Origin of the sequence: Zeimonas sediminis (assembly GCF_023721795.1) — a bacterium.
Classification (GTDB): Bacteria; Pseudomonadota; Gammaproteobacteria; order Burkholderiales; family Burkholderiaceae_E; genus Zeimonas; species Zeimonas sediminis.
Genome location: NZ_JAMQYE010000001.1, coordinates 278,578 through 391,788 on the forward strand (window position 1 = coordinate 278,578; position 113,211 = coordinate 391,788).

Annotated in this window: 98 protein-coding genes and 3 tRNA genes (2 of these 101 cut by a window edge); 60 read left to right on the top strand and 41 right to left on the bottom strand. The window is 70.9% G+C overall.

The features are described from left to right. Positions 1-199, bottom strand: the 5' end (the start) of a protein-coding gene (gene ompR / locus M6I34_RS01300) for an osmolarity response regulator transcription factor OmpR (protein ID WP_272483915.1). Its footprint begins 530 nt before the window's first position; 199 of the gene's 729 nt are visible here — the first part of the coding sequence; it begins with the start codon at positions 197-199; its stop codon lies beyond the left edge, outside the window. 125 nt (positions 200-324) lie between these two features. Between ompR and M6I34_RS01305 the strand changes: the two genes are divergently transcribed. The 4 genes from M6I34_RS01305 to M6I34_RS01320 all read left to right on the top strand — a co-directional run bounded on the left by M6I34_RS01305 (position 325) and on the right by M6I34_RS01320 (position 2,980). Next, the gene (locus M6I34_RS01305; RefSeq protein WP_272483916.1) at positions 325-690 is read left to right on the top strand and encodes a hypothetical protein; all 366 of its coding nucleotides are present in this window, start codon (positions 325-327) and stop codon (positions 688-690) included. A 36-nt stretch (positions 691-726) separates the two neighbouring features. Further along, positions 727-1,581, top strand: coding sequence for a tRNA (adenosine(37)-N6)-threonylcarbamoyltransferase complex dimerization subunit type 1 TsaB (tsaB, locus tag M6I34_RS01310; protein ID WP_272483917.1), 855 nt, complete (start codon positions 727-729; stop codon positions 1,579-1,581). A gap of 146 nt (positions 1,582-1,727) precedes the next feature. Further along, a complete protein-coding gene (gene rimI, locus M6I34_RS01315; protein ID WP_272483918.1) occupies positions 1,728-2,183 on the top strand; it encodes a ribosomal protein S18-alanine N-acetyltransferase in 456 nt (151 codons plus the stop codon). A gap of 227 nt (positions 2,184-2,410) precedes the next feature. Further along, positions 2,411-2,980 (top strand): uracil-DNA glycosylase, encoded by a 570-nt coding sequence (locus M6I34_RS01320; protein ID WP_272483919.1) that lies wholly within the window; start codon positions 2,411-2,413, stop codon positions 2,978-2,980. Here the strand turns inward: M6I34_RS01320 and lplT are convergent. Then, complete coding sequence (lplT, locus tag M6I34_RS01325) at positions 2,958-4,220, bottom strand: lysophospholipid transporter LplT (protein WP_272483920.1); 1,263 nt, start codon at positions 4,218-4,220, stop codon at positions 2,958-2,960. The genes M6I34_RS01320 and lplT overlap by 23 nt on opposite strands. Positions 4,221-4,306: 86 nt before the next feature. Between lplT and alr the strand changes: the two genes are divergently transcribed. Next, a complete protein-coding gene (alr, locus tag M6I34_RS01330; protein ID WP_272483921.1) occupies positions 4,307-5,389 on the top strand; it encodes an alanine racemase in 1,083 nt (360 codons plus the stop codon). 3 nt (positions 5,390-5,392) lie between these two features. Continuing rightward, complete coding sequence (radA, locus tag M6I34_RS01335; protein WP_272483922.1) at positions 5,393-6,754, top strand: DNA repair protein RadA; 1,362 nt, start codon at positions 5,393-5,395, stop codon at positions 6,752-6,754. Positions 6,755-6,775: 21 nt separating this feature from the next. Here the strand turns inward: radA and M6I34_RS01340 are convergent, their stop codons facing one another. The 4 genes from M6I34_RS01340 to hpnC form a co-directional block, all read right to left on the bottom strand. After that, the gene (locus M6I34_RS01340) at positions 6,776-7,732 is read right to left on the bottom strand and encodes a patatin-like phospholipase family protein (RefSeq protein WP_272483923.1); all 957 of its coding nucleotides are present in this window, start codon (positions 7,730-7,732) and stop codon (positions 6,776-6,778) included. Further along, entirely contained in the window at positions 7,729-9,072 is a 1,344-nt protein-coding gene (gene hpnE, locus M6I34_RS01345) for a hydroxysqualene dehydroxylase HpnE (protein WP_272483924.1), read from the bottom strand. The genes M6I34_RS01340 and hpnE overlap by 4 nt, the downstream gene beginning before the upstream one ends. A 101-nt stretch (positions 9,073-9,173) precedes the next feature. Continuing rightward, entirely contained in the window at positions 9,174-10,022 is an 849-nt protein-coding gene (hpnD, locus tag M6I34_RS01350; RefSeq protein WP_272483925.1) for a presqualene diphosphate synthase HpnD, read from the bottom strand. Next, entirely contained in the window at positions 10,019-10,873 is an 855-nt protein-coding gene (hpnC, locus tag M6I34_RS01355) for a squalene synthase HpnC (RefSeq protein WP_272483926.1), read from the bottom strand. Before hpnC ends, hpnD begins: the two co-directional genes overlap by 4 nt. A 294-nt stretch (positions 10,874-11,167) precedes the next feature. Between hpnC and M6I34_RS01360 the strand changes: the two genes are divergently transcribed. From M6I34_RS01360 to M6I34_RS01410, 11 genes are all read left to right on the top strand, one after another. After that, the gene (locus M6I34_RS01360) at positions 11,168-12,157 is read left to right on the top strand and encodes an efflux RND transporter periplasmic adaptor subunit (RefSeq protein WP_272483927.1); all 990 of its coding nucleotides are present in this window, start codon (positions 11,168-11,170) and stop codon (positions 12,155-12,157) included. Beyond that, positions 12,154-15,231, top strand: a complete 3,078-nt coding sequence (locus M6I34_RS01365) for an efflux RND transporter permease subunit (protein ID WP_272483928.1) — start codon at positions 12,154-12,156, stop codon at positions 15,229-15,231. The genes M6I34_RS01360 and M6I34_RS01365 overlap by 4 nt, the downstream gene beginning before the upstream one ends. A gap of 581 nt (positions 15,232-15,812) precedes the next feature. Then, positions 15,813-15,897: transfer RNA gene (locus M6I34_RS01370), tRNA-Leu, on the top strand. A 57-nt stretch (positions 15,898-15,954) separates the two neighbouring features. Then, complete coding sequence (tig, locus tag M6I34_RS01375; protein WP_272483929.1) at positions 15,955-17,262, top strand: trigger factor; 1,308 nt, start codon at positions 15,955-15,957, stop codon at positions 17,260-17,262. Between the two features lie 68 nt (positions 17,263-17,330). Next, complete coding sequence (clpP, locus tag M6I34_RS01380; RefSeq protein ID WP_272483930.1) at positions 17,331-17,993, top strand: ATP-dependent Clp endopeptidase proteolytic subunit ClpP; 663 nt, start codon at positions 17,331-17,333, stop codon at positions 17,991-17,993. Positions 17,994-18,013: 20 nt separating this feature from the next. Then, positions 18,014-19,279 carry an ATP-dependent Clp protease ATP-binding subunit ClpX gene (clpX, locus tag M6I34_RS01385; RefSeq protein ID WP_272483931.1) on the top strand — a complete coding sequence of 422 codons (1,266 nt, stop codon included), beginning with the start codon at positions 18,014-18,016 and terminating at the stop codon, positions 19,277-19,279. A 272-nt stretch (positions 19,280-19,551) separates the two neighbouring features. Further along, a complete protein-coding gene (lon, locus tag M6I34_RS01390; RefSeq protein WP_272483932.1) occupies positions 19,552-21,972 on the top strand; it encodes an endopeptidase La in 2,421 nt (806 codons plus the stop codon). A 197-nt stretch (positions 21,973-22,169) separates the two neighbouring features. Then, complete coding sequence (locus M6I34_RS01395) at positions 22,170-22,442, top strand: HU family DNA-binding protein (protein WP_272483933.1); 273 nt, start codon at positions 22,170-22,172, stop codon at positions 22,440-22,442. A 96-nt stretch (positions 22,443-22,538) separates the two neighbouring features. Beyond that, positions 22,539-22,614 (top strand) — tRNA-Val (locus M6I34_RS01400). 21 nt (positions 22,615-22,635) lie between these two features. Further along, positions 22,636-22,712, top strand: a tRNA-Asp gene (locus M6I34_RS01405). A 95-nt stretch (positions 22,713-22,807) separates the two neighbouring features. Further along, positions 22,808-24,733 (top strand): SurA N-terminal domain-containing protein, encoded by a 1,926-nt coding sequence (locus M6I34_RS01410; protein WP_272483934.1) that lies wholly within the window; start codon positions 22,808-22,810, stop codon positions 24,731-24,733. Between the two features lie 66 nt (positions 24,734-24,799). On the opposite strand, the gene mnmH is transcribed toward M6I34_RS01410, so the two are convergent. Next, positions 24,800-25,876, bottom strand: coding sequence for a tRNA 2-selenouridine(34) synthase MnmH (mnmH, locus tag M6I34_RS01415; protein ID WP_272483935.1), 1,077 nt, complete (start codon positions 25,874-25,876; stop codon positions 24,800-24,802). A 101-nt stretch (positions 25,877-25,977) separates the two neighbouring features. Here mnmH and M6I34_RS01420 point away from each other — a divergent pair, with 101 nt between their 5' ends. Beyond that, on the top strand, positions 25,978-26,448 hold the full coding sequence (locus M6I34_RS01420; RefSeq protein ID WP_272483936.1) for a DUF1178 family protein: 471 nt from the start codon (positions 25,978-25,980) through the stop codon (positions 26,446-26,448). Between the two features lie 99 nt (positions 26,449-26,547). Here the strand turns inward: M6I34_RS01420 and M6I34_RS01425 are convergent, their stop codons facing one another. From M6I34_RS01425 to M6I34_RS01445, 5 genes are all read right to left on the bottom strand, one after another. After that, the gene (locus M6I34_RS01425) at positions 26,548-27,243 is read right to left on the bottom strand and encodes a glutathione S-transferase N-terminal domain-containing protein (protein ID WP_272483937.1); all 696 of its coding nucleotides are present in this window, start codon (positions 27,241-27,243) and stop codon (positions 26,548-26,550) included. 271 nt (positions 27,244-27,514) lie between these two features. Beyond that, complete coding sequence (locus M6I34_RS01430) at positions 27,515-28,780, bottom strand: acyl-CoA dehydrogenase family protein (RefSeq protein WP_272483938.1); 1,266 nt, start codon at positions 28,778-28,780, stop codon at positions 27,515-27,517. Positions 28,781-28,862: 82 nt separating this feature from the next. Beyond that, on the bottom strand, positions 28,863-29,969 hold the full coding sequence (locus M6I34_RS01435) for a phosphotransferase family protein (RefSeq protein ID WP_418953418.1): 1,107 nt from the start codon (positions 29,967-29,969) through the stop codon (positions 28,863-28,865). Next, on the bottom strand, positions 29,966-30,796 hold the full coding sequence (locus tag M6I34_RS01440) for an oxepin-CoA hydrolase, alternative type (protein WP_272483939.1): 831 nt from the start codon (positions 30,794-30,796) through the stop codon (positions 29,966-29,968). Before M6I34_RS01440 ends, M6I34_RS01435 begins: the two co-directional genes overlap by 4 nt. A gap of 3 nt (positions 30,797-30,799) precedes the next feature. Further along, the gene (locus M6I34_RS01445; RefSeq protein ID WP_272483940.1) at positions 30,800-32,344 is read right to left on the bottom strand and encodes a 3-hydroxyacyl-CoA dehydrogenase; all 1,545 of its coding nucleotides are present in this window, start codon (positions 32,342-32,344) and stop codon (positions 30,800-30,802) included. Between the two features lie 132 nt (positions 32,345-32,476). On the opposite strand from M6I34_RS01445, the gene M6I34_RS01450 reads away from it, so the two are divergent. Further along, positions 32,477-33,142, top strand: coding sequence for a glutathione S-transferase family protein (locus M6I34_RS01450; RefSeq protein ID WP_272483941.1), 666 nt, complete (start codon positions 32,477-32,479; stop codon positions 33,140-33,142). A 28-nt stretch (positions 33,143-33,170) separates the two neighbouring features. Next, positions 33,171-34,130 (top strand): ROK family protein, encoded by a 960-nt coding sequence (locus M6I34_RS01455; protein WP_272483942.1) that lies wholly within the window; start codon positions 33,171-33,173, stop codon positions 34,128-34,130. 19 nt (positions 34,131-34,149) lie between these two features. On the opposite strand, the gene M6I34_RS01460 is transcribed toward M6I34_RS01455, so the two are convergent. The 11 genes from M6I34_RS01460 to queF all read right to left on the bottom strand — a co-directional run bounded on the left by M6I34_RS01460 (position 34,150) and on the right by queF (position 46,477). Then, the gene (locus tag M6I34_RS01460) at positions 34,150-35,544 is read right to left on the bottom strand and encodes an alpha,alpha-trehalose-phosphate synthase (UDP-forming) (protein ID WP_272483943.1); all 1,395 of its coding nucleotides are present in this window, start codon (positions 35,542-35,544) and stop codon (positions 34,150-34,152) included. Between the two features lie 16 nt (positions 35,545-35,560). Beyond that, the gene (locus M6I34_RS01465; protein WP_272483944.1) at positions 35,561-37,369 is read right to left on the bottom strand and encodes a glycoside hydrolase family 15 protein; all 1,809 of its coding nucleotides are present in this window, start codon (positions 37,367-37,369) and stop codon (positions 35,561-35,563) included. Then, positions 37,366-38,133: a trehalose-phosphatase gene (gene otsB / locus M6I34_RS01470; RefSeq protein ID WP_272483945.1), complete on the bottom strand. Its 768-nt coding sequence runs from the start codon at positions 38,131-38,133 to the stop codon at positions 37,366-37,368. Before otsB ends, M6I34_RS01465 begins: the two co-directional genes overlap by 4 nt. 50 nt (positions 38,134-38,183) lie before the next feature. Continuing rightward, positions 38,184-40,148 carry an ABC-F family ATP-binding cassette domain-containing protein gene (locus tag M6I34_RS01475; protein ID WP_272483946.1) on the bottom strand — a complete coding sequence of 655 codons (1,965 nt, stop codon included), beginning with the start codon at positions 40,146-40,148 and terminating at the stop codon, positions 38,184-38,186. After that, a complete protein-coding gene (prmB, locus tag M6I34_RS01480) occupies positions 40,145-41,149 on the bottom strand; it encodes a 50S ribosomal protein L3 N(5)-glutamine methyltransferase (RefSeq protein WP_272483947.1) in 1,005 nt (334 codons plus the stop codon). The genes M6I34_RS01475 and prmB overlap by 4 nt, the downstream gene beginning before the upstream one ends. Next, positions 41,146-42,282 carry a succinyl-diaminopimelate desuccinylase gene (gene dapE / locus M6I34_RS01485; RefSeq protein WP_272483948.1) on the bottom strand — a complete coding sequence of 379 codons (1,137 nt, stop codon included), beginning with the start codon at positions 42,280-42,282 and terminating at the stop codon, positions 41,146-41,148. Before dapE ends, prmB begins: the two co-directional genes overlap by 4 nt. 20 nt (positions 42,283-42,302) lie before the next feature. Continuing rightward, on the bottom strand, positions 42,303-42,677 hold the full coding sequence (locus tag M6I34_RS01490) for an ArsC family reductase (RefSeq protein WP_272483949.1): 375 nt from the start codon (positions 42,675-42,677) through the stop codon (positions 42,303-42,305). A 22-nt stretch (positions 42,678-42,699) separates the two neighbouring features. Next, entirely contained in the window at positions 42,700-43,878 is a 1,179-nt protein-coding gene (locus M6I34_RS01495) for a PilT/PilU family type 4a pilus ATPase (RefSeq protein WP_272483950.1), read from the bottom strand. Between the two features lie 53 nt (positions 43,879-43,931). Continuing rightward, positions 43,932-44,753 carry a 2,3,4,5-tetrahydropyridine-2,6-dicarboxylate N-succinyltransferase gene (gene dapD / locus M6I34_RS01500; protein ID WP_272483951.1) on the bottom strand — a complete coding sequence of 274 codons (822 nt, stop codon included), beginning with the start codon at positions 44,751-44,753 and terminating at the stop codon, positions 43,932-43,934. Between the two features lie 35 nt (positions 44,754-44,788). Further along, a complete protein-coding gene (gene dapC, locus M6I34_RS01505; RefSeq protein WP_272483952.1) occupies positions 44,789-45,979 on the bottom strand; it encodes a succinyldiaminopimelate transaminase in 1,191 nt (396 codons plus the stop codon). Positions 45,980-46,057: 78 nt separating this feature from the next. Then, positions 46,058-46,477 carry a preQ(1) synthase gene (queF, locus tag M6I34_RS01510; protein ID WP_272483953.1) on the bottom strand — a complete coding sequence of 140 codons (420 nt, stop codon included), beginning with the start codon at positions 46,475-46,477 and terminating at the stop codon, positions 46,058-46,060. Positions 46,478-46,704: 227 nt separating this feature from the next. Between queF and smc the strand changes: the two genes are divergently transcribed. The 4 genes from smc (at position 46,705) to M6I34_RS01530 (ending at position 54,463) form a co-directional block, all read left to right on the top strand. Then, a complete protein-coding gene (gene smc / locus M6I34_RS01515; RefSeq protein WP_272483954.1) occupies positions 46,705-50,232 on the top strand; it encodes a chromosome segregation protein SMC in 3,528 nt (1,175 codons plus the stop codon). Continuing rightward, positions 50,232-51,434 (top strand): hypothetical protein, encoded by a 1,203-nt coding sequence (locus M6I34_RS01520; protein ID WP_272483955.1) that lies wholly within the window; start codon positions 50,232-50,234, stop codon positions 51,432-51,434. The genes smc and M6I34_RS01520 overlap by 1 nt, the downstream gene beginning before the upstream one ends. Continuing rightward, complete coding sequence (gene ligA, locus M6I34_RS01525) at positions 51,431-53,650, top strand: NAD-dependent DNA ligase LigA (RefSeq protein WP_418953527.1); 2,220 nt, start codon at positions 51,431-51,433, stop codon at positions 53,648-53,650. Before M6I34_RS01520 ends, ligA begins: the two co-directional genes overlap by 4 nt. Before the next feature lie 75 nt (positions 53,651-53,725). Then, on the top strand, positions 53,726-54,463 hold the full coding sequence (locus M6I34_RS01530; RefSeq protein ID WP_272483957.1) for an S-methyl-5'-thioinosine phosphorylase: 738 nt from the start codon (positions 53,726-53,728) through the stop codon (positions 54,461-54,463). Between the two features lie 22 nt (positions 54,464-54,485). Here the strand turns inward: M6I34_RS01530 and M6I34_RS01535 are convergent, their stop codons facing one another. Together M6I34_RS01535 and map are read right to left on the bottom strand one after the other, a co-directional pair. Further along, positions 54,486-57,083, bottom strand: coding sequence for a [protein-PII] uridylyltransferase (locus M6I34_RS01535; protein ID WP_272483958.1), 2,598 nt, complete (start codon positions 57,081-57,083; stop codon positions 54,486-54,488). A 3-nt stretch (positions 57,084-57,086) separates the two neighbouring features. Next, positions 57,087-57,935, bottom strand: coding sequence for a type I methionyl aminopeptidase (gene map, locus M6I34_RS01540; protein ID WP_272483959.1), 849 nt, complete (start codon positions 57,933-57,935; stop codon positions 57,087-57,089). Positions 57,936-58,078: 143 nt separating this feature from the next. Between map and rpsB the strand changes: the two genes are divergently transcribed. The 16 genes from rpsB to M6I34_RS01620 all read left to right on the top strand — a co-directional run bounded on the left by rpsB (position 58,079) and on the right by M6I34_RS01620 (position 73,645). Further along, positions 58,079-58,840 carry a 30S ribosomal protein S2 gene (rpsB, locus tag M6I34_RS01545; protein ID WP_272483960.1) on the top strand — a complete coding sequence of 254 codons (762 nt, stop codon included), beginning with the start codon at positions 58,079-58,081 and terminating at the stop codon, positions 58,838-58,840. A 141-nt stretch (positions 58,841-58,981) separates the two neighbouring features. Next, positions 58,982-59,878, top strand: coding sequence for a translation elongation factor Ts (tsf, locus tag M6I34_RS01550; protein WP_272483961.1), 897 nt, complete (start codon positions 58,982-58,984; stop codon positions 59,876-59,878). 98 nt (positions 59,879-59,976) lie between these two features. Then, a complete protein-coding gene (pyrH, locus tag M6I34_RS01555) occupies positions 59,977-60,735 on the top strand; it encodes a UMP kinase (protein ID WP_272483962.1) in 759 nt (252 codons plus the stop codon). Between the two features lie 22 nt (positions 60,736-60,757). Beyond that, positions 60,758-61,318 (top strand): ribosome recycling factor, encoded by a 561-nt coding sequence (gene frr / locus M6I34_RS01560; RefSeq protein ID WP_272483963.1) that lies wholly within the window; start codon positions 60,758-60,760, stop codon positions 61,316-61,318. Positions 61,319-61,344: 26 nt separating this feature from the next. After that, positions 61,345-62,115 carry a polyprenyl diphosphate synthase gene (uppS, locus tag M6I34_RS01565; protein ID WP_272483964.1) on the top strand — a complete coding sequence of 257 codons (771 nt, stop codon included), beginning with the start codon at positions 61,345-61,347 and terminating at the stop codon, positions 62,113-62,115. 10 nt (positions 62,116-62,125) lie between these two features. Further along, a complete protein-coding gene (locus M6I34_RS01570) occupies positions 62,126-63,019 on the top strand; it encodes a phosphatidate cytidylyltransferase (protein ID WP_272483965.1) in 894 nt (297 codons plus the stop codon). 23 nt (positions 63,020-63,042) lie between these two features. Then, positions 63,043-64,215 carry a 1-deoxy-D-xylulose-5-phosphate reductoisomerase gene (gene ispC, locus M6I34_RS01575; protein ID WP_272483966.1) on the top strand — a complete coding sequence of 391 codons (1,173 nt, stop codon included), beginning with the start codon at positions 63,043-63,045 and terminating at the stop codon, positions 64,213-64,215. Next, on the top strand, positions 64,212-65,576 hold the full coding sequence (rseP, locus tag M6I34_RS01580; RefSeq protein ID WP_272483967.1) for an RIP metalloprotease RseP: 1,365 nt from the start codon (positions 64,212-64,214) through the stop codon (positions 65,574-65,576). Before ispC ends, rseP begins: the two co-directional genes overlap by 4 nt. Before the next feature lie 3 nt (positions 65,577-65,579). Beyond that, positions 65,580-67,916, top strand: a complete 2,337-nt coding sequence (gene bamA, locus M6I34_RS01585) for an outer membrane protein assembly factor BamA (protein WP_272483968.1) — start codon at positions 65,580-65,582, stop codon at positions 67,914-67,916. Positions 67,917-68,030: 114 nt separating this feature from the next. After that, positions 68,031-68,546 (top strand): OmpH/Skp family outer membrane protein, encoded by a 516-nt coding sequence (locus tag M6I34_RS01590; protein WP_272483969.1) that lies wholly within the window; start codon positions 68,031-68,033, stop codon positions 68,544-68,546. Between the two features lie 34 nt (positions 68,547-68,580). Beyond that, positions 68,581-69,636 carry a UDP-3-O-(3-hydroxymyristoyl)glucosamine N-acyltransferase gene (lpxD, locus tag M6I34_RS01595; protein ID WP_272483970.1) on the top strand — a complete coding sequence of 352 codons (1,056 nt, stop codon included), beginning with the start codon at positions 68,581-68,583 and terminating at the stop codon, positions 69,634-69,636. Further along, positions 69,633-70,184, top strand: a complete 552-nt coding sequence (gene fabZ / locus M6I34_RS01600; protein WP_272483971.1) for a 3-hydroxyacyl-ACP dehydratase FabZ — start codon at positions 69,633-69,635, stop codon at positions 70,182-70,184. Before lpxD ends, fabZ begins: the two co-directional genes overlap by 4 nt. 16 nt (positions 70,185-70,200) lie before the next feature. Next, on the top strand, positions 70,201-71,016 hold the full coding sequence (lpxA, locus tag M6I34_RS01605; RefSeq protein WP_272483972.1) for an acyl-ACP--UDP-N-acetylglucosamine O-acyltransferase: 816 nt from the start codon (positions 70,201-70,203) through the stop codon (positions 71,014-71,016). 13 nt (positions 71,017-71,029) lie between these two features. After that, complete coding sequence (gene lpxB / locus M6I34_RS01610; protein WP_272483973.1) at positions 71,030-72,181, top strand: lipid-A-disaccharide synthase; 1,152 nt, start codon at positions 71,030-71,032, stop codon at positions 72,179-72,181. After that, positions 72,174-72,794, top strand: coding sequence for a ribonuclease HII (gene rnhB / locus M6I34_RS01615; RefSeq protein ID WP_418953419.1), 621 nt, complete (start codon positions 72,174-72,176; stop codon positions 72,792-72,794). The genes lpxB and rnhB overlap by 8 nt, the downstream gene beginning before the upstream one ends. Further along, positions 72,791-73,645: a TrmH family RNA methyltransferase gene (locus M6I34_RS01620; RefSeq protein ID WP_272483974.1), complete on the top strand. Its 855-nt coding sequence runs from the start codon at positions 72,791-72,793 to the stop codon at positions 73,643-73,645. Before rnhB ends, M6I34_RS01620 begins: the two co-directional genes overlap by 4 nt. Here the strand turns inward: M6I34_RS01620 and ppsR are convergent. Continuing rightward, positions 73,624-74,454, bottom strand: a complete 831-nt coding sequence (gene ppsR, locus M6I34_RS01625) for a posphoenolpyruvate synthetase regulatory kinase/phosphorylase PpsR (RefSeq protein ID WP_272483975.1) — start codon at positions 74,452-74,454, stop codon at positions 73,624-73,626. The genes M6I34_RS01620 and ppsR overlap by 22 nt on opposite strands. Positions 74,455-74,722: 268 nt before the next feature. On the opposite strand from ppsR, the gene ppsA reads away from it, so the two are divergent. Next, positions 74,723-77,137 (top strand): phosphoenolpyruvate synthase, encoded by a 2,415-nt coding sequence (gene ppsA / locus M6I34_RS01630; RefSeq protein ID WP_272483976.1) that lies wholly within the window; start codon positions 74,723-74,725, stop codon positions 77,135-77,137. A 114-nt stretch (positions 77,138-77,251) separates the two neighbouring features. On the opposite strand, the gene M6I34_RS01635 is transcribed toward ppsA, so the two are convergent. Next, entirely contained in the window at positions 77,252-78,391 is a 1,140-nt protein-coding gene (locus tag M6I34_RS01635) for a branched-chain amino acid ABC transporter substrate-binding protein (RefSeq protein WP_418953420.1), read from the bottom strand. A gap of 299 nt (positions 78,392-78,690) precedes the next feature. On the opposite strand from M6I34_RS01635, the gene M6I34_RS01640 reads away from it, so the two are divergent. Together M6I34_RS01640 and M6I34_RS01645 are read left to right on the top strand one after the other, a co-directional pair. Beyond that, positions 78,691-79,143 carry an NfeD family protein gene (locus tag M6I34_RS01640; RefSeq protein ID WP_272483977.1) on the top strand — a complete coding sequence of 151 codons (453 nt, stop codon included), beginning with the start codon at positions 78,691-78,693 and terminating at the stop codon, positions 79,141-79,143. Positions 79,144-79,201: 58 nt separating this feature from the next. Further along, complete coding sequence (locus M6I34_RS01645; RefSeq protein WP_272483978.1) at positions 79,202-80,125, top strand: SPFH domain-containing protein; 924 nt, start codon at positions 79,202-79,204, stop codon at positions 80,123-80,125. 48 nt (positions 80,126-80,173) lie between these two features. Here M6I34_RS01645 and smpB read toward each other — a convergent pair whose 3' ends face one another. Further along, on the bottom strand, positions 80,174-80,635 hold the full coding sequence (gene smpB, locus M6I34_RS01650; protein WP_272486576.1) for an SsrA-binding protein SmpB: 462 nt from the start codon (positions 80,633-80,635) through the stop codon (positions 80,174-80,176). A gap of 53 nt (positions 80,636-80,688) precedes the next feature. Here smpB and M6I34_RS01655 point away from each other — a divergent pair, with 53 nt between their 5' ends. Then, a complete protein-coding gene (locus M6I34_RS01655; RefSeq protein ID WP_272483979.1) occupies positions 80,689-81,141 on the top strand; it encodes a type II toxin-antitoxin system RatA family toxin in 453 nt (150 codons plus the stop codon). Next, a complete protein-coding gene (locus M6I34_RS01660; RefSeq protein ID WP_272483980.1) occupies positions 81,128-81,451 on the top strand; it encodes an RnfH family protein in 324 nt (107 codons plus the stop codon). The genes M6I34_RS01655 and M6I34_RS01660 overlap by 14 nt, the downstream gene beginning before the upstream one ends. Positions 81,452-81,502: 51 nt before the next feature. On the opposite strand, the gene M6I34_RS01665 is transcribed toward M6I34_RS01660, so the two are convergent. Beyond that, entirely contained in the window at positions 81,503-82,156 is a 654-nt protein-coding gene (locus M6I34_RS01665; protein WP_272483981.1) for a DUF4124 domain-containing protein, read from the bottom strand. Positions 82,157-82,428: 272 nt separating this feature from the next. On the opposite strand from M6I34_RS01665, the gene guaB reads away from it, so the two are divergent. Together guaB and guaA are read left to right on the top strand one after the other, a co-directional pair. Next, the gene (gene guaB, locus M6I34_RS01670) at positions 82,429-83,889 is read left to right on the top strand and encodes an IMP dehydrogenase (RefSeq protein WP_272483982.1); all 1,461 of its coding nucleotides are present in this window, start codon (positions 82,429-82,431) and stop codon (positions 83,887-83,889) included. Between the two features lie 7 nt (positions 83,890-83,896). Beyond that, positions 83,897-85,477, top strand: coding sequence for a glutamine-hydrolyzing GMP synthase (guaA, locus tag M6I34_RS01675; protein WP_272483983.1), 1,581 nt, complete (start codon positions 83,897-83,899; stop codon positions 85,475-85,477). Between the two features lie 6 nt (positions 85,478-85,483). On the opposite strand, the gene M6I34_RS01680 is transcribed toward guaA, so the two are convergent. The 4 genes from M6I34_RS01680 to M6I34_RS01695 form a co-directional block, all read right to left on the bottom strand. Continuing rightward, a complete protein-coding gene (locus M6I34_RS01680) occupies positions 85,484-86,275 on the bottom strand; it encodes an alpha/beta fold hydrolase (protein WP_272483984.1) in 792 nt (263 codons plus the stop codon). A gap of 112 nt (positions 86,276-86,387) precedes the next feature. Next, positions 86,388-87,497: an alpha/beta fold hydrolase gene (locus tag M6I34_RS01685; RefSeq protein WP_272483985.1), complete on the bottom strand. Its 1,110-nt coding sequence runs from the start codon at positions 87,495-87,497 to the stop codon at positions 86,388-86,390. A 77-nt stretch (positions 87,498-87,574) separates the two neighbouring features. Then, entirely contained in the window at positions 87,575-88,114 is a 540-nt protein-coding gene (locus M6I34_RS01690; protein ID WP_272483986.1) for a CDP-alcohol phosphatidyltransferase family protein, read from the bottom strand. A gap of 237 nt (positions 88,115-88,351) precedes the next feature. Continuing rightward, entirely contained in the window at positions 88,352-88,624 is a 273-nt protein-coding gene (locus tag M6I34_RS01695) for a DUF2798 domain-containing protein (RefSeq protein ID WP_272483987.1), read from the bottom strand. Between the two features lie 228 nt (positions 88,625-88,852). Between M6I34_RS01695 and M6I34_RS01700 the strand changes: the two genes are divergently transcribed. Beyond that, complete coding sequence (locus M6I34_RS01700; RefSeq protein WP_272483988.1) at positions 88,853-91,345, top strand: cation-translocating P-type ATPase; 2,493 nt, start codon at positions 88,853-88,855, stop codon at positions 91,343-91,345. A 31-nt stretch (positions 91,346-91,376) separates the two neighbouring features. On the opposite strand, the gene mprF is transcribed toward M6I34_RS01700, so the two are convergent. Then, positions 91,377-93,989, bottom strand: coding sequence for a bifunctional lysylphosphatidylglycerol flippase/synthetase MprF (gene mprF, locus M6I34_RS01705; RefSeq protein WP_272483989.1), 2,613 nt, complete (start codon positions 93,987-93,989; stop codon positions 91,377-91,379). A 238-nt stretch (positions 93,990-94,227) separates the two neighbouring features. Here mprF and M6I34_RS01710 point away from each other — a divergent pair, with 238 nt between their 5' ends. Beyond that, the gene (locus M6I34_RS01710; protein ID WP_272483990.1) at positions 94,228-95,088 is read left to right on the top strand and encodes an alpha/beta fold hydrolase; all 861 of its coding nucleotides are present in this window, start codon (positions 94,228-94,230) and stop codon (positions 95,086-95,088) included. A 113-nt stretch (positions 95,089-95,201) separates the two neighbouring features. On the opposite strand, the gene ahpF is transcribed toward M6I34_RS01710, so the two are convergent. After that, positions 95,202-96,803: an alkyl hydroperoxide reductase subunit F gene (ahpF, locus tag M6I34_RS01715; protein ID WP_272483991.1), complete on the bottom strand. Its 1,602-nt coding sequence runs from the start codon at positions 96,801-96,803 to the stop codon at positions 95,202-95,204. A gap of 179 nt (positions 96,804-96,982) precedes the next feature. Beyond that, complete coding sequence (gene ahpC, locus M6I34_RS01720) at positions 96,983-97,546, bottom strand: alkyl hydroperoxide reductase subunit C (protein ID WP_272483992.1); 564 nt, start codon at positions 97,544-97,546, stop codon at positions 96,983-96,985. 282 nt (positions 97,547-97,828) lie between these two features. Between ahpC and tadA the strand changes: the two genes are divergently transcribed. Together tadA and waaC are read left to right on the top strand one after the other, a co-directional pair. Further along, positions 97,829-98,281: a tRNA adenosine(34) deaminase TadA gene (tadA, locus tag M6I34_RS01725; RefSeq protein WP_272486577.1), complete on the top strand. Its 453-nt coding sequence runs from the start codon at positions 97,829-97,831 to the stop codon at positions 98,279-98,281. Between the two features lie 14 nt (positions 98,282-98,295). After that, positions 98,296-99,333, top strand: coding sequence for a lipopolysaccharide heptosyltransferase I (waaC, locus tag M6I34_RS01730; protein WP_272483993.1), 1,038 nt, complete (start codon positions 98,296-98,298; stop codon positions 99,331-99,333). 117 nt (positions 99,334-99,450) lie between these two features. On the opposite strand, the gene M6I34_RS01735 is transcribed toward waaC, so the two are convergent. The 3 genes from M6I34_RS01735 to M6I34_RS01745 are packed head-to-tail and all read right to left on the bottom strand — an operon-like array spanning position 99,451 to position 101,062. Further along, entirely contained in the window at positions 99,451-100,248 is a 798-nt protein-coding gene (locus M6I34_RS01735) for a peptidylprolyl isomerase (RefSeq protein WP_272483994.1), read from the bottom strand. After that, positions 100,245-100,529, bottom strand: coding sequence for a BolA family protein (locus tag M6I34_RS01740; RefSeq protein ID WP_272483995.1), 285 nt, complete (start codon positions 100,527-100,529; stop codon positions 100,245-100,247). The genes M6I34_RS01735 and M6I34_RS01740 overlap by 4 nt, the downstream gene beginning before the upstream one ends. Further along, positions 100,526-101,062: a septation protein A gene (locus M6I34_RS01745; RefSeq protein ID WP_272483996.1), complete on the bottom strand. Its 537-nt coding sequence runs from the start codon at positions 101,060-101,062 to the stop codon at positions 100,526-100,528. The genes M6I34_RS01740 and M6I34_RS01745 overlap by 4 nt, the downstream gene beginning before the upstream one ends. Positions 101,063-101,113: 51 nt before the next feature. Between M6I34_RS01745 and M6I34_RS01750 the strand changes: the two genes are divergently transcribed. Next, entirely contained in the window at positions 101,114-101,242 is a 129-nt protein-coding gene (locus M6I34_RS01750; RefSeq protein ID WP_272483997.1) for a hypothetical protein, read from the top strand. Here M6I34_RS01750 and msrB read toward each other — a convergent pair whose 3' ends face one another. Together msrB and M6I34_RS01760 are read right to left on the bottom strand one after the other, a co-directional pair. Beyond that, positions 101,243-101,674, bottom strand: a complete 432-nt coding sequence (gene msrB / locus M6I34_RS01755) for a peptide-methionine (R)-S-oxide reductase MsrB (protein ID WP_272483998.1) — start codon at positions 101,672-101,674, stop codon at positions 101,243-101,245. Continuing rightward, the gene (locus tag M6I34_RS01760; protein ID WP_272483999.1) at positions 101,671-103,263 is read right to left on the bottom strand and encodes a protein adenylyltransferase SelO; all 1,593 of its coding nucleotides are present in this window, start codon (positions 103,261-103,263) and stop codon (positions 101,671-101,673) included. The genes msrB and M6I34_RS01760 overlap by 4 nt, the downstream gene beginning before the upstream one ends. A 103-nt stretch (positions 103,264-103,366) precedes the next feature. Between M6I34_RS01760 and M6I34_RS01765 the strand changes: the two genes are divergently transcribed. From M6I34_RS01765 to M6I34_RS01800, 8 genes are all read left to right on the top strand, one after another. Next, entirely contained in the window at positions 103,367-105,010 is a 1,644-nt protein-coding gene (locus M6I34_RS01765) for a 3-(methylthio)propionyl-CoA ligase (RefSeq protein WP_272484000.1), read from the top strand. 173 nt (positions 105,011-105,183) lie between these two features. Beyond that, the gene (locus M6I34_RS01770; RefSeq protein WP_272484001.1) at positions 105,184-106,434 is read left to right on the top strand and encodes a branched-chain amino acid ABC transporter substrate-binding protein; all 1,251 of its coding nucleotides are present in this window, start codon (positions 105,184-105,186) and stop codon (positions 106,432-106,434) included. Positions 106,435-106,627: 193 nt separating this feature from the next. Beyond that, entirely contained in the window at positions 106,628-107,518 is an 891-nt protein-coding gene (locus M6I34_RS01775; RefSeq protein WP_418953528.1) for a branched-chain amino acid ABC transporter permease, read from the top strand. Between the two features lie 4 nt (positions 107,519-107,522). Further along, the gene (locus M6I34_RS01780) at positions 107,523-108,812 is read left to right on the top strand and encodes a branched-chain amino acid ABC transporter permease (RefSeq protein ID WP_272484003.1); all 1,290 of its coding nucleotides are present in this window, start codon (positions 107,523-107,525) and stop codon (positions 108,810-108,812) included. Positions 108,813-108,838: 26 nt separating this feature from the next. Further along, complete coding sequence (locus tag M6I34_RS01785; RefSeq protein ID WP_272484004.1) at positions 108,839-109,609, top strand: ABC transporter ATP-binding protein; 771 nt, start codon at positions 108,839-108,841, stop codon at positions 109,607-109,609. A gap of 12 nt (positions 109,610-109,621) precedes the next feature. Beyond that, positions 109,622-110,326: an ABC transporter ATP-binding protein gene (locus tag M6I34_RS01790; protein ID WP_272484005.1), complete on the top strand. Its 705-nt coding sequence runs from the start codon at positions 109,622-109,624 to the stop codon at positions 110,324-110,326. A gap of 202 nt (positions 110,327-110,528) precedes the next feature. Continuing rightward, positions 110,529-112,622, top strand: coding sequence for a 3-hydroxyacyl-CoA dehydrogenase NAD-binding domain-containing protein (locus M6I34_RS01795; protein WP_272484006.1), 2,094 nt, complete (start codon positions 110,529-110,531; stop codon positions 112,620-112,622). A 79-nt stretch (positions 112,623-112,701) separates the two neighbouring features. Beyond that, positions 112,702-113,211: the 5' end (the start) of an acetyl-CoA C-acyltransferase gene (locus tag M6I34_RS01800; RefSeq protein ID WP_272484007.1), read on the top strand. 669 nt of this gene lie beyond the right edge of the window; the window shows 510 of its 1,179 coding nt (coding positions 1-510); it begins with the start codon at positions 112,702-112,704; its stop codon lies off the right edge, out of view.

Here is a 113,211-nt window from a genome sequence, read left to right on the forward strand (position 1 = left end):
CGTCCTCGCCGGGCAGCATCAGGTCGAGCACGATCAGGTCGAAGTTCTCGCGCAACAGCAGCCGGTTCATGGCCGGCCCGTCGGCGGCGAGGCTCACCTCGAAGCCGTTGTCGGTCAGGTAGCGCCTGAGCAGGTCGCGCATCCTCGGATCGTCGTCGACGATCAGCAGCTTCCTGGGCGCCGTGGCATTGGTGTTCATGGCGTCGATGATAGCCTCGGCGCCGCGGGCGCGGCGCGCGCAGCCGCCGGCCGGTTTACCGCTTGTTACAGCGCTTACCGCATCGGCGGTATCCGCGCGGCGACGGGGCTGGCTAGAATTCGGGCATGAATCTGGCACCCCCGTCCTCCCGCCGCCGTTTTCTCGGCCGTCTCGCCGGGCTCGCCCTTGCGGTCGGCCTGGGGGCGGCCGCCGCGGCGCACGCCCCGCAGGCCGCGGCGCAGCCGGGCGGGCGCCAGCAACCCGGACGGGGCCGGCTCGATCAGGACGAGCGCGACCGTCTCCGGCGCGACCTTCGCGAGCGCGGCTTCGAGGGCTGGCCGCGCCGCGAGGCCGAGCCGGAGCGGGGCGCGGGGCGCGGCTTCGGCGGGCCGGGCCGCGATCCCGGTTTCGGCCAGCCCGGAAGGCTCTCCGACGACGAGCGGCAGCAGTTGCGCAGGCAGCTGCGCGAGGCAGGGCGACGCCGCAACTAGGGGCGCTCGCCGAACCGCCCTAGAATCGCGTTCTCCATGACACGCGATTCCCTTCCGAACGATGCCCAAGCGCCGGGTGGCACCCGGCTGCTCGCGCTGGCGACGTCCGGCGCGTGGGCCTCGGCCGCGCTGCTCAGGACGGGGCAGGCCGGCATCGAGTGCGACAGCCTTGCCGAGCCGGCGGGCCCGGACCAGTCGGCGCGCATGCTCGCGATGATCGGCGAGCTGCTGCCCCGCGAGAAGCTGGACTCGCTCGACGCGATCGCCTTCGATGCCGGCCCCGGCGCGTTCACCGGGCTGCGGATCGGCTGCTCGGTCGCGCAGGGCCTGGCCTTCGCGCGCGGCCTGCCGCTGATCGAGGTCGGCAGCCTCGAGGCGGCCGCCTGGCGCAGCCTGCGCGCGAGCGGCCTGCCGGCGGCGCTGGTGCTGGCGGTCAACGACGCGCGCATGGGCGAGGTCTACGCCGCGCTCTTCTCGGTCAGCGCGCCGGCCTCCGATGCCGGCGCCCCGATCTGCGAGCTCCTCGCGGGGCCGGCGGTCGCGCGGCCCGAGGCGCCGCCCCCGGCACTGGCGCGCGCCGCGCTCGAGCCGGCGCGGCCCGATCTTGCCGGCCGGCCCTCCCTGGCGGCCGGCGACGCATGGCACGGCATCGGCCTGGGCGAGGGATGGCGGCGTGCCATCGGGCTCGCGCCGGGCGCCGGGCCGCAGGCCGCGCTGCGCTCGGCACAGCCGGGCGATGCCCGGGCGGTCGCCGAGCTGGCGCTCGGGCTGTGGCGGGCAGGCCTCGCGGTGCCGGCCGAGGCGGCGTCGCCGCGCTACGTCCGCGACAAGGTGGCGCTCGACGTCGACGAGCAGCGGCTGCTGCGCGAGCGCAAGGCGGGGGCGGCATGAACGCGGGGCCTGAGCAGCAGTCGCCGGACGACCGGAACGGAGGCGCGACGCCGGCGACCGGCGCCGCATCGGCGCGAGGCCCCGCCCGGCCCGGAGGCGTCGCGACGGCTGCGGGCGAGCTGCCGAGCGGTCTGCGCGCGCGGCCGATGACTCGTGCCGATCTGCCGGCGGTGGTCGCGATCGAGAACCGGATCTACCCGTTTCCGTGGTCGGCCGGCAACTTCTCGGATTCGCTCGAGGCCGGCTACGACTGCTGGGCCTTCGAGGCGCCTTCGGGCGAGCTCATCGCCTACTCGATCGCGATGTGGATCCCCGACGAGGTGCACTTGCTCAACCTGAGCGTGGCCGCGCCGCACCAGGGCAGGGGCCTCGGGCGAGCGATCCTCGAATGGCTCTGTGCCGGCGCCGTGCGCCGCGGAGCGATGGGCATGCTGCTCGAGGTGCGCCCGTCCAATCTCCCCGCGCGGCGGCTCTACGACAGCAGCGGCTTCCAGCGGATCGGCGTGCGCCGCCGCTACTATCCGGCGCCCGAGGGACAGCGCGAGGACGCCTGGGTGCTGTTCCGCCGCTTCGGGGCAGGCGAGGGCGGCGGCGCGCCATGAGCACGTCGAAGGATCGCGCCTGGGAGGCGCTGGGCATCGGGCCGCGGTGGGCGCTTCGGGAGCGGCCGGCCCCGGAGTCGCAGTCGGCCCGGCTCCCGCCGGATTTCGAGCGGGCAGACGTCTCCCAGGCGTCCCCGGGGTCCGAAGCCTCCGGGGCTTCCCCGGGGCCCGAGGTCTCCGGGATTTCCACCGGTTCCGCTGCTTCCCCGGTTTCCCTGGTAGAGCGGATGGACTGGCCCGCGCTGCGCGAGGCGGTGGCCGGCTGCCGACTCTGCGGCCTCTGCGAGAGCCGGCGAAACACGGTCTTCGGAGTCGGCGACGAAGCGGCTTCGTGGATGGTCGTCGGCGAAGCGCCCGGCGCCGACGAGGACCGCCTCGGCGAGCCCTTCGTGGGGCGGGCCGGGCAGCTGCTCGACGCGATGCTGGCCGCGGTCGGCCGATCGCGCAGGCAGGGCGTGTTCATCGCCAACGTGCTGAAGTGCCGGCCCCCGGACAACCGCAATCCGTCGCCCGAGGAGATCGAGCGCTGCTCGCCGTACCTGCGGCGACAGGTCGAGCTGGTCGCGCCCGAACTGATCCTGGTCGTCGGGAAGATCGCCGCCCAGGCGCTGCTCGACACCGAAGCCTCGATCGCCAGCCTGCGCGGCCAGGTCCATCGCTACCGGGCCGGCGGCGCCGAGATACCGGTGGTCGTCACCTACCACCCGGCCTACCTGCTGCGCACGCCCCTGGACAAGGGCAAGGCCTGGGCGGACCTCAGGCTCGCGGCGAGGATCAGTGCTTCGGCTCGCCGATGAGGGCGACCGAGTCGAAGCGCCGCTGGTTGGCGCGGTGCAGCGCGATCACGGCGAGCATCGTGGCCGCGACGAAGCCCCCGAACATCACGATCACCAGGTTCACTTCCAGTTCGAGCTTCAGCAGAAGCGAGTAGAGCCCGAGCATCAGCAGGATGTTCAGGTTCTCGTTGAAGTTCTGCACCGCGATCGAGTGGCCCGCGCTGAGCAGCACGTGGCCGCGGTGCTGCAGCAGCGCGTTCATCGGCACGACGAAGAAGCCGGCCAGCCCGCCGATCAGCACCAGCAGCGGCCAGGCGGCCCACTGGGTGGTGACCAGCGTCATCATAGGCACGAGAAGGCCCATCGCGACGCCCACCGGCAGCACGCGCAGCGACTCGCGAAGACGGATCATGCGCGCGGCCGAGACCGCGCCGACCGCGATGCCGAGCGCCACGATGCCCTGCAGGATCGCCGCCTTGTCCAGCGGCATGCCCAGATGGGCACGCGCCCAGTCGAGCACGATGAACTGCAGCGTGGCGCCGGCGCCCCAGAACAGCGTGGTGACCGCCAGCGAGATCTGGCCCAGCTTGTCCTTCCACAGCACCACGCAGCAGTGGCCGAATTCGACGACCAGCCTGACCGGGTTGCGCTGCTGCTCGGGGTAGCGGGCGCCGGTGTCGGGGATACGCAGGTTGAACCACGCGGCGAGCGCGTAGCACAGCGCGATCACCAGGATCGCCATCTCGGCGGGCGAGTCGACGCCGGTGTCGATCCAGGGCAGATCGGCCGCGAGCAGGAACCCCGAGACCCCCGGGCTGATCAGCGCGCCGCCCAGCACGGTGCCCAGCACGATCGAGCCCACCGTGGTCCCTTCGATCCAGCCGTTGGCGGCCACCAGCTTCTCGGGCGGAAGCAGCTCGGTCAGGATGCCGTACTTGGCCGGCGAATAGGCGGCGGCGCCGAAGCCGACCACCGCGTAGGCCAGCAGCGGGTGAACCGAGAAGAACATCAGCGCGCAGCCGACGATCTTCACCGCGTTGGTCACCAGCATCACCTTGCCCTTGGGCATCGAGTCGGCGAAGGCGCCGACGAAGGGCGCGAGCATCACGTACGAGACGGTGAAGAACAGCTTCAGCAGCGGCTTCATCCAGTCCGGCGCGTGCATCTCGATCAGCAGTGCGATCGCCGCGATCAGCAACGCGTTGTCCGCCAGCGACGAGAAGAACTGCGCCGCCATGATCGTGTAGAACCCGCGCTTCATCGGGATGCCAAGGTCTCCATTCCCCCGCGCGGATCCCGTCCTTCCGGGCGTCGGTCGTACGCGCGGCTGCGTTATACCATGCCGCCATGAGCCGACCCATTTCTGCAATCGTTTCGGTCGCCGCGATGCGGCACAACCTCGCGCGGGCGCGCGCGCTCGCGCCCGGCGCCAGGGCCTGGGCGGTGGTCAAGGCCAATGCCTACGGCCACGGCCTGGCGGCCGCGCTCGAGGGCTTCGCCGATGCCGACGGCATGGCGCTGGTCGAGTTCGACAAGGCCGCCCGCTTGCGCGAGGCCGGCTGGCAGCGGCCGATCCTGATGCTGGAAGGCGCCTTCGATCCGCAGGACGTCGCGCAGGCGCGGCGCGACCGGCTCGCGCTGGTGGTCCACGAGCCGCGGCAGCTCGACTGGCTGGCGGCCGCCTCGCCGGCGGCGCCGATCGACGTCCACCTCAAGTTCAACAGCGGGATGAACCGGCTCGGCTTCGACGCGGCCGGGCTGCGCGAGGCGCACGCCCGGCTGTCGGCGCTGCCCGGCATCGGGTCGATCACGCTGGTCACGCACTTCGCCAACTCCGACCTGCCGGGCGGTGCCGACGACGCGATCGCGCGCTTCGAGCGGGCGTGCGCGGGCCTTCCCGGCCAGCGCTCGCTGGCCAATTCGGCGGCGGTGCTGGCCGTGCCCGACGCGCATCGCGACTGGGTCCGGCCCGGCATCATGCTCTACGGCGCCTCGCCCTTCGCCGATCGCAGCGCCGCCGAATGCGGGCTGCGCCCGGCGATGAAGCTGGCCTCGCGGCTGATCGCGGTGCAGCGCCTGGCGCCCGGCGACTCGGTCGGCTACGGCTCGACCTTCACCGCGACCCGGCCGATGCGGATCGGCGTGGTCGCCTGCGGCTATGCCGACGGCTATCCGCGCCACGCGCCGAGCGGCACGCCGGTGGCGGTCGCGGGGCGGCGGACCGGCACCGTCGGGCGGGTCTCGATGGACATGCTCTGCGTGGACCTCGAGCCGGTGCCCGGCGCCAGCCCCGGCGACGAGGTCGAGCTCTGGGGCGGCGGGCTGGTCGACATCGACGAGGTCGCGCAGGCCGCCGGAACGATCGGCTACGAGCTGATGTGCGCGCTCGCGCCGCGCGTGCCGCTCGTCGTCGATCGCGCGGGGGCCTGAGCGATGGCGCGCGCCAAGACCCGCCACGTCTGCAGCGAGTGCGGCGGCGAATCGCCGAAGTGGCAGGGCCAGTGCCCGCACTGCGGCGCCTGGAACACCCTGGTCGAGACGCTCGCCGAGCCGACGGCGAAGGGGCCGCACCGCTACCAGTCGCTCGCGCCGACGCAGGCGGTGGTCACGCTCGACGCGGTGCCGGCCGAGACCGTGCAGCGGCTGGCCACCGGCAGCGACGAGTTCGACCGGGTGCTCGGCGGCGGCCTGGTCGAGGGCTCGGTCGTGCTGATCGGCGGCGACCCGGGCATCGGCAAGTCGACGCTGCTGCTGCAGGCGCTCGCCCACCTGTCCACGAGCCGCCAGGTGCTCTACGTGTCGGGCGAGGAGTCGGCCTCGCAGATCGCGCTGCGCGCGCGGCGGCTGGGCGTCGACGGCGCGCGGTTGCCGCTGCTGGCCGAGATCGAGCTCGAGCGCATCGTGTCGGCGGTCGAGGAGAGGCGGCCTGCGGTCGTCGTGGTCGACTCGATCCAGACCCTTTATTCGTCGCAGCTGCAGTCGGCGCCGGGCTCGGTGGCGCAGGTTCGCGAGTGCGCCGCGCAGCTCACCCGCCTGTCCAAGCAGCTCGGCGTCGCGGTCGTGATGATCGGCCACGTGACCAAGGAGGGCACGCTGGCCGGCCCGCGGGTGCTCGAGCACATCGTCGACACGGTGCTGTACTTCGAGGGCGACGCGCATTCGTCGCACCGCCTGGTGCGGGCCTTCAAGAACCGCTTCGGCGCGGTCAACGAGCTGGGCGTGTTCGCGATGACCGACCGCGGCCTGCGCGGCGTGTCCAACCCGTCGGCGCTGTTCCTGTCGCAGCACGATCGCCAGGTGCCCGGGTCCTGCGTGCTGGTCACCCAGGAGGGCACCCGGCCGCTGCTGGTCGAGGTGCAGGCGCTGGTCGACACTTCGCACGTGGCCAACCCGCGCCGGCTGGCGGTCGGCCTCGAGCAGAGCCGCCTGGCGATGCTGCTCGCGGTGCTGCACCGTCACGCGGGGGTCGCCTGCTTCGACCAGGACGTCTTCATCAACGCGGTCGGGGGCGTGCGGATCGCCGAGCCGGCGGCAGACCTGGCGGTGATGCTGGCGATCGTCTCGTCGCTGAAGAACCGGGCCTTGCCGCGCGGCTTCGCCGTCTTCGGGGAGGTCGGGCTGGCCGGCGAGATCAGGCCGGCGCCGCGCGGGCAGGAGCGGCTGCGCGAGGCGGCCAAGCTCGGCTTCTCGCGGCTGCTGATCCCGAAGGCGAACGCGCCGAAGCGGCCGATCGAGGGGCTGCAGACGGTCGCGCTGGACCGGGTCGACGAGGCGATCGCCGCGGCGTGGGGGTGACGGGAGAGGGGGAGAGGGCGGTCAGAGCCTGGCTTGCGAGAAGGGAGCACCGGGTCGGCCGGCGCGGTCGTGCTCGAGAACCTCGGTCGCCTTGCGGTAGCCGAGCTCGATCATCTCCTTGGCCAGGTGGAAGTCCAGGATGCCGCAGGCGTCGACCGGTATCTCGATCAGCAGGTCGGTTCGGTAGGCGGCGAGCTGGAAGCGGGCGATCCGGTCCTGCATCGCCTCGACCGACTTCGCGATGATGTCGAGCGCGTCCACGTCCTTGCGGCCGGCCGCGCCGTTGCCGTTGCCCAGCCCCAGCGATTCCTGCGCCCGCGACAGCCAGCGTCCCAGGGCCCCCGGTTCGTCACCGCGGTCTTCCTCCGACGAGGCGCCCTGCAGCGCGGGGCGGGCGTGCGAGGCGGTCGCCGGGTCGGCCTCCGGGCCGTTCAGCGACACGGCGATCGTCCTGCGCACGGTCTGGCGCTGGGCCGGCGCCAGCGGCAGCGGACTCAGAAGACCGCCGTCGACCAGCAGGCGCCCGTCGCGCTCGACAGGCGTGAACAGGCCCGGGATCGCGATCGACGCGCGGATCGCCTCGAACAGCGAGCCTTCGCTGAGCCAGACCTCCTGTCTTCGCTCGATATCGGAGGCGACCGCGGTGAACGGGATCGGCAGGTCCTCGATCCTCGCCTCGCCGACCAGGTCGGCGAGCTTGGCCATCAGTCGTTCGCCCTCGAACAGCCCGGTCAGGGTGAACGAGAAATCCAGCAGGTTCCAGATGTCGGCGCGCGACAGGCCGAGCACCCAGTCGGTGTAGAGCTCGAGCTTGTCGCCGGCGTGCAGCCCGCCGATCAGCGCGCCGATCGAGGTGCCGGTGATCGAGCGGACCTCGAAGCGGCCGTCGTCGCGCAAGGCGCGGATCACGCCGATGTGGGCAAGGCCGCGGGCGCCGCCGCTGCCCAGCACGAGCGATACCGGGATCCTGTCGGTCATCGGGTCTGCTTTCGTGGAGTCGCGTTCGGGGCGCCGGTCGCCGCGGCCGCCGCCAGCGCCATGTTCGCGGCCTCGCCGCCGCTTCGCACCGCGGCCTCCAGCGTAGCCGGATAGTCGGGCCAGAGCCAGTCTCCGGCCAGCCAGAGACCCGGGGCCTGGCCGCGGAGATGGTCGGGCCGCAGGCGGGGGCGCCCGGGAGTGCAGCGAAAGGTCGCGCGGCGCTCGGTGACCAGTTTCACTGCGGCCGGCGGCGGTCCGCCGAACGCGTCGGCCAGTTGCGCCGACACGCCGGCGGCGATCCGCTCGGCAGCGACCCCGTCGAGGCGGCTCGCGGCGCTGATCACGATGCCCGCCAGCCTCGCCTGCGCGACGGTCCCGCGGTCGAACAGCCACTGCCCGTACCGGTCGCGTGCCGGCTCCTCGTCGAGCAGGCTCCAGCGCGGCAGCGCCGGCGCCGCATCGGCCGGCCACAGCGCCCAGGCGGTGGCGATCGGCTCGGGTTCGAAGCGCGCGATGGGCCCGGCCGGCACGCCCGAGGCTTCGAGCAATCGCGCCGCCGACCAGGGCGGCAGCGCGAGAACGACGGCGTCGAAGTCGGCATCGCCGATCCGCCAGCGGTCCGGCAGGCCGGGGTTCCCGCTCCGCAGCGCGAGGCGACGCACCGGCTCGCGCAGTCGCGGCTCGGCGCCCAGCGCGCGCAGGCGATCGAGTGCCGGTTCGGGCAGCAGGCTTCCGAGCGGGGCCTCGGCGCCGACGAAGTCCGAGGCGGCGCGGTCGGCGCCCAGCGTGTCGCGGAGCACCGCCGCGAAGGCCGCGGCGCAGGCCTCTCCGGGCATCGTGTTCAGCGCGCCGATGCACAGCGGCGCCCACAGCCGGTCGACCAGCGGACCGGGCTGGCCGAAGCGGGCGAGCAGTTGCGCGACGGTCTCGCCGTCGCGCGCCCGCCAGCCAGCCAGGCGCAGGCCGAGCATCAGCCGCAGCATCGCGCCGCGCGCGCCCGGCCCGAGCCCGCGCGCCGTGAGCGCTGCCCATCCCAGGTGCAGCGGCGCGGGAAGGCGGGGGGCCCTCAGCGACAGCCCGGCCGGCGAGGACAGCGAAAGCGGGTGCCGGCGCAGCAGGTGCCCGGCGCCCAGTCGCTCGATCAGTCCGATCGCCTCGCGGTAGGCGCCGACGATCAGGTGCTGGCCGTTGTCGATCGAGATGCGCCCGAGCGGGGTCTCGAGCGCGACCGTGCGGGCCCGTCCGCCTGGCGTCGGCGCGGCGTCGAAAAGCGTCACCTTGCCGCCGGCCTCCGCCAGCGCGAGCGCGGCGGCGAGGCCGGCCCAGCCGGCGCCGACCACTGCGAACGCTCCCGGGGGAGCGGCGCCGCCGGGCCCTAGGGCGGACGGGTCTCTCGCGCGACGCGCGACGGCGTCGAGTGCCACTGCCGGGGAGCCCGTGCTCAGACGGCCGGTGGGCGGCCGGCCACGAAAGTGCGCCAGGCCAGCCACAGCTTGCGGATCGGCGTCAGCGAGGTGCGGCGGTCGAGCACGAGGAAGCCGTCGCGCTCGATCTCGGCGAGCAGCGTCGCGTAGATCGCCGCCATGATCAGGCCCGGCCGCTGGGCGCGCCGGTCGGCCTCGGGCAGCGCCGCGAAGGCGCGGCGGTAGTGCTCGCGGGCGCGGTCGGCCTCGAACTTCATCAGGGCCGCGAACCGCTCGCTGTGCTTCGCCGCGAGGATCTCGTGGGCGGGCACCTCGAAGCGCTGCAGGTCCTCGATCGGCAGGTAGATCCTGCCCTTTCGCGCGTCCTCGCCGACGTCGCGGATGATGTTGGTCAGCTGGAAGGCGAGCCCCAGTTCGTGGGCGTAGTCGCGGGTGCCCGGCAGGGTCGCGCCGAAGATGCTGGCGGCGAGCTCGCCCACCACGCCGGCCACGCGATGGCAATACAGCTTCAGGCCCTCGAAGTCGAGGTAGCGGTTCTGGTCGAGGTCCATCTGCATGCCGTCGACGATCTCGAGCAACTGGCGGCGGCCGATCGAGCAGGCCTGCAGGTGGGGCTGCAGCGCGCGGGTCACCGGGTGCTGCGGATCGCCGGCGAACAGGCGCTCGATCTCGGCGCGCCACCAGTCGAGCTTCGCCCGCGCGACCTGGGGGTCGCCGGTCTCGTCGACCACGTCGTCGACCTCGCGGCAGAATGCGTACAGGGCGGTGATCGCGCGACGGCGCGGCGAGGGCAGGAACAGGAAGCTGTAGTAGAAGCTTGAGCCGCTGCGGGCCGCCTTGTCCTGGCAGTATTGGTCGGGGGTCATCGGGAGGGTCGCAGCCAGAGCCGGATCAGCGCCGGCGCGTCGCGCCAGCCGAGGGCGGGGCGGCCGGCAAAGGGGTCGTGCCCGCCCTGCGCGAGCCTGTCGAGGATGCGCAGGCCACCGGCCACGATCGCCCTCAGTTCCCATCCGAGGCGCCGGGGCACGCTGGTCGCCAGCGGGGCGCCGGATTCTAGCAGCCGCCGCGCGCGCGCGGCCTGGCCCTCCAGGAAGGCGCGCAAGGCCGGCGAGGCCCGGCCGGCGGCCGCGGCCGCTTCCAGGTCGGCTTCGCCCAGGCCGGCCGCCGCGAGTTCGTCGAGCGGCAGGTAGAGCCGCCCGCGCCGCCAGTCGACGGCCGTGTCCTGCAGGAAATTGATCAGCTGCAGCGCCGAGCAGATCCGCGACGACGGCGTGCGAGTGTCCTCGCGCCAGGCGCCGAACAGCCGCAGCACGAGCTCCCCGACCGGGTCGGCCGAGCGGCTGCAGTAGTCGAGGATCTCGTCGAAGCTGCGGTAGCGGCTGGTGACGACGTCCTGCCGGAAGGCCGACAGCAGCGCCTCGAAAGGTTCGACCGGGAGCGCATGCGCCCGCATGTGCGGGCGCAAGGCGGCGACCACCGGGGCGGACGGGGACGCGCTGCGCAGCGCGGCGGACAGCGCGTCGAGCTCGGCGATGCGCTGGGCCGGCGCGGCATCGCCCTCGTCGGCCAGGTCGTCGGCATGGCGCGCGAAGCGATAGATCGCCGCGATGGCAGGTCGCAGGCGGGCCGGCACCAGGAGCGAGGCGACCGGGAAGTTCTCGTAGTGGTCGACCGAGCTGACCGGGTTGGCCGACATCCGGGAGGGCGCGTTGCTCATGGGGGAGGGCGCGTTGCTCATGGGCGCCATTCTAGGGGCGACCCCGGCCGGCGAAGGCTCTTTCGTTGACGGCCTCGCCGCGGCGTGGATAATTACTGACTCGTGCGTCATTAACAACGATCGCTCGCCTTCCTCCTCGCTGCGTCGCGCGCCGCCGAGCGGCGGGTGCGCTTCCCAATCTCGCCGCCTGCCGCCACCATGCTTCGACTCTTCTTGCTGCTCGTCCCGCTCGCCGGACTGGCGATTTCCGGTTGCGACCGACAGCCGCCGGTGCGGGAGGAGCGACCCCGCCCGGTGCGCAGCGTCGTCGTCGAGCCTTCGCGCACCGCGATCACGCTCGAGCTGCCGGGCGAGGTGAGGCCCAGGATCGAGACCCGCTACGGCTTCCGCGTCGGCGGCAAGATCGCCGAGCGATTCGTGTCGGTCGGCGACGCGGTGCGGCCCGGCCAGCGACTCGCCCGGCTCGATCCGCAGGACGTCGCCCCGGCGATCGCCGCGGCGAGGGCGCAGCGCGAGGCTGCCCGGACCGACCTGAACCTTGCTCGCATCGAGCTGGAGCGCCTGAAGGACCTGCGGAGCCGCAACTACGTGAGCCAAGCCCAGGTCGATCGCCAGCAGGCCCAGGCCGACTCGGCAGAGTCGCGGCTGCGCAGCGCCGAGGCGCAGCTCGCGCAGGCCTCGAACGCGGCGGCCTTCCAGCTCCTCGTCGCCGACGAGCCGGGCGTGGTCACCGCGATCGAGGCCGAGGCGGGTCAGGTCGTCGCGGCCGGGCAGCCGGCGGTGCGGGTCGCGCGCACCGGCGAGAAGGAACTGCTCGTCCACGTTCCCGAGGCGGACCTGGCCGCGGCCCGGGCCGCGAAGGACTGGCAGGTTTCGATCGCCGCGCTGGGCGGCGAGCCCCTGCACGCGACGCTGCGCGAGCTCTCGCCGGTCGCCGACCAGGCTTCGCGCACCTATTCGATGCGTCTGGCCTTGCGCGGCGACCTGTCGGCCGTGGCGCTGGGCATGACCGCGACCGCACGCGCGGTGCGCCAGTCGGGCGAGGCGATCGTCCTGCCGATGTCGGCGCTGCACTCGAAGGACGATTCGCCGAAGGTCTGGGTGATCGGCGAAGACCTGAGCGTGCGCTCCGTGGCGGTCGGCACCGACGGCCTGCTCGACGACGCGGTGCGCATCGTGTCCGGCCTGAAGCCCGGCGACCGGGTCGTCACCGCCGGCGCCAACCTGCTGATCGAAGGGCAGAAGGTCAGGCTGGCCGGCGACGAGGCGGGGGGCGGCAAATGAGGCCGGCCCGCCCGGGCGGTCATCACCAGGGCAGCCATCGCTTCAACCTGTCGGCCGCGGCGCTGCGCTTCCCGCAGCTGACGCTGTTCTTCCTGCTGGTCGTCGGCATCGCCGGCACGCTGGCCTATCTGCGCCTGGGCCAGAGCGAGGACCCGGACTTCACCTTTCGCGCGATGGTGATCCGGACGATCTGGCCGGGCGCGACCACCGAGCAGGTCGACGAGCTGATCACCGACCGGATCGAGCGCAAGCTGCAGGAGACGCCGCATTTCAAGTGGACCCGCAGCTACTCGCGGCCCGGCGAGTCGCTGATCGTGCTGGAGCTGCAGGACGTCGCGCCCGCGAAGGAGGTGCCGCAGATCTGGTACCAGGTGCGCAAGAAGGTCGGCGACATCCGCGCGACGCTGCCGCAGGAGATCGTCGGCCCCTTTTTCAACGACGAGTTCGGCGACGTCTTCGGCACGATCTACGCGTTCACCGGCGACGGCTTCAGCCACGAGGAGCTTCGCCAGTCGGTCGAGGGCGTCCGCCAGGAGCTGCTGCGGCTTCGCGACGTGCAGAAGATCGAGCTTTTCGGCGTTCAGGCCCAGCGGGTGTTCATCGAGATCTCGCCGCGCGCGCTGGCCACCCTCGGCATCGATCCGCAACGGATCGCCGCCGAGCTGCAGGCGCAGAACGTGGTCGCGCCGGCCGGCACGGTGCAGGGCGCGAGCCGCGCGGTGCCGATGCGGGTTACGGGGCAGTTCGACACGGTCCGCGAGATCGAGTCGCTGAGACTGGCGATCGACGGCCGGCAGATCCGGCTGGGCGACGTCGCCCGGGTGTTCCGCGGCTACGTCGATCCGCCGGTCTACACGATGCGCTTCGGCGGCAGCCAGGCGATCGGCCTGGGGGTGTCGATGGCGCCGGGCGGCGACGTGATCGAGCTCGGTCGCGCGCTCGAGTCGACGATGGCGCGCCTGAAGGCCGACCTGCCGGTCGGCATCGAGTTCTCGAAGGTTTCGGACCAGCCGAAGATCGTGCGCAACGCGGTCGGCCTGTTCATGAAGGTGCTCGCCGAGGCGGTGGCGATCGTCCTGGCGGTCAGCTTCCTGAGCCTGGGGCTGCGCGCCGGCAGCGTGGTCGCGCTGACGATCCCGCTGGTGCTGGCCGGCACCTTCGTGGCGATGGACTGGTTCGGCATCGACCTGCACCGGGTCTCGACCGGCGCGCTGGTGATCGCGCTGGGCCTGCTGGTCGACGACGCGATGATCGCGATCGAGATGATGTCGCGAAAGATCGACGAGGGTCTCGACCGCTTCTCGGCGGCGACCTTCGCGTACACGAGCACGGCCTTCCCGATGCTGACCGGCACGCTGGTGACCGCGGCCGGCTTCCTGCCGATCGCGACCGCGAAGTCCACGACCGGCGAGTACACGTTCAGCATCTTCGCGGTGGTCACGATCGCGCTGCTGGTCTCCTGGGTGGCGGCGGTCACCGTGACCCCGTTCCTCGGCAACTGGCTGCTCAAGGAGAAGGGCGGCCATCACGAGGTGTTCGACACGCGCTTCTATCGCCGGCTGCGCGGCACGATCGACTGGTGCATGCGCCACCGCTGGACGACGATCGCGGCGACCCTGGGCGTGTTCGCGCTGGGCGTGGTCGGCATGGGGCTGACCGAGAAGCAGTTCTTCCCGACTTCGAACCGCACCGAGATCCTGGTCGAGATGTGGCTGCCCGAGGGGGCGAGCTACCGCGCGACCGAGGAGCAGGCGAAGCGGCTCGAGGCGGTCCTCGCCGAGGACCCCGACATCGCGACCTACGTCGCCTACGTGGGCAACGGCTCGCCGCGCTACTACCTGTCGCTCGACCAGCAGCTGTTCCGGCCCAACTTCGCCCAGTTCGTCGTGCTGACCCACGACGTCGAGGGCCGCGACCGGGCGCTGGCGCGGATCCGCGAAGCGCTCGACGCGAAGTTCCCGGGCGTGCGGGCGCGCGCGTTCCGCACGCCGCTCGGGCCGCCGGTCGCCTACCCGATCCAGTTCAGGGTGCTCGGCGAAGACCCGGCGCGGCTGAAGGAGATCGCCGCCCGCGTCGCCGAGGTGGTCCGCGCCGACACGCAGACCATCGATGCGCATGCCGACTGGGGCGAGCGGTCGCCGGCGATGCGCATCGAGGTCGACCAGGACAAGGCGCGCGCGATCGGCCTGAGCTCGGCGCAGATCGCCCGCTCGCTGGGCGCGGCGCTGTCGGGCGCGACGATCGGGCAGTTCCGCGAGGGCGACCAGCTGATCGACGTCGTGCTGCGAGCGCCTCCGGGCGAGCGCGCGTCGCTCGCCGGCCTGGCCAACCTGCAGGTGCAGACGGCCCTGGGCCGCTCGGTGCCACTGTCGCAGGTGGCAACGATCCAGGAAACGATGGAGGAGCCGATCATCTGGCGGCGCAGCCGAATGCCGGTGGTCACCGTGCGCGCCGACATCGTCGAAGGCGTGCAGGCGCCCGACGTGGCGGCGCGGATCGATCCGCGGGTCGATCCGATCCGCGCCGAGCTGCCGCCCGGCTACCGCATCGAGGTCGGCGGGCCTGCCGAGGACAACTCGAGCGCCCAGGCGGCGATCGGCGCCGGCGTCCCGATGATGCTGGCGGTGATGATGGGCCTGCTGATGGTCCAGCTGCGCAGCTTCTCGCTGACCTTCATGGTGCTGGTGACCGCGCCGCTGGGGATCATCGGTATCGCTGCGGCGCTGCTGGTCTTCGACCGGCCCTTCGGCTTCGTCGCGATGCTCGGCGCGATCGCGCTGGGCGGCATGATCATGCGCAACACCGTGATCCTGGTCGACCAGATACGCCAGGACATCGAGGCAGAAGTGCCCCCCTGGGACGCGGTCCGCGAATCGACCGTTCGCCGCTTCCGGCCGATCGTGCTGACCGCCGCCGCCGCGGTGCTGGCGATGATCCCGCTGTCGCGCGACGTGCTGTGGGGTCCGATGGCCTTCTCGATCATGGGCGGACTGGTCTTCGCCACGGTGCTCACGGTGCTGTTCGTGCCGGCGCTGTACGTGGCTTGGTATCGCATCCGGGCCGCTGCCGCCTGACCCGGCCTGGGGCTCGTGATGGGGTGGCGCGCGAGGCGGCGGGATGCCTGCTGCCTGGTGCGACGACGCGGCGCGCTTCGCGCGCTGCCCTCGCTGCCTTCGGAAGCGGCCGCGTCCCACGCGGCCCTTCCTCGTTCGCTCGGCGCGTCCTGAGCACCAGGCAGCAGGCACCCCGCCGCCTCGTGGCAAGGTCTTCGCACGCGCCCGGCGGGGCAGGCTCTCGCGGAACGGGGCTCGAGGCCGAGGGCGCGTCGCGTGGTGTTTCCTGCCGTGAGCGAAGTCGTCCGGCTTTCAGGGAAGTCCTCCGGCCGTCAGCGAAGGGCTTTTTGCCTGCCCGGGCGTGGCGACCGTGCCCGGCGGCGAGGCGGTGCGGGTTTGCCGGCGTGTAGGACGCGCCGACCCGACGAGGAAGGGCCGCCGGGGCGGCGGCCGCTTCCGAAGGAGGGGAGGGAAGCGCGCGTCAGCGCGCCGCGTCGTTTGCGCCGGCAAACCCGCACCGCCTCGCCGCCGCCGCCCCCACCAACCGAAGGGCAGCCAAAAGAGCCCGTAGCGCCCTTTCGTTTAGAATGTCGCGCTTCGCCGCGGCCGTGGCGGAATTGGTAGACGCACCAGGTTTAGGTCCTGGCGCTGCAAGGCGTGTAGGTTCGAGTCCTATCGGCCGCACCAGCGCAGACGGCGCCGCCGCAGCGCAGCCCACCCCCAGATGCTTTGGAATCTTCTCTGATGGCAACTCAAATCGAATCGACCGGTCAGCTCGGGCGCAAGGTGCACATGGATGTGCCGGCAGCCGACGTCAATCGCGAGGTCGGCGAGCGGCTTCGCAAGCTCGCTCGCACGCTGAAGATGCCGGGCTTCCGCCCCGGCAAGGTCCCGATGAAGATGGTCGAGCAGTCCTACGGCCCGCAGGTGCATGCCGAGGTGCTCGGCGATGCCGTCAGCAAGGCCTTCGGGGCGGCCGTCGAGGAGCACGGCCTGCGCGTGGCCGGCCAGCCGCGCATCGAGGGGCGCGACGGTGCCGGCGAGGACATCCTGGGCTTCACCGCCCACTTCGAGGTCTATCCCGAAGTGAAGATCGGCGATGCGGCCACGCTCGAGGTCGAGCGCGTGCGCTGCGCGGTCGGCGATGCCGAGATCGACAAGACGATCGACATCCTGCGCAAGCAGCGGGTTACCTGGGAGCCGGCCGAGCGCGCTGCCCAGGACGACGATCGGGTCACGATCGACTTCGTCGGCAAGCTCGACGACGTCGCTTTCGAAGGGGGCACCGCTAGCGAGTTCCCGTTCGTGCTCGGCGAGGGCCGCATGTTGCCCGACTTCGAGACCGGCGTGCGCGGCATGGCGCCCGGCGAGTCGAAGACCTTCCCGGTGGCCTTCCCCGAGGACTACGGCTCGAAGGACCTGGCCGGCAAGACCGCGCAGTTCGAGGTCACGCTGAAGAAGGTCGAGGCGCCGAAGTTGCCCGAGGTGAACGCCGAGTTCGCGACGCAGCTGGGCGTGCCCGGCGGCGACCTCGAGAAGATGCGCGCCGACATCCGCGCGAACCTCGAGCGCGAGGTCGGCCAGCGGGTCAGCGCCCGCACCAAGTCCAACGTGATGGACGCGCTGCCCAAGCTCGCCGAGTTCGAGCTGCCGAAGGCGCTGGTCGAGGCCGAGAGCGCCCAGCTGCTCGAGCGCGCCAAGGCCGACCTGCAGGCGCGCGGCATGGACCTCAAGCAGCTGCCCGACATCCCGGCCGACACCTTCAAGGAGCAGGCCGAGCGACGCGTGCGCCTGGGCCTGCTGGTCGCCGAGATCGTTCGCGAGAACGACCTGGCCGCCAAGCCGGACCAGATCCGCAAGCAGATCGAGGAGTTTTCCCAGGCCTACGAGAACCCGGCCGAGGTGGTCCGCTACTACTTCAGCGACCGCAACCGGCTGGCCGAGGTCGAGGCGCTGGTCGTCGAGCAGAACGTCGTCGACTGGGTGCTGGCCAAGGCGAAGGTGACCGACAAGGACATCGGCTTCGACGAGCTGATGGCGCAGCAGGGCTGATTCCCGGGGGCCGCGGCGCGGCCCACCTTGGCGCGGCATCCCCGCCCGAACCGAACACGGAGCGATCAATGAGCTTCAACAGCATCGTCGAAGACCTGGTCAACGCGCAGCTGGCCACGCGCCAGGCGCCGCAGGGCCTCGGCATGGTGCCGATCGTCATCGAGCAGAGCGGGCGCGGAGAGCGGGCCTACGACATCTACTCGCGCCTGCTGCGCGAGCGGGTCATCTTCCTGGTGGGCCCGGTCATGGACCAGACCGCCAACCTGGTCGTCGCGCAGCTGCTGTACCTCGAGTCCGAGAACCCGGACAAGGACATCGCGTTCTACATCAACTCGCCCGGCGGCTCGGTGTCGGCGGGCCTGGCGATCTACGACACGATGCAGTTCATCAAGCCGCAGGTCAGCACGCTGTGCATGGGCATCGCCGCCAGCATGGGCGCCTTCCTGCTCGCCGCCGGCGAGAAGGGCAAGCGCTTCGCGCTGCCGAACTCGCGGATCATGATCCACCAGCCTTCGGGCGGCGCGCAGGGCCAGGCCTCGGACATCGAGATCCAGGCCCGCGAGATCCTCTACCTGCGCGAGCGGCTCAACAAGATCCTGTCCGACAAGACCGGCCAGCCGATCGAGCGCATCGCCCGCGACACCGACCGCGACAACTTCCTGTCCGCGGAAGATGCGGTAAGCTACGGACTCATCGACAAGGTACTGGTCAACCGGGGCGAATCCGCCTGAGGCCGGTACGGAACGCGCGAATGTCGGAAAAGAAAGGATCGAGCGAAAAGCTTCTCTACTGCTCCTTCTGCGGCAAGAGCCAGCACGAGGTACGCAAACTCATTGCCGGCCCGTCGGTGTTCATCTGCGACGAGTGCATCGACCTGTGCAACGACATCGTCCGCGACGAGGCCCAGGCGGAGGCCTCCGCCGGCAGCCAGAAGACCGGCCTGCCGACGCCGGCCGAGATCTGCTCGATCCTCGACCAGTACGTGATCGGTCAGGAGCGCGCGAAGAAGATCCTCTCGGTCGCCGTCTACAACCACTACAAGCGGCTGCGTCACAAGGCCCGCAAGGACGAGGTCGAGCTCTCCAAGAGCAACATCCTGCTGGTCGGCCCCACCGGCTCGGGCAAGACCCTGCTCGCGCAGACGCTCGCGCGGCTGCTGAACGTGCCCTTCGTGATCGCCGACGCGACCACGCTGACCGAGGCGGGCTACGTCGGCGAGGACGTCGAGAACATCATCCAGAAGCTGCTGCAGAACTGCAACTACGAGGTCGAGAAGGCGCAGAGCGGCATCGTCTACATCGACGAGATCGACAAGATCTCCCGCAAGTCCGACAACCCGTCGATCACCCGTGACGTGTCGGGCGAGGGGGTGCAGCAGGCGCTGCTCAAGCTGATCGAGGGCACCGTGGCCTCGGTGCCGCCCCAGGGCGGGCGCAAGCACCCGAACCAGGACTTCGTGCAGATCGACACCACGAACATCCTGTTCATCTGCGGCGGCGCCTTCGACGGCCTCGAGAAGGTCATCCGCAACCGGTCCGAGCGCTCCGGCATCGGCTTCGGCGCGGAGGTGCGCAGCGAGACCGACCGTTCGGTCGGCGACGTGCTGCGCGAGGTCGAGCCCGAGGACCTGATCAAGTTCGGCCTGATCCCCGAGCTGGTCGGCCGGCTGCCGGTCGTGGCCACGCTCGACGAGCTGAACGAGGCGGCCCTGATCGAGATCCTGATCGAGCCGAAGAACGCGCTGGTCAAGCAGTACAGCCAGCTGTTCGCGATGGAGGGCGTCGAGCTCGAGATCCGGCCCGAGGCGCTCAGGGCCATCGCACGCAAGGCGCTGCGCCGCAAGACCGGCGCCCGCGGGCTTCGTTCCATCCTCGAGCAGGCGCTGCTCGACACGATGTACGAACTGCCCTCGCTGCAGAACGTGCGCAAGGTCGTGCTCGACGAGAACACGATCGAAGGCGACGGCAAGCCGCTGGTCATCTACGCCGACGCTCCCAAGGTCTCCGGCTCGAACTGAGCCGCCCCTCGCGCCCACTGGCCGCGCCGGGCGTCCGGCCGCATCCGAAAGGCCCCGCGCCGAGGCGCGACCGACTTCGGGTGCGGGCCGTTTCCCTTTTCCGGGTCCCGCCAGTCTTCCGTGCCCGCTTCCGGTCCGCCGCCTGGCCCGGCCGGTCGAAAGGCCCCGCGACGCGCATGGGCGCCCGGTCGAATGGGCGTATCCTTTTTGCGTGCTCTTGAAATCCCTCCGGATGGCACAACATCCCGGGGACAGTCCGATTGGAGAATTCGATGTCCGAAGAACAGACCCGCGCGTTCGATTCGCCGTTGCCGCTGCTGCCGCTGCGCGACGTCGTGGTCTTCCCCCACATGGTGATCCCTCTGTTCGTCGGCAGGCCGAAGTCGATCAAGGCGCTCGAATCGGCGATGGAAGGCGGCAAGAGCATCATGCTCGTCGCGCAGAAGAACGCCTCGAAGGACGAGCCGTCCGAGGCCGACATCCACCGCATCGGTTGCGTCTCGAACATCCTTCAGATGCTCAAGCTGCCTGACGGGACGGTCAAGGTGCTGGTCGAGGGCGCCCGGCGCGCGCGGATCGTCGACGTCGACGACAGCGGCGCCCACTTCACCTGCACCGTCGAGCCGGTCGCGGCCGACGGCGAGGCCAATCCCGAGGTCGAGGCGCTGCGCCGCGCGATCCTGGCGCAGTTCGACCAGTACGTGAAGCTGAACAAGAAGATCCCGCCCGAGATCCTCGCCTCGCTGAACGGCATCGACGATCCGGGCCGGCTCGCCGACACGATCGCCGCCCACCTGCCGATCCGCATCGAGCAGAAGCAGGAGATCCTCGAGACCACCTCGGTGTCCGAGCGGCTCGAGCGGCTGCTCGCCCAGATCGAGACCGAGCTGGACATCCTGCAGGTGGAAAAGCGCATCCGCGGCCGCGTCAAGCGCCAGATGGAGAAGAGCCAGCGCGAGTACTACCTGAACGAGCAGGTCAAGGCGATCCAGAAGGAGCTCGGCGAGGGCGAGGAGGGCGCCGACCTCGAGGAGCTCGAGAAGAAGATCAAGGCCGCCCGCATGCCCAAGGAGGCGCTGAAGAAGGCCGAGGCCGAGCTCAAGAAGCTCAAGCTGATGTCGCCGATGTCGGCCGAGGCCACCGTCGTGCGCAACTACATCGACGTGCTGATCGGCCTGCCCTGGAAGAAGAAGAGCAAGATCAACAACGACCTGGCCAATGCGCAGAAGGTCCTCGACGACGACCACTTCGGCCTCGAGAAGGTCAAGGAGCGCATCCTCGAGTACCTGGCGGTCCAGCAGCGGGTCGACAAGCTGAAGTCCCCCATCCTGTGCCTGGTCGGGCCCCCGGGCGTCGGAAAGACCTCGCTGGGCCAGTCGATCGCCCGCGCGACCAACCGCAAGTTCGTGCGCATGGCGCTCGGCGGCGTGCGCGACGAGGCCGAGATCCGCGGCCACCGTCGCACCTACATCGGGTCGATGCCGGGCAAGATCCTGCAGAACCTGACCAAGGTCGGCGTGCGCAATCCGCTCTTCCTGCTCGACGAGGTCGACAAGATGGGCATGGACTTCCGCGGCGACCCGTCGAGCGCGCTGCTCGAGGTGCTCGACCCCGAGCAGAACAGCACCTTCGTCGATCACTACGTCGAGGTCGAGTACGACCTGTCCGACGTGATGTTCGTCGCCACCGCGAACACGCTGAACATCCCGCCGCCGCTGCTCGACCGGATGGAGGTGATCCGCCTGTCCGGCTACACCGAGGACGAGAAGGTCGGCATCGCCCAGCGCTACCTGCTGCCCAAGCAGATGAAGAACACCGGGCTGAAGGCCGAGGAAATCTCGGTGTCCGAGGCGGCGCTGCGCGACATCGTGCGCTACTACACCCGCGAGGCCGGTGTGCGCTCGCTCGAGCGCGAGATCAGCAAGATCTGCCGCAAGGTCGTCAAGATGCTGCTGCTCACGAAGCAGGAGAAGAAGGTCAGCGTCACGCCCAAGAACCTGGACAAGTTCCTCGGCGTGCGCCGCTACACCTTCGGCATCGCCGAGAAGGAGAACCAGATCGGGCAGGTCACCGGCCTGGCGTGGACCGAGGTCGGCGGCGAGCTGCTCACGATCGAGGCGGTCGCGGTGCCGGGCAAGGGCAAGACCACCTTCACCGGCAAGCTCGGCGACGTGATGCAGGAGTCGATCAAGGCCGCGATGACGGTCGTGCGCAGGCGCGCCCAGCGGCTCGGCGTGAAGCCGGACTTCCACGAGAAGCAGGACATCCACATCCACGTGCCCGAGGGCGCCACGCCGAAGGACGGCCCGAGCGCGGGCATCGCGATGACGACCGCGCTGGTGTCGGTGCTGACCGGCATCCCGGTTCGCGCCGACGTCGCGATGACCGGCGAGATCACGCTGCGCGGCGAGGTGCTCGCGATCGGCGGCCTGAAGGAGAAGCTGCTCGCCGCGCACCGCGGCGGCATCAAGACCGTGCTGATCCCCGAGGAGAACGTCAAGGATCTCGCCGAGATCCCGGACAACGTGAAGAACCGCCTGGAGATCGTGCCGGTCAAGTGGATCGATCGCGTGCTCGAGGTCGCCCTGGAGCGCCAGCCTCAGCCCTTGCCCGAAGAGGAGCAGGGGGTTTCCGGTGGCACGGTGTCGGCAGCGCCCGCATCGTCGGGCGGCAGCGACCTGGTCAAGCACTGACGAAGGCTTCGGCCCGCATCGCAGGGGGTGTTTCCAGAGGGAAATTGCCGGGGGCTCGGCTTGACACTGCCGGGCCCCCGGCGATTTAATACGGCCTCTGCTTCGCCCGGCTCGATCGCGGCGTCGATACTACAAAGTGGCGCGCTTCATCGAGTTGCGCGCGTTCCATCAAAGTTCCATGAGGTGAGGGGGTTCCAGTGAACAAGTCCGAATTGATCGACCAAATCGCGAAGCAGGCAGACATCTCCAAGGCTGCGGCTGGCCGATCGCTCGACGCCGTCATCGGCGCGATTCGCACCACGCTGAAGAAGGGTGGCTCGGTCACGCTGGTCGGGTTCGGCACTTTCTCGGTCGCCAAGCGCGCCGCGCGCACCGGCCGTAATCCGCGCACCGGCGCCACGATCAAGATCAAGGCCGCCAAGCTGCCGAAGTTCCGCCCGGGCAAGGGCCTGAAAGACGCGATCAACTGAAGCGCCTTTTCGAAACACCGTTTTCCGGGACTGCAGAATCTCGTATATAATCGCGGTCTTCACGGTTGACGCAGTCGACCAGGGCGGAGCAGCAAAGGGTGCTTAGCTCAGTTGGTAGAGCGGCGCCCTTACAAGGCGTAGGTCGGGAGTTCGAGCCTCTCAGCACCCACCAGCGCAGCGCCCAGAGAATTTTGGAGTGGTAGTTCAGTTGGTTAGAATACCGGCCTGTCACGCCGGGGGTCGCGGGTTCGAGTCCCGTCCACTCCGCCAACACTCGAAGGGCGAACGGAAGTTCGCCCTTTTTTTTCATCCGTCGCCAGGCGCCGCGCTCGGGCGGCCCTGGCGCGCCAGGTGAGCCGTTTCGCATGTTCGATTCGATCCGTAAGCACCAGCGCCTGCTGCAGTTCATCCTGCTGATCCTGATCTTCCCGGCCTTCGCCTTCTTCGGGATCCAGGGCTACGACCGCTTCCTGTCCGATGGCGATTCGGTGGCCAAGGTCGGAGACTCCAGCATCACCCGGCAGGAATTCGAGCTCGCGCGGCAGCGCCAGCTCGAGCAGATGCGCCAGGTGTTCGGCGGGCAGGTGGATCCCGCCATGCTCGACAACGCGGGCGCGCGCGCCGAGATCCTCGAGGGACTGGTCACGCAGCGGGCGCTGATGCTCGAGGCTTCCGACCAGCGCATCGTGGTGTCCGACGACACGCTTCGCCGCACCATCCTGGCGATCCCGGACCTGGTCAAGGCGGACGGAAGCTTCGACATGGAGCGCTACCGTGCGCTGCTGGCCGCCCAGGGACGGAACGAGGCCATGTTCGAGGCCGAGCTGCGCCGCGACCTCGCGATGCAGGCGCTGCCCGGCGCGATCTCCCAGACGCCGGTCGTGCCCGATGCGCTGGTCGAGCGAGTGACCCGCCTCGGCGAGCAGACGCGCGAGATCCGGCAGCGCACTTTCGTGCCGGCCGACTTCGCGTCGTCGGTCGACACGTCCGAGGAGGCGCTAAAGCGCTACCACGAGCAGAACGCCGCGGCCTTCGAGACGCCCGAGCAGGCGAAGGTCGAGTACCTGGTGCTCGAGCCGTCGGCGATCGAGGCCACGATCAAGCTGAACCCCGACGAGGTCCGCGCCTACTACGAGCAGAACAAGGCGCGCTACGCGACCGCCGAGCAGCGTCGCGCCAGCCACATCCTGGTCACGGTTCCCGAGGGTGCGAGCGAGGCCGACAAGAAGGCGGCGCGCGACAAGGCGCAGGCGCTGCGCGACAAGCTCGCGGCCGGTGCCGACTTCGCCGAGCTGGCCAAGGCCGAGTCGCAGGACCCGGGCTCGGCGCCGTCGGGCGGCGACCTCGGCTTCTTCAGCGCCTCGATGATGGTCAAGCCCTTCGCCGACGCGGCCTTCGCGCTGAAGGAGGGCGAGATCAGCGAGGTCGTCGAGAGCGAGTTCGGCTACCACGTGATCAAGCTGACCGGCATCCGACCCGGGGTCGAGCGCGCCTTCCAGACGGTGCGCGCCGAGATCGAGGCCGAGATCCGCAAGCAGCAGTCGGCCGGGCGCTTCGCCGAGGCGGCCGAGAGCTTCAGCAACCTGGTCTACGAGCAGGCGGACACGCTGAACCCGGCCGCCGAACGCTTCGGGCTGAAGGTCGAGACCGCGGAAAAGGTCGGGCGCGACGGCGTGGAGTCGCTGCCGCGCGAGCACCCGCTGAACCAGCGCAGGCTACTCGAGGCCCTGTTCTCGGCCGAGAGCATCGCCAACCGGCGCAACACCCAGGCTGTCGACATCGGCGAGGGCCGCCTGGTGTCGGCGCGGATCGTCGAGCACAGCCCGGCGCGTCGCCAGGCCTTCGACGAGGTTCGCGACGAGGTCCGCAAGCGCCTGGTGGCCCGCGAATCGGCCGCCGCGGCGCGCAAGGCGGGCGAGGCGCTGCTGGCCGACTTGCGCGCCGGCAAGGCGCAGCCCGACGGCGCCTTCGGCGAGGCGCGCCGCATCGGCAGGGCGCCCTCCGACGCGCTGCCCCAGCCGGCGGTCGAGGCGATCTTCAAGGTCGACGGCGAAAAGCTTCCCGGCTACGCGGGAGCCGGCGTCGCGGACGGCGGCTACGCGGTGTTCGCGGTCACCAAGGTGATCGACGCCGACGACAAGCTGCTGGCCGAGCGCAAGCCGCTGTACAGGCGCCAGCTCGAGCAGGCCTACAGCCAGGCTGCGCTGAGCGCCTACGTGGATTCGGTCAAGGCGCGCCGCAAGATCGTCCGCAACGAGCAGGCGATCGCGCCCGAGCCCGTCGAGCGCTGATCGCCCGAGCCGGCGCCTCGCGCCGGTCGCGCGTCGGGGCCCCAAGGAAACCCCGGGGAACCCGTCTCAGCGAAGCGCCGGATCCTCCGCCAGCGCGATCGCGCGGGCACAGGCGTCGAGCGCGGCATCGTCGCTGCCGGCCGCCTCGATCCGCCGCGCCGCGTCGATGCCCCGGTAGTTCTTGCCCATCGACTTGTCGTAGGCCGGGTCGTAGTGCGCCTCGAGCAAGGCGGTGACGAACTCGGCCCAGCGACCCGCCTGAGCCAGCTCGCACCATCCGTCGACCACGCGGCGGCCGTGCATCGGCGCCAGTCGCTCCAGTCGCTCGACGAGGGCCGCGCGGTCCTCGACGAAGTGCCGGTACTCGCGCAGCAGCAACTCGGCACGCTGCGCGACGGGCATCTCGATGCGACTGCAGTCGGCGGCCCGCATCCGGGCGATCAGGCCGTCGGGCACGTGGCACTGGCCGACGCGCCGGCTCTCGGATTCGACGAAGACCGGCCGGGCCGGATCGAAGCGTCGCAGCGCGTCCCACAGCAGCGACTCGAAGCGCTTCTGCGAGGGCTGGACCGCGTCGGGCATCAGCCCGAGGACCGAGCCGCGATGGTTCGCGAGCGCCTCGAGGTCCAGGACCTGCGCGCCGAGCGCCGCGAGCCGCTGCAGGATCAGGCTCTTCCCGCTGCCGGTGCGGCCAGCGATCACGTGCAGCCGAAGCGCGTCGGGCAGCACCGCGAGATCGGCCACGACGCGCCGGCGAAAGGCCCGGTAGCCGCCTTCGAGCACCGCGGTGCGCCAGCCGACGCGGGCCATCACCGTCGCCAGCGAGCCGGACCGGTTTCCGCCGCGCCAGCAGTAGACCAGCGGCCGCCACTCGCGCGGCCGGTCGGCGAGCTGCGTCTCGAGGATCCCGGCGATGTTGCGCGACACGAGCGCAGCGCCGATCCGCTTGGCCGCGAACGAGGACTGCTGCGCGTAGATCGTGCCAACGCGGGCACGCTCGGCATCGTCGAGCACCGGCGTGGAAAGCGCGCCGGGCAGCCGGTCGTCGGCGAACTCCGACGGGCTGCGCGCGTCGAGGATCGCGTCGTAGTCGTCGAGCGACGCGATCGCCTCGTCGATGCCGACTACGACTGGATCCTTCATCGGGAGGGGGCTCGCGTGCGATCGGGGGAAGCGGACGGGGATTCTAGCAGCGGGGCCAGCCGCGAGGACTTACAATCGCGAATGAGCGGAAGAACGAATCGATGAAAGTATTCAATCTGGCCTGCGGCCACGACCACCGGTTCGAGGGCTGGTTCGCGTCGGCCGACGACTACCAGGGCCAACTCGAGCGCGGCCTGATCGAGTGTCCGGTCTGCGGCGACCGGCAGATCAGCAAGCTGCCGAGCGCGCCGCGGCTGAACCTGTCCGGTGCGAGCGATCCCGCTTCTTCACGCGGGCCGGTGCCGGTCGAAGGCGGCGCGACGGCAGGGGCCGCGCCGACCCCGCAGCAGCTCCAGGCAATGTGGATGAAGCTCGCGCGCCACCTGGTGGAGAGCACCGAGGACGTCGGCGAGAACTTCGCCGAGGAAGCGCGCAGGATCCACTACCAGGAAGCGCCCGAGCGCGGGATCCGCGGCGTGGCCAGCGCGGAGGAGCGCGCCGAGCTCGCCGACGAGGGAATCGAGGTCTTCGCCTTCCCGCTGCCCCGCTCGATGAAGGACCCGATCCAGTAAGCGTGACCGCTCCCGCACGGGAGCCCCGGGGCGGGCCTGGGCAGGCGCGCGAACACGCCGCAGGCCACGGCGCCTTCCCGCCCCCGCCTTGGGCGCTTCTCAGCGCTTCTGGTACTGCGTGCCGCCGAAAAGCGCTTCGCGGGCCTTCGGGTCGAGCAGCGGCTTGCGCCGGTCGGCCAGCACGGTCAGCGCCCGCTGCACGGCAGGGCGCGCGCCGATCGCGTCGTACCAGCGCTTCACGTTCGGGTAATCGGCCAGGTCGATCCCCTGGTTCTCGTGCGAGCGCGTCCAGGGCCAGCAGGCCATGTCGGCGATCGTGTACTCGCGGCCGGCCAGCCAGGCGCCGGTCCTCCCGAGCTGGCGGTCGAGCACGCCGTACAGGCGCTTCGCCTCGTTCGTGTAGCGCTCGATCGCGTAGTCGATCTTCTGCGGCGCGTAGATCCGGAAGTGGTGGGCCTGGCCGAGCATCGGGCCCAGGCCGCCCATCTGGAACATCAGCCACTGCAGCGTCTCGTAACGGCCGCGGGTGGTCTTCGGCAGGAACTTGCCGGTCTTGCCGGCCAGGTACACCAGGATCGCTCCGGACTCGAACAGGGAGATCGGCTTGCCGTCGGGGCCGTCGGAGTCGACGATCGCCGGGATCTTGTTGTTCGGACTGATCTTCAGGAACTCGGGGTCGAACTGCTCGCCGGCGCCGATGTCGACCGCATGCACCGCATACGGCAGGCCGCACTCCTCGAGCATGATGTGCACCTTGTGGCCGTTGGGCGTGGGCCAGGTGTAAAGGTCGATCATCGCTTTTCCCCAGTGTTCGACGGTGAGAGAAGCATACGACCGAGCCCGCTGCGCGGTGCGGCGCCGATTTGGCGGCTTGGGCCGAGCCGCGAGCGACCGAAAGGATTTCCGCGGGCGCCCGCTCGCCGCGGGGCGAAGCCCCCTGCGAGGCGGGCGCGGAAATCCGAGGTCGGAGCGGGCGGGCGAAGCCCGATCCCCGCGCAGCGGGGACCGGCCCCCGCCGCCAAATCGGCGCCGCACCGCGCAGCGGGCGGCGCATGCAGCGAAGAGTTCAGCTGCCCCGCGTGACCGGCATTTCCTCGTGGCTGGACGACGGGATCGCCGCCTGGCGGCCGAGCTCGAGCTTGGCGACCGCGTTGCGGTGGACCTCGTCGGGGCCGTCGGCCAGGCGCAGCGTGCGCTGGTGCGCGTACATGTAGGCGAGCGGGAAGTCGTCGCAGACGCCGCCGCCGCCGTGGGCCTGGATCGCCCAGTCGATGATCTTGGTGGACACGTTCGGGGCCACGACCTTGATCATCGCGATCTCGGCCTTGGCGACCTTGTTGCCCACCGTGTCCATCATGTAGGCGGCCTTCAGCGTCAGCAGGCGGGCCTGCTCGATCATGATCCGCGACTCGGCGATCCGCTCGTGCCACACGTTGTGGTCGGAGATGCGCTTGCCGAACGCGGTGCGCGACGCGAGCCGGCGGCACATGAACTCGAGCGCGCGCTCGGCGGCGCCGATCGAGCGCATGCAGTGGTGGATGCGGCCCGGTCCGAGGCGGCCCTGGGCGATCTCGAAGCCGCGGCCTTCGCCGAGCAGGATGTTGTCGACCGGCACCCGCACGTTCTCGAACAGCACCTCGCAGTGGCCGTGCGGCGCGTCGTCGTAGCCGAACACGCTCAGCGGGCGGATCACGGTGATCCCCGGGGTGTCGGCGGGCACGACGATCATCGACTGCTGCTGGTGGCGCGGCGCGTCGGGATTGGTCTTGCCCATGAAGATGTAGACCTTGCAGCGCGGGTCGCCGGCGCCGGAGGTCCACCACTTGCGCCCGTTGATCACGTAGTGGTCGCCGTCGCGCTCGATGCTGGACTGGATGTTGGTCGCATCGGACGAAGCCACCGCCGGCTCGGTCATCGCGAAGGCCGAACGGATCTCGCCGCGCAGCAGCGGGTCGAGCCAGGCGCGCTTGATCGCCTCGCTGCCGTAGCGCTCGAGCGTCTCCATGTTGCCGGTGTCGGGCGCCGAGCAGTTGAAGACCTCGGGCGCGAAGTGCACGCGGCCCATGATCTCGCACAGCGACGCGTAGTCGAGGTTGGACAGGCCCTCGGGCACGCGCGGCGACTTCGGCAGGAACAGGTTCCAAAGGCCGGCCTCGCGGGCCTTCGGCTTCAACTCCTCGACGATCTTGGTGGGCACCCAGGCGTTGCCGGCGCGGCGATTGGCCTCGACTTCCTCGTGGAAGCGGTGCTCGTTCGGGTAGATGTGCCTGTCCATGAAATCCAGCAGTCGCTGCTGCATTTCCTTGCAAGTCGGCGAAAAGTCGAAATCCATCTCTTGTCTCTCCTTTGAAATCTTCGGGCCTGCGCCGGCGCCGACACGTCGGCTCCCGGTGCGGCGCCTCGGGTGACTCGGGTCAGCGGACCCGCTGCGCGATCTCCCAGCCCATCTCGGCCAGCGGCCGCGCGCGGCGCCCCTGCTCGAGCGCGCGCGCGCTGGAGGCGGTGCCGTCGACCGCCCGCTTCATGATCCCCTGCAGGATCGCGGCCAGCCGGAACATGTTGTAGGCGATGTAGAAGTCCCAGTTGGCCATGACGGCGTCGGGATCGCGGTTCGTGCGCCGGCAGTAGGCCTCGACGTACTCGCGCTCGGTCGGGATGCCCAGCGCCTTGTGGTCGAGGCCGCCGATGCCGCGGAACTGGCCCGGCTCGATGTGCCAGCTCATGCAGTGGTACGAGAAATCGGCGAGCGGGTGGCCCAGCGTGGACAGCTCCCAGTCGAGGATCGCGCGGACCTTCGGCTCGGTGCGGTCGAACATCAGGTTGTCGAGCCGGTAGTCGCCGTGGACGATCGAGGTCTCGTCGCTGTCGGGGATGTGATGCGGCAGCCACTCGATCAGGCGGTCCATCGCCTCGATCTTCTCGGTTTCGGAGGCCTGGTACTGCTTGCTCCAGCGGCCGATCTGGCGCGCGAAATAGTTGCCGGGCTTGCCGTAGTCGGCCAGGCCGATCGCCTTGTAGTCGACCGAGTGCAGCGCGGCGATAACGCGGTTCATCTCGTCGTAGATCGCGCCGCGCTCGGCCGGGCTCATGCCGGGCAGGCTCTGCTCCCAGAGCACCCGGCCCTCGACGAACTCCATCACGTAGAAGGCCCGGCCGATCACCGACTCGTCTTCGCACAGCAGGTAGACCTTGGCCACCGGCATGCCGGCGCGGCCCAGCGCCTCGAGCACCCGGTACTCGCGCTCGATCGCGTGCGCCGACGGCAGCAGCTTCGAGACGGGCCCCGGCTTGGCACGCATGACCCAGCTGCGGGTCGGGGTGAGCAGCTTGTAGGTCGGGTTCGACTGGCCGCCCTTGAACATCTCGACCGAGAGCGGGCCCTCGAAGCCCTCGATGCGCTCGCGCAGGAAGCGCTCGAGCACGGGAACGTCGATCCGGTGCCGTTCGGGCACCTCGGTGGTTCCGCTGTTGGCCTGCTGGGCGCCGCCCTGGGCGGCCTGGTCGGCGGGGGATGCGGTCACTGTCGGTCTTCCTTCGGGGACTGGCTGGCCGCGGGCGGCGGCTCGTTGCGGTGATAGCGTGGGACGCGCTTTTCCAGGAAGGCCGTGATGCCTTCGCCGGCGTCGTCGTGGTGCAGGGCGGCCACGAAATTGTCGCGCTCCCGAACCAGCTGGTGCGCGAGCGCCTCGCGTTCGCCGGCCGCGAGCAGGGACTTGACCCGGCCGAGCGCGAAGGCAGGCCCGTCGGCCAGCTCGCTGGCGCGGGCGAGCGCCGCGCGCAGCGCGTCGCCCGGCTCGGTCAGCTCGCTGACGATGCCCAGCGAATGCAGGCGGGCGGCGCCGACCGGATGGCCGGTGGCGAGGATCTCGTAGGCGAGCGGGTAGGGCAGGCGCGTGGCGAGCCAGTGGCTCGCGCCGCCGTCGGGGGTCAGGCCGACCCGGATGTAGGACATGACGAAGCGCGCGTTCTGCGCGGCCACCAGCATGTCGCAGGCGAGCGCCAGCGAGAAGCCTGCCCCGGCGGCGGCGCCCTCGACTGCCGCGATGACCGGCTTCGGGCAGTCGCGGATCGCTGCGACCCACTCGTGCAGCGTGTCGATCGAGGCGGCCTGCACCTCGGGCGGCTGCGAGCGATTGCCGAGCAGCCGGTTCAGGTTGCCGCCGGCGCAGAAGTGCTCGCCGTCGCCGGCGATGACGACGGCCCGCACGGCCGGGTCGGCGGCGGCCCCCTTCAGCGCCGCGATGCCGTCCCGGTAGATGTCCGGGTGCAGCGCATTGCGCGCGTCCGGGTTCGAGATCGTCAACTGCAGGACCGCGCCCTGCATCGTGGAGAGCAGGCGGGCGGCCATGGCTCAGTCTTCCTGGAGCAGCGACAGGCCGAGCTGGGCGCGGCGGCGGAGCCACGCGCCGGGGCGATAGCGCGGATCGCCGGTCAGCCGGTGCATGTTGGCGAGGATCTCGAGCACGGTCGGCGCCCCCAGCATGTCGCCCATGGTGAGCGGGCCGCGAGGGTAGCCCAGGCCGATGCGCACCGCGGTGTCGATGTCGGCCGGCGACGCGATCCGCAGCTGGGCGATCTCGGTGGCGATCGAGACGATCATCGCGACGACCCGCTGCGCGATGAAGCCCGGGCTGTCGCGCAGCACCGAGACCTTCGCGCCGTCGGCGGCGAACAGCGCGTGCGCGGCATCGCGCCACTGCGGCTGCGTGGCCGGGGTGGTCATCAGCACCCGGCGCTGGCAGGCGCCGGTGGCGATCGGGAACAGCGTGTCGATCGCGACGACCCGCTCGGCGGGCAGGCCGGCGGCGGCGGCGGTGGCGTCGAGCCCCAGCGGGGCGACCAGCACCAGCGCCGCGGCCGAGGGCTCCTCGCCGGTCTCGATCGTGGCGCCCAGGCCGGCGGCGGTTTCGGCGACCAGCGCCTGGCGCGGGCCGGGCGCGACCCAGACCGGCGGCAGCACGGCGATCGCCGGCACGGGCGCTTCCGGCGGCGCGACGGCCTTGCCGTCCTGGTAGCGGTAGAAACCCTCGCCGGTCTTGCGGCCGTACAGGCCCGCCGCGATCCGCTGCGCGGTGATCGCGGTCGGGCGGAAGCGCGGCTCGTCGTAGAACTGGCGGTAGATCGACTCCATGACCGGGTGAGATACGTCGAGCCCGGTGAGGTCCATCAGCTCGAAGGGGCCGAGCCGGAAGCTGCTGCCGTCGAAACCGACCTGCTCGCGCAGGATCCGGTCGATCGTCGGGACGTCGGCGACGCCTTCGGACAGCGCCTTCAGCGACTCGGTGCCGAAGCCACGGCCGGCGTGGTTGACGATGAAGCCGGGCGAGTCCTGCGCGACGACCGGCAGGTGGCCGGTGGCGCGCGTGAGCGCGACCATGGACTCGACGATCGCGGAGTCGGTGCGCACGCCGTCGATCACCTCGACGACCTTCATCAGGGGCACCGGGTTGAAGAAGTGCCAGCCGACGACCCGGCCAGGCAGCTTGCAGGCCGCCGCGATCTCGGTGACCGACAGCGACGAGGTGTTCGTGGCGAGCACGCAGCCGGGGCCCACGACGGGCTCGAGCTCGGCGAACAGCGCGCGCTTGGCGTCGAGGCGCTCGACGATCGCTTCCACGACCAGGTCGCAGCCGGCGAGGTCGGCCAGCGCGCTGGCCGGCTTCAGCCTGCCGGCCGAGGCAGCCGCGGCCTCGGCACTGATGCGGCCCTTCTCGGCCAGCTTCGCGAAGGTGTCGCCGATCTGCGCGATCGCCGCGGCGACCGCGTCGGGATTGCTGTCGAACAGGCGGACCGGCACGCCCGACTGCGCGAGGAGCTGGGCGATGCCGCGCCCCATGGCGCCGGTGCCGACGATGCCGGCCTGCTTGTACGGATGGGTGGTGGCTGGTGCGCTCATCACACCGATTCTACTGGAGCGGACGTTACACTGGCCGCAGGGAGATTCCGATCCGGCGCCCGGCGGGGCAGGTCCGCCGGCGCGCCGCGGGCCGGAATCGTGGCCCGAGGACGCAAGACGGAGACGCCATCCATGCTCACGCTCGCCGGTTTTTCGGTCAGCAACTACCACAACAAGGTCAAGCTCGCCCTGCTGGAAAAAGGCATCCCCTTCGACGAGGAGCTCAACTGGGCCTCGAAGGACGAGGAGACGCTGTGCTGCAGCCCGCTCGGCAAGGTGCCGTTCCTGAAGACCGATCGCGGCGCGCTGTGCGAATCGCAGGTGATCCTCGAGTACCTCGAGGACGCGTATCCGCAGAAGCCGCTGCTGCCGGCCGACCCCTGGGAGAGGGCGAAGGTCAGGGAGCTCGTGGTCTTCGTCGAGCTGCACCTGGAGCTGGTCGCGCGAAGGCTCTACCCGCAGGCCTTCTTCGGCGGCAAGGTCTCCGCGTCGACGATCGACCGGACCCGCCCGGAGCTCGAGCGCAACCTGGCCGCCTTCGCCCGCCTGGCCCGGTTCTCGCCCTTCGTGGCCGGAGATCGCTTCACGCTGGCCGACTGCGCCGCCTGCGTCCACCTGCCGGTGGTGTCGATGGCCTGCAAGGCGATCTGGGGCGAGGACCTGCTGGCCGGCCTGCCGGTGCGCGACTACCTGAAGCTGATGCGCGAGCGCGAGTCGGTCAGGCGGATCGATGCGGACCGCAAGGCCAACGCCGAGCTGATGGCGCGCGAGAAGCCCTTCGCGGCGCCGGCGGCCTGAGCGGCACGCAACCGGGGAGCCGCCAGCGATGAGCCACGACGCCTTCGCCGCCCTGGCCGACGGCCGGCCGGTCGCCTGCGTGGACGTCGGCGGCACCAAGGTCTCGGTCGCCCTGGCCGACGCCCGGGGTTTCGTCGAGCGGCGCGTCGAGCCGACGGTGAGGCAGGGTCCGCCCGAGGCGCTCGCCCGCCAGGTGATCGGGATGCTCGAGGCCGCCTGCCGGCGGGCCGGCGTGCCGGACGAGCGCCTCGCCGGGATCGGGGTCGCGGCCTGCGGCCCGTTCGTGCGGATCGACGGGGGAATCGCGCTGGCCACGCCGAACCTGTGCGGCGGGCTGGCCGGCCCCGCGAGCGGCCTGCCCAACGACTGGGAAGCGATCCCGCTGGAGGTGCCGCTGCTCGCGCGCTTCGGCCGCCTGCGGATCGAGAACGATGCCGTCGCCGCGCTGGAGGCCGAGCGCCGCTGGGGCGCGCTGCGCGGCGCGGCGCACTGCGCCTACCTCACCTGGAGCACCGGCGTGGGCGCCGGGCTGTGCGTGGACGGCCGGGTGCTGCGCGGGCGCAACGGCAATGCCGGGCATGCCGGGCACATCTTCGTCGACGCCGGCGCGCCCGACGCGCTGTGCGGCTGCGGCAACCTGGGCGACGTGGAAGGGCTGGCCGGCGGCGCGTCGATCCGGCGCCGCTTCGGCATCGAACCGGCGGCGCTGTTCGAAGCGGCCGAGCGCGGGGAGGCGGACGCCGCGCGCATCGTGGACGGGCTGGTCCGGGTCGTCGGCCGCGCCCTCTACGACCTGGCGGTGCTGCTCGACCTGGAGCGCATCGCGCTGGGCGGGGGCGTGTTCTGGCACCACCGCGGGCTGCTGTTGCCCCGCCTGCAGGCCGAGCTGGCCGGGCGCTTCCCGAGGGTGACCGACGGGCTGGCGCTGGTGCCGGCCGGGCTGGGCGCCGAGGTCGGCGACTACGGGGCGCTGGCCCTGGTCGGCTGAGAAGGCGACCGGAGACCTGTCACGCGTTGCCGGCGGCGGGGCCGTCGCCGGCCAGCGCGCCGAGGAAATCGCCGCACCAGCGATGCACGTCGTGCTCGCGGATCCGCGCCAGCAGCGCCGCGTGCCGCGCGCGGCGCTCGGCCAGCGGCATCCTGAGCGCCTGCTGGATCGCCTCGGCGCTGCCGCGGATGTCGTAGGGGTTGACCAGCAGGGCCTCGTGCAGCTGCTCGGCGGCGCCGGCGAAGCGCGACAGCACCAGCACGCCGGGGTCGTCGGAATCCTGGGCGACCACGTACTCCTTGGCCACCAGGTTCATCCCGTCGCGCAGCGGCGTGATCAGCCCGACCCGCGCGGCCCGGTAAAGCCCCGGCAGTCGCTTGCGGGCGACGGTGCGGTGGATGTAGCGCACTGGCATCCAGTCCAGGCTGCCGAAGTCGCCGTTGACCGCGCCGCACAGGCCTTCCAGTTCGCGCAGGATGTCCGCGTAGGCGTCGACGCTCTCGCGGCTCGGCGACACGATCTGGATCAGCGTGGCGCTGTCCCGGTTCTCGGGGTAGTTGACCAGCAGTTCGCGGAAGGCCTTGATTCGCTGGGGCAGCCCCTTCGAGTAGTCGAGCCTGTCCACCCCGACCAGCAGGCTGCGGCGCGCGTACTGCTCGCGCATCGTCGCGAAGGTCTCGCGGGCCTCGCGCCCGGCCGCCAGCCTGGCGAACTCGTCGACGTCGATGCCGATCGGGAAGGCGCCGGCGCGCAGCGTGCGGCCGAAGGCCTCGAAGCGGCCATCGCCGAGCGCCCGCCCACCGGCCTCGGTCACGACGTAGGCCGAGAAGTGGGCCAGGTCCTGACGGCTCTGGAAGCCCACCAGGTCGCAGGCGAACAGCGAGCGCATCAGCCAGTCGTGCTCGGGGATCGTGGCGAAGATCGGAGGCGGTGGCAGCGGAATGTGCAGGAAGAAGCCGATCGGGTTGCCGCAGCCCATCGCCCGCAGCTCGGCGGCCAGCGGGATCAGGTGGTAGTCGTGGATCCAGATCGCGTCGCCGGGCTTCAGCAGCGGCTGCAGGCGCCGGGCGAACAGCTGGTTGACGCGACGATAGCCGGCGATCGCGCCGGACTCGAAGCGGGCCAGGTCGAGCCGGTAGTGGAACACCGGCCAGAGCACGCCGTTGCTGTAGACCGAGTAGTAGGCGTCGTGGTCGTCGCGGCCGATGTCCACCGTGGCCAGCGTGACGCGCCCCGCCTGCTGCACGTGCAGGTCGCCCTCGCCGGCGGTGCCGCCCTCGATGATCCTGCCGCTCCAGCCGAACCACAGCCCGCCGGTGCTGTTCAGCGCCTCGCCCAGCGCCACCGCCAGTCCTCCCGCGGACGCCTTGCGCGGGTCGGCAAGCCGGTTCGACACGACGACGAGCCTGTTCATCGCGATCTCCCGTGCATCAGATGACGGTCTCCCACGGCGCCGACAGGCGGACCGCGCAGTTGACGATGCCCACCATCGAGTAGGTCTGCGGGAAGTTGCCCCACATCTCGCCCGTCAGCGGATGGGTGTCCTCGGACAGCAGCCCGAGGTGGTTGCGCGCGGTCAGCATCGCTTCGAAGATCTCGCGGGCCTGGGCGCGGCGGCCGATGCGCGCCAGCGCGTCGATCCGCCAGAACGCGCAGATGTTGAAGGCGGTCTCCGGCTTGCCGAAGTCGTCGGGGGCCTCGTAGCGGCGCATGTGCGGGCCGTCGCACAGGTTCGCCTCGAGCGCCTCGACGGTGGCCACGAAGCGGGGGTCCATCGGGTCGAGGAAGCCCACCTCGGCCATCAGCAGCACCCCGGCGTCGAGGTGGCGGCCGCCGAAGCTGTCGACGAAGGCCTTGCGCTCGTCGCTCCAGGCCTCGCGCAGGATCGTCTCCTTCATCCGGTGGGCGTGGTCGCGCCAGAAGGCGGAGCGCGGCGAGCCCAGCCGCGCTGCGATCTTGCCGAGCCGGTCGCAGGCGGCCCAGCTCATCAGCGCCGACGAGGTGTGCACGCACGCGCGGGTGCGCAGCTCCCACATGCCGGCATCGGGCTGGCCGAACACGCGGACCGCCTGCTCGCCCACCTGCTCGAGCGCCTCGAACTCGGGCAGGCCGGCCGGCCGCAGCAGGCGGCGATCGTGGAAGGCCTGCGAGGCCCCCAGCACGATGTTGCCGTAGACGTCGTGCTGGAAGTGCTCCTGCGCCTGGTTGCCGACCCGGACCGGTCCAGTGTTCCGGTAGCCGGGCAGGTGGGCGCAGATCCGCTCGGTCAGCTGCTTCTCGAGGCCGATGCCGTAGAGCGGCTGGATGTGTCCGCCGCGGGCGTCGGCCACCACGTTGGTCAGCCAGCCGAGGTAGTCCTCCATCGTGCCGACCTCGGACAGGCCGTTGAGGGCGCGCACCACGAAGAAGGCGTCGCGCAGCCAGCAGTAGCGGTAGTCCCAGTTGCGCTGGGTGCCCGGCGCCTCGGGGATGCTGGTGGTCATCGCGGCGACGATCGCGCCGGTGTCCTCGAACACCGACAGCTTCAGCGTGATCGCCGCCCGGATCACCTCGTCCTGCCACTCGAGCGGCAGCGCCAGCCGCTGGGTCCAGCTTCGCCAGTAGGCGAGGGTCTCCTGCTCGAAGTGCCGCGCGGTGTCGGCGACGCCTTCGCCGAGCGTCTCGTCGGGGCCCAGCAACAGGTTGAGCTCGCGGGTCAGCACGAAGGGCTGCGCGGCCAGCACGTGCGAGATCGACGCGTCGGTGTTGAGCCGCAGCGTGAGCGAGTCGTGGACGTAGCGGATGTGGTTGCTGCCCCGGGTGACCTGCGGCACGACCCGGCCCCAGTCGAAGCGCGGCGCGAGCACGATGCGGATGCGCGGGGCGCCGACCAGCGGACGCACCCGGCGCACCAGCGTCATCGGCCGGAAGATCCGCGATCGGCTGCGAAAGCGCGGCGCGAAGTCGGTGATCTCGATGCCCTGGCCCGCGCGGTCGAAGAGCTGGGTGCGCAGCACCGCGGTGTTCGGCTCGTACCACTGGCGCGAGCCGGCGAAGTCCTCGATCTCGATCGCGAAGCTGCTGCCGTTGCCCGAGGAGTCGAGCAAGGCGTCGAACACCGGATCGCCGTCGAAGCGCGGCAGGCAGCACCAGACGATGCGCGCGCGCCGGTCGACCAGCGCGCTGAACGCGCAGTTGCCCACCACGCCGAGGGCCAGCGACGGCTCGGCCGTCGCGCCGAATCCGGGCGCCTCGCTCATGCGCGCCTCCGCTCGCCGGCATCGACGGCCTGCCGCAGCCAGGCGCGCAGCGCGGCCGGCGACTCGCAGCGATGGCCGGCGACCGTTTCCCCGGGCCCGACCTTGATCGCGACGCCGCCCAGCGCGCGCACCCTGGCGAAGCCGGCCTCGTCGGTCACGTCGTCGCCGGCGAACACCGGCGTGCGCCCGGCGAAGGGCGCGTGCCGCATCAGCGCCTCGATGGCCGAACCCTTGCAGACGCCGGACGGCCGGGCCTCGACGACGCACTTGCCGGGCAGCAGCTCGAGCAGCGGCGAGTCGCGCAGCGCCGAGCGCATCGTCTCGGCGCACTGCTCGCCGAGCGCCGGTGCGCCGCGATAGTGCAGCGCGACCGACGTGGTCTTGCGCTCGACCAGCAGGCCCGGATGCCGGTCGGCGAGCGCCCGGGCCGCCCGCTCGACCGTTGCCAGCGCCGCGGCGAGGCTTCCGTCGGCCTCGTCCTCGGCGGGGCGGATCGCCGGCCCGCCCGCGGTCGCTCGCAGCAGCGCGCCATGCTCGGCCGCGGCAGGCAGGCGCAGAGGCGCCAGGAAGGCGTCGAGCTCGGCGATCGGCCGGCCCGAGACCACGGCGAGCGCGCCATCGAGCCGCGCGTGCAGGGCGTCCAGCACCGAAACCAGGTCGGGGGCCAGGCGCACCGCGTCTGGGCGCGGGGCGATGTCGGCCAGCGTGCCGTCGAAGTCCAGGAACAGGGCGACGGTGTCGCCGAGCGGGGGAAGCGGCTGCATGGTCGGACTCGGGGACTCGATGCAGTCGAGTGTATAGCTTTCGGCCGAAACTATCCCGGTGCCGAGGCCTCTTCGGCGAGCCGGTCCCGCTCGGCGGCCGCTTCGAGCCACTCGTGCTCGATCTCGTCGCGCTGCCTGGCCAGCAGTCCGCGCTCGCGGCTGAGCTCGGCGGCCCGCCCGCCGTCCTCGTAGACGGCCGGATCGGCGAGCGCGCGGTCGAGCTCGGTCAATCGCCCCTCGGCCTCCCCGAGCCGCTTCTCGAGCGCCTGCATGCGGCGCTCGATCGGGCCGAGCAGCGCCGACAGGCGCGCCCGTTTCTCCGCGGCCAGCCGACGCGCCTCGCGCCGGTCGCCGCGCGCCTCGGCCGGCTCGATCGGTCCGCTTGCGCCGCCGCCGGCCGCGCCCGTGGCCCCGGCCGGCGCGGCCCGGGCTGCCGGCTCGGCGGCCGGGCGGGACTTGAGCAGCCAGTCGGCGTAGTCGTCGAGGTCGCCGTCGAACTCCTGCAGGCTGCCGTCGCGCACGAGCATCAGCGTGTCCACCGTGGCGCGCAGCAGGTAACGGTCGTGAGAGACCAGCAGCACCGCGCCGTCGAAGTCGGCCAGCGCGTCGGCCAGCGCGTCGCGGGTCTGCGCGTCCAGGTGGTTGGTCGGCTCGTCGAGCACCAGCAGCTGCGGCTCGTCGTGCAGCATCAGCGCGAGCGACAGGCGGGCCTTTTCGCCGCCGGACATCGGGCCGACCGGCCGTGTCGCGTCGTCGCCCGAGAAGCCGAAGCTGCCCAGCCGGTCGCGCAGCGCCTGTTCGCGCGCCTTCGGGTCGATGTGCTGCAGGTGCCACAGCGGCGATTCGGCGGGGCGCAGCCGGTCGATGCCCTGCTGGGCGAAGTAGCCGATCCGCACCGCGCGCGAGGGCCGCACGCTGCCTGCCAGCGGCGGCAGCTCGCCGACCAGGGTGCGGATCAGCGTGCTCTTGCCGGCGCCGTTGCGGCCCAGCACGCCGATCCGGGCGCCGCGCCGGATCGTCAGGTTCACGTCGCGCAGGATCGCGACGTCGCCGTAGCCGGCGTCGACGTCCTCGGCGACCAGCATCGGATCGGGGCAGTCGCCGACTTCGTGCAGCGTGAACTCGACGCCGCGCAGCGCGCGCACCGGCGCGGCGATCGCGATCTTCTCGAGCGCCTTGATCCGGCTCTGGGCCTGGCGGGCCTTGGTGGCCTTCGCGCGAAACCGTTCGATGAAGTTCTGCAGGTGGGCGACGCGGGCCGCGTCGGCCGCCCGCTTGCGCTCGGCCTGCTGGGCGTGCAGCGCGCGCAGCCGCTCGAACTCGCTGTAGCCGCCGGCGTAGCGCACGATGCGGCCTTCGTCGATGTGCAGCGAGGCGGTGGCGACCCGGTCGAGGAAGTCGCGGTCGTGCGAGACGATGATCGCGGTGCCCGGGTAGCGCAGCAGCCAGCGCTCGAGCCACAGCACCGCGTCGAGATCGAGGTGGTTGGTCGGCTCGTCGAGCAGCAGCAGCTCGCTGCGGCCGAACAGCGCGCGGGCGAGGTTCAGCCGCATCCGCCAGCCGCCCGACAGCGCGTCGACCGGCCGGTCGGTCTCGGCGTCGGAGAACCCCAGCCCGGCCAGCAGTGCGCGGCAGCGCGCCTCGGCGCCGTGGCCCTCGAGCTCGTTCCAGCGGTCGTGGGCGTGCGCAAGGGCCAGGCCGTCGTGCGAGCGCTCCGCGTCGGCCAGCTCGGCGCGCGCGGCGGCCAGCTCGGGGTCGCTGTCGACGACGAATCGCCAGGCGGGCAGCGGGCTGGAGGGCAGCGACTGCTCGAGCCGGATCACCTTGCGCCACGGCTGGTCGATGTCGCCGCGATCGGGCGACAGCTCGCCGGCCAGCGCGCCGAGCAGGGTCGTCTTGCCCGAGCCGTTGGCGCCGATCAGCGCGACGCGCTCGCCGGGCGAGATCGACAGCGTCGCGTCGGCGATCAGCGTGCGGCCGCCGCGCGACAGCGATACGCCGCGCAGCCGGATCACGCGCGTCGGGCCGCGCGTTCGGCCAGCGCCCGGCGCGTGATCGCGGCGATCATCCGGTCGCCCGCGGCGACCGGCAGCCAGGCGAACTCGAGGTCCGGGAAGGCGGCCTCGAAGTGATCGGCTTCGTGGCCGATCTCGACGACCAGCACGCCGTGGCCGGTCAGCCGGGCAGGGGCCTCGTCGACCAGGCGGCGCACGAAGTCCATGCCGTCGGCCCCGCCCGCCAGCGCGAGCTCGGGCTCGGCGCGGAATTCGGGCGGCAGCACGGCCATCGACCCGGCATTCACGTAAGGGGGATTGCAGAGGATCAGGTCGAAGCGCTCGTCGTCGCCCAGACCGGCGAACAGGTCGCCGCGGACGAGCCGGATCCGTTCCTCCATGCCGTGCAGCGCGAGGTTGTCGGCGGCCAGCGCCAGCGCGTCCGCGCTGATGTCGCTGCCGGTCACCTCGGCGTCGGGGAAATGCAGCGCGGCGAGGATCGCCAGGCTGCCGCCGCCGGTGCACAGGTCGAGAACGCGCTGCGGCCAGTCGGCGGGCCGGTCTTCGCCGGACAGCCAGTCCGGCAGGCCCTCGCCCAGCCACTCGTCGAGCGCCTCGTCCAGCGCCTCGGCGATCAGCGAGCGGGGAACCAGCGCGCGCGGATCGGAAAGAAAGCGCACGCCGCGCAGCCAGGCTTCTCCGGTCAGCCAGGCGGCCGGGATCCGCTCGGCGCAGCGGCGCTCGATCAGCGCGAGCGCGGCGTCGATCTCGGGCGCGGTGAGCCGGCAATCGAGCCAGTCGTCGAGCGTGTCGAGCGGCAGGTGCAGCGACCAGAGCAGCAGCCAGGCCGCCTCGTCGCGCGCGTTGTCGGTGCCGTGGCCGTAGCACAGGCCGGCCGCCTCGAAGCGGCTGACAGCGTGGCGAAGCAGGTCGCGCAGCGTGCGCAGCGCGGCGCGGGCGTCGGCCCGGCCGGGGGTCGCGCGCTCGAAGGCGACGGGGGGGCGAGCCGGCGGGCCGCTCATCGCAGCAGGGCCTCCAGCGTCCGCCGGTAGATGTCCTTCAGCGGGTCGATGAAGCGCGTCTCGATGTGCTCGTCGATCTTGTGGATGCTGGCGTTCGGCGGGCCGAACTCGACGACCTGCGGGCAGATCGCCGCGATGAAGCGGCCGTCGGAGGTGCCGCCGGTCGTCGACAGCTCGGTTTCGATCCCGGTCTCGGCGCGGATCGCTTCGGCCAGCGCCTGCGACAGCTCGCCGCGCGGCGTCAGGAAGGGCATGCCCGACAGCGACCAGTCGATCTGCCAGTCGAGGCCGGCCTCGTCGAGGATCGCCGCGACCCGCGACTTCAGCGACTCGACCGTGCTGGCCGTCGAGAACCGGAAGTTGAAGTCGACGACGACCTCGCCCGGGATCACGTTCGTGGCGCCGGTGCCGGCCCGGATATTCGAGACCTGCCAGGTGGTCGGCGGGAAGTACTCGTTGCCGGCGTCCCACTCGGTCGCCACGAGCCTGGCCAGCGCCGGGGCGAGCTGGTGAACCGGGTTGCGCGCCAGGTGCGGGTAGGCGACGTGGCCCTGCACGCCGCGCACGGTGAGGCGGCCCGACAGCGAGCCGCGCCGGCCGTTCTTGACCATGTCGCCGAGCGCCTCGACCGAGGTGGGCTCGCCGACGATGCAGTAGTCGAGCCGCTCGCCGCGCTCGCGCAGCGCCTCGACGACCTTGATCGTGCCGTCGGTGGCCGGTCCTTCCTCGTCGGAGGTGATCAGCAGCCCGATCCGGCCTCGCCAGGGCGCGCCGGCGGCGACGAGCTCCTCGACCGCCACCACGAAGGCCGCGATCGAGGTCTTCATGTCGGCGGCGCCGCGGCCGAAGAGCCTGCCGTCGCGTTCGGTCGGCACGAACGGGTCGCTGCTCCACTTGTCCAGCGGCCCTGGCGGCACCACGTCGGTGTGGCCGGCGAACACCAGCGTGGGGCCCGCGCGGCCGCTGTCGAGCAGCGCCCACAGGTTGGTCGTGTCGCCCGAGGCGATCGTCTCGCAGCGAAAGCCCAGCGGCGCGAGGCGCCCGGCGAGCTGCCGCTGGCAGCCGGCGTCTTCGGGCGTCACGGAACGGCGCGCGATCAGCGCCTCGGTCAGGGCACGGACGGGTGAAGTCATCGGGGGAAAGGGTCCGGGATTCAGGGCGACGCGTCGGGGCCGGCGCCGAACAGGGATTCGTAGATCGCCTCGGAGAAGCCGACGACGATGCCCGACTCGTGCTCGAGCACCGGGCGCTTGATCAGCACGGGATCCTCCAGCAGCAGCTCGGCCGCACTCGCAGCGTCGGTGACCTGCGCGCGGCGCGCCGGGTCGAGCTTGCGCCAGCCGAGGCCGCGCCGGTTCAGCAGCGAGTCCCAGGGCACGCGGCCGAGCCAGGCTGCGAGCCTTTCAGGGGCGAGGCCGTCGCGGCGGAAATCGTGAAGCCGGTGCTCGACGCCGTGCGCGCGCAGCCAGGCACGTGCCTTGCGGACCTGGTCGCAGTTCTCGATACCGTAGACGACGAGTTCGGGCATCCGGCGGGCGAGGCTGTCGGGGTCAGATGTTGAGGAGGAATTCGGAGAAGGACGGGCCGTCGGCATCGACCGGCACCGCGGGACTGCGCTGGGCAGGCGAGCCGGGCGCTCCGGCGGCGGCGGGACGGCCGCGCTCCTCGCCTTCCTCGGGCTCGTTCTCGAGGATCCAGAGCAGGTTGGTCGGCGAGTCGGCGTTGGCCAGCGCGTCGGCCCGGGTGATCAGCTGTTCGCGGACCATCCTGGCGAGCTCCTGGTCGAAGGTGCGCGAGCCGACCGCCATGCTCTTCTCGATCGCCTCCTTGACCTCGGTGAGCCGGCCCTGCTCGATCAGCTCGGCCACGTGCCGGGTGTTCAGCAGGATCTCGACCACCGGGATCCGGCCGCCGGCCAGCGAGCGGACCAGCCGCTGCGAGATCACGCCCTTGAGCGTGGCGGACAGGTCGGAGAGCAGCACGCGGCGGTTCTCGGGCGTGTAGAAGCTGACGATCCGGTTCAGCGCGTGATTGGCATTGTTCGCGTGCAGCGTGGCCAGCACGAGATGACCGGACTGGGCGTAGGCGATGGCCGCCGACATCGTGGCGGTGTCGCGGATCTCGCCGATCAGGATGCAGTCGGGCGCCTGCCGCATCGCGTTCTTCAGCGCGATCTCGAGCGAGCCGGTGTCGGTGCCGATCTGCCGCTGGTTCACGATCGAGCGCTTGCTGCGGAAGGTGAACTCGATCGGGTCTTCCAGCGTGAGGATGTGCCCCGGCTTGTTCTCGTTGCGGTGCTCGAGCATCGAGGCCAGCGTGGTCGACTTGCCCGAGCCGGTCGCGCCGACCACCAGGATCAGCCCGCGCTTCTCCATGATCAGGTCGCCGAGCATGGACGGAAGCTGCAGCGTGTCGAGCGCGGGGATGTCGCTCGGGATGTAGCGGATCACGCTGGCCGGCGTGCCGCGCTGGCGAAAGACGTTGACCCGGAAGCTCCCGACCCCGCTGAGCCCGTAGCCGACGTTCAGCTCGTTGCTGGCCTCGAAGGCCTGCCACTGGCGATCGTCGACGATCTCGCGCATCAGCGAGGCGACCATCGGCGGCTCGAGGCGCTGCGCGTTGATCGGCACGGTGGCGCCGTCGATCTTCAGCTGGATCGGGGAGCCCGGCGACAGGAACAGGTCGGAAGCCTTCTTCTCGGCCATCAGCCGCAGCAGTCGCTCCATCATCGCCATCGCTCGTTCTCCCGCGTGGGGGCCGGCGTCGCCGGGCCCCGTCCGCTTCAGTCGCCGCGCAGCAGCTCGTTGATGCCGGTCTTGGCGCGCGTCTGCGCGTCGACCCGCTTCACGATGACCGCGCAATAGAGGTTCACCTTCCCGTCCGCCGAGGGCAGGGTGCCGGGCACGACGACCGAGCCGGACGGCACGCGGCCGTAGAGGATCTCGCCGGTCTCCCGGTTGTAGATCTTGGTGCTCTGGCCGATGAAGACGCCCATCGACAGCACCGAGTTCTCCTCGACGATCACGCCCTCGACCACCTCCGAGCGCGCGCCGATGAAGCAGTTGTCCTCGATGATCGTCGGGTTGGCCTGCAGCGGCTCCAGCACGCCGCCGATGCCGACGCCGCCCGACAGGTGGACGTTCTTGCCGATCTGCGCGCAGGAGCCGACCGTGGCCCAGGTGTCGACCATCGTGCCCTCGTCGACGTAAGCACCGATGTTCACGTACGAGGGCATCAGCACCACGTTCCGGGCGATGTACGACCCGCGACGGGCGACGGCCGGCGGCACGACCCGGAAACCGCCGGCCGCGAAGTCCGCGGCGCTCCAGCCGTCGAACTTGGTCGGCACCTTGTCGTAGAACTGCAGGGCGCCCGCCGGCATCGGCACGTTGTCCTCGAGGCGGAAGGAAAGAAGCACCGCCTTCTTGATCCACTGGTGGACGGTCCAGTCGCCGCCGGTCTTCTCGGCCACCCGCAGGCGGCCGGCGTTCAGCTCGGCCAGCACGTGGGCCACCGCGTCGCGGACTTCGGCCGGGGCGGCCTTCGGGGAGATCTGGGCGCGGTCTTCCCACGCCTTGTCGATGATGGTCTGGATCTGGCTCATGGCGATCGTTCGATGCGCGGCGCGGGCGCCGCCGGTCAGGAGGAAAGGAAGGTGCGGATGCGGCCCGCCGCCTCGACACAGCGGTCGAGCGGCTCGACCAGCGCGAGCCGCACGAAACCGGCCCCCGGGTTGCGGCCCTCGTGTTCGCGGGCCAGGAAGGAGCCCGGCAGGGTCAGGACATTATATTGGCGCAGCAGCTCGCGGCAGAACGCCTGGTCGTCGCCGCCCGGCACCCGGGCCCACAGGTAGAAGCCGGCCTCGGGCAGACCGGTGTCGAGCACCGACGCGACGACCGGCGTGACCGCGTCGAACTTCTCGCGATACTTCGCGCGGTTGTCGCGCACGTGGGCCTCGTCGTTCCAGGCGGCGATCGAGGCGGCCTGGAAAGTCGGGCTCATCGCGCTGCCGTGGTAGGTGCGGTAGAGCAGGAATCGCTTCAGGATCGTCGCGTCGCCGGCCACGAAGCCCGAGCGCATGCCCGGCGCGTTCGAGCGCTTGGACAGGCTGGAGAACACGACCAGCCGCGCGAAGTCGCCGCGTCCGAGCGCCTGGGCGGCCTGCAGCGCGCCGATCGGCGGGGCCGCTTCGTCGAAGTAGATCTCCGAGTAGCACTCGTCGGCCGCGATCACGAAACCGTGGCGGTCGGACAGCTCGAACACCCGGCGCCACTCGTCGAGCGACATCACCGCGCCGGTCGGGTTGCCGGGCGAGCAGACGTAGAGCAGCCGGGTGCGCGACCAGACGGCCTGCGGCACCGAGTCCCAGTCGCAGCGGAAGCCGTTCTCGGGCACCTGGTCGACGAACCAGGGCTGGGCGCCGGCCAGCAGGGCCGCGCCCTCGTAGATCTGGTAGAACGGATTCGGGCAGACGACCCAACCGCCGTCACGCGGGTCGACGACCGTCTGGGCGAAGGCGAACAGGGCCTCGCGCGAGCCGAGCACCGGCAGCACCTGGGTCTTCGGGTCGATCGAAGGCAGCCCGTATCGCCGCATCAGCCAGCCGGCGATCGCCTCGCGCAGCGCGTCGCTGCCCGCGGTCGGCGGATAGCCGGACAGGCCGTCGAGGTGGGCGGTGATCGCCTCGCGGATCACCGCCGGGGTGGGGTGCCGGGGCTCGCCGATCGACAGGTTCAGCGGGGCGTGGGCCTTCGACGGCTCGACACCGGCGAGCAGGCCGCGCAGGCGCTCGAACGGGTAGGGCTGGAGGCAATCGAGAATCGAGTTCAAGAATGCTCGCTAACTCAATGAATTGATGTTGTATTTCTTTTCAACTTAAGAAGTCACTTTAGCTTGACGGCTCTAGTCTCAGCCTCGGGTGCTGCGTTCGGACGGGAACTGCTCGAGCTCGACGCGCGGGGCGGGTTTCCAGCCGCGCTTGCGATGCTCGGCAACGACCGTCGTGAAGATGCCGCCGCGCACGTACCATTTCGCGGTCACGCGCATGAAGCGCGGCGCGGTGGCCTTCACGAAGGCGTCGAGCAGGCGGTTGGTGACGTCCTCGTGGAAGGCGCCCTGGTCGCGGAACGACCACATGTACAGCTTCAGCGCCTTCAGTTCGAGGTTGCGCTTGTCGGGGATGTAGTCGATGACGATCGTGGCGAAGTCCGGCTGGCCGGTCAGCGGGCACAGGCAGGTGAATTCGGGGATCTCGACATGGACCAGGTAGTCGCGCTGCGGCGCCGGATTCGGGAAGGTCTCGAGCTGGGTGGAGGGCTTGGAAGGCATCTGGGGCCGGGGTGCTGGCGCGCCGCTCGAAAGGCCGGGCGCGCGAAGGGCGGGTGGTATTATACGGAGCGACAGAAAGCCGCCGCGAGCGGCTTTCGCGCTTTGGATTTTCGCCCTCTGGATTTTCGCCCTCATCTGGATTTTCGTCCTTTAGTGCGACCCGGCCGGGCCGGCGCGGCGGCGCCGATCGTCCGGCGGGTCACCATCGTTCGCCGCAGGATCTCCCCGTGCGCCTGAAACAGATCAAACTCGCCGGCTTCAAGTCCTTCGTCGACCCGACCGCGTTCGACGTTCCCAGCCAGCTGGTCGGCGTCGTCGGTCCGAACGGCTGCGGCAAGTCCAACATCATGGACGCGGTCCGCTGGGTCCTCGGCGAGTCCAAGGCTTCCGAGTTGCGCGGCGAGTCGATGCAGGACGTCATCTTCAACGGTTCGTCCGAACGCAAGCCGGCGGTGCGCGCGTCGGTCGAGCTGGTCTTCGACAACTCGCTGGGCCGCATCGGCGGCAGCTGGGGCCAGTACGCCGAGATCTCGGTCAAGCGGGTGCTGAGCCGCGACGGCCAGTCCAACTACTTCATCAACAACCAGTCGGTGCGCCGCCGCGACGTGCACGACATGTTCCTGGGCACCGGCCTGGGGCCGCGCGCCTACGCGATCATCGGCCAGGGGATGATCTCGCGGATCATCGAGGCGCGCCCCGAGGAGGTCAGGGTCTTCCTCGAAGAGGCGGCCGGCGTGTCGAAGTACAAGGAGCGGCGCCGCGAGACCGCCAACCGCCTTGCCGACACCCGGGAGAACCTGACCCGCGTCGAGGACATCCTGCGCGAGCTCGACGGCCAGATCGAGCGGCTCGAGCGCCAGGCCGAGGTGGCCCGGCAGTATCGCGAGTTCGAGGCCGACCGCGACCGGCGCCAGAAGCTGCTGTGGGTGCTGCGGCGCGACGAGGCCGAGGCCGAGCGCCAGCGGCTGGCGGCCCAGGCCGCCGAGGCGCAGGCGCGGCTCGACGAGCGCGTCGCCGAGTTGCGCGCGATCGAGGCCGGCATCGAGGGGGTTCGCGAGGCGCACTACGCGGCCGGCGACGCAGTGCACGCCGCGCAGGGCGCCTTCTACGACTGCAACGCCGAGGTCAGCCGGATCGAGGCCGAGATCCGCCTGGTTTCGCAGACCCAGGGACAGCTGCGCGAGCGCCTCGACAGCGTCGAGCAACAGTCGCACCGGGCGCAGCTGCAGCAGGACCAGGCGCGCGCCGACCTGGAAACCACGCGCATGCAGCTCGATGGCGCGCGCACCCGCTCGGAGGAGCTGGCCGAGATCGTCGCCTCCGCCTCCGAGGGTTTCCCGCAGATCGAGACCCGCGTGCGCGAGGCGCGCGCCCGGGTCGACGAGGCGCGCGCGCTGGTCGGCCAGACCCGCCAGGCGATCGAGCTGTCGTCGGTGCACACGCGGCGTGCCGGCGAGGCGCTGGACACCGCGCGCCGCCGGCGCGACCGCTTGCAGGACGAGGCGGGCACGCTGCAGGACTTCGACCCGGCCGAGCTAGAGGCGGCGGTCGAGTCGCTCGCCGGGGCAGAGGAGGCCGACGCGCTCACCGCCGCGCAGCTCGCCCAGACCGAGCAGGCCTGGAACGCGCTCGACGCTCAGCGGGCGCCGGCGCGCGAGGCGCAGCGCGAGGCCGAGGCCAAGCTCGCCCGGATCGAGGCGCGGATCGCCGCGCTCCGTCAGCTGCAGGAGCGGGTCGAGAGTCAGGCGAAGGTCCAGCCCTGGCTGGCCCGCCACGGCCTCGAGGGCCTGTCGCGCCTGTGGCAGAAGCTGCGCATCGACGCCGGCTGGGAGAGCGCGATCGAATCGGTGCTGCGCGAGCGGGTCAACGCGCTCGAGGTCGGGCGGATCGAGACCGTGGCCCAGCTGGTGGCCGATGCGCCGCCGTCCAAGGTCGGCTTCTTCGCGGCCGCGCCGGGCGGCCCGGTGCCGCCGGCGGCGCCCGCCGGGCTGAGGCCGCTCGCTGCGGTCGTGCACAGCGGCGACGCCGGGGTGCAGGCGCTGCTTGCCGACTGGCTGGCCGGACACTTCGCGGCCGATTCGCTCGACGAGGCGATCGCGCGGCGCGATTCGCTGCCCGCCGGCGGCCGTTTCGTCGTGCCGGCCGGTCACGTGGTGGGGCGGCAGTCGCTCGCCCTGTACGCGGCCGATTCGGAGCAGGAGGGGATGCTCGCGCGCCGGCAGGAGCTGGAGAACCTGGTGCGCGAGCTGCGCGCCCAGCAACTGCTGGTCGACGATGCCCGCGCCCACGCCAACCGCACCGAGTCCGAGGCTTCGGCGAAGCTGGCCGCGCTGATGGCGCTGCGCGACCAGCACAACCGCCAGCTCAAGCAGCTGGCCGCCCTGCGCATGGACGTGCAGCGGCTCGAGCAGGAGCGCGACCGCGTCGCCCAGAGCCGCGAGCGGATCGAGGGCGAGCTCGAGGAGCTGGTCGCGCAGATCGACGGATTCGAGACCGAGATCGCGGCGGAGGGCGAGAACTTCGAACGCCTCGACCTGGAGCTGGCCGAGCGCCAGCAGCGCGCCGAGGACCTGCAGCGCGAGCTCGAGGACGCCGAGGCCGAGCTGGGCCGGCATCGCGAGGCGCTCCGCCAGCAGGAGCGCGACGCCCAGGAGGCGGCGTTCGCGGTGCGGGCCCTCGAGGCGTCGATCGAGCGCCTCGAGGCGCTGGTCGAGCAGGGCCAGGCGATGGCCGCGCAGGCCGCCGAGGAGCGCGAGACGCTGCTCGGCAAGCTGATGCAGATGTCGGACGACGCCGCCCAGCAGGCGCTCCAGGAGGCGCTCGAGCGCAGGGCGAATGCCGAGCAGGCGCTGGCCGAGGCGCGCCAGCGGCTCGACGACCTGACCCACTCGCTGCGCCAGCGCGACGAGCAGCGGCTGGTGGCCGAGCGCGATCAGGAGCCGCTGCGCCAGAAGGTGACCGAGCTGCAGCTCAAGGAGCAGGCGGCCCGGATGAACCAGGAGCAGTTCGCGCAGCTGCTGGCCGAGGCCGAGGTCGATGCGGCGGCCGAGCAGGCGCTGCGCGAGGGCCTGGAGCAGATGCCCAGGCCCGCCTGGCTTCAGGGCGAGGTCACCCGGCTCGCCAACGCGATCGCCGCGCTCGGCCCGGTCAACCTGGCGGCGCTCGACGAGCTCGCGCAGGCCGCCGAGCGCAAGGGCTTCCTCGACGACCAGTCGAGGGACCTCAACGAGGCGATCGCCACGCTAGAGGACGCGATCCGCCGCATCGATCGCGAGACCCGCGAGCTGCTGCAGGACACCTACGACACGGTCAACCGGCACTTCGGCATGCTGTTCCCGCAGCTGTTCGGCGGCGGCGAGGCGAAGCTGATCCTGACCGGCGACGAGATCCTCGACGCCGGCATCCAGGTGATGGCGCAGCCGCCGGGCAAGCGCAACAGCTCGATCCACCTGCTGTCGGGCGGCGAGAAGGCGCTGACCGCGATCGCGCTGGTGTTCGCGCTGTTCCAGCTGAACCCGGCCCCGTTCTGCCTGCTCGACGAGGTCGACGCGCCGCTCGACGATGCGAACACCGAGCGCTACTGCGACATGGTCCGGCGGATGTCCGACCACACGCAATTCCTCTTCATCACGCACAACAAGATCGCGATGGAACTCGCACAGCAGCTGATCGGCGTCACGATGCAGGAGCGTGGCGTCTCGCGGATCGTCGCCGTCGACCTCGAGGCGGCCCACCGGATGGCGGAGGCCGCGTGATGAGCAGCCTCGGCATCAGCATCCTGATCTTCGCAGCGGCGGCGATCCTGGCCGTCGTCGGAGTCAACCTGCTGCAGGCGCTGGGCCGCCGGCGGCGCCTGTCGGCGGCGCGCCCGAAGTCCGAGGGCGAGGCCGACACGCGCTCGCCGGGCGGGCGCCCCGAGCCCGACGCGACCGGCGCTCGCCCGGCGAGCGTGCCGGGGCGAGTGTCGAGGCGCGAGCCGCGACTCGGCGACGTCGCCGTCCCCGAGGGCGCCGACCCGGCCTTCGAGCCGGCCGGCGAGCCGGACGCGGGCGACTTCGGCGCGGCGGGCAGCCTCGAGGCCGCGGCGCCCGGCGACGACCGGCCATCGGGCCTGCCCGAGTCCGCTTCCGCAGGCGAGCGGGGGGCCGGCCATCCGGCCGCGCCGGCGGGCGGGCCGGTGCTGTCGCCGACCTGCGACTGCATCGTCGCGCTGCCGCTCGACGCGCCGGTCTCCGGCGAGCGCCTGGTCGCCGTCACCCAGGGCGTGCGCCGCGCCGGCAGCAAGCCGATCCTCGCCGACGGCGTGCCCGCCGGCGCGTTCGGCGAGGATGCGGCTGTGCCGCTCGCGGCCGGCGTCGCCTACCGGGTGCTGAGGGTCGGCGTGCTGCTCGCCAACCGCCACGGACCGCTGAACGCGATGGAGTACACCGAGTTCGTCGCCGCCGTGCAGGCGGTCGCCGACCAGCTCTCCACGCTCGCCGATACGCCCGACATGGCCGACGTGATCGCTCGCGCGCGCGACCTCGACGCGACCTGCGCGCAGCTCGACGCCCAGATCGGCCTGAACGTCGATTCGCCGGAGCCGCTCGGCCCGGCGCAGGTCGCCGCGCTGGCCGCCGAACTGGACCTCGTCGAGCGTGGCGGCCATCGCCACGCGCGGCTGGGCCCCGGCGGCGAGCTCGTCTTCACGATGTCGCTGACCGATTCGCCGCAGCGACTCGGCTTCCTGCTCGACGTGCCGCGCACCGCCGAGTCGCTCGAAGGCTGGATCGCGATGCTCGACTGCGCGCAGGCGGCGGCGTCGCGCATCTCCGGCCGGGTCGTCGACGACGCGGGCAAGGCGATCCCGCTCGATGCGCTCGACACGATCTCCCGGCAGCTCACGCAGCGCTACGCGTCGCTCGACGCGATCGGGCTGCCGGCCGGCTCGCCGCTGGCCTTGCGCGTGTTCAACTGAGCGGGCGCGCCCGCGATGCGCGAGCGAGCCGCTTTCGACGACCGGGAGCCTCTCCGTTGAGCAGCGACCTTCCGAGCGGGCACCGCACCGGGCACGGCGCCGATCCGGCCGCCCGCGCCGAAGCCCTGCGAGCGCTGATCCGGCGCTACGACCACGAGTACTACGTGCTCGACGCGCCCACGGTGCCCGATGCCGAGTACGACCGGCTGTTCGCCGAGCTGCAGGCGCTCGAGCGCGACCACCCCGGGCTCGCCGCGCCGGACTCGCCGACCGCCCGGGTCGGCGGTGCGGTCGCCGGCGGATTCGCGCCGGTCCGCCACAGCCGGCCGATGCTGTCGCTGAACAATGCCTTCGACGACGATGCGGTGCGCGGCTTCGACCGGCGGGTGCGCGAACTGCTCGCCGAGTCCGGCCTCGATCCGGCGCAACTGCGCTACAGCGCCGAGCTGAAGTACGACGGCCTCGCGGTCGGCCTGCGCTACGAGCGCGGGCGGCTGGTGCAGGCCGCGACCCGCGGCGACGGCGCGGTCGGCGAGGACGTCACCGCGAACATCCGCACGATCCGCGCGATCCCGCTGCGGCTGGAAGGGGTCGGGCCCGAGGTGCTCGAGGTGCGCGGCGAGGTGCTGATGTGGAGCGCGGATTTCGAGGCGCTCAACGCCCGCCAGCGCGAGGCCGGAGAGAAGGAGTTCGTCAACCCGCGCAACGCGGCGGCAGGCAGCCTGAGGCAGCTCGACCCGGCGGTCACCGCGCGCCGCCCGCTGCGCTTCTTCGCCTATGGCGTCGGCGAGGTCCGCGGTGCCGAAACCCCGGCCACGCACTCGGGCCTGCTCGCATGGCTCGAGTCGGCCGGCCTGCCGGTCGGGCCCGAGCGCGCGGTCGCGAACGATGCCGACGGCCTGCTCGAGTTCTTTCGCCGCATCGGCGAGCGGCGCGCCGCGCTTCCCTACCAGATCGACGGCGTGGTCTACAAGGTCGACCGCCGCGACTGGCACGAGCTGCTCGGCTACGTGGCGCGCGCGCCGCGCTTCGCGCTGGCCCACAAGTTCCCGGCCGAGGAGGCGGTCACCGAGCTGCTCGACATCGAGGTGCAGGTCGGCCGCACCGGCAAGCTGACCCCGGTCGCCCGGCTCGCGCCGGTCTTCGTGGGCGGGGTCACCGTCACCAACGCCACGCTGCACAACGAGGACGAGATCGAGCGCAAGGGGCTGATGATCGGCGACCGGGTCGTCGTGCGGCGCGCCGGCGACGTGATCCCCGAGGTCGTCCGCGCGCTGCCGCGCGAGCACGGCCACGAGGCGGCCGGGCGCTACCGCCGCTTCGGGATGCCGCACGCCTGCCCGGTGTGCGGTTCGGCCACCGAGCGAGAGGAAGGCGAGGCCGACCGGCGCTGCGTGGCGGGGCTCTACTGTCCGGCCCAGCGCCGCCAGGCGCTGCTGCACTTCGCGCAACGCCGGGCGATGGACATCGACGGGCTGGGCGAGAAGCTGGTCGGCCAGCTGGTCGACGGCGGGCTGGTCAGCACGCCGGCCGACCTGTACCGGCTCGACGCCGCCACGCTGGCGGGGCTCGAGCGGATGGGCGAGAAGTCGGCGGCCAACCTGGTCGAGGCGATCGACCGCTCGCGCAGGACCACGTTCGCGCGCTTCCTGTTCGCGCTGGGCATCCGCCACGTCGGCGAGGAGGTCGCGCGGCTGCTGGCCGACGCCTATCCGGACGTCGACGCGCTGGCCGGCGAGGACTGGGACGCGCTCGCGGCGCGCAAGGCCGCGATCCAGAAGGAGAACGCGCGGCGGCGCGCCCGCGGTGAGCCGCCCGAGCCGGTGCCGCTCGAAGGCGTGGGGCCGGAGATCGTCGACAGCGTCCGTCGCTTCTTCGCCGAGCCGCACAACCGAGAGGTCGTCGAGGCGCTGCTGGCTGCCGGCGTCGGCTGGGAGGCGCCCGGCGGCGCAGCGGGCGAGGGCGCCGCCGCGGCCGGCTCTCACGCGCTGGCCGGCAAGACCTTCGTGCTGACCGGCACGCTGCCTTCGCTGACCCGCGAGCAGGCGGCGGAGATGATCCGCCGGCACGGCGGAAGCGTGAGCGGCTCGGTGTCGAAGAAGACCGACTACGTGGTCGCCGGCGAGGCAGCCGGCAGCAAGCTCGACAAGGCAGCCAGTCTCGGCGTCGCGGTCATCGACGAGGCGGCGCTGCGCGGCATGACCGGCGAGAAGTGACCGGCGAGAGGCGAGCGCACGATATGACCGGCGCGAGGGGCTGACGGCCCCGCACGACAACGGAGAACCGAACACATGCTTGGAATCATCGGCGGCAGCGGACTCGCCCGGCTGGCCGGCCTGGGCAATCCCCGGCGCAGCATCGCCCGCACGCCCTGGGGGGATCCCTCCTGCGCGCTGACCTTCGGCGAGCTCGACGGCCGGGAGATCGTGTTCCTGGCGCGCCACGGCTACGGCCACACGATCGCGCCGCACGAAATCAACTACCGCGCGAACGTCTGGGCGCTGCGCGACGCCGGGGTGGAAGGCGTGGTGTCGGTGGCCACCGTCGGCGGCATCGGCAGCGAGTACGGGCCCGGGGCGATCGTGGTGGCCGACCAGATCGTCGACTACACGCACGGCAGGCGGGGCACCTACTTCGACGGGCCGAACCAGCCGGTCACCCACATCGACTTCACCGAGCCCTACGATCGCGCGCTGCGCGCCCGGCTGCTCGCGGCTGCCGCGCGCGCCGGCGAGACCGCGATCGACGGCGGCGTCTACGGCTGCACGCAGGGCCCCAGGCTGGAGACCGCCGCGGAGATCCGCCGTCTCGCCCGCGACGGCTGCGACCTCGTCGGCATGACCGGCATGCCCGAGGCCGCGCTGGCCCGGGAACTGGACCTGCCCTATGCCGCGCTGTGCGTCGTGGCCAACCACGCGGCCGGCACCGGCGACAGCGCCGAGCGCATCTCGCTCGAGGCGATCGCCGAAGTGCTCGACCAGGCGATGGTCCGGGTCAGGCGCATCCTGTCCGAGGTCGTGCGCGGCTGACCGGGCGGGCAGCGCGCCGGGCTCAGGCGCGCAGCGCGTCCAGCAGGTCGGTCTCGAACTGCAGCTGCTGGCGAGGGTTCAGCAAGGCCGGGCCCTCGATCAGGAACACGTCCTCGACGCGCTCGCCGAGCGTGGTGATCCGGGCGGTTTCCAGGCTGATGCCGTGCCGGCTAAGCACCTGGGCGATCGCGTAGAGCAGGCCGGTGCGGTCGTTCGCGGTGATCGACAGCAGGAAGTGGTCGCCGCGCTCGTCCGGGCGCAGGTCGACCGACGGCTCGATCGGGAAGGTGCGCGAGCGGCGCGAGCTGCGGCCGCGCACCGGCACCGGCAGCGGCGCCCGCCGTTCGAGCCGCTCGCCGAGCTCGGTCTCGACCAGCGTCAGGATGTCGCGGTACTGGCCCACCTCGCCGACCGGGTCGACGACCAGGAAGCTGTCCAGCGCCCAGCCGTCGCGCGTGGTGTGGATCTTCGCGTCGAGCACCGACAGGTTGCGGCTGTCGAAATAGCCGCACAGCCGCGCGAAGAGGTCGGGCTGGTCGCGCAGCCACACGACCACCTGGAAGCCCTCGCCGATCGGCGCGACGCGCGTGCGCACCACCGGGCGGTCTTCCGGATGGCCGGTCAGCACCCGCGCGTGCCACGCGATGTCCTGCGCGTCGTTGCGAAGGAAGTAGCCCATGCCGAGCCGCTTCCAGAAAGCCTCGTAGCGCTCCGGCGGGATCGCCCTGAGGTTCAGCAGCCGCACCGCCTCGGCGCGGCGCGCGTCGAGCCGGCGCTCGCGGGTCGGCGTCTCGCCCTCCAGCGCCCGCTTGGTCGCGCGGAACAGGTCCTCGAGCAGCTTGGCCTTCCAGGCGTTCCAGACCTTGGGGCTGGTGCCGCGGATGTCGGCTACGGTCAGCAGGTACAGCGCGGTCAGCCGCTCCTCGGTGCCGACCAGCGAGGCGAAGCGGGTGATGACCGCCGGGTCGCCGAGATCCTGCTTCTGCGCGACCGAGGACATCGTCAGGTGATGCTCGACCAGGAACTCGACCAGCTGCGAGTCGGCGCGTTCCAGTCCGTGCTGGCGGCAGAAGCGGCGGGCGTCGACGCGGCCGAGCTTCGAATGGTCGCCGCCGCGGCCCTTTGCGATGTCGTGGAAGAGCGCGGCGATCGTGAGCAGCCAGGGCTTCTCGAAGGCCGCCAGCAGCTGGCTGCAGAACGGATACTCGTGCGCGTGCTCGGCCATCGCGAAGCGGCGCAGGTTGCGCACGACCATCAGGATGTGCTGGTCGACCGTGTACACGTGAAAGAGGTCGTGCTGCATCCGGCCGACGATCCGCCGGAAGGCCGGCAGGTAGCGGCCCAGGATCGACCACTTGTTCATCCGCCGCAGCTCGTGCGTGACCCCGCGAGGCGACTTCAGCAGCTCCAGGAACAGCGCGCGGTTGGCCGGGTCGCGGCGGAAGCGCGCGTCGATCCGGCCGCGCGCGTGCCACAGCGCGCGCAGCGTTCGGGTCGCGATGCCGGTGAGCTCGGGGTGGCGCTGCATGGTCAGGAAGCAGCGCAGGATCGCCGACGGGTCGCGCTCGAAGAGCCCGGGGTCGGCCAGGTCGAGCAGGCCCTGCCGGTCGAGGAACTCCCGGTCGATCGGGCGCGCGGCCGCCGCGCCGGACGGGAACAGGGCGCCGCGCAGGTTCTGCAGCACGATCGTGTTCAGCTGGGTGACCGTCTTGGCGGCGCGGTAGTAGCGCTGCATCAGTTCTTCGGACGACTGGCGCGCCGAGCTCCGGGCCAGGCCCATCGCCTCGGCGGCCCGCGCCTGCAGGTCGAACACCAGCCGGTCCTCGCGGCGCCCGGCCAGGATGTGCAGCCAGGCGCGGATCCGGGCGATCCGTCGCTCGTTGGCGCGCAACTGGATCGCCTCGCTGGCGGTGATCAGGCCGCGCGCCTCCAGCTCGCTCCAGTTGCGGCCGAAGCCGCTCGCGCGCGCGATCCAGCGGATCACCTGCAGGTCGCGCAGCCCCCCGGGGCTTTCCTTCGTGTTCGGCTCGAGGCTGTACGGGCTGTCCACGTACTTCGCGTGGCGCTGCCGCATCTCGAGCATCTTGGCCGAGAAGAACTCGTCGGCGCGCAACGCCGCGTCGAGCTCGCGGCCCAGCGCCTCGTAGCGCAGCCGGTTTCCGGCCAGCCGCCTGCGCTCGAGCAGGCTGGTGCGCACCGTGACGTCGCCGGCCGCCTCGCGCAGGCATTCGTCGGGCGTGCGCACCGCGTGGCCGATCTCGAGCCCGAGGTCCCAGCAGGCGCCCACGAAGCGCTCGAGCCGCTCGGCGGCCGCGCCCTGCGGCCGTTCGGGCGTCAGGATCAGCAGGTCGACGTCGGAATGGGGGAACTGCTCGCCGCGGCCGTAGCCGCCCACTGCGACCAGCGAGTACTGGCGCGACGGCGACAGCATCCGCCACAGCGCCCGCAGCGCGCGATCGGTGGCGCGGCTGAGCGCCCGCTGCAGGCGGTCGGGGTTCTGCGAGTCGCGAAACCCCTGGATCGCGGCGGCGCGCTCGCGCTGCCACGCCTCGCGAAGCGGCGCGAGGTCGGGCAGGGGCGCCGCCTCGGCGGCCACCGCGCCAAGCGCGCCGGCGCCCATCGCTCAGGCCGCCGCGGTCAGCGGCTCGGGGCGCGCCGGCGCGCCGGCCGACACGGTCAGGACCTCGAAGCCGGCCTCGGTGACGAGCACCGTGTGCTCCCACTGGGCCGACAGGCTGTGGTCCTTGGTGACGATGGTCCAGCCGTCGGCCATCTCGCGGACCTCGCGCCGGCCCGCGTTGATCATGGGCTCCACGGTGAAGATCATCCCGGCCTCGAGCCGGGGGCCGGTGCCGGGCCGGCCGTAGTGCAGGATCTGCGGGTCCTCGTGGAACTTGCGCCCGATGCCGTGGCCGCAGAACTCGCGAACCACCGAGCAGCCCTGCGCCTCGGCGTGGCGCTGGATCGCGTGGCCGATGTCGCCGACCGTGGCGCCGGGCCTGACCTGCTCGATCCCCAGCCACATGCACTCCCAGGTGACCTGGCAGAGCCGGCGGGCGGCGATCGACGCGTCGCCGACGACGAACATCCGGCTGGTGTCGCCGTGGAAGCCGTCCTTGATCACGGTGACGTCGATGTTGACGATGTCGCCGTTCTTCAGCACGCGGTCGCCCGGGATGCCGTGACAGACCTGGTGGTTGACCGAGGTGCAGATCGACTTCGGGTAGGGGCGGTAGCCCGGCGGCGCGTAGTTCAGCGGGGCGGGCACGGTGCCCTGCACGCCGACCATGTACTCGTGGCACAGGCGGTCGAGCTCGCCGGTGGTCACGCCCGGCCGCACGTGCGGCGTGACGTAGTCGAGAACCTCGCTGGCCAGGCGGCCGGCGGTCCGCATCGCCTCGATCTCGGAGGCTGTCTTGATAGTGATTGCCATGCTATGATTATAGGCTTCGCTTTTGGCGCATGGGCTCATCAGGCCCTTGCCGGCAGCGGAAATCGCGCGCGCCGCACCTGAAGGGTGCCACGGCAGCGCGCCGGAGCCGGTCTCCCGACCGCACGGCGCGCGGCCGCTGGCCTTCGCGGCGCGTCAGTCACAACCCTCAGTTGGAGTCTGTCATGTCCGTCACCATGCGGCAAATGCTCGAGGCCGGCGTTCACTTCGGCCACCAGACGCGGTTCTGGAATCCCCGGATGGCCCCGTACATCTACGGCCATCGCAATCGCATCCACATCTTCAATCTCGAGAAGACCCTGGTCATGTACCAGGACTCGATGAAGTACCTGCGCCAGCTGGCCGCCAATCGCGGCACCGTGCTGTTCGTGGGCACCAAGCGCTCGGCCCGCGAGACCATCGCCGAGGAAGCGGCCCGCGCCGGCATGCCCTTCGTCGACCAGCGCTGGCTCGGCGGCATGCTGACCAACTTCAAGACGGTCAAGACGTCGATCAAGCGCCTGAAGGACATGGAAGCCACGATGGCCGAAGGCGGCCTCGAGAAGATGTCCAAGAAGGAAGGCCTGCTGTTCCAGCGCGAGATGGACAAGCTCGAGCGCAGCCTCGGCGGCATCAAGGACATGGGCGGCCTGCCCGACGCGCTGTTCGTCATCGACGTCGGCTACCACAAGATCGCGATCACCGAGGCGCAGAAGCTCGGCATCCCGGTCGTCGCGGTCGTCGACAGCAACCACTCGCCCGAGGGCATCGACCACGTGATCCCCGGCAACGACGACTCGGCCCGCGCGATCAAGCTGTACGCGCGCGGCGCCGCCGACGCGATCCTCGAGGGTCGCGCCGCCTCGCTGCAGGAGATCGTCAAGACGGCGACCGAGGGCGACGAGGAATTCGTCGAGATCGACGCCGGCGAAGACGAAGAGGCCTGACCGGAGACATCGCCGCAGCGGCCGACGGCCGATGAAGGCGGCGGCGGGCACGGCCCGCCGCACGCAAGCGCGGCGGGGCTGTCGGTGACAGCCCCTTTTTTTACCCGACACGAACACCACGAAACCGAACGGAGTCCAGCAATGGCCGAAATCACTGCAGCCATGGTCAAGGAACTGCGCGAGAAGACCGACGCGCCGATGATGGAGTGCAAGAAGGCGCTCACCGAAGCCGAAGGCGACATGGCCCGCGCCGAGGAAATCCTGCGCGTCAAGCTCGGCAACAAGGCCACCAAGGCCGCCGCGCGGGTCGCCGCCGAGGGCGTCGTCGGCATTCACGTGGCCGCCGACGGTGGCAGTGCCGCGATGGTCGAGGTCAACTGCGAAACCGACTTCGTCGCGAAGAACGACGACTTCCTGAAGCTGGCCGCCGACCTGGCCGCGCTCGTCGCCGAGCGTGCGCCGGCCGACGTCGAGGCCCTGTCGGCGCTGCCGATGGCCGGCACCACGGTCGACGAGTACCGCAAGGCGCTGATCGGTCGGATCGGCGAGAACATGAGCATCCGCCGCTTCGTGCGCTTCGACGCCAAGGGCAAGATCGCCAGCTACCTGCACGGCGGCGCCAAGATCGGCGTGCTGGTCGACCTGGTCGGCGGCGACGAGACCCTCGCCAAGGACCTCGCGATGCACATCGCGGCCAGCAAGCCCAAGGCCCTGTCGAAGGAAGGCGTGCCGGCCGAGGAAGTCGAGCGCGAGCGCTCGATCGCCGCTCAGAAGGCCGCCGAGTCGGGCAAGCCGGCCGAGATCGTCGCGAAGATGGTCGAGGGCACGGTCCAGAAGTTCCTGAAGGAGGTCACGCTGCTGGGCCAGATCTTCGTCAAGGACCCGGACGGCAAGCAGACGATCGAGCAGCTGCTCAAGGCCCGCAACGCCCAGGTCGCGTCGTTCACCCTGTACGTGGTCGGCGAGGGCATCGAGAAGAAGCAGACCGACTTCGCGGCCGAAGTCGCCGCCCAGGCGGCCGCCGCAGCCGCCCGCTGACGCCGGCGGCAGTCGACGGCGCCGGCCCGAAAATCGGGCGATAATCCCCAAGGCCGGCGTCCGATCGACGCCGGCCTGCCTTTATCGGGAGATCGACCTTGAGTTCAGTCGAAAGCCTTGCCGCCCGCGAAGAGGCGCTCGCCGAGCCGGTCCAGCACCGCCGCGTGCTGCTGAAGCTCTCCGGCGAGGCCCTGATGGGCGACGATGCCTACGGCATCAACCGGGAGACCATCGAGGCGATGGTCGGCGAGATCGCGGCGGTCGTCGACCTCGGCGTCGAGCTGGCGATCGTCATCGGCGGAGGCAACATCTTCCGCGGCATGGCCGGCGGGGCGATCGGCATGGACCGCGCCACCGCCGACTACATGGGCATGCTGGCCACGGTGATGAACTCGCTGGCGCTGCAGGACGCGCTGCGCCAGAAGGGGGTCGTGGCCCGCGTGCAGTCGGCGCTGAAGATCGAGCAGGTCGTCGAGCCCTACATCCGGCCGAAGGCGCTGCGCTACCTGGAAGAGGGCAAGGTGGTGATCTTCGCGGCCGGCACCGGCAATCCCTTCTTCACCACCGACACCGCCGCGGCGCTGCGCGGCGCCGAGATGGGCGTCGAGGTGGTGCTGAAGGCCACCAAGGTCGACGGGGTGTACACCGCCGACCCGATGAAGGACCCGGGCGCCCAGCGCTACCAGCGGATCAGCTTCGACGAGGCGATCAGCCGCAACCTGAAGGTCATGGACGCCACGGCCTTCGCGCTGTGCCGGGACCAGAAGCTGCCGATCCGCGTGTTCTCGATCTTCAAGGAAGGCGCGCTGCTGCGCGCGGTCCGCGGCGAGGACGAGGGCACGCTGGTCCACGTCTGAAATCAATCGTTCCGGAGGATTCATGAGCGTTGCCGAGGTCAGGACGGCCGCCGAGCAGAAGATGCAGAAGTCGCTCGAGGCGATGAAGTCCAGCTTCCAGAAGATCCGCACCGGCCGGGCCCACGCCGGCCTGCTCGACCACATCCAGGTCGACTACTACGGCAGCATGGTGCCGTTGTCGCAGGTCGCGAACGTCACGGTGCAGGACGCCCGCACGCTCGGCGTGCAGCCCTGGGAAAAGAAGATGGTCCAGGTCGTCGACAAGGCGATCCGCGAGTCCGACCTCGGGCTGAACCCGTCGACCAGCGGCGACCTGATCCGGGTGCCGATGCCTCCGCTGTCCGAGGAGCGCCGCCGCGAAATGACCAAGATCGCCCGCGGCGATGCCGAGCATGCCAAGGTCGCGGTGCGCAACCTGCGCCGCGACGCCAACGAGCAGCTCAAGAAGCTGGTCAAGGACAAGGCGATCTCCGAGGACGACGAGCGCCGCGCGCAGGACGACATCCAGAAGCTGACCGACCGCTTCGTCGCCGAGATCGACAAGCTGCTGGGAGTCAAGGAGCAGGAGATCATGACGGTCTGACCGTCGCCGATCCCGCGCCGCGCCCGATGCCCCGTTTTCCCAGCTCGACCCGCGAGGTCCCGGCCACCGGCCAGGTGCCGCGGCACGTCGCGATCATCATGGACGGCAACGGGCGCTGGGCCACGTCGCGGCACCTGCCCCGGGTGGCCGGCCATGCCCGCGGCGTCGACGCGGTGCGGCGCACCGTCGAGGCCTGTGCGCGCAAGGGCGTCGAGTACCTGACGCTCTTCGCGTTCAGCTCCGAGAACTGGCGGCGCCCGGCCGACGAGGTCTCGGTCCTGATGCGCCTGTTCATCACCGCGCTCGAGCGCGAGGTCGCGAAGCTCTGCGAGAACGGGATCCGGCTGCGGGTGGTCGGCGACACCAGCCGCTTCGAGCCGCGGCTGCGCGAGCTGATCGCCGAGGCCGAGGCGCGCACCGCCGGGAACGACCGGCTCGTGCTCAGCGTGGCGGCGAACTACGGCGGACGCTGGGACATCGTGCAGGCGACCCGAGCGCTGCTGGCCGCGCGCCCCGAGCTGGCCGCCGATCCCGGCGGCATCGACGAGGACGGCATCGCCGCGCACCTGGCCATGGCCTGGGCGCCCGAACCCGACCTGTTCATCCGCACCGGCGGCGAGCAGCGGATCAGCAACTTCCTGCTCTGGCAGCTGGCGTACACCGAACTCTATTTCACCGACACCTGGTGGCCCGACTTCGACGAGGCGGCGCTCGAGCGCGCCTTCGAGTCGTTCCGCGCGCGCGAGCGGCGCTTCGGCCGCACCAGCGCGCAGCTGGCCGCCAGCGAGCAGGGCTAGCGCGGCCGCGATGCTGCGACAGCGCGTCGTCACCGCCCTGGTGCTGCTGGCGGTCCTGCTGCCCACGATCTTCTGGTGGCCGGCCTGGACCTGGGCGGCGCTGACGCTGGCCTTCCTGTCGGTCGGCGCGCGCGAATGGGCGGGCCTGCTCGCGATCGTGGCGGCGCGCGCGGCCGGCAGCGAGCCCGCGGCAGGGGGGGCCGGACCGGCGCGCCGTGTCGGACGAGTCGCCTGGCCGACCGCCCTCGGCGTGCTCGCGATCGGCGTCGTCCTGCTCGCCTGGCGCTGGCTGGCCGGCTGGCCGGCATGGCTGGCGCTGTCGGTTTCGGCCGCCGCCGCTGCCTGGTGGTGCCTGGCCGGCCCGGCCCGGCTGCGCGCCCATCGCGCCGAAGGCGGCGGCGCGGCGCTGGCTGCGGGGCTGCTGCTCGCCTGCTGGATCGCGCTGATCGAGCTCCACGCGATGGGCCCCGCGGTCCTGCTGGTGGCGATGGCGATCGTCTGGATCGCCGACATCGCCGCGTATTTCGTCGGGCGGGCGATCGGCCGGCGCAAGCTGGCGCCGCGCATCAGCCCCGGCAAGAGCTGGGAGGGTGCGGCCGGTGGCGCGCTGGCGGTCGTGGCCGCCGCCTGGGCGGTTTCGGCGCTTGCCGACGGCGGCCCGCTCGCGGCAAGCCTGCCCGCCAGGCTGTTCGACACGCTCGGCCCGGCGCTCGCGGTGCCGCTGTTCGTCGGGCTGGCGGCGCTGTCGGTCGTCGGCGATCTTCACGAGTCGCTGCTCAAGCGCGAAGCTGGCGTCAAGGACAGCGGTACCCTGTTGCCAGGCCACGGCGGCGTGCTCGACCGGATCGACGCGCTGATCCCGGTCATGCCCGCGGCGCTGCTGCTGCACCGCCTGGCCGGCTGATCCCGGCCCGGAACCTCGAGATGATGAACCTCACGATCCTAGGCGCGACCGGCTCGATCGGGCAGAGCACCCTCGACGTGGTCGGACGCCACCCCGACCGCTACCGCGTGTTCGCGCTGGGCGCGCTGCGCCAGCACGAGCGGCTGGCCGAGCAGTGCCTGCGCTTCGCCCCGCGTTACGCGGTGCTGGCCGACGAAGACGCGGCGCGCGTCCTGCGCGAGCGGCTCGCCACGGCGGGTTGCGGCACCGAGGTGCTGACCGGTCCGCGCGCCCTGGTCGAGGTGGCCGCGGCCGCCGAGGTCGACGCGGTGATGGCGGCGATCGTCGGCGCGGCCGGGCTCGAGGCGGCGATCGCGGCCGGCCGGGCCGGCAAGCGGATCCTGCTGGCCAACAAGGAGTCGCTGGTGATGGCCGGCGAGGTGTTCCTGTCGGCCTGCGCGTCGGGCGGCGCCGCGGTGCTGCCGATCGACAGCGAGCACAACGCGGTCTTCCAGTGCCTGCCGGGCGGTCGCGCCGACGGGCCCGGCATCCGCCGCATCCTGCTGACCGCCTCGGGCGGCCCGTTCCGGCGGGCGAGCCTCGCGGAGATGGCGAAGGCCACGCCGGAGCAGGCCTGCGCCCACCCGAACTGGTCGATGGGCCGAAAGATCTCGGTCGATTCGGCGACGATGATGAACAAGGGCCTGGAGCTGATCGAGGCCCATTACCTGTTCGGCCTGCCGGGCTCCCGGCTCGAGGTCGTCGTGCACCCGCAGAGCATCGTGCACTCGCTGGTCGAGTACGCCGACGGCTCGATGCTCGCGCAGCTCGGCAACCCGGACATGCGCACGCCGATCGCGCACGCGCTGGCGCATCCGGAGCGGATCGACAGCGGCGTGGCCCCGCTCGAGCTGGCGCGCATCGGCAGGCTGGATTTCGAGGAACCCGACATGGAACGCTTCCCCTGCCTGGGGCTCGCCCACCAGGCGCTGGACGCCGGCGGCGGCGCGCCCTGCGTGCTGAACGCCGCCAACGAGGTCGCGGTCGAGGCCTTCCTGGCCCGCCGGATCGCCTTCACCGGCATCGCCGAGCTCAACGCCCGGGTCCTCGACGCCCTCGGGGCACGGCCGGCCGGCGCCGACGTCGACTCGGTGCTCGCGCTCGACCGCGACAGCCGTCGCGCCGCCGCCGCGCTGCTCGAGGAGGTCGCCGCATGACGGGCCTGCAGACGCTGATCGCCTTCCTGGCCGCGCTCACGCTGCTGATCTTCGTCCACGAGCTCGGCCACTACCTGGTCGCGCGCTGGTGCGGGGTCAAGGTGCTGCGCTTCTCGATCGGCTTCGGCAAGCCGCTGCTGCGCTGGCACGTCGGGAAGGACCGCACCGAGTGGACGCTGGCCGCGATCCCGCTCGGCGGCTACGTGCGAATGCTCGACGAGCGCGAGTCCGACGCGCCGATCGAGCCGGCCGAGCTGTCGCGGGCCTTCAGCCGCAAGTCGCTGCCCCAGCGCTCGGCGATCGTCGCCGCCGGCCCGCTGGCCAATTTCCTGCTGGCGATCCTTCTCTACGCGATCCTCGGCTGGGTCGGCGTCGACGAACCCGCGCCGATCGTCGATCGCCCGGCCGCCGAGACGCCGGCGGCCCGCGCCGGGCTCGAGCGCGGCGACCGGATCCTGTCCGTCGACGGCGGCGAGGTCCGCTCGTGGAACGAACTGCGGCTGGCGCTGCTCGAGCCGGTCATCGAGCGGCGCGTCACGCAACTGGCGGTCCGTCCCGAGGCGGGCGGCTCGCCCGGCGCGGTCGCTCTCGATCTCTCCGGGCTTTCGGAGCGCGACGCCGAGCGCGACTTCCTCGGCCTGGCCGGCCTTCGGCTCGCCTCGGGCAAGGTGGTCGTGGGCTCGCTCGTCGAAGGCGGCGCCGCGCTGCGCGGCGGTCTGGCCACCGGCGACGAGCTGGTGTCGGTCGACGGCGCGCCGATCGGCCGGGCAACCGACCTGATCGACGCGGTCAAGGCGAACCCCGGGCGCGAGATCCGCGTCGTGGTGCGGCGCGGCGCCGACGAGATCACGCTGCCGATCGTGCCGCAGCCGGTGGCCGGCGAGGGCGCCGACGAAGGCCGCACGATCGGCCGGATCGGTGCCGCGCTGCAGGACCGGGTCCGGATGGAGACGCTGCGCTACGGCCCGCTCGAGTCGCTGTGGCGGGGGGCCGTGCAGACCTGGGACATGTCGGTGTTCACGCTGCGCATGCTCGGCAAGATGCTGACCGGCGAGCTGTCGATCCGCAACCTGAGCGGTCCGGTCACGATCGCCGACCTGGCGGGCCAGTCGGCGCGGGTCGGCTGGTTCGCCTACCTGAGCTTCCTGGCGCTGATCAGCATCAGCCTGGGCGTGCTGAACCTGCTGCCTGTGCCGGTGCTCGACGGGGGGCATTTGGTATATTACGGACTCGAGGCGGTGAAGGGTCGTCCGCTGTCCGAACGCTTCATCGTCGTCACGCAGAAAGCCGGCCTGGCAGTCATCATGCTGATGATGGTCGTGGCCCTCTTCAACGACATCAGTCGCCTGATCGGTTCCTGATCCATGCTCTTGCAACGTCGCCGCCCGCGGCGCGGCCGCAGCGCGGTGCGTCTGGCGATCGCGTCGGCCGTCGCGCTCGTCCTCGCACGCGCGGCCTTCGCCTTCGATCCCTTCGTCGTCCGTGACATCCGCATCGAGGGCGTGCAGCGCACCGAGCCGGGCACGGTCTTCAGCTACCTGCCGGTCAAGGTTGGCGACCGGCTGACCGAGGACGGCGCGTCCGAGGCGGTGCGGGCGCTGTTCGCCACCGGCTTCTTCCGCGACGTCCGCCTCGAGGTCGAGGGCGACGTCCTGGTCGTCTACGTCGAGGAGCGTCCGGCGATCGCCTCGGTCTCGATCGTCGGCGCCAAGGAGTTCGACGAGGAGACCCTCAAGCGCGTGCTGCGCGACCAGGGGCTCGGCGAGTCGCGGATCTTCGATCGCAGCGTGCTCGAGCGCGCCGAGCAGGAGCTCAAGCGCCAGTACCTCGCGCGCGGCCGCTACGCGGCGAGCGTCACGTCCACGATCACGCCGCTGGAGCGCAACCGGGTCGGGATCGTCCTGACCATCGACGAGGGCGAGGTGGCCCGGATCGGGGCGATCCGCTTCGTCGGCAACAAGGCCTTCACCGAGAAGCAGCTTCTCGAGGAGATGAGGCTCACCACGCCGAACTGGTTCACCTGGTACTCGAAGGCCGACCAGTATTCGCGCGAGAAGTTCGCCGGCGACCTGGAAGCGCTGCGCTCCTTCTATCTCGATCGCGGGTACCTCGAGTTCGAGGTGCAGTCCACGCAGGTGTCGATCACGCCCGATCGCGAGCGGGTCGAGCTGACGATCTCGGTGCGCGAGGGCGAGCAGTTCCGGGTCTCGGGCGTGAGCTTCGGCGGCACGCTGCTGGGGCGCGAGGCCGAGTTCGCCGAGCTGGTCGCGCTGAAGCCCGGCGACGTCTTCTCGGGCGCCAGGCTGACCGAGTCCACCCGGCGGATCTCGGACCGCCTCGGCCAGCTCGGCTACGCCTTCGCGAACGTCAACGCGGTCCCGAGCGTCGACCGCGAGAAGCGCGAGGTCTCGTTCGAGATCCTCGTCGACCCGGCCCGCCGGGCCTACGTGCGCCGCATCAACATCACGGGCAACTCCCGCACGCGCGACGAGGTGATCCGGCGCGAGCTGCGCCAGTACGAGGACGCCTGGTACGACGCGAACAAGATCCGCCTGTCGCGCGAGCGGGTCAGCCGGCTCGGCTACTTCACCGACGTGCGGATCGACACGCAGCCGGTGCCCGACGCGCCCGACCAGGTCGACCTGAACGTGGTGGTCACCGAGCAGCCGACCGGCAACGTGACCTTCGGCGTCGGTTTCTCGAGCACTGAGAAGGTGATCCTCTCGGCTTCGCTGAACCAGCAGAACTTCATGGGCACGGGCAAGTCGCTCGGGCTGAACATCAACACCAGCAAGCTGTTCCGGACCGTCGCGGTCTCGTATTCCGATCCCTACTTCACGCCCGACGGCGTGAGCCGCTCCTTCGACCTGTACACGCGCACCTACAACGCCAGCGAGCTCGACCTCGGCGACTACCGGATCCGCTCCAGCGGGATCGGCCTGCGGTTCGGCGTCCCCTACACCGAGCACGACCGGATCTCCTTCGGCATGGTCGCCGAGCGCAACGAGGTCAAGCTCGGCGCGCTGGCACCGGACCGCTACATCCAGCAGGTCGCCGATTTCGGCGAGTCGGCCAACGCGCTGCTGGCGGTCGCCGGCTGGAGCCGCGACACCCGCGACAGCGCGCTGATCCCGACTCGCGGCCGCCTGCAGTCGGCGTCGGTCGACGTCACGCTGCCTGTCGGCGACCTTCGCTACTGGCGCGCGATCTACAAGCAGGAGTGGTACTACCCGCTCAGCCGCGACTACACGATCGCGCTGTACGGCGACATCGGCGTCGGCGACTCCTTCGGCGGCGTGCCCTACCCGCTGTTCAAGAACTTCTACGCGGGCGGCATCGGCTCGGTGCGCGGCTACTATCCGTCGTCCCTCGGCCCGAAGGACACCGAGCAGCTGCTCAGCGGCGGCACCCGGCTGGTGCCGCTGGGCGGGCAGTCCCGGCTCGTGGGCAGCGCGGAGTTCATCTTCCCCTTGCCCGGCACCGGCAGCGACCGCTCGATCCGTTCCTTCGTGTTCCTCGACGCGGGCAACGTCTTCAGCGACACCTCGATCGACCTGGGCGAGCTTCGCTACTCCACCGGCGTGGGCCTGAACTGGTTGTCGCCGATCGGTCCGCTGAAGCTCAGCATCGCCTATCCGCTGAACAAGGAAACCGGCGACCGCACCCAGCGCCTGCAGTTCCAGATCGGGACCGGTTTCTGACCGAGCCGGCGGGCTTGCCGCGCCCTGGCGCCCGCCGGGGCGCGCCTGGCTTCTGTGCGACAATGTCCTTTTGACAGGACGAGAGTCCAGGGACCATCGTCGATGAAGATTGGAATGCCGTCGTCCAGACTTCCGAAGATCGCCGCGGCCGCCTTGCTCGCGGTGTCGGCCACCTTCGCCTTCGCCCAGGACAGCATGCGGATCGGCTTCGTCAGCACCGAGCGCATCCTGCGCGACGCGGCGCCCGCCAAGGCCGCCCAGCAGAAGCTCGAGCAGGAGTTCAGCCGGCGCGAGAAGGAGCTGCAGGAGATGGCGGCGCGGCTCAAGTCGATGGGCGAGCGTCTCGAGCGCGACGCGGCGGTCATGTCCGAGAGCGACCGGCAGCGCCGCCAGCGCGAGTACGCCGACGTGGAGAAGGACTTCCAGCGCAAGCAGCGCGAGTTCCGCGAAGACCTGAACCAGCGCCGCAACGAGGAACTGTCCCAGGTGATCGAGAAGGCCAACCGGGTGATCAAGCAGATCGCCGAGCAGGAGAAGTACGACATCATCCTGCAGGAAGCCGTGTTCGCCAGCCCGCGTGTCGACATCACGGAAAAGGTGTTGCGCGCGCTCGCGTCGGGCGGCAAGTGAAGCCCGGCTCTGCGGCAACGCGGGGCCCGCAGCCATGGAACTGAATCCCGGTCTCAGCCTCGCAGCAGCGGCCGGGATCGCCGGGGCACGCATCCTGCGTGGCGATCCCGCGCTGGCCATCCGCGGGCTGGCCACGCTGGGGTCAGCCGGCAGCGCCGATCTCTCCTTCCTTTCCGATTCACGCTACGCGTCGCAAGCGGCGATGACCGCCGCGGGGGCGGTCATCGCCCGCGAGGCCGACGTTCAGGTGCTGCCGGCGGGCTGCGCCGTGCTGGCCACCGACGATCCGTATCTCGCCTTCGCCCGGCTCGCCCGCGAGATCGAGTCGCGCCTGCGGCCGCCGCAAGCCGGCGGCCGGCATCCTTCGGCCGTGGTCGCCGGCGACGCGCGCATCGGCGCGGGCGTGGCGATCGGCGCGCACGCGGTGATCGGCCCGGGCGCCCGGATCGGCGACCGCGCCTCGATCGGCGCGCATTCGGTGATCGGGGCCGGGGTCTCGATCGGCGACGGCACCGTGCTACATCCGCGGGTCACCGTGTACGACGGCTGCACGATCGGGGCGCGCTGCATCGTTCACGCTGGCGCGGTGATCGGCGCCGACGGCTTCGGCTTCGCGCCCGCTGCCGGGCGCTGGGAGAAGATCCCGCAGCTCGGCTCGGTGCGCATCGGCGACGACGTCGAGATCGGCGCGAACACCACGATCGACCGCGGCGCGCTCGACGACACGGTCATCGGCGACGGCTGCAAGCTCGACAACCAGATCCAGATCGGCCACAACGTGCGGATCGGCGAGCACAGCGCGCTGGCCGGCTGCGTCGGCGTGGCGGGCAGCGCGGTCATCGGGCGCCGGTGCCGGATCGGCGGGGGCGCGGGAATCCTCGGGCACCTGGAGATCTGCGACGACGTGACGGTCTCGGCCATGAGCCTGGTCACGCGTTCGATCCGCAGGCCGGGTTTCTACTCGGGGGTGTTCCCGTTGATGGACAATGCCGACTGGGAGCGCTCGGCTGCCGTGCTGCGGCGGCTGCCCGAACTGCGCGCGCGGCTGCGCAGGCTGGAAAGAAACGACGACGAGGAACCCATCCGATGACAGCCATGGACATTCGCGCCATTCTCGAACACCTGCCGCATCGCTACCCGTTCCTGCTCGTCGACCGGGTGCTCGAGCTGGAGAAGGGCAAGCGCATCGTCGCGATCAAGAACGTGACGATCAACGAACCGTACTTCACCGGGCATTTCCCCTACCTTCCGGTGATGCCGGGCGTGCTGCAGATCGAGGCGCTGGCCCAGGCAGCCGGCATCCTGTCGTTCCAGACGATGGGCCGCGTGTCGGACGAGAGCTCGGTCTACTACTTCGTCGGCGTCGACAACGCGCGCTTCAAGCGGCCGGTGGGCCCTGGCGACCAGCTCAGGCTCGAGGTCGAGATCGTGCGGATCGCCCGCTCGATCTGGAAGTACGCCGGCCGCACCACGGTCGACGGCCAGCTCTGCGCCGAGGCCGAGCTGATGTGCACGCTGCGCGAGATCGGCGCGCCCAACGGTCCGCAAGGCGCCAACGGCCGGCAAGGCGCCGGCGGCCCGGCGGGCGACAACGCCCCGGCGGGCGCCGGGGGCGCCGGACCGGCCGCCTCGGCCTGAGCGGGGAGGGGCGGCAATGGGCGGCACGGCCCGCATCCATCCGACCGCGGCCGTCGATCCGGCGGCCGAGCTCGACTCGTCGGTCGAGGTCGGCGCCTACTCGGTGATCGGGGCGGGCGTCCGGATCGGCGCGAACACCCGGATCGGGCCGCACGTCGTCGTCGAGGGCCCGACCACGATCGGCAGCGACAACCGCATCTTCCAGTTCGCGTCGATCGGCGCCGCGCCGCAGGACAAGAAGTACGCCGGCGAGCCGACCTCGCTCGAGATCGGCAACGGCAACACGATCCGCGAGTTCGTCACGATCAACCGCGGCACCGTGCAGGACCGCGGCACCACCACGCTGGGCCACGACAACTGGATCATGGCCTACGTGCACATCGCGCACGACTGCCTGATCGGCGACCACACGATCTTCGCGAACACCACCAACCTGGCCGGCCACGTGCAGGTCGGCGACTGGGTCATCCTCGGCGGCTGTACCCAGGTGCACCAGTTCTGCAAGATCGGCGCGCACGCGATGACCGGCGTCAGCACGGTGGTGCTGCACGACGTCCCGCCCTTCGTCATGGCCTCGGGCAACACCGCGCAGGCGCACGGCATCAATTCCGAGGGGCTGCGGCGGCGCGGCTTCTCGGCCGGGCGCATCGCCGCGATCCGGCGCGCCTACCGCACGCTGTACAAGTCCGGCCACACGCTGCAGGAGGCGATCGCCGCGCTGCGCGCCGGGGCTTCGGGCCCGGCCGGCGAGCCGCGCGCCGAGGAAGGCTCTGCGGACGTCGCGATGCTGGCCGCCTTCCTCGAAGGCGTGAGCCGCGGCATCGTGCGCTGACGGTCGGGCAACCATGGCGGGACTGAGCGTCGGCATGGTGGCCGGCGAGGCCTCCGGCGACCTGCTCGCCGCCGCGGTTCTCGACGGCCTGGCGGCGCGGGCCGGCACGCTGCAGGCGCGGGGCATAGGCGGGCCCCGGATGCAGGAGCGCGGCTTCGATGCCTGGTGGACGATCGACGCGCTTTCGGTGAACGGCTACATCGAGGTGCTGCGCGAATATCCGCGCCTGAAGCGGATGCGAGACTCGCTGCGCGAGCGCCTGATCGACTGGCGCCCCGACGTCTTCGTCGGCGTCGACGCCCCCGACTTCAACCTCGACCTCGAGGCGGCGCTGCGCGGCCGCGGCATCCGCACGGTCCACTTCATCGGGCCGTCGATCTGGGCCTGGCGCGGCGAGCGGATCGAGAAGATCCGGCGCGCGGCCGACCACGTGCTGCTCGTCTTCCCGTTCGAGGAGGAGATCTACCGCGAGGCCGGCATTCCCGCCACCTACGTCGGGCATCCGCTCGCCGACCGCATTCCCGAGCACACCGACGCCGAGGCGGCGCGCCGCGCCCTCGGCCTGTTCCCCGGCGGCGGCCCGGTCGTCGCGCTGCTGCCGGGCAGCCGGCGCGGCGAGGTCGAGCGGCTCGGTCCGGACTTCCTGCGCACCGCGGCCTGGCTGCACGTTCGGCGGCCCGACATCCGCTTCCTGCTGCCCGCCGCGAACGACCGGCTCTTCGAGCGGCTGCGCGAAATGATCTCGCTGCTCAAGCTGCCCCCGACACTGCCGCTGACCCTGGTGAGCGGCCGCTCGCACGAGGTGATCGCGGCGGCCGACACGGTGCTGGTGGCCAGCGGCACCGCCACGCTCGAGGTCGCGCTGATGCGCAAGCCGATGGTGATCGCCTACCGGCTGGCCTGGCTCAGCTACCGGATCATGCGGCGGATGGCCTACCTGCCCTGGATCGGCCTGCCCAACATCCTGTGTCGGGATTTCGTCGTGCCCGAGTTCGTGCAGGGCGCGGTGAAGCCCGACGCGCTAGGCGCGGCGCTGCTGCGCCAGCTCGACGACGACGCAGCCCGCGCGTCGATCGCAGGCCGCTTCGCGGACCTGCACGGCCAGCTGCGGCGCGACTGCGCGTCGCGCGCGGCCGAGCGCATCCTCGAGCTCGGGCGTGGCTGAGCGGCGCGCCCCGGCCGGCCAGCTCGCGCTGGCGCTGCCCGCGCTCGAGGGCCCGGTCTGCGGGGTCGACGAGGCCGGCCGCGGGCCGCTCGCCGGGCCGGTCTACGCGGCCGCGGTGGTGCTCGATCCGTCCGCCCCGATCGACGGCCTGCGCGACTCCAAGGCGCTGTCGGCCGGCGCCCGCGAGGCGCTGTTCGAGCTGATCCGCGAGCGGGCGCTGTCCTGGTCGATCGCGAGCGCCAGCGCGGCCGAGATCGACGCGCTGAACATCCTGCAGGCCACGATGCTGGCGATGCGGCGCGCGGTCGAGGGCCTCGGCCTGCAGCCGGCGCTAGCCAGGGTCGACGGCAATCGCGCGCCGCCGCTGGCCTGCGCGGTCGAGACGCTGGTGCGAGGCGACGCGCTCGACCCGGCCATCTCGGCGGCGTCGATCCTCGCCAAGTGCGCCCGCGACGCGGCGATGGCCGAGCTGCACCTGCGCTACCCGCAGTACCGCTTCGACCTGCACAAGGGCTACCCGACCGCGCAGCACCTGTCGCTGCTGCGGCAGCACGGCCCTTGCGTCGAGCATCGACGCAGCTTCGGCCCGGTGCGCCGCCTGGAGGCGCGATGAAGCGCATCGAGTCCCCGTCCAACGAGCGCTTCCGCGCGCTGGTCGCGCTGGCCGGCTCGGCGCGCGATCGCCGCAGGGAGGGCCTGTCGGTGATCGAGGGCGCGCACCTGCTGGCCGCCTACCTGGCCCGGCACGGCGCGCCGCGGCAGCTGTTCCTGCCGGCGCGCACCGCGGCCGAGCTCGACGCGGCATCGCGCCCCGGCGTTGCGGAGATCGCCGCGCTGGTCGCGCGCGCCGGCGTCGAGCCGCTGGTGCTCGCCGACCGGCTCTTCGCGCAGGCCAGCCAGGTCGAGAACGGCCCGGGGCCGATCGCGATCGTCGACACGCCGCGCCCGGCGCTGCCGCAGCGGCTGGTCGACGACGCGGTCTACCTCGACCGGGTGCAGGACCCCGGCAACGTCGGCTCGGTGCTGCGCACCTGCGCGGCGGTCGGCGTCGGCCGGGTGATCGCCTCGCCGGGCACCGCCTTCTGCTGGTCGCCGAAGGTCCTCAGGGCGGCGATGGGCGCCCATTTCCACCTGGACATCCACGAGGGCGTGACGGCCGCCGAGCTGTTGTCGCGGCTGGCCGTCGAGGCGGTGGCCACCGCGGCCGACGCGCCGGCCCAGCTCTACCAGGCCGACCTGCGCGCCCCGCGCGTCTGGCTGCTCGGCAACGAGGGGCAGGGGCTCGAGGCCTCGCTGCTCGCGGCTCCGGGCGTGCGCCGCCTGTCGATCCCGCAGACCGACGCGGTCGAGTCGCTGAACGTCGGCGTCGCGGCGGCCGTGTGCCTGTACGAGCAGCTGCGTCAGCGCTCGGCAGCCCGCGAAGCGGACTCGATCACGCGTTCTCAGCGCTCGGCGAGCTGCTGAAGCACGGTCGTCGCGATCTCCTCGATCGACTTGGTCGTCGTGGAGAGCCAGCGAACGCCCTCGCGGCGCATCATCGACTCGGCCTCGGCCACTTCGTAGCGGCAGTTGTCGAGCGCGGCGTAGCGGCTTCCGGGCCTGCGTTCCTGCCGCACCTCGGCCAGTCGCTCCGGGGCGATCGACAGCCCGAACAGCTTCGGCTTGTGCCGGTACAGCTCGTCGGGCAGGCGGCCGCGGTCGAAGTCCTCGGGGATCAGCGGGTAGTTGGCTGCCTTGATCCCGTGCTGCATCGCCAGGTACAGGCTGGTCGGCGTCTTGCCGCAGCGCGAGACGCCGACCAGGATCACGTCGGCCTGGCCGAGCTCGGCGTGCTGCTGCCCGTCGTCGTGGGCCAGCGAGAAGTTGATCGCGGCGATCCGGTTGCGATAGGCCTCGGAGTCGGCCGCCGCGTGCGAGCGGCCCATCCGGTGCGAGGACCGGACCCCGAACTCGACCTCGAGCGGCTCGACGAAGGTCGCGAACAGGTCGAGGAAGCGACAGTTGGCCTGTCGCACCACGTCGTTGATCGCCGACTCGACCAGGGTGCTGAACACGATCGGGCGCTGCCGGTCGATGCGGCCCTGGCGCTCGATCCGCTCGACCGCCTCGTGGGCCTTGTCGATCGAATCCACGAAGGGCAGGCGCACGGTGCGCAGGCGCAGCCCCTCGAACTGGCTCAGCAGCGAATGGCCGAAGGTCTCGGCGGTGATGCCGGTGCCGTCGGACAGGTAGAACACGGTGCGGTCGTAGCGGGTGTCGCCGGAATCGGGCATCTCGGGTTCGCTCGGGGGCGTCGGTGGTCGATGCCCCGCATTCTGAACGCTGGCGGCCGATCGCGCTCGTCCCCTGACGGGCCGCCGTGCAAAGGTTCCGGGGGCCAGTCAGGGCGGGGAAGTAAAATCCCGGTTCTCCCGGAACGTTCCGGATGACCGCCCAGCCCGCCGCGCGCCGCGACCGCCGCGCGGCCGGGGCGCCCCCGCGCGGCGGGGCGGCCATCCAGAGCGCTTCGCGCAACCGCATCTCAACTGTCAGGACCTTCCCATGAACCGTCACGAAGGACGTTACGTCGTCCCCTTCGAGGAATTGCGAATGACCGATGTCGACTCGGTCGGCGGCAAGAACGCCTCGCTCGGGGAAATGATCAGCCAGCTCGCGGCCTCGCATGTCCGCGTGCCCGGCGGATTCGCCACCACCGCGTTCGCGTTCCGCGAGTTCCTTCAGCACCAGGGGCTCGCGCAGCGGATCGCCGCCGAGCTCGACGCGCTGAACGTCGAGGACGTGAAGGCGCTGGCCGAGTGCGGCGCGAAGATCCGCCAGTGGGTCGTCGAGGCGCCGCTGCCCGCCCGGCTCGAGCAGGAGATCCGCGAGCACTACCGGCGCATGGTCGACGAGGCCGGCGGCGCCGCGATCTCGGTCGCGGTGCGCTCCTCGGCCACCGCAGAGGACCTGCCCGACGCCTCGTTCGCAGGCCAGCAGGAAACCTTCCTGAACGTGACCGGCATCGACGCGGTGCTCGACCGCATGCGCCACGTGTTCGCGTCGCTTTACAACGACCGCGCGATCTCGTATCGGGTGCACAAGGGCTTCGCGCACGCCGACGTGGCGCTGTCGGCCGGCGTGCAGCGGATGGTGCGCAGCGACCTCGCCAGCTCGGGCGTGATGTTCACGATCGACACCGAGTCGGGCTTTCCCGACGTGGTCTTCATCACCAGTTCCTGGGGCCTTGGCGAAACGGTCGTGCAGGGGGCGGTCAACCCCGACGAGTTCTACGTCCACAAGCCGATGCTCGAGGCCGGCAAGTTCCCGATCATCCGCCGCGAGATGGGCTCCAAGCTGATCAAGATGGAGTTCGTGCCCAACGGCGCGGCAGGGCGCACGGTGCGCACCGTCGACGTCCCGATCGAGGCGCGCAACCGGTACTCGCTGACCGACGCGGACGTGATCGAGCTGGCCCGCTACGCGGTGATCATCGAGCGGCACTACGGCCGGCCGATGGACATCGAGTGGGGCAAGGACGGCGGCGACGGCAAGCTCTACATCCTGCAGGCGCGGCCCGAGACCGTGAAGTCGCAGCAGGGGGGCAGCCGGCAGCAGCGCTGGAAGCTGAAGTCGCGCGCCGAGGTGCTGGCCTCGGGCCGGGCGATCGGCCAGAAGGTCGGCGCGGGCCCGGTGCGCGTGGTGTCCGACGCCTCGCACATGGACAGCGTGCGCCCCGGCGACGTGCTGGTCACCGACATGACCGACCCGAACTGGGAGCCGGTCATGAAGCGGGCCTCGGCGATCGTCACCAACCGGGGCGGGCGGACCTGCCACGCGGCGATCATCGCGCGCGAGCTGGGCATCCCGGCCGTGGTCGGCTGCGGCGACGCCACGGAGAGGCTGCACAGCGACGCGCTTGTGACCGTGTCCTGCGCCGAGGGCGACACCGGCTACATCTACGACGGCCTGCTCGAGACCGAGGTCACCGAGATCGACAGCGGGGCGATGCCCGAACTGCCGGTCAAGATCATGATGAACGTCGGCAACCCGAGCCTCGCCTTCGAGTTCGCCCGCATCCCGAACGCGGGCGTGGGCCTGGCGCGGCTCGAGTTCATCATCAACAACAACATCGGCATCCATCCGAAGGCGATCCTCGACTACCCGAACGTGGACCCCGACCTGCGCAAGGCGGTCGAGAGCGTCGCCCGCGGCCACGCCACGCCGCGGGCCTTCTACGTGGAGCGCCTGGCCGAAGGAGTGGCCACGATCGCGGCGGCCTTCTGGCCGCGGCCGGTCATCGTGCGGCTGTCCGACTTCAAGTCCAACGAATACCGCAAGCTGATCGGCGGCTCGCGCTACGAGCCCGAGGAAGAGAACCCGATGCTGGGCTTTCGCGGCGCGTCGCGCTACGTGGCCGAGAGCTTCCGCGACTGCTTCGAGCTCGAGTGCATGGCGATGCGCAAGGTCCGCGAGGACATGGGCCTGACCAACGTCGAGCTGATGGTGCCCTTCGTGCGCACCGCGAAGGAGGCCGCCACGGTGGTCGCGCTGCTCGACAGGCACGGCCTGAAGCGCGGGCAGGGCGCCGGCCCGGACGGCAAGGGCGGGTTGAAGCTCATCATGATGTGCGAGCTGCCGTCCAACGCGCTGCTGGCCGGGCAGTTCCTCGAGCACTTCGACGGCTTCTCGATCGGCTCGAACGACCTGACGCAGCTCACGCTGGGCCTGGACCGGGACTCGGGCCTCGTGGCCGAGAGCTTCGACGAGCGCGATCCCGCGGTCAAGATGCTGCTGGAGATGGCGATCGACGCCTGCCGGGCGGCAGGCAAGTACGTCGGCATCTGCGGGCAGGGACCGTCGGACCATCCGGACCTCGCCCGGTGGCTGATGGACAAGGGGATCAGCTCGATCTCGCTGAATCCGGACACGGTCGTGTCGACCTGGCAACAGCTCGCCGGCGCGCGGCGCGCCGGCTGACCCTGGCGTGCGGGGCCCGGGGCCCCGCAGGCCGGATCGCCACCGCGCGATGGCCGGCCACCAAAGGAAACGGGCCCCTTGCGGGGCCCGTTCCTCGTCAGGCGACCGGAGCGATCACTTGACGACCATCATCTGCTCCTTCTTGCCGCCCTTGTAGGTGTAGAGCGTCAGCGAGGCGTTCTTCATGTCGCCGTACTGGTCGAAGGAGATCGTGCCGGTGATGCCTTCGTAGCTGATCTTGGCCAGCTCCGGCAGGTACTTCTTCGGGTCGGTCGAGTCGGCCTTCTGCATCGCCGCGACCATCGTGTTGACCGCGTCGTACACGTAGGGCGCGTACAGCTGCACGTCGATGCCGAACTTCGACTTGAAGCGCTTCTTGAAGTCCTCGATGCCGGCCGCCTTGTCGGGCGTGATGCCGCCGGCCTCGGCGCAGATCACCTTGCCTTCGCCGATCGCGTCGCCGGCGAGCTTGGCCATCTCGCCGGTGCAGATGCCGTCGCCGCCCATGAACTTGGCGTCGATGCCGAGCTGCTTCATCTGGCGCATCATCGGGCCGGCCACCGCGTCCATGCCGCCGTAGAACACGACGTCGGGCTTGACGCCCTTGAGCTTGGTCAGGATGGCGCTGAAGTCGGTGGCCTTGTCGTTCGTGAACTCGCGGCCGACGATCTTGCCGCCGGCGGCCTTGACCGCCTTCTCGAACTCGTCGGCCACGCCCTGGCCGTAGGCGGTGCGGTCGTCGATCACCGCGATCGACTTGGCCTTCAGCTCGTTCACCGCGTAGCGGCCGAGCGTGCCGCCGAGCTGCCCGTCGTTCGCGACCACGCGGAACGTGGTCTTGAAGCCCTGCTTGGTGTAGGAGGGGGCGGTCGACGACGGCGAGATCTGCGGGATGCCGGCGTTCGAGTAGATGCGCGCGGCCGGGATCGAGGTGCCCGAGTTCAGGTGGCCGACGACGCCGGCGACGCCGGAGTCGACCAGCTTCTGCGCGGCGGCGGTGCCCTGCTTCGGGTCGGCGGCGTCGTCTTCCGCGACCAGCTCGAACTTGATCTTGTTGCCGCCGATGGTGAGGCCCTTGGCGTTCAGCTCCTCGATCGCCAGGCGGCCGCCGAACTCGTTGTCCTTGCCCAGGTGGGCGATGCCGCCGGTGAGCGGCGCCACGTGGCCGATCTTGACCACGGTCTGGGCCGACGCGACGCCGGCGGTGGCGGCGAAGGCCGTGGCAACGGCGAAGCCGATCAGCTTCATTTTCATCGGGAGATCTCCAAATCGGTTGGACGTCTTGTTTGGCTGACCCGCGGGCGGCGCGCCCGGACAGGCTCAACGGCGCGAATGCTAGCCCGAAACCCGGCGCAGCGGCAATGACGACCCTGTCGGCGACCTGCCAGCCGACCGGCCGGCTGGGTGGGTCCGTTTCCCTGCCCCGCCAGCGAGCGCCCGGCGGTCGATTCGCCCGACGCGTGGTGCCCCGGGGGCGGACGCGCGGAGGCCGAGGCGCGCGCCGCGGGGCCCCATTGGTGCTAGCATCGCCCGCATTCGATCGGGAGGCCCGCATGCAGGTGCATCACTGGTGGTGGATCCTGGCCCTGGCGCTCGGCGTGGGCGAAATGCTCACCAGCACCTTCTACCTGCTCGTTCTCGCGCTCGGCGCGGCGGCGGGGGGGGCGGTGGCGTGGTTCGGCGGCTCGGCCACCTTGCAGGTCCTGGCCACGGCGGTGGTGTCGGTGGCCGGCTGGGCGATGCTCTGGCGCCGCGGCCGCGCCCGCGCGGCCGGCGGCAGGCCGGGCGCCGACCGGAGCATGCTGCTCGACGTCGGCGAGCGCCTGAAGATCGACGAATGGACCGACGGCCGGCGCACCCGGGTGCTGTACCGCGGCGCGCAGTGGGCCGTCGAGCTCGACGAGCGCGAGCCCGACGCGGCGGCCAGCGCGGGCGCCTTCGTCATCGAGCGGGTCGACGGCAGCCGCCTGATCGTGCGCGGCGCGGAGCCGGCGGCCGCCCGCTGAGCCCGCCCCACAAGGAATCCGGCCCTCTGCGGCCCAACCCGACACACGGAGTCAAGCCATGCCCAGCGGCGGTTTCAGCGTATCCCTGATCGTCCTCGTCCTCGCGATCGTCTTCATCGTCCGCGCACTCAAGGTCGTGCCGCAGCAGCACGCCTGGGTGGTCGAGCGGCTCGGCAAGTTCGACCGGGTGCTGGCGCCCGGCCTGAACTTCCTGATCCCGTTCGTGGACAGGGTCGCCTACCGTCACCTGCTCAAGGAAGTGCCGCTCGACGTGCCGAGCCAGGTCTGCATCACGAAGGACAACACGCAGCTCACCGTCGACGGGGTGCTCTACTTCCAGGTCACCGACCCGATGCGCGCCTCCTACGGCTCGAGCAACTACATCGTCGCGATCACGCAGCTCGCGCAGACCACGCTGCGCTCGGTGATCGGCCGGATGGAGCTCGACAAGACCTTCGAGGAGCGCGAGCTGATCAACGCCAACGTCGTGTCGGCGCTGGACGAGGCCGCGCTGAACTGGGGCGTGAAGGTGCTGCGCTACGAGATCAAGGACCTGACGCCGCCGGCCGAGATCCTGCGCGCGATGCAGGCCCAGATCACCGCCGAGCGCGAGAAGCGGGCGCTGATCGCAGCCTCGGAAGGGCGCAAGCAGGAGCAGATCAACATCGCCACCGGCGAGCGCGAGGCGAGCATCCAGCGCTCCGAGGGCGAGCGGCAGGCCGAGATCAACCGCGCGATGGGCGAGGCCTCGGCGATCTCGGCGGTGGCCGACGCGACCGCCCGCGCGATCGAGCGGATCGCCGCCGCGATCAACCACCAGGGCGGTCTCGAGGCGGTCAACCTGCAGGTGGCCGAGAAGTACGTCGACGCGCTCGGCAAGCTGGCCAAGGAGAACAACACGATGATCGTGCCGGCCAACCTGGCCGACGTGTCGACGCTGGTCGCCACCGCCACCTCGGTGATCCGCCAGACGAAGCAGTGAGCGGGCTCGGGGGCGCCCCTCGCGGCCGGCGCGGCCGCGGGCGCCGCGTCAGCCGCGGGTGCCCTGCTTGATCAGGCGCTGGCGCTCGCGCTGCCACTCGCGCTCGCGCTCGGTCTCGCGCTTGTCGTACTGCTTCTTGCCCTTGGCCAGGCCGATCTCGCACTTCACCCGGCCGCCCTTGTAGTGCAGGTCGAGCGGCACCAGCGTGTAGCCGGCGCGCTCGACCTTGCCGATCAGCTTGGCGATCTGCGCGCCGTGCAGCAGCAGCTTGCGGGTGCGGGTGGGATCGGGCTTCACGTGGGTCGACGCCTCGGGCAGCGGCGTGATGTGCGCGCCGATCAGGAACAGCTCGGCGTCGCGGATGACCACGTAGCCTTCCTTCAGCTGGGCGCGGCCGGCGCGGATCGCCTTGACCTCCCATCCCTCGAGGACCAGCCCGGCCTCGAAACGCTCCTCGATGAAGTAGTCGTGGAGGGCCTTTTTGTTCTGCGCGATGCTCATCTTTACAATTCTCGCCGATTTCGGGCGTTTCGCCGCGCCCGGACCGATCACGCCCCCGCCCGATGACCGTTCGCCCGCCGCACACCGTCCGAAAGTCCGTCCTGGTTCCGTACCCTGCCGAGCGGATGTTCTCGCTCGTCGAGCGGGTCGAGGACTATCCGAAGTTCCTGCCGTGGTGCGGCGGCACCGAGGTCGAGCGCCACGAGGACGGGTCGATGACGGCCACGGTGCGCATCGATTTCCGCGGCATTCGCCAGAGCTTCACCACCCGCAATACCCACGAGCCGGGGCGCCGGATCGAGATGGCGCTGCGCGAGGGCCCGTTCACGCAGCTGCACGGCGAGTGGCGCTTCACCCCGCTGCGCGAGGACGCCTGCAAGGTCGAGTTCGTGCTCGAGTACCGCTTCGCCGGTGGCCTGCTCGGCCGGGTGCTCGAGCCGGTTTTCGATCACATCGCGCGTTCGTTCGTCGACGCCTTCGTCCGGCGCGCCGAGCACCTGCATGCGCTCGAGTGACGAGGCCGGCCTGCGGGTCGAGCTGGCCTGGGTCGAGGCGGACGGCACGGTGACGATCCGGCCGATGCGCTTGCCTGCGGGTTCGACGCTCGGCGACGCGCTGGCCGCGATCGAAGGGCCGGCGCTGCGCGATGCGCTGGTGGCGGGCAAGCTCGCCGCGGCGGTGTTCGGGGAGGCGAAGCCGGCCGACGCGCCGCTGTCCGACGGCGACCGGATCGAGCTGCTCGAGGGCCTGAGGGTCGACCCCAAGGCCGCCCGGCGGCGCCGGGCCGAGGTTCGCAGGGCGCAGGCCGCGGCGCGAAATCGCTGAGCCGCGGCGGCCGCCGCGGTGCAGGCGCGGACCCGAAGGCGGGCCGCGGCCTCAGCCGCGGCTGCCGCAGTGCTCGGCGGCGCTTCGGCGCAGCTGCTCGGCGCGCCGGGCGCGCTCCTCGTCGCTGAGCACGACCCGTTCGCCGCTTTCGTCGACCGTGTGCAGCCGCATGCCGCTGTCGATCGTGCGCAGCCCGACCTGCGCGTCCTCGCAGAGCCTGGCGCGCTCGGCCGCCTGGCGTTGCGCCTCGGCCTGCTTGCGCTCGGCCTCTTCGCGCTCGATCGCGCGCAGGCGCGATGCCTTCTCGCGCTCGACCCAGCTCGCCGGCTGCGCAGAGGCGGCCGGCGCGGGGCGGGCGGCCGCGCCATCGGCAGCGGCTGCCGGAGCGGTGGAGGACGCTCCGGCAGCCGGTGCCGCGCTCGCGGCGGTGGATTGGGCGGCGCCGGGCCCGGGCGCCGGGGAGGCCGCGCTCGGCGAGTCGGCCGGCGCGGGGAGTCCGACGCCGGGCGGGGCCGACAGCAGCGTGACCCGGGCGCCGGCCGGCGGCGGCAGGTCGGAGTAGACGATCCGGCCGTTCGCCTCCCGCCACTTGAACGGCGCGGCGGAGGCGGGGCCGGGCGCCAGCGCGATCGAGACGGCGACGGCGCCGGCCGCGCCGGCGATGGCGGCGAGTCGCGTGCGGAGCTGCGGGCGTCGGAGGATCATCGGAAGGCACTCCGGAGCTGTGCGTTGGTCGGAGCGGGCCGGCCGCGATCCGGTGCGGCGGTCCGTCGAGCGCATTCTGCGGCGCCGGCCCGCGCCGGCGGCCCGGGGCGCCGACGGAAGGCGCCGGCCCCCGGCCGGGCGGCACGCTCCGCGGTCCCGGCCGGGCGGCGAGCTCGCCGCGACGCGGGCAGCCCGCGCGGTCGGGCCGGCCGGGGAGCCGATCCGCGGCCCCGGCCGCTCTGTATAATGCGGTTTTGCGCCCAGAGGGTTCCATGCGACTGGCGAAGAAAGCCCTGACCTTCGACGACGTCCTGCTCGTCCCGGCTTACTCCGAGATCCTCCCCCGCGACACCTCCCTGAAGACCCTGTTCACGCGCGGCATCGCGCTGAACCTGCCGCTGGTTTCGGCGGCGATGGACACGGTCACCGAAGCGCGCCTCGCGATCGCGATGGCCCAGGAAGGCGGCATCGGCATCGTCCACAAGAACCTCTCGCCCCAGCGGCAGGCCGCCGAGGTGCTGAAGGTCAAGCGGCACGAATCCGGCATCGTGCTCGACCCGATCACGATCGAGCCTTCGATGAAGGTGCTCGACGTCATCAAGCTCACCCAGCAGCACCGGATCTCCGGCCTGCCCGTGGTCGAGAACGGCCGGGTGGTCGGCATCGTCACCAACCGCGACCTGCGCTTCGAGACCCGGCTCGACTCGCCGGTGTCCACGATCATGACCCCGCGCGAGCGGCTGGTCACGGTGCGCGAGGGCGCCTCGCTCGACGACGCGCAGGCGTTGATGCACCAGCACCGCCTCGAGCGGGTCCTGGTGGTCAACGAGGCCTTCGAGCTGCGCGGCCTGATCACCGTCAAGGACATCCTGAAGGCCACAGAGAAGCCCAACGCCTGCAAGGACGCCGAAGGCAAGCTGCGCGTGGGCGCGGCGGTCGGCGTCGGCGGCGACGTCGAAGAGCGGCTCGAGCTGTTGGTTCGCAACGGCGTCGACGCGGTCGTCGTCGACACCGCGCACGGCCACAGCAAGGGGGTCATCGACCGGGTCCGCGCGATCAAGCGCGAGTACCCCGAGCTGCAGGTGGTGGCCGGCAACATCGCCACCGGCGAGGCGGCCCGCGCGCTGGTCGACGCCGGCGTCGACGGGGTCAAGGTCGGCATCGGCCCCGGCTCGATCTGCACCACGCGTGTGGTGGCCGGCGTGGGCGTGCCGCAGATCACCGCGATCGCCGACGTGGCCGCAGCGCTGAATGGCACCGGCGTGCCGCTGATCGGCGACGGCGGCATCCGCTTCTCCGGCGACATCGCCAAGGCGATCGTGGCCGGCGCGCACGCGGTGATGATGGGCTCGATGTTCGCCGGCACCGAAGAGGCGCCGGGCGAGGTCGTGCTGTACCAGGGCCGCTCCTACAAGACCTACCGCGGCATGGGCTCGCTGGGCGCCATGCAGCAGGGCGCGGCCGACCGCTACTTCCAGGATTCCTCGGTCAACGTCGACAAGCTGGTGCCCGAGGGCATCGAGGGCAGGGTGCCCTACAAGGGCTCGGTGGTCGCGATCCTGTACCAGCTGGCCGGCGGCCTGCGCGCCAGCATGGGCTACTGCGGCTGCCCGAGCATCGAGGACATGCGCACCCGCCCCGAGTTCGTCGAGATCACGTCGGCCGGCATGCGCGAGTCGCATGTGCACGACGTGCAGATCACGCAGGAAGCGCCCAACTACCAGATCGACTGACGCCTTCATGCACGACCGGATCCTGATCCTCGACTTCGGCTCGCAGGTCACCCAGCTGATCGCGCGCCGCGTGCGCGAGGCGCACGTCTACTGCGAGATCCACCCCTGCGACGTCTCCGCCGATTTCGTCCGCGAGTTCGCGCCCAAGGGCATCATCCTGTCCGGCAGCCACATGTCGGCCTGGGAGGAGTCCACCGACCGGGCGCCGGACGTCGTGTTCGAGCTCGGCGTGCCGGTGCTCGGCATCTGCTACGGCATGCAGACGATGGCCCAGCAGCTCGGCGGCCGCGTCGAGAGCGGCCAGCACCGCGAGTTCGGCTACGCCGAGGTGCGCGCCCGCGGCCACACCCGGCTGCTAGAGGGCATCGAGGACTTTCGCACGCCGGAAGGCCACGGCATGCTGAAGGTCTGGATGAGCCACGGCGACAAGGTCGTCGACATGCCGCCGGGCTTCAAGCTGATGGCGTCCACGCCGTCCTGCCCGATCGCCGGCATGGCCGACGAATCGCGCGGCTTCTACGCGGTGCAGTTCCACCCCGAGGTGACCCACACGGTGCAGGGCAAGCGGCTGCTGTCGCGCTTCGTGCTCGACATCTGCGGCTGCCGCGCCGACTGGGTGATGGGCAACTACATCGACGAGGCGGTCGCCAGGATCCGCGAGCAGGTCGGGGACCAGGAGGTCATACTGGGCCTGTCCGGCGGCGTGGACTCCAGCGTGGCCGGCGCGCTGATCCACAAGGCGATCGGCGACCAGCTCACCTGCGTGTTCGTCGACACCGGGCTCTTGCGCCTGGACGAGGGCGCGCAGGTCGTCGAGACCTTCCAGGCCCACATGGGCATGAAGCTGATCCACGTCGACGCCACGAAGCGCTTCATGGACGCGCTGGCCGGAGAGTCCGACCCCGAGGCCAAGCGCAAGATCATCGGCCGCGAGTTCGTGCACGTCTTCCAGGAAGAGGCCGGCAAGCTCTCGCGCGCCAAGTGGCTGGCCCAGGGCACGATCTATCCCGACGTGATCGAGTCGGCCGGCGCCAAGACCGGCAAGGCCAAGACGATCAAGTCGCACCACAACGTGGGTGGCCTGCCCGAGACCCTGCACCTGCAGCTGCTGGAGCCGCTGCGCGAGCTGTTCAAGGACGAAGTCCGCGAGCTCGGCGTGGCGCTGGGCCTGCCGCGCGAGATGGTCTACCGGCACCCGTTTCCGGGCCCCGGCCTGGGCGTGCGGATCCTCGGCGAGGTCAAGGCCGAATATGCCGACCTGCTGCGCCAGGCCGACGCGATCTTCATCGAGGAACTGCGCAACACGAAGGGCCCCGACGGCCAGTCGTGGTACGACCTGACCTCGCAGGCCTTCGCGGTCTTCCTGCCGGTGAAATCGGTGGGCGTGATGGGCGACGGCCGCACCTACGAGTGGGTGGTCGCGCTGCGCGCGGTCCAGACCCAGGACTTCATGACCGCGCACTGGGCGCACCTGCCGCACGAGCTGCTCGGGCGGGTGTCGAACCGGATCATCAACGAGGTCCGGGGCATCAACCGGGTGGTGTACGACGTCTCCGGCAAGCCGCCGGCGACGATCGAGTGGGAGTAGGGCGCTTCACGAGCCTCGGGCAGCGAGGAAGCGCTCGATGTGGGCCGCGACTTCCAGCGGGCGCGTCAGCGCTGGCAGGTGGCCCGAGCCTTCCATGACCACGAGTTCGCTGTCGGGAATCAGGGACTGGGTGTACCGCATGTGCTCGATGCGGTAGAAGGCGTCGAGCTCGCCGTGGACGATCAGCGTGGGGAGGCGCAGCTGCGGCAGCCGGCTGGCCCAGTCGACGGGCTGCGCGGCCTCCATGACGAACAGCCGATCGGCCGCCTCGGGCGTCGCGCGGGCGAGGATGTACTCGCCCCAGCGCCGGATGTGCTCGGTGTCGGGTTCGGGGGTGCAGCGCTCGAGGAACCACCGCAGACGGTCGGCGTGCGTGGCGCCGGGCCACGACGAAGGCGGCACGCGGGGCGCGACGGGCAGCTCGGGTGACCGCACCTCCCCGCAGCCGTTCATCAGCACCAGCCCGTCGAAGCGGTCGGGCCGGGCGAGCACTGCCCGCATCGCCGTCACCGTGCCGCGCGAAAAGCCGGCCATCACGCAGCGCTCGATGCCCAGCGCGTCCATCACGCGGAACACGTCGTCCACCAGCGCTTCGGCCGTGATGCGCTCGACGGGCACCCGCGTCAGGCCTGCCCCGCGGTGGTCGTACGTGACGGTGCGCCAACGCGCGCTCAGGGGCGCCAGGGCCGGGAGCCAGTCCTCGACGTTGCTGATCCAGCCGCCGTGGGCCAGGATCGTCCGGGGCCCGCTGCCAAAGGCAAGGGTGAGCATCCGGATGCCATCGATGTCCAGGAACATGGAGCCTCCCGAGCAAGGTGATCGCGGTCATCGCGGGTGATGTGCCGCCTGCCCGCAGGCTATCTCCGGTGCGCGCGCGCGAAAACGGGACGAATGTCCCGCCGCGCGGGGCCTACAGGCCGAGGTCCCGGGACCGTGCGACGGCGCGGGCGCGGTTGTCCACGCCCAGCTTGGCGTACAGGGCCGACAGGGCGTTGCGCACCGTCTTGTCGGCCACGCCAAGGCGCGCGGCGATCTGCGCGTTGTCCAGGCCCTGCGCGACCAGGCCGGCGAGCTCGCGTTCGCGGGGCGTGAGCCGGGGCGCCTCGCCAGCGCCCGTGACGAAGTCGACGACTGCGTCGCAGAACCGGGTGAAAGCCGGCTCGTGCCCCAGCGGCACGTGATTGGCCGAGGGCAGCGACTCGAAGCGTGCGCCGGGAATCGAAGCCGCGATGTCGTGGCCGAGCTCGACCGGCACGGCGCGGTCGCCTTCGCAGTGCAGGACCAGGGTCGGCACGGTCACCTGCGGCGCGAGCGCGCGCACATCGAGTTCGGCCCGCGCCCGCATGATCTCGGCCGCGCGCGGTCCGTCGCAACTGCGGCGCTGCTGCTCGTTCATGCCCGCGCGAACCTCGGGCGTGGCGTCCGGCACGAAGCGACTGCTGAAGAACTCCCGCACTGCGGGGTCGTCCCGCCCCCAACCGAACTCCACCAGCCGCCACTGCGCTTCCAGGAAGCCGCGCTCCTCGGGCGTGCGGCACCGATGCAGGGCGCCGTGCAGAAAGCCGCCCAGCAACACGAGGTGCGAGACCCGCTCCGGGTGCCGCACCGCATAGGCGATCGCAATCGCCGCTGCGCCGCTGACCCCGAGCAGCGCCACCTTCGGCTCGCGCGCGGCGTCGACCGAGGCCCCGATCACGGCCTCGAGTTCCTCCATCCAGGGTTCCAGCCCCCGCGGCCGCGCGTCGTCGCCCGACAGGCCGCAGCCACGTTCGTCGTAGCGCACCAGGCGGAACGAGCGGCTCAGCCGCTCCACCCACGGGCGCCAGATCGGGGAGCGCAGGTCGTACTCGACATTCGTGAGCCAGTGCGCCACCCGAACCAGCGTCGGCGCGCCGGAGGCACCACTGCGGGTCCAGGCGATGCGCGCCCCGGAGGGCAATTGCGCAAAACGGAATGCCTGGGCTGAGACCGCGCGCGCGCCGGTCGACGAGTCGGTGTCTGTGGACAAGGAACGCGCCATCGAGGGAGGGGCTCGTGCACCCGGTGGAGGGGATTCTAGATCGACGCGGGCCCGGGCGAGGTCGAGATCGCGGACAATCACTGAAGGAGTACGGCCTTGCGGCCCCAGGCGAGCACGTAGTGCGCGCCGGAGATCGCCATCGTCGCCAGCGTCGTCCACATCAGCAGGTCGACCCACAGGCCGCCCTGGAGATGCCCCGCCAGCACCGCGAGCACGGCCAGCAGCAGCAGGAACTGCAGCACCGTATTGATCTTGGAGATCCGCGTCGGCGTCATTTCCAGGCCGCCCGCCACCAGCCGGTAGGCCAGCGCTCCGGCGACGATCACCAGGTCGCGCACCACCAGCACGGACGCGAACCACCAGGGAAGCGCCTGCTGCATCGCGAGCAGCACGGTCACCGTCATCATCGTCAGTTTGTCGGCGAGCGGGTCGGCCACGGCGCCGAACCGGCTCTCCAGGTTCCAGCGGCGGGCGATCTGTCCGTCGGCGAAGTCGGAGAGCGCGGACACCACGAAGCAGCCGAACGCCTCGTCGTGCCTGTCCTGGTACAGGAGCGTCGCGATCACCGGCACCAGGGCCAGGCGCAGCAGCGTGATGACGTTGGGCAGGTGGCGCATGACCTCGCTCGAGCGTGCAGGCACAGGATAACCGCCTGCGCAGGGATACGGCCACGTCGCGCTCCGGTCATCAGGATGGGTGGCCTGATCCGGAAGAGTTGTCGGGGGCTCCTGGATCGCCGCCCCGTGCACCGTGACGGCGCCGGCCACTGGTCCACAGCGCCGCAAAGGCGGCCAGCAGTGCCAGGTAGTCCAGGCGACGCTGGCCCCTCGCGTCGGGCCGTCGCTATCGCGGGCTCAGCCGGATTCGACCAGCGCCGCGGTCAGCCGCCGCACGATCGGCAGCACCAGGAGAAGCGTCGGAAACGCGACCAGCCACGATAGCCCCCAGGCGCCCAGCCAGGTGCCGAGGAAACCGTCGATCGGTCCCAGCGCTCGCAGCGTGCTGATCAGCGACACGACCAGGGTCATGAGCAGCGACAGCAGCAGCGGCATCACGATGCCCGCGTAGCGGGCCGGAATCCGGGGCGTGCCCAGGAAAGTCTTCTGCGGGGTCGTGCGAGCGTTCATCGGGGAAGATTGCATGCGATCGTTGCCGGCGAGGCAGGGGAGCTGCGCGGTGCCATTATGACGCCCGATCGGCTAGGATTCGGCCGCCACCGGCCGTTTCGCACACTCGGTCGGGCTCGTCCAGGAGGAGATCCCGTGAAGCATGCCGCGGTCGAAGTCAGGCTCGCATGGTCGGCCGACCTGCCCGTCGTGCGGCTCGACTGACGCGTCCCGCATCGGGCCCTCGCGATGATCAGGAGCGCGCCGGTCGATCGGCTGCAGGGGCTGGACGGTTCCGGACAGGGGCTGTCCGAGAGCGACGCGGCAGCGCGGGCGTCGACCTACGGACCCAATCGGATCCTGGAGACCGCGCAGAAGGGCTGGCTCGACCTCGCCAGGGACACGCTGAAGGACCCGATGCTGTGGTTCCTCCTCGGGACCAGCGCGCTCTTCGCGTTCGTGGGGCAGGTCCGAGAGGCCGCGATCATGCTCGTCGCCGTGCTGCCCCTGGTCGGCATGGACGCGTATCTCCACCGCCGGACGCGCGCGTCGACGGAGGGGCTGAGCAGCCGCCTGGCGCAAAGCGCGACGGTCGTGCGCGAGGGCGCCGCACGGGTGGTGCCGGCGATGGAGCTGGTGCCGGGCGATCTGGTCATCGTCGCGACCGGCGAGGCCTTTCCGGCCGACGGTCTGCTGGTCGGCGGCGAGCGCATGCAGGTCGACGAATCCGCGCTGACCGGCGAGTCGCTGCCGGCGCGCAAGCTGGCGCTCGATCGGCTTCCTCGCGACGAGGCCGAGGCCGGGGTCGCCGGGGCTTCCTGGGGCCTTGCCGGCACCCGCCTGCTGAGCGGCGAGGCGCGGATGCGCGTCGCCTACATCGGCGGCGAAACGCTCTATGGCGAGATCGCGCGCTCGGCGCATCCCGATGCGCGGACGCGCACTCCGCTGCAGATCGCGGTCGGCCAGCTGGTGGTGGTGCTGATCGTCGGCGCAGTGCTGCTGTGCCTGACGCTCGCCTGGGTGAGGTGGCAGCAGGGGCACGGGCTCGTGGATGCGCTCCTGACCGCCCTCACTCTCGCCGTGGCGGCGCTCCCCGAGGAGTTTCCGGTCGTGCTGACCTTCTTCCTGGGCGTCGGCGTGTACCGGCTGGCGAAGCGGCAGGCGCTCGTCCGCAGGGCCGTGGTGGTGGAGAACATCGGGCGAGTCACCTGCATCTGCTCCGACAAGACCGGCACGATCACCGAAGGCAGGTTGCGCCTGAGTCACCGCGACGCCGCCGAGGCGGTCGCTCCGGAATTCCTCCTGCAGCTCGCGGCCGCGGCCTCCAGGAGGGAAACCGGCGATCCGATGGACGTGGCCATCCTGGACGCGCTGCCCCGGGCGCTCCCGTGGGAGACGGTGGCGACCTATCCGTTCACCGAGGACCGCAAGCGCGAGACAGGCGTTCTTCGCGAGGACGGCCGGCTGATCGCCGCGGTCAAGGGCGCTCCGGAGGTCGTGTTCGGGCAATGCGGCCTCGAACCGGCCGCGCTGCGCGAGTGGATGGCGCGGGTCGACGCGTTTGCGGACACCGGACACAAGGTGATCGCCTGTGCCTGGCGCGAGCTCGACGGCGTCGAGGACTGGGCAGGCGGCGAGCCCGAGCGCGGCTTTCGGGTCGCGGGGCTGCTGTGCTTCGAGGACCCGATCCGGCCCGGTGTCGTCGAGGCCCTGCAGACCTGCCGGGCGGCGGGCATCCGGGTCGTCATGGTGACCGGCGACCACGCACGCACGGCGCTCGCGGTCGCGCGCGAGATCGGGCTCGGCGGCGGCGCGCCGCGGGTCGTCGACGGGGCGGAGATGAGCGCCCGGCTCGAGCGAGGCGACACCTCGCCGCTGCGTGACGCGGACGTGATCGCCCGTGCCGTGCCGGCACAGAAGCTCGACCTGGTGCGCGCGTTCAGGGACGGCGGCGAGATCGTCGCAGTCACCGGCGATGGCGTGAACGACGTTCCGGCACTGCAGGCGGCCGACATCGGGATTGCGATGGGGGAGCGAGGAACTCGCAGCGCGCGCGAGGTCGCCGCGATCGTGCTGCTCGACGACAATTTTCGCAGCATCGTGCGCGCCATCGCCGAGGGGCGGCAGCTCTTCACCAACCTGCAGCTGAGCTTCCAGTACCTGCTGATGATTCACTTGCCGCTCGTCCTGACGGCGGCGCTGATTCCGCTCGCGGGCTTTCCGGTCCTGTACCTGCCGATCCACGTGGTGTGGCTGGAGCTGATCATCCATCCCACTGCGCTGCTGGTGTTCCAGGAGCTGCCCGCCGGCACCCGCCTCCGGCCGCTGAAGCGCACGGCGCGGCTGCGCTTCTTCGGCGGGGCAGAGTGGGCGGCCATCGTCTCGGTGTCCGCCTTGCTCACGGTCGCGGTGGGCTTCAGCTTCCTGCGCGGGCTGGAACACGGCTACGACGTGGACCACGCGCGCGCGATCGCGCTGGCCGCGCTCACCAGCGCGAGCGCCAGCATCACGGCGGGGCTCACGCAGCTGCGAACGCGCCCGGCGCGCGCGATGGTGGCCGCAACGCTGGCGCTGTCCTTCCTGCTGGTGCAGACGCCCTGGCTGGCCTCCCTGCTGAACCTGAAGCCGCTGGATCCCGACGACTGGGCGCTGGCGCTGGGCGGCGGGGCGGCCGCGGGCATCCTTGCGGCCTCGCCGTGGTGGTGGCGTAGGCTGATGGCGGGAAAGCGCCCGCGCGCCTGAAGGCGGCGACGTTGCGGCGCAGACCGAGGCTTCAGCGGCGAACCACGCCGCCCAGGCCGCCTCCGATCAGCGCCGCCACGTCGACCAGCACGCCGGGCAACGCGAGGCCCCCTGGCGCAGCCAGGTAGCGCGGTCGCCACTGCGGATCGAACTTGGCCTTGTAGGCGCGAAGCCCGCGGAAGTTGTAGAAGTGCTCGCCGTGCCGGAAGATCAGCGTGCCGAGCCGGTGCCACAGCGGCGCCAGGGGATGGGCCTCGAGCCCGGCCAGCGGTGCCATGCCGAGGTTGAAGCGGCCGTAGCCCTGTCGCGCTCCCCACAGCATGAGCTCGGTGAACAGGAAGTCCATGACCCCGGGCGGGGCGTCGGGCCGGTGGCGCATCAGGTCGACCGACAGCTCGTGGCGATCGGCTCCGGTCAACACGTTCGCGAAGGCGACGATCGTGTCCTCGCGCCGCACCAGGGCGCACGGGAAGCGCCGGAGATAGGCAGGGTCGAAGCGCCCGAGCGAGAAGCCCTTCTCGCGGCTGTGCTTTGCCGCGAGCCAGGCGTCCGAGACCTCCTTCAGCGCGCCGAGCAAGGGCGGCACCGCGGAGGCGTCCAGCCATTCGAAGCGCAGGCCGTCGCGCCTAGCCCGGCTGTGGGCATGACGCAGCTCGCGCCGCGCGGGGCCCTCCAGGGTGAAGCCAGCCAGCGAAACCGTGGCCTCCTCGCCAAGCTTGATCGCGGCCAGCCCCATGTCGAGGTACAGCGGCAGGTGCGCGGCGTCGACCTGGTAGAACACTGCCCGGCCGGCGTGACGATCGGCAATTTCGCGCAGCCGCCACGCGAGCCGCGACTGCGCGGCCGGGTCGCCGACCGGATCGCCGACCGGATCGCCCAGCGCGATCCAGCTGCGTCCCCGCACCTGGTACATCAGGAAGGCCTCCCGCTCGGTGTCGAACAGCAGGCGCTTGTCGCCGAGCAGCGCCAGCGCCGCATCGGCCGACCGGGAGCGGGCGACGATGCCAGCGGCTCGCTCGATCTCGGCGGCGGTCGGCGGCCCGGCCTCGGGCGCGGCCGGCTGCATCGCGCGCCACAGGGCGAGCGTGCAGCCGGCTACCATGACCGCGAGGGTGGCGCGCAGGTAGCGCGGGGCATCCCCGTGGAAGGCGAAGGCCCACCACAATTGCTGCGAGTACTCGACGTGCCTGTAGGCGAAGAGGCCGATCCAGGCGGTGACCAGGAGCACGGCCGCGATTGCCGCGAGCGACGCCGGGGACAGCACGTTGCTGGCGATCATTGCTTCTCGTCGGAAGGCATCCCGCCCGAGCCACAGGATGGCGAGTGCCGCGAGCGACACCGAGGCCTCCTCGATGTCGACGCCCTTCAGCAGCGACGCGATGGCCGCCGCGAGCAGCAGCCCGATCGCGAGCCGCCAGGCCAGCCGTATCCGCCTGTGCAGGGCCTGGGCAAGCACCAGCAGCCCCAGGCCGAGCAGGCTGCCCGCGAGATGGGAGACTTCCAGCACGGGCAGCGGCAGGACTTCGCGCAGCCAGCGCAGCCGCTGTGCGTCGGCCGGCAGGCTGCCGGAGAAGAGCAGCACTGCTCCGGCCACGAAGACGGTCGCGCCCGCCGCCACCGGGGCGAGCCAGGCGAACAGGGGCCGAACCGCCGCAAACGCGCCGGCCAGGCGTCGATGCTGCTCGCTCAGCGCCAACGGAACGCCTGTCAGCGCGGCCAGCGCCAGCGGCAGCAGGTAGTACACGATGCGGTAGCCGACCATGGCCGCCAGCAGGGCGTCGCGTGGCGTGTCGGGCAGGCCGAGCAGCAGCACCGATTCGAATACGCCGAGTCCGCCCGGGACGTGGCTGGCGATGCCCGCGCCCACCGCGATCACGTACACGCCCAGGAACACGTGGAAGGGCGGCGCCGCGTCGGCGGGGAGCAGCAGCCAGAGCGCCAGGGCCGCGCAACCGAGGTCGGCGAGGGCGAGCAGCAGCTGGCGCCAGGCCAACCCGGGCGACGGCACCCGGACCTGCCAGGGGCCGACGCGCAGCGGCTCGCGGCGCCGCCAGGCGAGCAACAGGTAGGCGAGGGGCGCGGTCAGCAGCAGCACGCCGGCGCCGCGCGCCATGGCGGGTGCGATGTGCAGCCAGCGGGTGGCCACTGCCGGCTCGAACAACAGGGCGAGGCCGATCGCGAAGCCGATGCCGATCCCGAAGGTGAGCCCGACCAGGCCCGCCGTCAGCGCCACGTCGGCGGCCGAGAGCCCCCAGGCGGTGTACAGGCGCAGCCTGACCGCGCCGGCACTGAGCATCGCCAGGCCGAGGTTGTGGCCGACGGCCGTCGCGACGAAGGATGCCGCCGCGACCCGTCGATAGGGCAGGGCGTGTCCCAGGTAGCGGAGCGCCAGCACATCGTAGCCGGTGAGGGCCAGATAGCTCCCGGCGGTCGCGGCGAGCGCGAGGAAGAAATTGCCCGCGCCGAGCCGTCCGAAGGCGGCGCGCACGTCGGCCAGGTGCACCCGTGCCAGTTCCGCGTGCAGCACCGACAGGGCGAGCCCGAGCAGGACGAGGCTTGCCGCTGCCGCGAGCCAGATTCGCCAGGAGCCTCCACGGGGCGGCGAGGCCTTTGGCGCCGCGGACGAAGTCGCGTGCCAGATCATCGCTTCGTCGGTCGCGACGCGATTCGCATGCTGCTCCCGGAGCGGGATGGTGCGCGGTGCCCCAATTCTCGCCGAGCGGGCGCTCCACCTACAAGCCGCCGCCAGCGTCACGGTCCAGGGCCGCCGACCGAAGGGGCGGCGCACGCGCTATGCTCTGGCGCGAGCGAGCTGCCCGCCTGACCGAGACCGCCGCCGACGAGCGGACCCCGGCAGCCCGGGCCCGAGGAGGAGACTGCGCATGCACTTCATGACGGGGATGGACCACCGCACGGTCCGCGCCAACGGGATCAAGGTGAATCTCTGGACCGGCGGGCAGGGGCCGGCCTTGCTGCTGCTGCATGGCTATCCGCAGACCGGCCAGATGTGGCGCAAGGTGGCGCCGAAGCTGCTCGACCGCTTCACCGTGGTGTGTCCGGACCTGCGCGGCTACGGCGACTCGGACAAGCCGCGCGACGGCTACGACAAGAAGACGATGGCGCGCGACATGCACGAGACGATGCTGGCGCTGGGCCACTCGTGCTACGCGCTGGTCGGCCACGACCGGGGCGCGCGGGTCGCGCATCGGCAGGCGCTGGACAATCCGGACGCGGTCACGAAGCTGTGCGTGCTCGACGTCGTGCCGACGCACACCGTGTTCTCGAAGGCCGACCGCCACCTCGCGGCCGCCTACTGGCACTGGTTCTTCTTCCAGGCGCCCGACCTGCCCGAGATCATGCTGCAGGCCGCGCCCGAGGCCTTCCTGCGCCAGATGTTCCGCGCGCTGACCTTCCGGGCCGGCGCGATCGAGGAGCCCATGTTCCAGGAGTATCTGCGCGCCTTCACGCAGCCCGGCACGATCCGCGCCGGCCTGGAGGACTATCGCGCCGCCGCGACCCGCGACCTCGAGGACGACGAGCGCGATCTGGCCAAACGGCTGCGCTGTCCGGTGCTGGCGATCTGGGGAAGCTACGGCAAGATGGACGCGCTGTTCGACGTGCTGGCGACCTGGAAGGAGAAGGCCGACGACGTGCATGGCCACGCGCTCGACTGCGGCCACTTCATTCCCGAGGAGGCCCCCGACGAGTTGCTGGCGGCGCTGGGCGCGTTCTTGTCGGCCTGATTCGTTCCTGGCCAGCCGAAGCGGCCGCCGCGGAAGGCGAGTGCGCCCTCCTGGTCGGCCTGCTTCGCGTCCTTCGCTGCCGGGCAGTCGTGGTCCTCAGGTCGCCTCAGGCCTCAGGCCGCCAGCTTCTGCGGTTCGGCGATCGCCGGCGAGGCGGCTGGCGCCGACGCGCGGATCAGGTGGTCGAAGGCCGACAGGCTGGCCTTCGCGCCTTCGCCCATCGCGATGACGATCTGTTTGTACGGCACCGTCGTCGCGTCGCCGGCGGCGAACACGCCAGGCACCGAGGTCTGGCCGCGGGCGTCGACCTCGATCTCGCCGCGCGGGCTCAGCGCCACCGCGCCCTTCAGCCAGTCGGTGTTGGGCAGCAGGCCGATCTGCACGAACACGCCCTCGAGCTCGAGTTTGTTCACGTCGCCGCTCACGCGGTCCTTGTAGACCAGGCCGTTCATCTTGCTGCCGTCGCCGGTGACCTCGGTGGTCTGGGCATTCACGATCACGGTCACGTTGGGCAGGCTCTTCAGCTTGGACTGCAGCACCGCGTCGGCGCGCAGCTTGCCGTCGAACTCGAGCAGGGTCACGTGGGCCACCACGCCGGCCAGGTCGATCGCGGCTTCCACGCCCGAGTTGCCGCCGCCGATCACCGCCACCCGCTTGCCCTTGAACAGCGGGCCGTCGCAGTGCGGGCAGTAGGCCACGCCCGCGCCGCGGTACTCGCGCTCGCCGGGCACGTTCATCTCGCGCCAGCGGGCGCCGGTGGCCAGGATCACGGTCTTCGCCTTCAGCGTGGCGCCGCCGGCGAGCTTCACCCGCGCCAGCCCGTCGACGCCGGCCGGCTCGAGCGCCTCGGCGCGCTGCAGGTTCATCACGTCGACCTCGTATTCGCCCACGTGCGCCTCGAGCGCGCGGACCAGTTTCGGGCCCTCGGTCTGCGGCACCGAGATCAGGTTCTCGATGCCCATCGTGTCGAGCACCTGGCCGCCGAAGCGCTCGGCCACCACCCCGGTGCGGATGCCCTTGCGGGCGGCGTAGATCGCCGCGGCCGCGCCGGCCGGGCCGCCGCCGACCACCAGCACGTCGAAGGCCTCCTTCGCGTCGAGCTTCTCGGCCTCGCGCGCCGCGGCTCCGGTGTCGACCTTGGCGAGGATCTCCTCGAGCGTCATCCGGCCCTGGCCGAAGGCCTCGCCGTTCAGGAAGACCGTGGGAACCGCCATGATCTTGCGCGACTCCACCTCGCCCTGGAACAGCGCGCCGTCGATCATCGTGCTGGTCACGCCCGGGTTCAGCACGGCCATCAGGTTCAGCGCCTGGACCACGTCCGGGCAGTTGTGGCAGGACAGCGAGATGAAGGTCTCGAAGCGGAACTCGCCCTTCAGGTTGCGGATCTGCTCGATCGTCGCGGCGTCGACCTTGGGCGGGTAGCCGCCAGCCTGCAGCAGCGCGAGCACCAGCGAGGTGAACTCGTGGCCCATCGGGATGCCGGCGAAGGCCACGCGAGCGGCCTGGCCCGCGGCGCCCACGGTGAACGACGGCTTGCGGGCGTCGGCGCCGTCCTCGCGCAGCGCGATCTTCGGCGACAGCGACGCGATCTCGCGCAGCAGTTCGCGCAGTTCGTCGGACTTCGCGCCGTCGTCGAGCGAGGCGACCAGTTCGATCGGCTGCTCGAGCTTCTGCAGGTAGGCCTCGAGCTGGGTGCGGATGTTGGCGGCGAGCATGTTCAGTTCCTCCTGGAGAGTGGAAGATCGCAGTGCGAAGCCGTCGGCGAACGGCTTGGCGCTGCGATCTGCCCGCGCCGGCCGGGGCCGGCGGGGCGATCGGCGCGGTCCGCGATGCTGCGGGGCGGACTGCCGGTAGTGAGCCGGAGGCCGAGGCCTCCGGCGGGCAGGTCAGGCGATCAGATCTTGCCGACCAGGTCCAGCGACGGGGCCAGCGTGGCTTCGCCCGGGGTCCACTTGGCGGGGCAGACTTCGCCCGGATGCGCGGCGACGTACTGGGCAGCCTGGACCTTGCGCAGCAGCTCCTTGGCGTCGCGGCCGATGCCGTTGTCGTGGATCTCGCACAGCTTGATCTGGCCTTCCGGGTTGATCACGAAGGTGCCGCGCAGCGCCAGGCCCTCTTCCTCGATCATCACGTCGAAGTTGCGGGTGATCGCGCCGGTCGGGTCGCCGATCATCGGGTAGCGGATCTTGGCGATCGTGTCCGAGGTGTCGTGCCAGGCCTTGTGGGTGAAGTGCGTGTCGGTCGACACCGCGTAGATCTCCACGCCCAGCGCCTTGAAGGTGTCGTAGTGGTCGGCCAGGTCGCCGAGCTCGGTCGGGCAGACGAAGGTGAAGTCGGCCGGGTAGAAGACGACGACCGACCACTTGCCCTTCAGGTCCTCGCTGCTGACCGGCACGAACTTGCCGTTGTGGTAGGCGGTGGCCTTGAAGGGCTTGATTTCGGTGTTGATCAGGGACATTTGTCGCTCCTTTTGGGTATCGAGGAAGTGGTTGGGACAGGGCGAATATTAGATATGACTATCGAACGCGTCTAATGAATTGTCGCGATCAATTAAATTGGCAATGACTATCGAAAAATCGGCGTTTGATAGGGAGCAGTGCGATTCCGGGCGCGGAAGGCGCGCCGGCCGCGCGGGCGGGGGCTGGGCCCGCGGCAGGCGGATCGGCCCGATGGGGATAGAATTGCGGCCGCTCGACGAGGCCAGGCCTTGACTGACATCCCGACCCCCTTCGATCTCGCGATGATGCGCCTGGCGCTCGACCAGGCCCGCAATGCCTGGACCGTTGGCGAGGTGCCGGTCGGGGCGGTGCTGGTCCGCGAGGGCGGGGTGCTGGCCACCGGCTACAACCAGCCGATCGCGTCGCACGACCCGACCGCGCACGCCGAGATCTGCGCGCTGCGCGCCGGCAGCACCTTGCTCGGCAACTACCGGCTGCCCGACTGCGAGCTCTACGTCACGCTGGAGCCCTGCGCGATGTGCGCGGGCGCGCTGATGCACGCGCGGCTGCGCCGGGTCGTGTGGGGCGCGCCGGACCCCAAGACCGGCGCGGCGGGCAGCGTGGTCGACCTGTTCGGCGAGGCGCGGCTGAACCACCAGACGGTCGCGGTCGGCGGCGTGCTGGCCGACGAGTGCGGCGCGCTGCTGCGGGAATTCTTCGCCGAGCGCCGGCGTTCCGCGCGCTCCGGCGCCTGAGCGGCGGGGCAGGCATGGCCGATCCCTCGCCCCGCGCCGGTTCCGGCGCCGTCGCGGGCGGTGCGCCGCAGCGCCCGCAGCGGATCCTGATCGTCAAGCTCACCTCGCTTGGGGACGTGATCAAGGCGCTGCCTGTCGTCGACGACATTCGCCGCGCGCTTCCCGGCGCGACCGTCGACTGGGTGGTCGAGCGGCCCGTCGACCGCCTGCTCGCGCTCTGCGAGGGGCTGGACGCGGTGATCCCGCTCGAACTGCGCCGCTTTCGCAAGGAGCGGCGCTACGGCGCGGCCCTGCGCGCAGCGCTGCGCGACCTCGGGCAGCTTCGGGCGCGGCGCTACGACTGTATCGTCGACCTGCAGGGCCGGCGCAAGAGCGCGATCGTGGCGGCGCTGGCGCGCGGTCCGGTGATCGGCCCCGCGCCGGGGCCGTCCAGCGAGCCGATGTACCACCGCCTTTATCGCCGCACCGTCGACCGGGCGTCGATCGACGGGCTGGACGCGATCACGGTCAACCGGGTGCTCGCGGCCCGGGCGCTGGGTTATCCGCTGCCCGAGCGCGCGCCGCACTTCGGGCTGCGCGCGGCGGCGGCGCCGGCGAGCGATCTCGCTCCGCAGGCGCCCTTCGCGGTGCTCGTGCACGGCAGCTCCCGCCCCGAGAAGACCTGGCCGGAGGCCGACTGGATCGAACTGGGGCTCCGGCTGTCGCGCCGGGGCTTGCGCTGCCTGCTGCCATGGGGCGACGCGGGCGAGAGGGCGCGTGCGCTGAGACTGGCCGCGGGAATCGGCGACGCGCTGGTGCCCGAGCGGATGCCTTCGCTGCCCGAGTGGGTGGGCCTGCTGGGCGCGGCCCGCCTGGTCGTCGGCGTGGACAGCGGCCTGACTCATCTCGCCGCCGCGAGCGGCGCGCCGACGATCGCGATCTTCACCGCCACCTCAGCGGCGATCTTCAGGGTCGAGGCGGACACGCCGCACCGCAACCTGGGAGACGGGCGCGGGCCGGTGCCGCTGTCCGAGGTGCTCGACGCGGCCGACGCGCTGCTGGCCGCTTCGTAGGCCGCTCCGCGGATTGCTTCCTGGGTCGCGTGTCGGGTCGCTTCCGCCGCTTCCGGCCCCCGAAACGAAGCGCGGCCCTCGTGGGGCCGCGCGGCGATCAGCGAAACGCGTGAGCGATCACTGGATCTTCGCCTTGGCGCGAAGCTCCTTCTGGAGTTCCTGTACCCGCTCGCGCTCGAGCTGCTGGCGGATCTGCGGCTGGACCTGCTCGAGCGGCGGCGGCGCGGAGTCGCGGACGTCGTCGAGGCGGATCACGTGCCAGCCGAACTGGGTCTTGACCGGGGCCTCGGTGAACTTGCCTTTCTCGAGCGCGACCATCGCGTCGGAGAACTCCTTGACGAAGGTGTCGCGGGTGTTCCAGTCGAGGTCGCCGCCCTGCGCGGCAGAGCCGGTGTCCTTGGACTTCTTGGCCAGTTCCTCGAAGGCCGTGCCCTTCTTCAGGTCGGCGATGATCTGCTTGGCCTCGTCCTCGGTCTCGACCAGCACGTGGCGGGCGCGGTATTCCTTCTGGGCGGACTCCTTGGCGACCTTGTCGTACTCGGCCTTGACCTCCGCGTCGGTGATCGGCTTGTTCTTCAGGTGGTCGCGGATCACCGCGCGGATCAGGATGTCCTGGCGGACCGCGTCGAGCTGGCGCTGCACCTCGGGGTTGCGGGTCAGGCCCTTCTTCTCGGCTTCCTGGGCGAACAGCTCGCGGGCGATCAGCTCCTCGCGGACGGCGGCGCGCAGCTCGGGGGTGTCGGGCCGGCCCTGGGCGACCAGCGCGGCGACGAACTCGTCGACGCTCTTGCTCGGGATCGGCTTGTTGTTGACGACCGCGGCGTTCTGCGCCAGCGCGGCCGAGGCGACCGGCAGGAGTGCCACGGCCGCGAGCTTCGCGAGGCGAAGCGACAGGGTGTTCGAGGGCATCGTCATCCTTTGCTGCTTTCGGGAGTGGCCGGCCGCGCGTCGATCGACAGCGCGTGGATGCGATGGGGCATCCAGTCGGCCACGGCATCATACACGAGGCGATGTCGCGCCACGACGGGCATTCCGGCGAAGCGCGCCGACACGATCTTCACCCTGAAATGCCCGGCGCCGCCGGCCGCGCCGGCGTGCCCGGCATGCGCGGCGCTGTCGTCGACGATCTCGATTCCTGCGGCCTCGGGGAAGGCGCCGGCGAGCCGTTGCCGCAGTTCGTCGATCTCGGGCTTCACGGCTTTTCCTCCTCGATGAAGCGGCTCACGTAGAAGGCCTGCGCCACCACGAAGGCGAGCGTCAGGCCCAGCGTGCCGAACAGCTTGAAGCTGACCCAGGTGTCGGTGGAGAAGCCGTAGGCGACGGCCAGGTTCAGCACCGCCATGACCGCGAAGAACAGCATCCAGGCCAGGTTCAGCTTCCGCCAGACCGGGTCGGGCAGCACGAGTTGCGAGCCCATCGCGGCCTTGATCAGGTCGCGCCCGAAGAACAGCCGGCCGCCGCCCAGCACCGCCGCGAACAGCCCGTAGAGCACGGTGGGCTTCCACTTGATGAAGGTTTCGTCCTGCCAGAGCAGGGTGAGGCCGCCGAAGACCGCGATGATCGCCAGGCCGGCCCACTGCATCGGCTCGACCGGGCGGGAGCGCAGCTTGAGCCAGCCGATCTGCGCGAAGCTCGCGGCGATCGCCACCGCGGTGGCCGCGTAGATGTCGACCAGCTTGTAGGCGACGAAGAAGAGCAGGATCGGGAAGAGGTCGAAGAGTAGCTTCATGGCAGCTAGTATAAAATCACCGGTTTTGTCCCAGATCCCAGGAGAATAGAGATGGCCGAACGTTCGCGTACCCGTCGCAACACGCTCGAGCGCCGCTGCCTGCCGAAGTACCTGAAGAGGCTCTTCAAGGGCTCGTCGCGCACCACTTTCCGGATGCTCGAGAAGATCAAGAAGGCCTGATCACTCGGGCTCGAAGCGCAGCGACAGCGAGTTGATGCAGTAGCGAAGGCCCGTCGGCGGCGGGCCGTCCTCGAACACGTGGCCGAGGTGCGCGTCGCACACCGCGCACAGCGCCTCGGTCCGCACCATGCCCCAGCTCGTGTCGGTGCGCAGCGTGATCCGCGCCGCGTCGATCGGCTGCCAGTAGCTCGGCCAGCCCGATCCGGAGTCGTACTTGTGCGCGGACGCGAACAGCGGAGTGCCGCAGCACACGCACAGGTAGCGCCCCGGCGTCTTCAGGTTCCAGTAGCGGCCGGTGAACGCCCGCTCGGTGCCGTGCCGGCGGGCCACCTCGAATTCCTCCGGCGACAGCCGGCGGCGCCATTCTTCGTCGGTCAGCTCGACGCGGTCGGCCGCCGCGCCTTCCTGGGTCGTTTCCGGTTTCGTGGTCACGATGAGCAGCTCACTTCGAGGTGGGCCGCCCAGTCCGGGGGCAGGGCGGCAAGGTCCTCGTGTTCGGGTTGATCGTCGAAGGGCCGGCGCAGCACCTGCAGCAGTCGCCGCACCATGCCGGGGTCGCGCTCGCGGGCCTGGCGGATCGCCAGCTCCGCCAGGTGATTGCGCAGCACGTATTTCGGGTTCACACGGTTCATCCGCCGGCCGCGCTCGGCATCGTTGCTGCCCTCGTCGCGCAGGCGGGCGCGCCAGCGCGCCGCCCAGCCGTCGAACAGCGCCGGATCGACGAACAGGTCGCGACAGCGGCTGCCCGGGCGCTGCGCGCCGGGGCGAATGTCCTCGGCGGCTAGCCCGACGGAGCCCAGGCGCCTGAAAAAGCTCGTGAAGTCGACCCGCTGCGCGTGCAGCAGGTCCAGCGTGGCGCGAACCAGCGCGTCGTCGCCGCCGCGCTCGGTGGCGAGCCCGAGCTTGGCCCGCATCAGCCGCCCGTACTCGGCGTCGAAGGCCGGGCCGAAGCTCGCCAGAGCCTCCTTCGCGTCGTCGACGCCGCCGCCGGCCTCGGCGATCAGCGGCATCAGCGCATCGCCCAGGCACCAGCAGTTCCACTCCGCGATCTTCGGCTGCATCGAGTAGCTGTACCGGCCCAGGTCGTCGGAGTGATTGCAGACGTGGTTCGGGTCGAAGCGGTCGAGGAAGCCGAAGGGGCCGTAGTCGATCGTGAGGCCCAGCGCCGACATGTTGTCGGTGTTCATGACGCCGTGGCAGAAGCCGACCGATTGCCAGGCGGCGACGAGCCGCGCGGTGCGCTCGGTGACCTCGCGCAGCAGCGCCAGCCACGGATTCGGCGCGCCGAGAAGCTCCGGGTAGTGCTGCGCGAGCAGGGTCTCGCCGAGCAGCTTAAGGCGCTCGGGCTGGCCGAAATGGCGAAAGTACTCGAAGGAGCCGAAGCGCAGGAAGGACGGCGACATCCGCGTGACGACGGCTGCGGTCTCGACGGTCTCGCGAAAGACCGGTTCGTCGGAGGCGACCAGTGCCAGCGCCCGGGTGGTCGGGATGCCGAGGCCGTGCATCGCCTCCGAGCACAGGAACTCGCGGATCGAAGAGCGCAGCACCGCGCGGCCGTCGGCGCCTCGCGAGAAGGGGGTTCGGCCGGCGCCCTTGAGCTGCAGCTCCCAGCGGCTGCCTTCGGCGCCGATCGCCTCGCCCAGCAGGATCGCCCGGCCGTCGCCGAGGCGCCCGGCCCAGACGCCGAACTGGTGGCCCGCGTAGACGGCCGCCAGGGGCTCGGCGCCGTCGATCGGGCGGTTGCCGGCCAGCGCGTCGACGACGGCCGGGTCGTCGAAGGCCGAGGCCGGCAGGCCCAGCGCCTCGGCGGCGTCGGTCGAGGCGGCCACCAGCCAGGGCTCGGGCAGGGGCGCCGGCCGGACCCGCGCGTAGAAACCGTCGGGCAGGCGGGCGAAGCGGTTGTCGAAGGCGAGCCCGGGCACGCGCAAAGGCTGCGGCGCCTGCCGCGGCGCGTCGCCGGGCGCGGCGGCCTGCGCCGATCCGCCGTCGGCCCTGCCGGTCGATCCGAAAGCTTGATCCATGTGGGAATTCTAGGGCCGGCAAGGGGTTCGCAGGCCTGAATCCCTCGCCGTGTCGCTAGAATCCGCGGTGTTCACGAAACAACTCTCGCAGGAGACATCGAACATGCAAGGCCTGATGATGGACATGCCGCTGCTGGTTTCGTCGCTGTTGCAGCACGCGGCCCGCCACTACGGGGACACCGAGATCGTCTCGCGGCGCGTCGAAGGCGACATCCACCGCTACACCTACGCGGATTGTCACGAGCGGGCCAGGCAACTGGCCGATGCCTTCGTGCGCTCGGGCACGGCGGTCGGCGACCGGATCGCCACGCTGGCCTGGAACGGCTACCGGCACATGGAGCTGTACTACGCGGTCGGCGGCCTGGGCGGCGTGATCCACACGATCAACCCGCGACTTCACCCGGAGCAGATCGCCTGGATCGTCAACCACGCCGGCGACACGCACCTGGCCTTCGACCTGACCTTCCTGCCGATCGTCGAGGCGATCGCGGCCAAGTGCCCGACGGTCAAGAGCTGGATCGCGATGTGCGACCCGGACAAGCAGCCGAAGTCCGACAAGATCCCCAACCTGGTCAACTACGAGGAGTTCCTCGCGAAGGGCTCGGCCGGCTACCGCTGGCCCGAGCTCGACGAGCGCACGGCCTGCGGCCTGTGCTACACCTCGGGCACCACCGGCAACCCGAAGGGCGCAATGTACGCGCACCGTTCCACGGTGCTGCACGCCTATGCCGCGGCGCTGCCCGACGCGATGGGCGCCTCGGCGCGCGACAGCATCCTGCCGGTCGTGCCGATGTTCCACGTCAACGCCTGGGGCCTGCCCTACATCTGCCCGCTGGTGGGTGCCAAGCTGGTGTTCCCGGGGCCGGCGCTCGACGGCAAGTCGCTCTACGAGCTGATGGAGGCCGAAGGCGTCACCTATTCGGCGGGCGTGCCGACCGTGTGGCTGGGCCTGCTGCAGCACGTCGGCTCGATCGGCGCGAAGTTCTCGTCGCTCAGGCGCACCGTGATCGGCGGCTCGGCCTGCCCGCCGGCGATGATCCGCGCGTTCAACGACCAGTACGGCGTCGAGGTGATCCACGCCTGGGGCATGACCGAGCTCTCGCCGCTGGGCACGCTGAGCCGCCTGCAACTCAAGCACGAGAAGCTGCCCGAGGAGGCCCAGCGCAAGATCCTCGAGAAGCAGGGCCACGTGATCTTCGGCATCGACATGAAGATCGTCGGCGACGACGGCACGGAGCTGCCCTGGGACGGCAAGACCTTCGGCAACCTGCTGGTCCGCGGCCCCTGGGTCATCAAGGAATACTTCCGCGGCGAGGGCGGCGATCCGCTCGAGTACGACCCCGACGGTCGCGGCTGGTTCCCCACCGGCGACGTGGCCACGATCGACGCCGACGGCTACATGCAGATCACCGATCGCAGCAAGGACGTGATCAAGTCCGGCGGCGAGTGGATCAGCACGATCGACCTGGAGAACCTGGCGATCGCGCATCCGGCAGTGGCCAACGCGGCGGTGATCGGCGTCGCGCATCCGAAGTGGGACGAGCGGCCGCTCCTGATCGTCGCGAAGAAGCCGGGCGCCGAGGTCACCAAGGAGGAGCTGATCGCCTTCTACGAGGGCAAGATCGCGAAGTGGTGGACCCCGGACGACGTGCAGTTCGTCGATGCGATCCCGCTCGGCGCGACCGGCAAGATCCTCAAGACGAAGCTGCGCGAGCAGTTTGCCGGATACAAGCTGCCCACCGCGTGAGCGGCCTGGGAGTATGGCGTCGGCGGCGTTCCCGCCGCGCCGTACTCGCCACGAGAATTGCCCCACGGGGCTTCGGGCCGGCTTGCCCGGCCCGAAATCTCGTTTATGATCCGCGGCAGGCGGCGATCGATCGCCCCCGGGTCGACACAGACCGAACTCAGAAGGAGACAACGATGAGCAAGAAATTCGCTTTCGCGGCATTCTCTGTGGCGTTCGCCGCAGCCGCCGCCGCCCCGGCCGCCTGGGCGCAGTCGGGCACCGTCAAGGTCGCGTGGATCGACCCGCTCTCGGGGATGATGGCCCCGGTCGGCCAGAACCAGCTGCGCAGCTGGCAGGCCGTGACCGAGATCGCCAACCGCGAGAAATGGGCCGGCGACGTCAAGTTCGAGATGGTTCCCTTCGACGGCAAGCTCAGCCCGCAGGAAAGTCTGACGGTCCTGAAATCGATCATCGACCAGGGCATCCGCTACATCACCCAGGGCAACGGCTCCAGCGTCGCGATCGCGCTGGCCGACGCGGTCGAGAAGCACAACGCGCGCAACCCGGGCAAGGAAATCGTCTTCCTGAACTACGCGGCGGTCGACCCGATCCTGACCAACCAGAAGTGCAGCTTCTGGCACTTCCGTCTCGACATCAACGCCGACATGAAGATGGAGGCGCTGACCACGTACATGGCCAAGCGTCCGGAGATCAAGAAGGTCTACCTGATCAACCAGGACTACTCGTTCGGCCACGCGGTCGAGAAGGCGGCCGAGGAGTACCTGAAGGTCAAGCGTCCCGACATCCAGATCGTCGGCAAGGATCGCCACCCGCTCGCGCAGGTCCGCGACTTCGCGCCCTACGTGGCGAAGATCAAGGCCGCCGGCGCCGACACGATCATCACCGGCAACTGGGGCGCCGACATGGCGCTGCTGATCAAGGCCGCCAAGGACGCCGGCCTCGACGCCAAGTTCTACACCTACTACGCCGGCACCACCGGCGTGCCGACCCAGATGGGCGCGGCGGGCGAGGACCGGGTGCGCGTGGTGAGCTACTGGAACACCAACGACGCCGGCGAGCGGGCCGACAAGATCGTCATGGACTTCAAGAAGAAGCACAACGACGACTACTACACGATGGCCACCTACACCGGCATCAAGATGCTCGCCGAGGGGATGAAGAAGGCCAAGTCGACCGACCCGGTCAAGGTCGCGTTCGCGATGGAAGGCCTGAAGTTCCAGTCGCTGAACGGCGAGGTCGAGATGCGCGCCAGCGATCACCAGCTGCAGCAGCAGGTCGTGATCACGTCCTGGCAGAAGGTCGACGGCAAGACCGTCCGCCACGACGTCGAGAACACCGGCTACGGCTGGAAGACCGAGGCCAAGCTCGACGCCTACGTGGCGTCGCAGCCCACCTCGTGCAACATGAAGCGGCCGAAGGGCTGATTGCCGCCCGAACGCCCCGGGGCCCCGGCCCCGGGGCGGCTTGCGCAGAAAACTCCGCCTTCCAGGACCCCGTCCGGTCGCCTGCCCTCGTGTGCAGGGAGGGCCGCGGGTGCCGTCTGCCCGGTTCGCACACATCGTGGAATTCGTCGTCATCTCGCTGCTGAACGGCATCAGCTACGGGCTGCTGCTGTTCATGCTCGCGTCAGGCCTCACGCTGATCTTCAGCATGATGGGCGTGCTTAACTTCGCGCACGCCTCCTTCTACATGATCGGGGCCTACTTCGCGTACCAAATCAGCCAGTGGATCGGCTTCTGGCCGGCGCTGTTCGTCGCGCCGCTGCTGGTCGGGGTGCTCGGCGCGCTGGTCGAGCGATACGGCCTGCGGCGGGTGCACAAGTGGGGCCACGTGCCGGAGCTGCTGTTCACCTTCGGCCTGTCGTACATCATCGTCGAACTGGTCCAGATCGTCTGGGGCCGGGCGGCGGTGCCCTACCAGGTTCCCGAGGAACTGTCGGGCACGCTGTTCACCGTGTTCTCCACCAATTTCCCCGCCTACCGCGGCTTCATGATGCTGGTGGCGGTGTTCATGCTGGTCGCGATCTGGCTGATGCTGACCCGCACCCGGATCGGGCTGGTGATCCAGGCTTCGCTGACCCATCCCGAGACCGTCGAGGCGCTGGGCCACAACGTGCCGCGGGTCTTCATGCTCACCTTCGGCGGCGGCACGGCGCTGGCCGGGCTGGCCGGGGTGATCGGCGGCAACGCCTACGTGACCGAGCCCTCGATGGCGGCCCTCGTCGGGGCGATCATCTTCGTCGTCACGGTGGTCGGCGGCATGGGCTCGCTGGCCGGCGCCTTCGTCGCCTCGCTGCTGATCGGCCTGATGCAGACCTTCGCGATCGGCATCGACTGGTCGCCGGTTTCCTTCCTCGAAGGGCTCGGCATGCCGATGTCCTCCGACGCCTTCCTCTATCCGATCATGTCGCTGAAGCTTTCGCAGGTTTCGCCGGTGCTGCCCTACGTGCTGCTGGTGCTGGTGCTGATCTTCCGGCCGCGCGGCCTGATGGGCACGCGGGAGGGCTGAGGCGATGTCGAAGACGGTCAGTTTCGCGCCCTACAACGTCGGGCGCTGGTTCGTGTGGGGCGGGGCGGCGCTGATCTTCGCCGTGCTGCCGCTGATCTTCACCAGCGGCTTCGCGATCACCCTGCTGTCGCAGATGGGGATCATGATCATCTTCGCGCTGGCCTACAACGTGATCTTCGGCCAGGGGGGCATGCTGTCCTTCGGCCACGCGGTGTACTCGGGCCTCGGCGCGTTCTTCGCGATCCACGCGATGAACTGGGTCGGCGACGGCCGGATCTGGATCCCGATGTCGCTGATCCCGCTGGTGGGCGGCGTGTTCGGCGCGATCTTCGGCGTGATCTTCGGCTACGTGACCACGAAGAAGGCCGGCACGCCGTTCGCGATGATCACGCTGGGCATCGGCGAGATGGTCTTCGCCGCGTCGCTGATGTTCCCCGGCTTCTTCGGGGGCGAGGGCGGCGTGTCGAGCAACCGCGTGGTCGGCGATCCCTTCCTCGGCGTCACCTACGGCCCGTCGATCGAGGTCTACTACCTGATCGCGGTCTGGTGCTTCGTCTGCATGGTCGCGATGTTCGCGTTCTCGCAGACGCCGCTCGGCAGGATCTCCAACGCGGTGCGCGACAACCCGGAGCGGGCCGAGTTCATCGGCTACAACACCCAGCGGGTGCGCTTCCTGGTGCTGATCGTGTCGGCCTTCTTCGCAGGGATCTCCGGCGGACTGGCGGCGATCAACTTCGAGATCGTCACCGCCGAGAACGTCTCGGCGATCCGCTCGGGCGGCGTGCTGCTGGCCACCTTCATCGGCGGCGCGATGTTCTTCTTCGGGCCGGTGCTGGGCGCGGTGATCTTCATCTTCTTCGCGGTGGCCCTGTCCGAGTACACCGATGCGTGGCAGTTCTACCTGGGCGTGTTCTTCGTGCTGATGGTCATGTACGCGCCGGGCGGCGTGGCTTCGCTGATCCTGATGAACCTGCGGGTCGCGAAGTTCGGGCTGTTCAACAGGCTGTGGCGGCCCTACGGGAAGGTCCTGTCCGCGGGCTTCCTGCTGCTGATCGGCGTGATCATGCTGGTCGAGATGAGCTATCACCTGACGCTGGGCTTCGGCACCGGCGGCGGCATGAAGCTGTTCGGCTTCCAGGTCGACGCGAGCACCGCGATGCCCTGGATCGTGGCGGTGCTGGTCACCGGCGGCGGCGGATGGCTGTTCCACCTGATGCGCAGGGAGTTCATGCGCGAGTGGGGCAGCGTGCAGGCCGTGATCGAAGACCGGATCCAGCGCGGGCTGGCTTCCTGAAACCGGACCGACGAAGGCACGATCCGATGAGAGAAATTTCCAGCGAATCCGCGCTGAAGCTGACCGACGTCCGCAAGAGCTTCGGCAAGACCGAGATCATCCGCGGCGTGAACCTCGACATCCGCAAGGGCGAGCGCCATGCGGTGATCGGGCCCAACGGCGCGGGCAAGTCGACGCTGTTCAACCTGATCTCCGGGCGCTTCCCGGTCAGCTCGGGCAGCATCGAGCTGAACGGCCAGGACATCACCGGCCTCAAGCCCTTCGAGATCAACCGGCGCGGGCTGTCGAGAAGCTTCCAGATCACCAACATCTTCCACCGGCTGTCGGTCTTCGAGAACATCCGTTGCGCCACGCTGTACGCGCTCGGCTATCGGTACTCGTTCTGGCACCGGCTGGCCGGGCTCGTCGACGCGGCCGAGCGGGCCGAGGACATCCTGACCCGGATCGGCCTGCAGAGCAGGCGCGACACCCAGGCCGGCCTGCTCACCTACGCCGAGCAGCGGGCGCTCGAGATCGGCATCACGATCGCCGGCGGCGCCGACGTGATCCTGCTCGACGAACCCACCGCCGGCATGAGCCGCTCGGAGTCCGATCACGCGGTGGAGCTGATCTCGCGCGTCACCGAAGGCAAGACCCTGGTCATGGTCGAGCACGACATGAGCGTCGTGTTCGGCCTGGCCGACCGGATCTCGGTCGTCGTCTACGGCGAGGTGATCGCCACCGACCGGCCGGCCGGCATCAAGTCCAACCGCGCGGTGCAGGAAGCCTACCTGGGCACCACGCTCGCAGAAGCCTGAAGCGGGCCGAACATGTCAGAAGCGATTCTCGAAGTCCACGACCTGCACGCCTACTATGGCAAGAGCCACGTGCTGCACGGCGTCGACATGGTCGTGCGGAAGGGCGAAATCGTCAGCCTGCTCGGCCGCAACGGCGTCGGGCGCTCGACCACCGTCAAGACCGTCATGGGCCTGGTCGAGGGCACCGGCACTGTCAAGTTCAAGGGCGAGACCATCCTCGGCCTGAAGCCATACCAGATCGCGCACAAGGGGCTCGGCTACGTGCCCGAGGCGCGCGACATCTTCCCGACGCTGACCGTCGAGCAGAACCTGATCCTCGGCCTGAAGGGCCGGGCGCCGGGCCGCTGGAGCTTCGACGACATGTACCGGATGTTCCCGCGGCTGAAGGAGCGCCAGCACACGCAGGCCGGCGTGCTGTCGGGCGGCGAGCAGCAGATGCTGACGCTGTGCCGCACGCTGATGGGCGACCCGGAGCTCATCATGATCGACGAGCCGACAGAGGGCCTCGCGCCGAAGATCGTCGAGCTGGTCGGCGAGTACTTGCAGGAGCTGAAGAACCGCGGCATCTCGGTGCTGCTGGTCGAGCAGAAGCTCGCGATCGCGCTCGACATCTCGCAGCGCGTGTACGTGATGGGCCACGGCCACATCGTTTTCGAGGGCACGCCGCAGGACCTCCGGGACAACGCCCGGATCCGGCAGGAGTGGCTGGAGGTCTGAAACGCGGAACGCCGGTGTATCGCCGGCGACGCGTTTTCGGCGCGTTACACTAGAGGTCGAGGGGTGCTCGCGCAGGCGGACACCCCGGCGTTTTCGCAGCACCCGCTTTTTTTTGACCATAAATCGAACGGGCGTTCGTTTTTCACCGGGCAAGTCCGTCGAGAATCGGATTCACGTCTTCAACCTGACTCGGGACCCACGCATGAGCCAAGCCCAGTACGCCATCCACGGCGATGTCGCCGTGATCACCATGAACAATCCGCCGGTCAACGGCCTGGGCCACGGCCTGCGGACCGGCATCGTCGAGGGCCTGCGCCGCGCGCAGGCCGATGCGGCGGTCAAGGCGATCGTCATCACCGGCGCCGGCAAGGCCTTCTCGGGCGGCGCCGACATCCGCGAGTTCAACACGCCGGCGGCGCTGGCCGAGCCCACGCTGCACACGGTGATCCGCGCGATCGAGGCGTCTGCCAAGCCGGTCGTCGCCGCGATCCACAGCGTGGCGATGGGCGGCGGCCTGGAGCTCGCGCTCGGCTGCCACTACCGGGTGGCGGCCACCGGCGCCCAGATCGCGCTGCCGGAGGTCAAGCTCGGCATCCTGCCCGGTGCCGGCGGCACGCAGCGGCTGCCCCGCGTGGTGCCGCTCGAGATGGCGACCAACATGATCGTGTCGGGCGCGGCGATCAAGTCCGAGAAGTTCAAGGGCACGAAGCTTTTCGACGAGATCGTCGACGGCGACGTGGTCGAGGCCGGGATCGCGTTCGCGCGCAAGGCGCTCGCCGAGAACCGCGGCCTGCCCAAGGTGCGCGACCTGAAGATCGCGCACGAGGACGCCGAGGCCTTCCTGCAGTTCTCGCTGAACACGGTCAAGGCGGTGGCGCGGAACTTCCCGGCGCCGGCCGCCTGCGTCGAGGCGATCCAGGCCGCGGTCAAGCTGCCCTTCGAGCAGAGCCTGGCGCGCGAGCGCGAGCTGTTCCTGCACCTGGTGCAGACGCCGGAGTCGAAGGCGCTGCGTCACGCCTTCTTCGGCGAGCGCGCGGCCAGCAAGGTTCCCGACGTGCCGGCCGACACGCCGCTGCGCCCGATCAAGTCGGCGGCGGTCATCGGCGCGGGCACGATGGGCGGCGGCATCACGATGAACTTCGTCAATGCCGGCATCCCGGTCAAGCTGCTCGAGATGAAGCAGGAGGCGCTCGACCGGGGCCTGGCCACGATCCGCAAGAACTACGAGAATTCGGCGAAGAAGGGCCGCATGACGATGGACGACGTCGAGAAGCGGATGGCGCTGATCTCGCCGACGCTGTCCTACGACGACATCGGCCAGGCCGACATCGTGGTCGAGGCGGTCTTCGAGGACATGCCGGTCAAGGAGCAGGTTTTCAAGAAGCTCGACGAGGTGATGAAGCCGGGCGCGATCCTGGCCACCAACACCTCCACGCTGGACGTGAACAAGATCGCCTCGTTCACGAAGCGGCCGCAGGACGTGATCGGCACGCACTTCTTCTCGCCGGCCAACGTGATGAAGCTGCTCGAGATCGTGCGCGGCGAGAAGACCGCCAAGGACGTTCTGGCCACCACGCTGGCGCTGTCCAAGACGATCCGCAAGACCGGCGTGGTCTCGGGGGTGTGCGACGGCTTCATCGGCAACCGGATGATCGAGCAGTACAGCCGCCAGGCCGGCTACATGGTCGAGGAGGGCGCCAGCCCGCAGCAGGTCGACAAGGCGATCGAGAAGTTCGGCTTCGCGATGGGCCCGTTCCGGATGAGCGACCTGGCCGGCAACGACGTGGGCTGGTACATCCGCAAGCGCCGCTACGTCGAGCGCCCCGACATGAAGTACCCGAAGATCGCCGACAAGATCTGCGAACTGGGCCGCTTCGGCCAGAAGACCGGCGCGGGCTTCTACCGCTACGAGGCGGGCAAGCGCGACGCGATCCCCGACCCGGTGGTCGACAAGCTGATCGAGGAGCACCGCAAGGAGATCGGCGTCACCCCGCGCAAGCTGTCCGACGACGAGATCGTGCACCGGCTGGTGTTCGCGCTGGTCAACGAGGGCGCGAAGATCCTCGAGGAAGGCATCGCGATGCGGGCGTCCGACATCGACATGATCTACCTGACCGGCTACGGCTTCCCGCTGTTCCGCGGCGGCCCGATGCTCTACGCCGACATGTACGGGCTCTACAACGTGGTGAACCGGATGCAGGACTTCGCGGCCAACCCGCACGGCGACCCGTCGTTCTGGACGCCGGCGCCGCTGCTCGCGAAGCTCGCCGCCGAAGGCAAGAGCTTCAACGGCTGACCGGCGCCCCCGGACGGAACGAAATTCGACGAACGCCGCGGCGCGCGCCGCCGCGGCACCGAAGACAGAGGAATCCAAGATGCGTGAAGCAGTGATCGTTTCCACCGCGCGGACCGGCCTGGCGAAGTCCTGGCGCGGCGCGCTGAACATGACCCACGGCGCGACGATGGGCGGGCACGTGGTGCGCGCGGCGATCGAGCGCGCCGGCATCGAGCCGGGCGAGGTCGAGGACGTGCTGATGGGCTGCGCCAACCCCGAGGGCGCCACCGGTTCGAACATCGCGCGGCAGATCGCGCTGGCCGCCGGCTGCCCGATCACCGTGTCGGGCGTGACCATCAACCGCTTCTGCTCGTCGGGCCTGCAGACGATCGCGATGGCCGCCCAGCGGGTCATCGCCGGCGAGGCCGACGTGTACGTGGCCGGCGGCGTCGAGTCGATCTCGTGCGTGCAGAACGAGATGAACATGCACATGATCCGCGACAAGGGCCTGATGAAGTCCAAGCCCGAGGTCTACTGGCCGATGCTGCAGACCGCCGAGATGGTGGCCAAGCGCTACAACATCCCGCGCGAGCGGATGGACGAGTACGGC

Coding starts and splice junctions, on each gene's coding strand:
- M6I34_RS01445 (WP_272483940.1), bottom strand. CDS start 32,344: ATGAGCGCACCAGCCACCACCCATCCGTACAAGCAGGCCGGCATCGTC.
- M6I34_RS01455 (WP_272483942.1), top strand. CDS start 33,171: ATGAGCCACGACGCCTTCGCCGCCCTGGCCGACGGCCGGCCGGTCGCC.
- M6I34_RS01710 (WP_272483990.1), top strand. CDS start 94,228: ATGCACTTCATGACGGGGATGGACCACCGCACGGTCCGCGCCAACGGG.
- guaA (WP_272483983.1), top strand. CDS start 83,897: ATGCACGACCGGATCCTGATCCTCGACTTCGGCTCGCAGGTCACCCAG.
- M6I34_RS01305 (WP_272483916.1), top strand. CDS start 325: ATGAATCTGGCACCCCCGTCCTCCCGCCGCCGTTTTCTCGGCCGTCTC.
- M6I34_RS01745 (WP_272483996.1), bottom strand. CDS start 101,062: ATGAAGCTACTCTTCGACCTCTTCCCGATCCTGCTCTTCTTCGTCGCC.
- M6I34_RS01775 (WP_418953528.1), top strand. CDS start 106,628: ATGCTCGCGTCAGGCCTCACGCTGATCTTCAGCATGATGGGCGTGCTT.
- M6I34_RS01640 (WP_272483977.1), top strand. CDS start 78,691: ATGCAGGTGCATCACTGGTGGTGGATCCTGGCCCTGGCGCTCGGCGTG.
- lpxB (WP_272483973.1), top strand. CDS start 71,030: ATGGCGGGACTGAGCGTCGGCATGGTGGCCGGCGAGGCCTCCGGCGAC.
- rimI (WP_272483918.1), top strand. CDS start 1,728: ATGACTCGTGCCGATCTGCCGGCGGTGGTCGCGATCGAGAACCGGATC.
- fabZ (WP_272483971.1), top strand. CDS start 69,633: ATGACAGCCATGGACATTCGCGCCATTCTCGAACACCTGCCGCATCGC.
- M6I34_RS01750 (WP_272483997.1), top strand. CDS start 101,114: ATGGCCGAACGTTCGCGTACCCGTCGCAACACGCTCGAGCGCCGCTGC.
- queF (WP_272483953.1), bottom strand. CDS start 46,477: ATGCCTTCCAAGCCCTCCACCCAGCTCGAGACCTTCCCGAATCCGGCG.
- ppsA (WP_272483976.1), top strand. CDS start 74,723: ATGAACCGTCACGAAGGACGTTACGTCGTCCCCTTCGAGGAATTGCGA.
- M6I34_RS01535 (WP_272483958.1), bottom strand. CDS start 57,083: ATGGGCGCCGGCGCGCTTGGCGCGGTGGCCGCCGAGGCGGCGCCCCTG.
- lplT (WP_272483920.1), bottom strand. CDS start 4,220: ATGAAGCGCGGGTTCTACACGATCATGGCGGCGCAGTTCTTCTCGTCG.
- frr (WP_272483963.1), top strand. CDS start 60,758: ATGAGCGTTGCCGAGGTCAGGACGGCCGCCGAGCAGAAGATGCAGAAG.
- M6I34_RS01365 (WP_272483928.1), top strand. CDS start 12,154: ATGAGGCCGGCCCGCCCGGGCGGTCATCACCAGGGCAGCCATCGCTTC.
- M6I34_RS01420 (WP_272483936.1), top strand. CDS start 25,978: ATGAAAGTATTCAATCTGGCCTGCGGCCACGACCACCGGTTCGAGGGC.
- M6I34_RS01735 (WP_272483994.1), bottom strand. CDS start 100,248: ATGACGATGCCCTCGAACACCCTGTCGCTTCGCCTCGCGAAGCTCGCG.
- M6I34_RS01765 (WP_272484000.1), top strand. CDS start 103,367: ATGCAAGGCCTGATGATGGACATGCCGCTGCTGGTTTCGTCGCTGTTG.
- M6I34_RS01340 (WP_272483923.1), bottom strand. CDS start 7,732: ATGACCGACAGGATCCCGGTATCGCTCGTGCTGGGCAGCGGCGGCGCC.
- M6I34_RS01490 (WP_272483949.1), bottom strand. CDS start 42,677: ATGCCCGAACTCGTCGTCTACGGTATCGAGAACTGCGACCAGGTCCGC.
- M6I34_RS01790 (WP_272484005.1), top strand. CDS start 109,622: ATGTCAGAAGCGATTCTCGAAGTCCACGACCTGCACGCCTACTATGGC.
- hpnC (WP_272483926.1), bottom strand. CDS start 10,873: ATGAGCAACGCGCCCTCCCGGATGTCGGCCAACCCGGTCAGCTCGGTC.
- M6I34_RS01320 (WP_272483919.1), top strand. CDS start 2,411: ATGGACTGGCCCGCGCTGCGCGAGGCGGTGGCCGGCTGCCGACTCTGC.
- M6I34_RS01770 (WP_272484001.1), top strand. CDS start 105,184: ATGAGCAAGAAATTCGCTTTCGCGGCATTCTCTGTGGCGTTCGCCGCA.
- ppsR (WP_272483975.1), bottom strand. CDS start 74,454: ATGCCCGATTCCGGCGACACCCGCTACGACCGCACCGTGTTCTACCTG.
- tadA (WP_272486577.1), top strand. CDS start 97,829: ATGATGCGCCTGGCGCTCGACCAGGCCCGCAATGCCTGGACCGTTGGC.
- guaB (WP_272483982.1), top strand. CDS start 82,429: ATGCGACTGGCGAAGAAAGCCCTGACCTTCGACGACGTCCTGCTCGTC.
- M6I34_RS01520 (WP_272483955.1), top strand. CDS start 50,232: ATGAGCAGCCTCGGCATCAGCATCCTGATCTTCGCAGCGGCGGCGATC.
- lpxA (WP_272483972.1), top strand. CDS start 70,201: ATGGGCGGCACGGCCCGCATCCATCCGACCGCGGCCGTCGATCCGGCG.
- M6I34_RS01700 (WP_272483988.1), top strand. CDS start 88,853: ATGATCAGGAGCGCGCCGGTCGATCGGCTGCAGGGGCTGGACGGTTCC.
- hpnD (WP_272483925.1), bottom strand. CDS start 10,022: ATGACCCCCGACCAATACTGCCAGGACAAGGCGGCCCGCAGCGGCTCA.
- M6I34_RS01635 (WP_418953420.1), bottom strand. CDS start 78,391: ATGAAAATGAAGCTGATCGGCTTCGCCGTTGCCACGGCCTTCGCCGCC.
- bamA (WP_272483968.1), top strand. CDS start 65,580: ATGCTCTTGCAACGTCGCCGCCCGCGGCGCGGCCGCAGCGCGGTGCGT.
- M6I34_RS01760 (WP_272483999.1), bottom strand. CDS start 103,263: ATGGATCAAGCTTTCGGATCGACCGGCAGGGCCGACGGCGGATCGGCG.
- M6I34_RS01425 (WP_272483937.1), bottom strand. CDS start 27,243: ATGATCGACCTTTACACCTGGCCCACGCCCAACGGCCACAAGGTGCAC.
- lon (WP_272483932.1), top strand. CDS start 19,552: ATGTCCGAAGAACAGACCCGCGCGTTCGATTCGCCGTTGCCGCTGCTG.
- radA (WP_272483922.1), top strand. CDS start 5,393: ATGGCGCGCGCCAAGACCCGCCACGTCTGCAGCGAGTGCGGCGGCGAA.
- M6I34_RS01620 (WP_272483974.1), top strand. CDS start 72,791: ATGAAGCGCATCGAGTCCCCGTCCAACGAGCGCTTCCGCGCGCTGGTC.
- alr (WP_272483921.1), top strand. CDS start 4,307: ATGAGCCGACCCATTTCTGCAATCGTTTCGGTCGCCGCGATGCGGCAC.
- tig (WP_272483929.1), top strand. CDS start 15,955: ATGGCAACTCAAATCGAATCGACCGGTCAGCTCGGGCGCAAGGTGCAC.
- dapE (WP_272483948.1), bottom strand. CDS start 42,282: ATGACTTCACCCGTCCGTGCCCTGACCGAGGCGCTGATCGCGCGCCGT.
- M6I34_RS01685 (WP_272483985.1), bottom strand. CDS start 87,497: ATGGCGCGTTCCTTGTCCACAGACACCGACTCGTCGACCGGCGCGCGC.
- M6I34_RS01450 (WP_272483941.1), top strand. CDS start 32,477: ATGCTCACGCTCGCCGGTTTTTCGGTCAGCAACTACCACAACAAGGTC.
- clpP (WP_272483930.1), top strand. CDS start 17,331: ATGAGCTTCAACAGCATCGTCGAAGACCTGGTCAACGCGCAGCTGGCC.
- tsf (WP_272483961.1), top strand. CDS start 58,982: ATGGCCGAAATCACTGCAGCCATGGTCAAGGAACTGCGCGAGAAGACC.
- prmB (WP_272483947.1), bottom strand. CDS start 41,149: ATGAGCGGCCCGCCGGCTCGCCCCCCCGTCGCCTTCGAGCGCGCGACC.
- M6I34_RS01785 (WP_272484004.1), top strand. CDS start 108,839: ATGAGAGAAATTTCCAGCGAATCCGCGCTGAAGCTGACCGACGTCCGC.
- ahpC (WP_272483992.1), bottom strand. CDS start 97,546: ATGTCCCTGATCAACACCGAAATCAAGCCCTTCAAGGCCACCGCCTAC.
- M6I34_RS01495 (WP_272483950.1), bottom strand. CDS start 43,878: ATGATGGAGCGACTGCTGCGGCTGATGGCCGAGAAGAAGGCTTCCGAC.
- M6I34_RS01530 (WP_272483957.1), top strand. CDS start 53,726: ATGCTTGGAATCATCGGCGGCAGCGGACTCGCCCGGCTGGCCGGCCTG.
- M6I34_RS01780 (WP_272484003.1), top strand. CDS start 107,523: ATGTCGAAGACGGTCAGTTTCGCGCCCTACAACGTCGGGCGCTGGTTC.
- M6I34_RS01590 (WP_272483969.1), top strand. CDS start 68,031: ATGCCGTCGTCCAGACTTCCGAAGATCGCCGCGGCCGCCTTGCTCGCG.
- rseP (WP_272483967.1), top strand. CDS start 64,212: ATGACGGGCCTGCAGACGCTGATCGCCTTCCTGGCCGCGCTCACGCTG.
- M6I34_RS01430 (WP_272483938.1), bottom strand. CDS start 28,780: ATGGATTTCGACTTTTCGCCGACTTGCAAGGAAATGCAGCAGCGACTG.
- M6I34_RS01460 (WP_272483943.1), bottom strand. CDS start 35,544: ATGAACAGGCTCGTCGTCGTGTCGAACCGGCTTGCCGACCCGCGCAAG.
- clpX (WP_272483931.1), top strand. CDS start 18,014: ATGTCGGAAAAGAAAGGATCGAGCGAAAAGCTTCTCTACTGCTCCTTC.
- waaC (WP_272483993.1), top strand. CDS start 98,296: ATGGCCGATCCCTCGCCCCGCGCCGGTTCCGGCGCCGTCGCGGGCGGT.
- rpsB (WP_272483960.1), top strand. CDS start 58,079: ATGTCCGTCACCATGCGGCAAATGCTCGAGGCCGGCGTTCACTTCGGC.
- M6I34_RS01645 (WP_272483978.1), top strand. CDS start 79,202: ATGCCCAGCGGCGGTTTCAGCGTATCCCTGATCGTCCTCGTCCTCGCG.
- tsaB (WP_272483917.1), top strand. CDS start 727: ATGACACGCGATTCCCTTCCGAACGATGCCCAAGCGCCGGGTGGCACC.
- M6I34_RS01665 (WP_272483981.1), bottom strand. CDS start 82,156: ATGATCCTCCGACGCCCGCAGCTCCGCACGCGACTCGCCGCCATCGCC.
- mprF (WP_272483989.1), bottom strand. CDS start 93,989: ATGATCTGGCACGCGACTTCGTCCGCGGCGCCAAAGGCCTCGCCGCCC.
- M6I34_RS01660 (WP_272483980.1), top strand. CDS start 81,128: ATGCGCTCGAGTGACGAGGCCGGCCTGCGGGTCGAGCTGGCCTGGGTC.
- otsB (WP_272483945.1), bottom strand. CDS start 38,133: ATGCAGCCGCTTCCCCCGCTCGGCGACACCGTCGCCCTGTTCCTGGAC.
- M6I34_RS01410 (WP_272483934.1), top strand. CDS start 22,808: ATGTTCGATTCGATCCGTAAGCACCAGCGCCTGCTGCAGTTCATCCTG.
- mnmH (WP_272483935.1), bottom strand. CDS start 25,876: ATGAAGGATCCAGTCGTAGTCGGCATCGACGAGGCGATCGCGTCGCTC.
- ahpF (WP_272483991.1), bottom strand. CDS start 96,803: ATGCTCGCCGCCAACATCCGCACCCAGCTCGAGGCCTACCTGCAGAAG.
- M6I34_RS01680 (WP_272483984.1), bottom strand. CDS start 86,275: ATGTTCCTGGACATCGATGGCATCCGGATGCTCACCCTTGCCTTTGGC.
- dapD (WP_272483951.1), bottom strand. CDS start 44,753: ATGAGCCAGATCCAGACCATCATCGACAAGGCGTGGGAAGACCGCGCC.
- M6I34_RS01440 (WP_272483939.1), bottom strand. CDS start 30,796: ATGGCCGCCCGCCTGCTCTCCACGATGCAGGGCGCGGTCCTGCAGTTG.
- ispC (WP_272483966.1), top strand. CDS start 63,043: ATGAACCTCACGATCCTAGGCGCGACCGGCTCGATCGGGCAGAGCACC.
- M6I34_RS01695 (WP_272483987.1), bottom strand. CDS start 88,624: ATGAACGCTCGCACGACCCCGCAGAAGACTTTCCTGGGCACGCCCCGG.
- M6I34_RS01655 (WP_272483979.1), top strand. CDS start 80,689: ATGACCGTTCGCCCGCCGCACACCGTCCGAAAGTCCGTCCTGGTTCCG.
- M6I34_RS01570 (WP_272483965.1), top strand. CDS start 62,126: ATGCTGCGACAGCGCGTCGTCACCGCCCTGGTGCTGCTGGCGGTCCTG.
- M6I34_RS01690 (WP_272483986.1), bottom strand. CDS start 88,114: ATGCGCCACCTGCCCAACGTCATCACGCTGCTGCGCCTGGCCCTGGTG.
- uppS (WP_272483964.1), top strand. CDS start 61,345: ATGCCCCGTTTTCCCAGCTCGACCCGCGAGGTCCCGGCCACCGGCCAG.
- M6I34_RS01795 (WP_272484006.1), top strand. CDS start 110,529: ATGAGCCAAGCCCAGTACGCCATCCACGGCGATGTCGCCGTGATCACC.
- map (WP_272483959.1), bottom strand. CDS start 57,935: ATGAGCCCATGCGCCAAAAGCGAAGCCTATAATCATAGCATGGCAATC.
- lpxD (WP_272483970.1), top strand. CDS start 68,581: ATGGAACTGAATCCCGGTCTCAGCCTCGCAGCAGCGGCCGGGATCGCC.
- M6I34_RS01465 (WP_272483944.1), bottom strand. CDS start 37,369: ATGAGCGAGGCGCCCGGATTCGGCGCGACGGCCGAGCCGTCGCTGGCC.